Annotated in this window: 110 protein-coding genes and 1 tRNA gene (1 of these 111 only partly in view); 47 read left to right on the top strand and 64 right to left on the bottom strand. The window is 72.7% G+C overall.

Features of this window, described 5'->3' with window-relative positions:
• On the bottom strand, window positions 1–11 hold the beginning of the coding sequence (locus tag MID12_RS18305) for a M1 family metallopeptidase (RefSeq protein ID WP_317633392.1). 1,492 nt of this gene lie to the left of the window's left edge; 11 of the gene's 1,503 nt are visible here — the first part of the coding sequence; it begins with the start codon at window positions 9–11; its stop codon lies beyond the left edge, outside the window.
• Window positions 12–116: 105 nt separating this feature from the next.
• On the opposite strand from MID12_RS18305, the gene MID12_RS18300 reads away from it, so the two are divergent.
• Window positions 117–614: a hypothetical protein gene (locus MID12_RS18300; RefSeq protein ID WP_040252129.1), complete on the top strand. Its 498-nt coding sequence runs from the start codon at window positions 117–119 to the stop codon at window positions 612–614.
• A gap of 19 nt (window positions 615–633) precedes the next feature.
• On the opposite strand, the gene MID12_RS18295 is transcribed toward MID12_RS18300, so the two are convergent.
• Window positions 634–1,302 carry a pentapeptide repeat-containing protein gene (locus MID12_RS18295; protein ID WP_397915770.1) on the bottom strand — a complete coding sequence of 223 codons (669 nt, stop codon included), beginning with the start codon at window positions 1,300–1,302 and terminating at the stop codon, window positions 634–636.
• A 471-nt stretch (window positions 1,303–1,773) separates the two neighbouring features.
• Here MID12_RS18295 and MID12_RS18290 point away from each other — a divergent pair, with 471 nt between their 5' ends.
• The 5 genes from MID12_RS18290 to MID12_RS18270 all read left to right on the top strand — a co-directional run bounded on the left by MID12_RS18290 (window position 1,774) and on the right by MID12_RS18270 (window position 8,444).
• Window positions 1,774–3,057: an NAD(P)-binding protein gene (locus MID12_RS18290; protein WP_263168818.1), complete on the top strand. Its 1,284-nt coding sequence runs from the start codon at window positions 1,774–1,776 to the stop codon at window positions 3,055–3,057.
• Between the two features lie 408 nt (window positions 3,058–3,465).
• On the top strand, window positions 3,466–4,473 hold the full coding sequence (locus MID12_RS18285; protein ID WP_263168815.1) for a zinc-binding dehydrogenase: 1,008 nt from the start codon (window positions 3,466–3,468) through the stop codon (window positions 4,471–4,473).
• Between the two features lie 69 nt (window positions 4,474–4,542).
• Window positions 4,543–6,054: an MFS transporter gene (locus MID12_RS18280; RefSeq protein ID WP_052482442.1), complete on the top strand. Its 1,512-nt coding sequence runs from the start codon at window positions 4,543–4,545 to the stop codon at window positions 6,052–6,054.
• Window positions 6,055–6,106: 52 nt separating this feature from the next.
• The gene (locus tag MID12_RS18275) at window positions 6,107–7,018 is read left to right on the top strand and encodes a TIGR03620 family F420-dependent LLM class oxidoreductase (protein WP_040252124.1); all 912 of its coding nucleotides are present in this window, start codon (window positions 6,107–6,109) and stop codon (window positions 7,016–7,018) included.
• A gap of 346 nt (window positions 7,019–7,364) precedes the next feature.
• On the top strand, window positions 7,365–8,444 hold the full coding sequence (locus tag MID12_RS18270; RefSeq protein WP_040252121.1) for a DUF3533 domain-containing protein: 1,080 nt from the start codon (window positions 7,365–7,367) through the stop codon (window positions 8,442–8,444).
• 102 nt (window positions 8,445–8,546) lie between these two features.
• On the opposite strand, the gene MID12_RS18265 is transcribed toward MID12_RS18270, so the two are convergent.
• From MID12_RS18265 to MID12_RS18235, 7 genes are all read right to left on the bottom strand, one after another.
• The gene (locus MID12_RS18265; protein ID WP_040252118.1) at window positions 8,547–9,329 is read right to left on the bottom strand and encodes an ABC transporter permease; all 783 of its coding nucleotides are present in this window, start codon (window positions 9,327–9,329) and stop codon (window positions 8,547–8,549) included.
• Between the two features lie 249 nt (window positions 9,330–9,578).
• Window positions 9,579–10,325: a succinate dehydrogenase/fumarate reductase iron-sulfur subunit gene (locus MID12_RS18260; protein ID WP_263168806.1), complete on the bottom strand. Its 747-nt coding sequence runs from the start codon at window positions 10,323–10,325 to the stop codon at window positions 9,579–9,581.
• Window positions 10,322–12,280, bottom strand: coding sequence for a fumarate reductase/succinate dehydrogenase flavoprotein subunit (locus MID12_RS18255; protein WP_040252112.1), 1,959 nt, complete (start codon window positions 12,278–12,280; stop codon window positions 10,322–10,324). Before MID12_RS18255 ends, MID12_RS18260 begins: the two co-directional genes overlap by 4 nt.
• Window position 12,281: 1 nt before the next feature.
• Window positions 12,282–12,989, bottom strand: coding sequence for a succinate dehydrogenase (locus MID12_RS18250; protein ID WP_078845459.1), 708 nt, complete (start codon window positions 12,987–12,989; stop codon window positions 12,282–12,284).
• A gap of 159 nt (window positions 12,990–13,148) precedes the next feature.
• Window positions 13,149–13,796, bottom strand: a complete 648-nt coding sequence (locus MID12_RS18245) for a helix-turn-helix transcriptional regulator (RefSeq protein ID WP_052482441.1) — start codon at window positions 13,794–13,796, stop codon at window positions 13,149–13,151.
• A gap of 140 nt (window positions 13,797–13,936) precedes the next feature.
• Entirely contained in the window at window positions 13,937–15,370 is a 1,434-nt protein-coding gene (locus MID12_RS18240; RefSeq protein ID WP_263168800.1) for a sensor histidine kinase, read from the bottom strand.
• A 12-nt stretch (window positions 15,371–15,382) separates the two neighbouring features.
• On the bottom strand, window positions 15,383–16,156 hold the full coding sequence (locus tag MID12_RS18235) for a response regulator transcription factor (RefSeq protein WP_263168798.1): 774 nt from the start codon (window positions 16,154–16,156) through the stop codon (window positions 15,383–15,385).
• 263 nt (window positions 16,157–16,419) lie between these two features.
• Here MID12_RS18235 and MID12_RS18230 point away from each other — a divergent pair, with 263 nt between their 5' ends.
• The 5 genes from MID12_RS18230 to MID12_RS18210 all read left to right on the top strand — a co-directional run bounded on the left by MID12_RS18230 (window position 16,420) and on the right by MID12_RS18210 (window position 22,345).
• Window positions 16,420–17,757 carry a cation:dicarboxylate symporter family transporter gene (locus tag MID12_RS18230; protein ID WP_078845063.1) on the top strand — a complete coding sequence of 446 codons (1,338 nt, stop codon included), beginning with the start codon at window positions 16,420–16,422 and terminating at the stop codon, window positions 17,755–17,757.
• Window positions 17,758–17,868: 111 nt separating this feature from the next.
• Window positions 17,869–18,582 carry a helix-turn-helix transcriptional regulator gene (locus MID12_RS18225; RefSeq protein WP_078845062.1) on the top strand — a complete coding sequence of 238 codons (714 nt, stop codon included), beginning with the start codon at window positions 17,869–17,871 and terminating at the stop codon, window positions 18,580–18,582.
• Between the two features lie 218 nt (window positions 18,583–18,800).
• A complete protein-coding gene (locus tag MID12_RS18220) occupies window positions 18,801–19,394 on the top strand; it encodes an NADPH-dependent FMN reductase (protein WP_263168791.1) in 594 nt (197 codons plus the stop codon).
• Between the two features lie 10 nt (window positions 19,395–19,404).
• Window positions 19,405–20,838 carry a cation:dicarboxylate symporter family transporter gene (locus MID12_RS18215; protein WP_263168789.1) on the top strand — a complete coding sequence of 478 codons (1,434 nt, stop codon included), beginning with the start codon at window positions 19,405–19,407 and terminating at the stop codon, window positions 20,836–20,838.
• Between the two features lie 115 nt (window positions 20,839–20,953).
• The gene (locus MID12_RS18210; protein WP_263168785.1) at window positions 20,954–22,345 is read left to right on the top strand and encodes an FG-GAP and VCBS repeat-containing protein; all 1,392 of its coding nucleotides are present in this window, start codon (window positions 20,954–20,956) and stop codon (window positions 22,343–22,345) included.
• A gap of 147 nt (window positions 22,346–22,492) precedes the next feature.
• Here MID12_RS18210 and MID12_RS18205 read toward each other — a convergent pair whose 3' ends face one another.
• Complete coding sequence (locus MID12_RS18205) at window positions 22,493–24,697, bottom strand: MMPL family transporter (protein WP_263168783.1); 2,205 nt, start codon at window positions 24,695–24,697, stop codon at window positions 22,493–22,495.
• Between the two features lie 119 nt (window positions 24,698–24,816).
• Here MID12_RS18205 and MID12_RS18200 point away from each other — a divergent pair, with 119 nt between their 5' ends.
• Complete coding sequence (locus tag MID12_RS18200; protein WP_040252101.1) at window positions 24,817–25,464, top strand: TetR/AcrR family transcriptional regulator; 648 nt, start codon at window positions 24,817–24,819, stop codon at window positions 25,462–25,464.
• A 273-nt stretch (window positions 25,465–25,737) separates the two neighbouring features.
• Window positions 25,738–26,247 (top strand): ATP-binding protein, encoded by a 510-nt coding sequence (locus MID12_RS18195; RefSeq protein ID WP_263168780.1) that lies wholly within the window; start codon window positions 25,738–25,740, stop codon window positions 26,245–26,247.
• A 213-nt stretch (window positions 26,248–26,460) separates the two neighbouring features.
• On the opposite strand, the gene MID12_RS18190 is transcribed toward MID12_RS18195, so the two are convergent.
• From MID12_RS18190 to MID12_RS18165, 6 genes are all read right to left on the bottom strand, one after another.
• A complete protein-coding gene (locus MID12_RS18190; protein ID WP_040252098.1) occupies window positions 26,461–26,958 on the bottom strand; it encodes a MarR family winged helix-turn-helix transcriptional regulator in 498 nt (165 codons plus the stop codon).
• 121 nt (window positions 26,959–27,079) lie between these two features.
• Window positions 27,080–28,291 carry a PP2C family protein-serine/threonine phosphatase gene (locus tag MID12_RS18185; protein WP_052482436.1) on the bottom strand — a complete coding sequence of 404 codons (1,212 nt, stop codon included), beginning with the start codon at window positions 28,289–28,291 and terminating at the stop codon, window positions 27,080–27,082.
• Window positions 28,288–29,316: a SpoIIE family protein phosphatase gene (locus MID12_RS18180; RefSeq protein ID WP_052483179.1), complete on the bottom strand. Its 1,029-nt coding sequence runs from the start codon at window positions 29,314–29,316 to the stop codon at window positions 28,288–28,290. Before MID12_RS18180 ends, MID12_RS18185 begins: the two co-directional genes overlap by 4 nt.
• Entirely contained in the window at window positions 29,313–29,777 is a 465-nt protein-coding gene (locus MID12_RS18175) for an anti-sigma regulatory factor (protein ID WP_040252095.1), read from the bottom strand. The genes MID12_RS18180 and MID12_RS18175 overlap by 4 nt, the downstream gene beginning before the upstream one ends.
• Entirely contained in the window at window positions 29,774–30,196 is a 423-nt protein-coding gene (locus MID12_RS18170; RefSeq protein ID WP_040252092.1) for an STAS domain-containing protein, read from the bottom strand. Before MID12_RS18170 ends, MID12_RS18175 begins: the two co-directional genes overlap by 4 nt.
• On the bottom strand, window positions 30,193–31,071 hold the full coding sequence (locus tag MID12_RS18165) for an STAS domain-containing protein (protein WP_040252090.1): 879 nt from the start codon (window positions 31,069–31,071) through the stop codon (window positions 30,193–30,195). The genes MID12_RS18170 and MID12_RS18165 overlap by 4 nt, the downstream gene beginning before the upstream one ends.
• A 230-nt stretch (window positions 31,072–31,301) precedes the next feature.
• Here MID12_RS18165 and MID12_RS18160 point away from each other — a divergent pair, with 230 nt between their 5' ends.
• The 5 genes from MID12_RS18160 (at window position 31,302) to MID12_RS18140 (ending at window position 34,979) form a co-directional block, all read left to right on the top strand.
• Window positions 31,302–32,498 (top strand): PP2C family protein-serine/threonine phosphatase, encoded by a 1,197-nt coding sequence (locus MID12_RS18160; protein ID WP_263168770.1) that lies wholly within the window; start codon window positions 31,302–31,304, stop codon window positions 32,496–32,498.
• Window positions 32,499–32,551: 53 nt separating this feature from the next.
• Entirely contained in the window at window positions 32,552–32,716 is a 165-nt protein-coding gene (gene rpmF / locus MID12_RS18155) for a 50S ribosomal protein L32 (RefSeq protein ID WP_040252082.1), read from the top strand.
• A gap of 281 nt (window positions 32,717–32,997) precedes the next feature.
• Window positions 32,998–34,107 carry a helix-turn-helix domain-containing protein gene (locus tag MID12_RS18150; RefSeq protein ID WP_263168768.1) on the top strand — a complete coding sequence of 370 codons (1,110 nt, stop codon included), beginning with the start codon at window positions 32,998–33,000 and terminating at the stop codon, window positions 34,105–34,107.
• A 75-nt stretch (window positions 34,108–34,182) separates the two neighbouring features.
• Complete coding sequence (locus MID12_RS18145) at window positions 34,183–34,728, top strand: DUF2975 domain-containing protein (RefSeq protein ID WP_263168766.1); 546 nt, start codon at window positions 34,183–34,185, stop codon at window positions 34,726–34,728.
• Complete coding sequence (locus MID12_RS18140) at window positions 34,728–34,979, top strand: helix-turn-helix domain-containing protein (protein ID WP_040252080.1); 252 nt, start codon at window positions 34,728–34,730, stop codon at window positions 34,977–34,979. The genes MID12_RS18145 and MID12_RS18140 overlap by 1 nt, the downstream gene beginning before the upstream one ends.
• Window positions 34,980–35,265: 286 nt before the next feature.
• Here MID12_RS18140 and MID12_RS18135 read toward each other — a convergent pair whose 3' ends face one another.
• Entirely contained in the window at window positions 35,266–36,072 is an 807-nt protein-coding gene (locus MID12_RS18135) for a hypothetical protein (protein ID WP_263168764.1), read from the bottom strand.
• Window positions 36,073–36,650: 578 nt separating this feature from the next.
• Window positions 36,651–36,724: transfer RNA gene (locus MID12_RS18130), tRNA-Thr, on the bottom strand.
• A gap of 320 nt (window positions 36,725–37,044) precedes the next feature.
• Here MID12_RS18130 and MID12_RS18125 point away from each other — a divergent pair.
• The 4 genes from MID12_RS18125 (at window position 37,045) to MID12_RS18110 (ending at window position 41,187) form a co-directional block, all read left to right on the top strand.
• Window positions 37,045–38,181: an ABC transporter ATP-binding protein gene (locus tag MID12_RS18125; RefSeq protein WP_040252077.1), complete on the top strand. Its 1,137-nt coding sequence runs from the start codon at window positions 37,045–37,047 to the stop codon at window positions 38,179–38,181.
• A 273-nt stretch (window positions 38,182–38,454) separates the two neighbouring features.
• A complete protein-coding gene (locus MID12_RS18120; protein ID WP_040252073.1) occupies window positions 38,455–38,895 on the top strand; it encodes a hypothetical protein in 441 nt (146 codons plus the stop codon).
• A gap of 214 nt (window positions 38,896–39,109) precedes the next feature.
• On the top strand, window positions 39,110–39,841 hold the full coding sequence (locus MID12_RS18115) for an NDP-sugar synthase (RefSeq protein ID WP_040252071.1): 732 nt from the start codon (window positions 39,110–39,112) through the stop codon (window positions 39,839–39,841).
• 194 nt (window positions 39,842–40,035) lie between these two features.
• Window positions 40,036–41,187, top strand: a complete 1,152-nt coding sequence (locus MID12_RS18110; protein ID WP_263168760.1) for a sensor histidine kinase — start codon at window positions 40,036–40,038, stop codon at window positions 41,185–41,187.
• Window positions 41,188–41,328: 141 nt separating this feature from the next.
• On the opposite strand, the gene MID12_RS18105 is transcribed toward MID12_RS18110, so the two are convergent.
• From MID12_RS18105 to MID12_RS18075, 7 genes are all read right to left on the bottom strand, one after another.
• Entirely contained in the window at window positions 41,329–43,569 is a 2,241-nt protein-coding gene (locus MID12_RS18105; protein ID WP_263168758.1) for a DoxX family protein, read from the bottom strand.
• 334 nt (window positions 43,570–43,903) lie between these two features.
• The gene (rlmB, locus tag MID12_RS18100; protein WP_040252067.1) at window positions 43,904–44,842 is read right to left on the bottom strand and encodes a 23S rRNA (guanosine(2251)-2'-O)-methyltransferase RlmB; all 939 of its coding nucleotides are present in this window, start codon (window positions 44,840–44,842) and stop codon (window positions 43,904–43,906) included.
• Window positions 44,843–44,966: 124 nt separating this feature from the next.
• A complete protein-coding gene (gene cysS / locus MID12_RS18095) occupies window positions 44,967–46,367 on the bottom strand; it encodes a cysteine--tRNA ligase (RefSeq protein ID WP_040252064.1) in 1,401 nt (466 codons plus the stop codon).
• 151 nt (window positions 46,368–46,518) lie between these two features.
• Window positions 46,519–46,923, bottom strand: coding sequence for a PPOX class F420-dependent oxidoreductase (locus tag MID12_RS18090; RefSeq protein ID WP_040252062.1), 405 nt, complete (start codon window positions 46,921–46,923; stop codon window positions 46,519–46,521).
• Between the two features lie 252 nt (window positions 46,924–47,175).
• A complete protein-coding gene (gene ispF, locus MID12_RS18085) occupies window positions 47,176–47,673 on the bottom strand; it encodes a 2-C-methyl-D-erythritol 2,4-cyclodiphosphate synthase (protein WP_040252058.1) in 498 nt (165 codons plus the stop codon).
• Window positions 47,663–48,454 (bottom strand): 2-C-methyl-D-erythritol 4-phosphate cytidylyltransferase, encoded by a 792-nt coding sequence (gene ispD / locus MID12_RS18080; RefSeq protein WP_263168752.1) that lies wholly within the window; start codon window positions 48,452–48,454, stop codon window positions 47,663–47,665. Before ispD ends, ispF begins: the two co-directional genes overlap by 11 nt.
• A 422-nt stretch (window positions 48,455–48,876) precedes the next feature.
• Window positions 48,877–49,359 (bottom strand): CarD family transcriptional regulator, encoded by a 483-nt coding sequence (locus MID12_RS18075; protein WP_003953493.1) that lies wholly within the window; start codon window positions 49,357–49,359, stop codon window positions 48,877–48,879.
• A 770-nt stretch (window positions 49,360–50,129) separates the two neighbouring features.
• Between MID12_RS18075 and MID12_RS18070 the strand changes: the two genes are divergently transcribed.
• The gene (locus MID12_RS18070; protein ID WP_052482432.1) at window positions 50,130–50,846 is read left to right on the top strand and encodes a hypothetical protein; all 717 of its coding nucleotides are present in this window, start codon (window positions 50,130–50,132) and stop codon (window positions 50,844–50,846) included.
• A 344-nt stretch (window positions 50,847–51,190) separates the two neighbouring features.
• On the opposite strand, the gene MID12_RS18065 is transcribed toward MID12_RS18070, so the two are convergent.
• Both MID12_RS18065 and MID12_RS18060 read right to left on the bottom strand, forming a co-directional pair.
• A complete protein-coding gene (locus MID12_RS18065; RefSeq protein ID WP_040252049.1) occupies window positions 51,191–51,871 on the bottom strand; it encodes a response regulator transcription factor in 681 nt (226 codons plus the stop codon).
• A complete protein-coding gene (locus MID12_RS18060; protein WP_263168647.1) occupies window positions 51,868–53,196 on the bottom strand; it encodes a sensor histidine kinase in 1,329 nt (442 codons plus the stop codon). Before MID12_RS18060 ends, MID12_RS18065 begins: the two co-directional genes overlap by 4 nt.
• Before the next feature lie 357 nt (window positions 53,197–53,553).
• On the opposite strand from MID12_RS18060, the gene phoU reads away from it, so the two are divergent.
• Window positions 53,554–54,231: a phosphate signaling complex protein PhoU gene (gene phoU / locus MID12_RS18055; protein ID WP_040252046.1), complete on the top strand. Its 678-nt coding sequence runs from the start codon at window positions 53,554–53,556 to the stop codon at window positions 54,229–54,231.
• 239 nt (window positions 54,232–54,470) lie between these two features.
• Here phoU and MID12_RS18050 read toward each other — a convergent pair whose 3' ends face one another.
• Window positions 54,471–54,638 (bottom strand): hypothetical protein, encoded by a 168-nt coding sequence (locus MID12_RS18050; protein WP_263168643.1) that lies wholly within the window; start codon window positions 54,636–54,638, stop codon window positions 54,471–54,473.
• 245 nt (window positions 54,639–54,883) lie between these two features.
• Window positions 54,884–55,159 (bottom strand): DUF1876 domain-containing protein, encoded by a 276-nt coding sequence (locus MID12_RS18045; protein ID WP_040257604.1) that lies wholly within the window; start codon window positions 55,157–55,159, stop codon window positions 54,884–54,886.
• Between the two features lie 258 nt (window positions 55,160–55,417).
• Here MID12_RS18045 and MID12_RS18040 point away from each other — a divergent pair, with 258 nt between their 5' ends.
• Complete coding sequence (locus tag MID12_RS18040; RefSeq protein ID WP_263168638.1) at window positions 55,418–56,608, top strand: cytochrome P450; 1,191 nt, start codon at window positions 55,418–55,420, stop codon at window positions 56,606–56,608.
• A complete protein-coding gene (locus MID12_RS18035; protein WP_186095451.1) occupies window positions 56,605–56,826 on the top strand; it encodes a ferredoxin in 222 nt (73 codons plus the stop codon). The genes MID12_RS18040 and MID12_RS18035 overlap by 4 nt, the downstream gene beginning before the upstream one ends.
• 104 nt (window positions 56,827–56,930) lie before the next feature.
• On the opposite strand, the gene MID12_RS18030 is transcribed toward MID12_RS18035, so the two are convergent.
• The gene (locus tag MID12_RS18030; RefSeq protein ID WP_263168632.1) at window positions 56,931–57,440 is read right to left on the bottom strand and encodes a hypothetical protein; all 510 of its coding nucleotides are present in this window, start codon (window positions 57,438–57,440) and stop codon (window positions 56,931–56,933) included.
• Window positions 57,441–57,637: 197 nt separating this feature from the next.
• On the opposite strand from MID12_RS18030, the gene MID12_RS18025 reads away from it, so the two are divergent.
• Window positions 57,638–58,213 (top strand): hypothetical protein, encoded by a 576-nt coding sequence (locus MID12_RS18025; protein WP_263168628.1) that lies wholly within the window; start codon window positions 57,638–57,640, stop codon window positions 58,211–58,213.
• A gap of 182 nt (window positions 58,214–58,395) precedes the next feature.
• Complete coding sequence (locus MID12_RS18020) at window positions 58,396–58,674, top strand: hypothetical protein (protein ID WP_263168626.1); 279 nt, start codon at window positions 58,396–58,398, stop codon at window positions 58,672–58,674.
• A 40-nt stretch (window positions 58,675–58,714) separates the two neighbouring features.
• Here MID12_RS18020 and MID12_RS18015 read toward each other — a convergent pair whose 3' ends face one another.
• The gene (locus tag MID12_RS18015) at window positions 58,715–59,185 is read right to left on the bottom strand and encodes an NUDIX domain-containing protein (protein WP_168542946.1); all 471 of its coding nucleotides are present in this window, start codon (window positions 59,183–59,185) and stop codon (window positions 58,715–58,717) included.
• A 2-nt stretch (window positions 59,186–59,187) separates the two neighbouring features.
• Entirely contained in the window at window positions 59,188–59,931 is a 744-nt protein-coding gene (locus MID12_RS18010; RefSeq protein WP_263168623.1) for a helix-turn-helix domain-containing protein, read from the bottom strand.
• A 358-nt stretch (window positions 59,932–60,289) separates the two neighbouring features.
• Here MID12_RS18010 and MID12_RS18005 point away from each other — a divergent pair, with 358 nt between their 5' ends.
• Window positions 60,290–60,733: a hypothetical protein gene (locus MID12_RS18005; protein ID WP_263168620.1), complete on the top strand. Its 444-nt coding sequence runs from the start codon at window positions 60,290–60,292 to the stop codon at window positions 60,731–60,733.
• A 70-nt stretch (window positions 60,734–60,803) separates the two neighbouring features.
• A complete protein-coding gene (locus MID12_RS18000; RefSeq protein ID WP_263168618.1) occupies window positions 60,804–61,640 on the top strand; it encodes a protein kinase domain-containing protein in 837 nt (278 codons plus the stop codon).
• Window positions 61,641–61,757: 117 nt separating this feature from the next.
• Here MID12_RS18000 and MID12_RS17995 read toward each other — a convergent pair whose 3' ends face one another.
• A complete protein-coding gene (locus MID12_RS17995; protein ID WP_263168614.1) occupies window positions 61,758–62,519 on the bottom strand; it encodes a phosphoglyceromutase in 762 nt (253 codons plus the stop codon).
• Between the two features lie 450 nt (window positions 62,520–62,969).
• Here MID12_RS17995 and MID12_RS17990 point away from each other — a divergent pair, with 450 nt between their 5' ends.
• Window positions 62,970–64,331 (top strand): MDR family MFS transporter, encoded by a 1,362-nt coding sequence (locus MID12_RS17990; RefSeq protein WP_263168611.1) that lies wholly within the window; start codon window positions 62,970–62,972, stop codon window positions 64,329–64,331.
• A 68-nt stretch (window positions 64,332–64,399) separates the two neighbouring features.
• On the opposite strand, the gene MID12_RS17985 is transcribed toward MID12_RS17990, so the two are convergent.
• The 3 genes from MID12_RS17985 to MID12_RS17975 all read right to left on the bottom strand — a co-directional run bounded on the left by MID12_RS17985 (window position 64,400) and on the right by MID12_RS17975 (window position 65,791).
• On the bottom strand, window positions 64,400–64,606 hold the full coding sequence (locus MID12_RS17985; RefSeq protein ID WP_263168608.1) for a DUF397 domain-containing protein: 207 nt from the start codon (window positions 64,604–64,606) through the stop codon (window positions 64,400–64,402).
• 145 nt (window positions 64,607–64,751) lie between these two features.
• Complete coding sequence (locus MID12_RS17980; RefSeq protein ID WP_263168605.1) at window positions 64,752–64,958, bottom strand: DUF397 domain-containing protein; 207 nt, start codon at window positions 64,956–64,958, stop codon at window positions 64,752–64,754.
• Complete coding sequence (locus tag MID12_RS17975; protein WP_263168603.1) at window positions 64,955–65,791, bottom strand: helix-turn-helix transcriptional regulator; 837 nt, start codon at window positions 65,789–65,791, stop codon at window positions 64,955–64,957. The genes MID12_RS17980 and MID12_RS17975 overlap by 4 nt, the downstream gene beginning before the upstream one ends.
• 248 nt (window positions 65,792–66,039) lie before the next feature.
• On the opposite strand from MID12_RS17975, the gene MID12_RS17970 reads away from it, so the two are divergent.
• Together MID12_RS17970 and MID12_RS17965 are read left to right on the top strand one after the other, a co-directional pair.
• Window positions 66,040–66,468: an ATP-binding protein gene (locus MID12_RS17970; protein ID WP_263168598.1), complete on the top strand. Its 429-nt coding sequence runs from the start codon at window positions 66,040–66,042 to the stop codon at window positions 66,466–66,468.
• Window positions 66,465–66,929 carry a hypothetical protein gene (locus tag MID12_RS17965; RefSeq protein ID WP_263168596.1) on the top strand — a complete coding sequence of 155 codons (465 nt, stop codon included), beginning with the start codon at window positions 66,465–66,467 and terminating at the stop codon, window positions 66,927–66,929. The genes MID12_RS17970 and MID12_RS17965 overlap by 4 nt, the downstream gene beginning before the upstream one ends.
• Window positions 66,930–66,980: 51 nt before the next feature.
• On the opposite strand, the gene MID12_RS17960 is transcribed toward MID12_RS17965, so the two are convergent.
• Together MID12_RS17960 and mshA are read right to left on the bottom strand one after the other, a co-directional pair.
• Window positions 66,981–67,523: a YbjN domain-containing protein gene (locus MID12_RS17960; RefSeq protein ID WP_263168593.1), complete on the bottom strand. Its 543-nt coding sequence runs from the start codon at window positions 67,521–67,523 to the stop codon at window positions 66,981–66,983.
• Window positions 67,516–68,907: a D-inositol-3-phosphate glycosyltransferase gene (gene mshA / locus MID12_RS17955; protein ID WP_263168592.1), complete on the bottom strand. Its 1,392-nt coding sequence runs from the start codon at window positions 68,905–68,907 to the stop codon at window positions 67,516–67,518. Before mshA ends, MID12_RS17960 begins: the two co-directional genes overlap by 8 nt.
• A gap of 249 nt (window positions 68,908–69,156) precedes the next feature.
• On the opposite strand from mshA, the gene MID12_RS17950 reads away from it, so the two are divergent.
• The 6 genes from MID12_RS17950 (at window position 69,157) to MID12_RS17925 (ending at window position 75,644) form a co-directional block, all read left to right on the top strand.
• Window positions 69,157–69,978 (top strand): class I SAM-dependent methyltransferase, encoded by an 822-nt coding sequence (locus MID12_RS17950; protein ID WP_263168590.1) that lies wholly within the window; start codon window positions 69,157–69,159, stop codon window positions 69,976–69,978.
• A 297-nt stretch (window positions 69,979–70,275) separates the two neighbouring features.
• The gene (locus tag MID12_RS17945; RefSeq protein WP_263173229.1) at window positions 70,276–71,397 is read left to right on the top strand and encodes a C40 family peptidase; all 1,122 of its coding nucleotides are present in this window, start codon (window positions 70,276–70,278) and stop codon (window positions 71,395–71,397) included.
• 116 nt (window positions 71,398–71,513) lie between these two features.
• Window positions 71,514–72,965 (top strand): hypothetical protein, encoded by a 1,452-nt coding sequence (locus tag MID12_RS17940; protein ID WP_263168587.1) that lies wholly within the window; start codon window positions 71,514–71,516, stop codon window positions 72,963–72,965.
• A 137-nt stretch (window positions 72,966–73,102) separates the two neighbouring features.
• Entirely contained in the window at window positions 73,103–73,570 is a 468-nt protein-coding gene (locus MID12_RS17935; RefSeq protein ID WP_263168586.1) for a hypothetical protein, read from the top strand.
• On the top strand, window positions 73,567–73,866 hold the full coding sequence (locus MID12_RS17930; RefSeq protein WP_263168584.1) for a hypothetical protein: 300 nt from the start codon (window positions 73,567–73,569) through the stop codon (window positions 73,864–73,866). Before MID12_RS17935 ends, MID12_RS17930 begins: the two co-directional genes overlap by 4 nt.
• Window positions 73,867–74,255: 389 nt before the next feature.
• Entirely contained in the window at window positions 74,256–75,644 is a 1,389-nt protein-coding gene (locus MID12_RS17925) for a PP2C family protein-serine/threonine phosphatase (RefSeq protein ID WP_411576970.1), read from the top strand.
• Window positions 75,645–75,708: 64 nt separating this feature from the next.
• Here the strand turns inward: MID12_RS17925 and MID12_RS17920 are convergent, their stop codons facing one another.
• The 3 genes from MID12_RS17920 to MID12_RS17910 all read right to left on the bottom strand — a co-directional run bounded on the left by MID12_RS17920 (window position 75,709) and on the right by MID12_RS17910 (window position 77,634).
• Window positions 75,709–76,041, bottom strand: coding sequence for a DUF2516 family protein (locus MID12_RS17920; RefSeq protein WP_078845457.1), 333 nt, complete (start codon window positions 76,039–76,041; stop codon window positions 75,709–75,711).
• Window positions 76,042–76,167: 126 nt separating this feature from the next.
• The gene (locus MID12_RS17915; protein WP_263168580.1) at window positions 76,168–76,929 is read right to left on the bottom strand and encodes a hypothetical protein; all 762 of its coding nucleotides are present in this window, start codon (window positions 76,927–76,929) and stop codon (window positions 76,168–76,170) included.
• Window positions 76,930–77,100: 171 nt separating this feature from the next.
• Window positions 77,101–77,634, bottom strand: coding sequence for a helix-turn-helix domain-containing protein (locus tag MID12_RS17910; RefSeq protein ID WP_040252022.1), 534 nt, complete (start codon window positions 77,632–77,634; stop codon window positions 77,101–77,103).
• Window positions 77,635–78,086: 452 nt separating this feature from the next.
• Here MID12_RS17910 and MID12_RS17905 point away from each other — a divergent pair, with 452 nt between their 5' ends.
• Window positions 78,087–78,941, top strand: coding sequence for an alpha/beta fold hydrolase (locus MID12_RS17905; protein ID WP_263168577.1), 855 nt, complete (start codon window positions 78,087–78,089; stop codon window positions 78,939–78,941).
• A gap of 55 nt (window positions 78,942–78,996) precedes the next feature.
• Here the strand turns inward: MID12_RS17905 and MID12_RS17900 are convergent, their stop codons facing one another.
• The 5 genes from MID12_RS17900 to MID12_RS17880 all read right to left on the bottom strand — a co-directional run bounded on the left by MID12_RS17900 (window position 78,997) and on the right by MID12_RS17880 (window position 85,216).
• Complete coding sequence (locus MID12_RS17900; protein WP_263168574.1) at window positions 78,997–79,743, bottom strand: class I SAM-dependent methyltransferase; 747 nt, start codon at window positions 79,741–79,743, stop codon at window positions 78,997–78,999.
• Window positions 79,744–79,857: 114 nt separating this feature from the next.
• The gene (locus MID12_RS17895; protein WP_263168573.1) at window positions 79,858–80,451 is read right to left on the bottom strand and encodes a YbaK/EbsC family protein; all 594 of its coding nucleotides are present in this window, start codon (window positions 80,449–80,451) and stop codon (window positions 79,858–79,860) included.
• Window positions 80,452–80,559: 108 nt separating this feature from the next.
• A complete protein-coding gene (locus MID12_RS17890) occupies window positions 80,560–82,950 on the bottom strand; it encodes a S9 family peptidase (protein ID WP_263168571.1) in 2,391 nt (796 codons plus the stop codon).
• A gap of 185 nt (window positions 82,951–83,135) precedes the next feature.
• On the bottom strand, window positions 83,136–84,608 hold the full coding sequence (locus MID12_RS17885; protein WP_263168568.1) for an FG-GAP-like repeat-containing protein: 1,473 nt from the start codon (window positions 84,606–84,608) through the stop codon (window positions 83,136–83,138).
• A 122-nt stretch (window positions 84,609–84,730) separates the two neighbouring features.
• Window positions 84,731–85,216 carry a MarR family winged helix-turn-helix transcriptional regulator gene (locus MID12_RS17880; RefSeq protein WP_040252017.1) on the bottom strand — a complete coding sequence of 162 codons (486 nt, stop codon included), beginning with the start codon at window positions 85,214–85,216 and terminating at the stop codon, window positions 84,731–84,733.
• Between the two features lie 304 nt (window positions 85,217–85,520).
• Between MID12_RS17880 and MID12_RS17875 the strand changes: the two genes are divergently transcribed.
• A complete protein-coding gene (locus MID12_RS17875) occupies window positions 85,521–86,990 on the top strand; it encodes an MFS transporter (RefSeq protein WP_411576969.1) in 1,470 nt (489 codons plus the stop codon).
• Here the strand turns inward: MID12_RS17875 and MID12_RS17870 are convergent.
• From MID12_RS17870 to MID12_RS17845, 6 genes are all read right to left on the bottom strand, one after another.
• Window positions 86,974–88,401, bottom strand: a complete 1,428-nt coding sequence (locus tag MID12_RS17870; protein WP_263168565.1) for a condensation domain-containing protein — start codon at window positions 88,399–88,401, stop codon at window positions 86,974–86,976. The genes MID12_RS17875 and MID12_RS17870 overlap by 17 nt on opposite strands.
• Before the next feature lie 5 nt (window positions 88,402–88,406).
• Window positions 88,407–89,864: a condensation domain-containing protein gene (locus MID12_RS17865; protein ID WP_263173222.1), complete on the bottom strand. Its 1,458-nt coding sequence runs from the start codon at window positions 89,862–89,864 to the stop codon at window positions 88,407–88,409.
• The gene (locus MID12_RS17860) at window positions 89,864–91,288 is read right to left on the bottom strand and encodes a condensation domain-containing protein (protein ID WP_040252015.1); all 1,425 of its coding nucleotides are present in this window, start codon (window positions 91,286–91,288) and stop codon (window positions 89,864–89,866) included. The genes MID12_RS17865 and MID12_RS17860 overlap by 1 nt, the downstream gene beginning before the upstream one ends.
• A 636-nt stretch (window positions 91,289–91,924) precedes the next feature.
• Entirely contained in the window at window positions 91,925–94,204 is a 2,280-nt protein-coding gene (locus MID12_RS17855; RefSeq protein ID WP_263168562.1) for an aminoglycoside phosphotransferase family protein, read from the bottom strand.
• 184 nt (window positions 94,205–94,388) lie between these two features.
• Window positions 94,389–95,132: an HAD family hydrolase gene (locus MID12_RS17850; protein WP_263168559.1), complete on the bottom strand. Its 744-nt coding sequence runs from the start codon at window positions 95,130–95,132 to the stop codon at window positions 94,389–94,391.
• Window positions 95,132–96,013: a winged helix-turn-helix domain-containing protein gene (locus MID12_RS17845; protein ID WP_237282827.1), complete on the bottom strand. Its 882-nt coding sequence runs from the start codon at window positions 96,011–96,013 to the stop codon at window positions 95,132–95,134. The genes MID12_RS17850 and MID12_RS17845 overlap by 1 nt, the downstream gene beginning before the upstream one ends.
• 188 nt (window positions 96,014–96,201) lie before the next feature.
• On the opposite strand from MID12_RS17845, the gene MID12_RS17840 reads away from it, so the two are divergent.
• Both MID12_RS17840 and MID12_RS17835 read left to right on the top strand, forming a co-directional pair.
• Window positions 96,202–96,390 (top strand): hypothetical protein, encoded by a 189-nt coding sequence (locus MID12_RS17840; RefSeq protein ID WP_040252013.1) that lies wholly within the window; start codon window positions 96,202–96,204, stop codon window positions 96,388–96,390.
• Window positions 96,391–96,699: 309 nt separating this feature from the next.
• A complete protein-coding gene (locus MID12_RS17835; RefSeq protein ID WP_163011122.1) occupies window positions 96,700–96,876 on the top strand; it encodes a hypothetical protein in 177 nt (58 codons plus the stop codon).
• 100 nt (window positions 96,877–96,976) lie between these two features.
• On the opposite strand, the gene MID12_RS17830 is transcribed toward MID12_RS17835, so the two are convergent.
• The gene (locus MID12_RS17830; RefSeq protein ID WP_263168553.1) at window positions 96,977–98,443 is read right to left on the bottom strand and encodes a cytochrome P450; all 1,467 of its coding nucleotides are present in this window, start codon (window positions 98,441–98,443) and stop codon (window positions 96,977–96,979) included.
• A gap of 123 nt (window positions 98,444–98,566) precedes the next feature.
• Here MID12_RS17830 and MID12_RS17825 point away from each other — a divergent pair, with 123 nt between their 5' ends.
• Window positions 98,567–99,175 carry a TetR/AcrR family transcriptional regulator gene (locus MID12_RS17825; protein WP_040252009.1) on the top strand — a complete coding sequence of 203 codons (609 nt, stop codon included), beginning with the start codon at window positions 98,567–98,569 and terminating at the stop codon, window positions 99,173–99,175.
• Window positions 99,176–99,506: 331 nt separating this feature from the next.
• Entirely contained in the window at window positions 99,507–101,051 is a 1,545-nt protein-coding gene (locus MID12_RS17820) for a hypothetical protein (RefSeq protein ID WP_263168550.1), read from the top strand.
• Window positions 101,052–101,179: 128 nt separating this feature from the next.
• Here the strand turns inward: MID12_RS17820 and MID12_RS17815 are convergent, their stop codons facing one another.
• The 3 genes from MID12_RS17815 to MID12_RS17805 all read right to left on the bottom strand — a co-directional run bounded on the left by MID12_RS17815 (window position 101,180) and on the right by MID12_RS17805 (window position 104,298).
• Window positions 101,180–102,445: a GNAT family N-acetyltransferase gene (locus MID12_RS17815; RefSeq protein ID WP_263168546.1), complete on the bottom strand. Its 1,266-nt coding sequence runs from the start codon at window positions 102,443–102,445 to the stop codon at window positions 101,180–101,182.
• Between the two features lie 131 nt (window positions 102,446–102,576).
• On the bottom strand, window positions 102,577–103,563 hold the full coding sequence (locus tag MID12_RS17810) for an asparaginase (protein WP_040252004.1): 987 nt from the start codon (window positions 103,561–103,563) through the stop codon (window positions 102,577–102,579).
• Window positions 103,564–103,638: 75 nt separating this feature from the next.
• Window positions 103,639–104,298: a hypothetical protein gene (locus tag MID12_RS17805; protein ID WP_263168542.1), complete on the bottom strand. Its 660-nt coding sequence runs from the start codon at window positions 104,296–104,298 to the stop codon at window positions 103,639–103,641.
• 202 nt (window positions 104,299–104,500) lie between these two features.
• Here MID12_RS17805 and dtd point away from each other — a divergent pair, with 202 nt between their 5' ends.
• Window positions 104,501–104,926, top strand: coding sequence for a D-aminoacyl-tRNA deacylase (gene dtd, locus MID12_RS17800; RefSeq protein ID WP_078845057.1), 426 nt, complete (start codon window positions 104,501–104,503; stop codon window positions 104,924–104,926).
• 25 nt (window positions 104,927–104,951) lie between these two features.
• Here the strand turns inward: dtd and MID12_RS17795 are convergent, their stop codons facing one another.
• The 3 genes from MID12_RS17795 to MID12_RS17785 form a co-directional block, all read right to left on the bottom strand.
• Window positions 104,952–105,917 carry a YgfZ/GcvT domain-containing protein gene (locus tag MID12_RS17795; RefSeq protein ID WP_040251996.1) on the bottom strand — a complete coding sequence of 322 codons (966 nt, stop codon included), beginning with the start codon at window positions 105,915–105,917 and terminating at the stop codon, window positions 104,952–104,954.
• Window positions 105,918–105,932: 15 nt separating this feature from the next.
• Entirely contained in the window at window positions 105,933–106,442 is a 510-nt protein-coding gene (locus tag MID12_RS17790; protein ID WP_040251994.1) for a Fur family transcriptional regulator, read from the bottom strand.
• 103 nt (window positions 106,443–106,545) lie between these two features.
• Window positions 106,546–107,118, bottom strand: coding sequence for an FABP family protein (locus MID12_RS17785; RefSeq protein WP_040251991.1), 573 nt, complete (start codon window positions 107,116–107,118; stop codon window positions 106,546–106,548).
• Window positions 107,119–107,530: 412 nt separating this feature from the next.
• Between MID12_RS17785 and MID12_RS17780 the strand changes: the two genes are divergently transcribed.
• Window positions 107,531–107,893 carry a DsrE family protein gene (locus MID12_RS17780; protein ID WP_040251986.1) on the top strand — a complete coding sequence of 121 codons (363 nt, stop codon included), beginning with the start codon at window positions 107,531–107,533 and terminating at the stop codon, window positions 107,891–107,893.
• A 52-nt stretch (window positions 107,894–107,945) separates the two neighbouring features.
• On the opposite strand, the gene MID12_RS17775 is transcribed toward MID12_RS17780, so the two are convergent.
• The 5 genes from MID12_RS17775 to MID12_RS17760 all read right to left on the bottom strand — a co-directional run bounded on the left by MID12_RS17775 (window position 107,946) and on the right by MID12_RS17760 (window position 111,040).
• Entirely contained in the window at window positions 107,946–108,257 is a 312-nt protein-coding gene (locus tag MID12_RS17775) for a DUF3099 domain-containing protein (protein ID WP_040251984.1), read from the bottom strand.
• A gap of 324 nt (window positions 108,258–108,581) precedes the next feature.
• The gene (locus tag MID12_RS17770; protein WP_040251982.1) at window positions 108,582–108,869 is read right to left on the bottom strand and encodes a DUF1416 domain-containing protein; all 288 of its coding nucleotides are present in this window, start codon (window positions 108,867–108,869) and stop codon (window positions 108,582–108,584) included.
• A gap of 41 nt (window positions 108,870–108,910) precedes the next feature.
• Complete coding sequence (locus tag MID12_RS17765) at window positions 108,911–109,750, bottom strand: sulfurtransferase (RefSeq protein ID WP_263168531.1); 840 nt, start codon at window positions 109,748–109,750, stop codon at window positions 108,911–108,913.
• A gap of 142 nt (window positions 109,751–109,892) precedes the next feature.
• Complete coding sequence (locus tag MID12_RS32485) at window positions 109,893–110,000, bottom strand: putative leader peptide (protein WP_363330067.1); 108 nt, start codon at window positions 109,998–110,000, stop codon at window positions 109,893–109,895.
• 266 nt (window positions 110,001–110,266) lie between these two features.
• A complete protein-coding gene (locus MID12_RS17760) occupies window positions 110,267–111,040 on the bottom strand; it encodes a DUF2993 domain-containing protein (RefSeq protein WP_040251978.1) in 774 nt (257 codons plus the stop codon).
• Between the last annotated feature and the right edge of the window lie 137 nt (window positions 111,041–111,177).

Below are 111,177 nucleotides of genomic sequence, written 5' to 3'. Positions count from 1 at the left end.
GATATGTGCACCTGGTGATCGTAGGCAGGGTGCGGGCGGGCGGCCCCGCGGGGCGGGCAAGCGGGGGACGGGCGGGCACCGGCGGGCGCCGCCGGGCGCCATGACACCATCGGCCCGTGCTCGACATCGGCTACGCCCTCTCCACCCGCTTTCCCGACCCCCCGCAGACCGACTACCGGGTGGCGGACGTCCGCGCGCTGCGGCACGACCTCTTCTGCGGGGACGTCTACCTCGCGGACACCGGGAAGGACCGGGAGCTGTCCACAGCCTGGGGATGGGTGCCGGTGCTCGACTTCGCCTGGGCGCTCTGCGACATCACCGAGCAGCTCGACCGGGACCCGCTCGGCAGCCGCGCCTCCCGCCCCCAGCACGCCGAGCTGGACTTCACCGAGTCCAGCGACCGGCTGTACTTCGCGCGCCGCTTCGGCTGGGTCGAGATCGAGGCGGACTGGTCGCGCGCCGACGAGCCCCCGCTGAGCTTCGCCCACGCCGAACTCCGCCGGGAGAGCCGGGACTTCCTCCAGGACCTGGTGGCCGACCTGTGCGACCTGCACGAGGCGCTGGCCGACAACCCCGCGATCTGGAGCCTCCAGGCCCGCTTCCCCCGGGTGTGAGGACCGGCCGGCACTCCCGCTAGGCCTCCGCCACCCGCACCCCCAGCTGCGCCGCGAACACCGGTGCCAGATCGAGCAGTTGACCGGAGCTGATCACCGCGCCGGAGAGGGAGTCCACGCCGCGGGCGATGCCCAGCTCGGTGGCCGCGCGCAGGTCCACCTCGCGCAGCTTGGCCCCGGAGAAGTCCGCCTCGCGCAGGACGCAGTCGAGGAACTGGACCCGCTCCAGAGCGGCCCCCTGGAAGTCCGGCTCCACCAGCACACAGCCCTCGAAGACCACGTCCCGCAGCTTCGCCGCGCGCAGGTTCAGATAGTCGATCTTGCCGCCGCGCACCCGCACCCGCTCCAGCGAGGAGGCGTGCAGCTGCACCCCGCCGAGGCGCGGCTCCACCAGCTCCACGTCCCGTAGCGAGGCCTCGGCGAGATCGGTGCCGACGCCGCGTATCTCCGTCAGGCGGGAGTCGAGGAAGCGGGCTCCGCGCAGCCGGGTGCCGTCCACCGCGCACCCCGTGAGGGCGCAGTCGAGGAAGCGGGCGCCCCCGCCGTCCTGCTCCGCCAGATCCAGGTCCCGGAACTCCACCCCGTCGTAGTCCCCGTCGGGGCGCAGCCCGCCGCCCCCGAAGGCCACCAGCTCGGGCAGCCGGATCTCGGGCCGCCGCGCCTGCCGCACCACTGCTTTCCCTGCCATGCCCGCCATCCTGCACCCCGCCACTGACAACGCGGCTAGCCCACCGCGTACGCCCGTCCCCCTCGCCTACGCCCATCCCCACCGCGTCTGCCGGTCCCCCACCGCCGCGTCCGTCCCGCGCCCGTACGCCCCGGTCCGCACGTACGCACGTACGCACGTACGCACGGACACGCGCACACCCGGACCCGCACCCCGTGCGCCCGCCCCGTGCACTCTCGGCAGGCATGTCGTTATCTGTCACAGATGAGACCAGATAGACCGGAATGTCTAAAGCTCATCTCCTGATCCGCCGCACCGACCGACAGCCCACCGGAACCGCACAATCCGCCCGCTCCCCCGCCCCCCGCTCCCCTTCCCCACTCGCCCGCCCGCTCTCGCGCTCGCGCGCTGCGTGCCGCACCGGCACCCGCGGGCCGGCGGCGAGCGGGTGGGGCGCGGCAGGCGGAACAGCGGAGCACAGGAAGGAATCCCATGTCCGAGTCCTCGCGAGGGGCCCGTTCGAAGCCCCGTCTCACCGTCGTCGGCGGCGGTTTCGCCGGTCTCACCGCCGCCATCACCGCCGCCGAAGGGGGCGCCGAGGTCACCCTCCACGAGGCGCACCGCAGCCTCGGCGGGCGGGCGCGTACCGCCGAGGCCGAGGGGCGCTACCGGACCAACGACGGGCCGCACGCCCTCTACAACGGCGGCGCGCACTGGGCCTGGCTGCGCGCCCGGAACCTGATCGGCCGGCTCGCGCCGCTCTCCCCCGTCGAGGCGCTGCGGCTGCGCCTGCACCACCGGGGCCGACTGCACCGCCTGCCGCCCCTCGGCATGCTGCGGCTGCTCGGCCGCTCCCCGGCGAAGGCCCCGGTCGACGCCGACTTCCTCGGCTGGGCCACCGGGGAGGTCGGCCCCACCGGTGCCCGCGCCGCCGCCCACTACGCGGCGGTCGCCCTCTTCCACCACGACCCCGGCGCCCTCTCCGCAGCCTTCGTCCAGGAGCGGCTGCGCCGGGCCACCAAGCTGCCCCCGGAGGCGCACTACCCGCGCGGCGGCTGGTCCTCGGTCATCGAGCGGATGGCGGCGCACGCCCGGGACCTCGGGGTACGCACCGAGACCGGCGCGCGCCTGGACCGGCTGCCCGAGGACGGACCGGTCGTGGTGGCGACCTCGCTGGCCGCCGCCCGGAGCCTCCTGGACGACGAGAGCCTGAGCTGGCCGAGCGGGCGCACCGTCCTCCTCGACCTCGCGGTACGCGCCCGCCGGGGCGATGCCTTCGCCCTCTCCGACCTGGACGCACCCGGCTGGATCGAGCGGTTCAGCGCCTTCGACCCCACCCTCGCGCCCGCCGGGGAGCAGCTGATCCAGGGCCAGATCCCGATCGGCCCCGGTCAGGGCAAGGCCGAGGGCACCGCCCGCGCCGAGCACCTGCTCGACCTCGGCATGCCGGGCTGGCGCGACCGGCTCACCTGGCGGCGCACCTCCCTGGCCGAGGGCCGCACGGGCGCCGTCGACCACCCGGGCACCACCTGGCGGGACCGCCCCGCGATCGACCGCGGCGACGGCGTCTTCCTCGCGGGCGACCAGGTCGCCGCCCCCGGAGTCCTCAGTGAGGTCTCCTTCCACAGCGCCGTCGAGGCCGCCACCCTCGCGCTCCGTTCGGCCGGGCGCGGCTCCGTGACCGGCAACGGCCCCGGCAACGGCCCCGGCAGCGGAACCAGCGGCGGCAAGGACCCGGCGACCGGCCCCCGCGACCGCCGGGGAGTACGCGGCTGAACCGGCCGGGAGTACGCGGGCTGAGCCAACCACCAAGCGGAGGGCGGACCGAGGCCGGTCCCAGGGTGAAGTCCGGGGCCGGTCGCAGGGTGGAGTCCGAGGCCGGTCCCAGGGTGGAGTCCGAGGCCGGTCGCAGATGGATCCGAGGGCGGCCCGACAGCCGGACCGCGGGAACGCCGGAACGCGGGAACGCGGATACACGGCGATACAGCGCCACGGAATCGCTCAGCCCGGACCCGCGAACCCTGACCGCCCGCCCCCGACCGCACGCCCCCGAACCCCCTTGACCTGAATCCCACTTGAGGTTGAAGAGTGGTCAGCGCGGCCGCCCCGCACGGCGACCGCCGCTCCGCTCCGCTCCCGTACGGCCCACCGGCCAGGTCGGTCACGTCCGAAAGGCAGTTCCGCATGCGCGCGATCCGGCTCCACACCTTCGGCCCGGCCGGCAACCTCCGCCTGGAGGAGGTCGCCGACCCGGAACCCGGGCCCGGGCAGGTCCTGGTCGCCGTCGCCGCGGCCGGGGTGCACCTCCTCGACGCCGCGATCCGCGGCGGGGTCAAGGGACCGCTGCCCGCGCTGCCCGAGCTGCCGACGATCCCCGGCCGGGAGGTCGCCGGGACGGTCCGCGCGCTCGGCCCGGGCACCGACCCCGGCTGGCTCGGCAAGGAGGTCGTCGCCCACCTCGGCCTCGCACCCGGCGGCTACGCCGAACTCGCCGCGGTGGACGCCGACCGCCTGCACGAGGTCCCCGGCGGCCTCGACCCGGCCGGGGCCGTCGCGCTCATCGGCACCGGGCGCACCGCGATGGGCATCGTGCAGTTCGCGGAGCCGGGGCCCGGGGACCTCGTCGTCATCCCGGCGGCGGCCGGGGGCCTCGGCGGCTTCCTGCTGCAGTACGCCGAGCAGGCGGGCGCCACCGTCCTCGGCCTCGCGGGCGGCAGCCGCAAGACGGCCCTGGTCGCGGCGGGCGGCGCCGATCTCGCCCTCGACTACACCGACCCCGGCTGGCCGGAGAAGGCCGCCGCCTGGCTCGACGGCCGGGCCGCCACCCTCGTCTACGACGGCGTCGGCGGCGAGGCGGCCCGGGCCGCCGTGGAGCTGCTCGGCCCGGGCGGCACCCACCTCGTCTTCGGCTGGTCCGCGGAGGGCATCGGCAGCGAGAGCGGCGGGTTCCGGCTCGGCGAGCAGGAGTCAAGGGCCCGCGGCATCACCACGCTGGAGGTCCTCGGCCCCCCGATGATGCGCCGCGCCGGTGGCGAGAACCCGATCCGCACCCTGGAGCTGCGCGCCCTCGGCCACGCCGCCGCCGGGCGGCTGCGGCCCGTGGTGCAGCGCTATCCGCTGGCCGAGGCCGCCCGCGCGCACGAGGACCTCGCCGGGCGCCGCACCGTCGGCAAGGTGGTCCTCGAACCCTGAGGGGCGGCCCGGGCGGGGCCGGTCGGCGCCCGGATGCGAGGGCCCCCGTTCCATGGTGTTCTGTCCCTTGTGTCAGCCAATGGGACAGCCGCGACCGCACCCCAGCCGCCCCAGGACAAGCACCGCTGGTGGGCCCTGGTCGTCATCGCGCTGGCCCAGCTCATGGTGGTGCTCGACGCGACCATCGTGAACATCGCGCTCCCCTCCGCACAGCGCGAACTGGGCATCTCCGACGGCAACCGGCAGTGGGTCATCACCGCCTACACCCTCGCCTTCGGCGGACTGCTGCTGCTCGGCGGGCGGATCGCGGACTACGTGGGCCGCAAGCGCACCTTCATCATCGGCCTGATCGGCTTCGCCGCCGCCTCCGGACTCGGCGGCGCGGCAGCCAACGCGGGCATGCTCTTCGGCGCCCGCGCCCTCCAGGGCGTCTTCGCTGCGGTCCTCGCCCCGTCCGCGCTCTCGCTCCTGACGACGACCTTCACCGACCCGAGGGAGCGCAGCAAGGCCTTCGGCATCTACGGCGCGATCGCGGGCGGCGGCGCGGCGATCGGCCTGATCATGGGCGGCGTCCTCACCGAGTACCTGGACTGGCGCTGGTGCCTGTACGTCAACATCCCGATCGCCGCCCTCGCCGCGCTCGGCGCCCTCGCGCTGCTCCACGACCGCCCCGGCCACCGCGAGGCCCGCCTCGACGTCCCCGGTGTGCTGCTCGGCTGCGGCGGACTCGTCGCCATCGTCTACGGCTTCAGCGAGGCCGAACCCCGGGGCTGGAGCGACGGCCTGGTCCTCACCCTGCTGTGCGGCGGCGTCCTGCTGCTGCTCTGCTTCGTACGCTGGCAGACCCGGGCCCCGCACCCGCTGCTGCCGCTGCACATCATCCGGGACCGCAACCGGGCGGGCAGCTTCCTGACCATGGGGCTCGCGACCATCGGCCTGTTCGGCCTCTTCCTCTTCATGACCTTCTACCTCCAGACGATCCTGGAGTACTCGCCGCTGAAGACCGGGCTCGCCTTCCTGCCGATGACCGCCACCATCATCATCGGCTCCACCCAGATCAGCGCCCGGCTGCTGCACCGCGTACCGCCGCGGATGCTGATGGTCCCCGGCATGCTGCTCGCCGCCACCGGCCTCGGCCTGCTGACCCAGCTCACCGTGGACTCCGGCTACCCCTCGCACATCCTGCCCGCGCTGCTCATCCTCGGCCTCGGCATGGGCCTCACCTTCATGCCGGTGATGTCGACCGCCACCCAGGGCGTGGCCCCGCGGGACTCCGGCGTCACCTCGGCGACGGTCAACACCGCCCAGCAGGTGGGCGGTTCGATCGGCACCGCGCTCCTCAACACCATCGCCACCACCTCGGCCACCCACTGGGTCACCTCCCGTCTGACCCGCGATCCCGCGCAGCGCTCCCGTATCGCCCGGGAGGGCATCGTGCACGGCTACACGGTCGCCATCTGGTGGGCGGTCGGGGTCATGCTGCTCGCCGGGCTGATCGCCGGGACCATGGTGACCATGCGCGCGCCGAAGCACGACGGCCGCGACAGCGAGGGCGCCGACCAGGCCGCGGGCGTGTTCTGAGGCCCGGGGCGGATCCGCCGGTACGCCGGCCGCCCCGCGCATAATCGGAACCATGTCGTCACTCAACGGCCCCGTGGGCCTGTGGACCAGCACACTTGACGGACTGCCACCCGGCGAGGCCGCCGAGACCGTCGCCGCGCTCGACGAACAGGGCTGGGACTCCCTGTGGTGCGGGGAGGCCTACGGCCGGGAGGCCTTCACCGCCGCGCAGTGGTACCTCGGGGCGAGCCGCCGGATGGCCGTCGGCACCGGCATCGCCAGCATCTACGGCCGGGACGCCCTCGCCGCCGCGGCCGCCGGGCGCACCCTGCACGCGGCGTACGGCGGACGCTTCCTGCTCGGCCTCGGCGTCTCGCACGCCCCGCTCGTGGAGCGGCTGCGCGGCCACGACTACGGCCGCCCGCTCGCCGCGATGCGCGCCTATCTGGACGCTCTGGACGCGGCCCCGGCCCTGGTCGCGGGCGAGTCCGAGGCTCCGCCCCGGCTGCTCGCCGCCCTCGGCCCGCGCATGCTGGAGCTGGCCCGCGACCGCGCCCAGGGCGCCCACCCGTACCTGGTCACCCCGGAGCACACGGCCCGGGCCCGCGAGATCCTCGGCGGCGCGGCCGGGGAGACTCCGGCGCCGCTGCTGGTGGTCGAGCAGGCGGCGGTGGTCGACCCGGCCGCCGACCGCGACCCCGAGACCTGGCGCAGCCGCGCCCACGCCCATCTGGAGGTCTACACGGGCCTGCCCAACTACCGCGCCTCCTGGCGGCGCCAGGGCTTCACCGAGGAGGACTTCGTCCGCGGCGGCAGCCCCCGCCTCGCCGAGGCCCTGGTCACCCGCGGCCTCGACGCCACCCGCGCCCGCGTACGGGAACACCTGGACGCGGGCGCCACCTCGGTGGTCGTCCAGGTACTCGGCGCCGACGCCGCGAAGCCCCCGGTCGAGGACTGGACCCGGCTGGCCGAGGCGGTGCTCTAGGGCGGTTGCCGCGGGGCGGTTGCTCGCGAGGCGGTTGCTCGCGGGCCGGTTGCTCCGGGAGCGGTGGCCCGGAGGCGGAGGCCGCCCCGGTGGCGGAGGCCGCCCCGGTGGCCCCGGTGGGGCCCACCCGCGCAGGGCCCCACCGCCCCCTCCCCCAAGGACCTCCCCTCCCACGGCCTCCCCCCCCTTTTCACCCGTTACGCGAACCTGGAGTGTCAGCCTTTGCTCCGGCGGCGGCCGGCGGAATCCTGGGACGGCAGCGGAACACCCGGGAGCCGTCGCGCCCGCTCCCCCGGCGGGCATCCGCGGACGAACGGGCCGAAGAACGACGGAAACCGAGGTCCCCGTGACGCCCCCCGCCTCCTCGCAGGAGACCCCCGAGACCCCGCCCTCCGAGACCCCGCCCTCCGGGACCCTGGCCGCCGATCTGCGCGACGCCCTGAGCCTGCGCGGGCTGCTCCTGATCACCGGAGTCCTCGCCCTGCAACTCGGCTTCGTCCTCTCCTACATCGGCGCCTTCCACGCCCCGGCGCCGCACCGCATCCCGGTGGCGGTGGTGGCCCCGGCGCAGGTCTCCGACCAGGTCGTGGACCGGCTCAACGCGATGCGGAACGACCCGGTCGAGGCCCGCACCGCCGAGGGCGAGCGGGAGGCGCGCGGACTGCTGCTCGACCGTACGGTGGACGCCGCGATCCTGATCGACGCGCGCGGCAGGAAGGACACCCTGCTCGTCGCCTCCGCGGGCGGACCGGCGCTCACCGCCACCGCCACCCAGATCGCCCAGAGCCTCGAACGCGCGGAGAACCGGCAGGTCGAGGTCCGCGACATCCGCGCCCCCGGCGCGAAGGACGGCCGCGGGATGTCCTCCTTCTACCTGGTCCTCGGCTGGATCATCGGCGGCTATCTGGCCGCGGCGATCTGCGGCATGGCGGGCGGCGCCCGGCCGGCCACCCTCCCCCGCACCGTGGTCCGCCTGGGCGCCCTCGCCCTGTACGCCCTGGTCTCCGGCCTCGGCGGGGCGATCATCGCCGACCCCGTACTCGGCGCCCTGCCCGGGCACTTCGGCGCGCTGTGGGCCCTCGGCGCGCTCGTCGTCTTCGCCGCCGCCGCGACCACCGTCGCCTTCCAGGTGCTGTGGGGCGTCCTCGGCATCGGCGTGGCCATCGTCCTCTTCGTGGTCCTCGGCAACCCGAGCGCCGGCGGCGCCTACCCCTCCGCCCTGCTCCCCGCCTTCTGGCGCGCCATCGGCGACTGGCTGCCCCCGGGCGCGGGCACCACCGCCGTCCGCAACACCGTCTACTTCTCCGGCCACGCCCTCACCCGGCCCCTGTGGGTACTGGCGGCCTACGCGGCCGGGGGCACCGCCCTCGCGGTCACGGCCTCGGCGTTCCATCTGCGGCGGGGGCGGCGGGAGACGGCGGCCTGAGGGGAACGGGAGCCCGGCCGCTGGACGGTGCGGCGTGGACTCGGCGGTACGGGAGGGAAGTCGGCCGTACGGGAGGGAAGTCGGCCGCCCGCTCCCAGGGCCTCACCCTTCCTTGCCCGCCCGGTGGACCCTTCCCCGGGCGACCAGTTCCACCGTCACCGCGACCGCCACCGACTGCACGGCCATCAGGGCGATCAGGACGAAGAGCTGGACCGCGCCCGCGCGCAGCGGGCTGGCACCGGCGAGGAGCATGCCGACGAAGGCGCCGGGGAGGGTGACCAGGCCGACCGTGCGGGTCTGGTCGAGGCCGGGGAGGAGGGCGTCCGAGGCGGCGGGGCGGGCGATCTCCATGCGGGCCTCGCGGTCGGGGAGGCCGAGGGCCAGGGCGGCCTCCACCTCGCCGTGGCGGGCGGTGAGTTCGTCCAGGGCGCGGCGGCCCGCGAGGACGGTGACCGTCATGGCGCCGCCGATCAGGATGCCGGTGACCGGGATCAGCGCGAGGCCCTTCGGCGGGACCAGGCCGCAGAGCAGCAGGGCGGCGACCACCGGGACGACGCCCGCGGTGATCGGGGCGAGGGTCAGCCAGCCGGTGGTGTTGCCGGTGATGCGGTGGCCCGCGGTGCGGACCGCGACGGTGAGCATGACGAGCAGGAAGGCGGCGAGGCCCCAGGGCGAGCGGACCGCCCACTCGATCACCAGGGAGACGGCGGCCAGTTGGATCGCGGCCCGTACTCCGGCGAAGAGCATCTCCCGCCCGCGCCGGGTACGGGAGTCGGGGGACAGCCCGTACCAGCGGGCGACCGCGGCGGCGGCCAGGAGCAGGACCGCGAGCAGGATGCCCAGGGTCAGGTTGACCGGGACCAGGGATGCCGCGCTGAGGGTCACCCGCCCAGGGTAGGGAGGTGGCGGCCCGCAGCGGGAGCAGGGCATCGGCCGACTCCCGAAGGCCCGATCGGGCACCGGGGGACGCGGCCCGGACCCCGGGGGAACCGGCCCGGACCCCGGACACACCTCGGCCGGCGGAACCGCGGAGGTTCCGCCGGCCGAAGCGGGTGCGAGGTCTGCGTCCGTTGGACCTCGCACCCGACACCCCGTCCACGGAGCATTGCTTGGGGGTGTCGCCGGGCAGGAGGGTCAGCGCTTGGACTTGCGGGTCGCGCGCAGCCACTCCTTGTTCATGGAGGTGATCGACATCAGCGGGATGCCCTTGGGGCAGGCGGTGGCGCACTCCCCGGCGAGGGTGCAGCCGCCGAAGCCCTCCTCGTCCATCTGGGCCACCATGTCCAGGACGCGGGTCTCGCGCTCGGGGGCGCCCTGCGGCAGGACGTTGAGGTGGTTGACCTTGGCCGAGGTGAAGAGCATCGCCGCGCCGTTCGGGCAGGCCGCGACGCAGGCACCGCAGCCGATGCACTCGGCGTGCTCGAAGGCGAGGTCGGCGTCCGGCTTGGGCACCGGGGTGGCGTGCGCCTCGGGGGCGGCGCCGGTCGGGGCGGTGATGAAGCCGCCCGCCTGGATCACCCGGTCGAAGGCGGTGCGGTCCACCACCAGGTCCTTGATGACCGGGAAGGCGGAGGCGCGCCAGGGCTCGATGTCGATGGTGTCGCCGTCCTGGAAGGACCGCATGTGGAGCTGGCAGGTCGTGGTGCGCTCGGGGCCGTGGGCGTCGCCGTTGATGACCAGGCTGCAGGCACCGCAGATGCCCTCGCGGCAGTCGTGGTCGAAGGCGACCGGCTCCTCACCCTTGACGATGAGTTCCTCGTTGAGGGTGTCGAGCATTTCCAGGAACGACATGTCCGGGGAGATGCCGTCGAGCTCGTAGCTGGCCATGGCGCCGTCGGTCTCGGCGTTCTTCTGGCGCCAGACGCGCAGGTTGAGCTTCATGCGTAGCTCCGCTGAGTGGGGTGGACGTACTCGAAGGTGAGCTGCTCCTTGTGGAGCACGGGGGAGGCGCCGGTCTCGGTGAACTCCCAGGCGGCGGCGTAGGAGAACTCCTCGTCCTTGCGGGCGGCCTCGCCGTCGGGGGTCTGCGACTCCTCGCGGAAGTGGCCGCCGCAGGACTCGCTGCGGTGCAGCGCGTCGAGGCACATCAGCTCGGCCAGCTCCAGGTAGTCGACGACCCGGTTCGCCTTCTCCAGCGACTGGTTGAACTCCTCACCGCTGCCGGGCACCTTGATCCGGGTCCAGAACTCCTCGCGGATCTGCGGGATCCGGTCGAGGGCCTTGCGCAGTCCCTCGTCGGTACGGGCCATTCCGCAGAACTCCCAGACGAGTTCGCCGATCTCGCGGTGGAAGGAGTCCGGGGTGCGGTCCCCGTCGACGGCGAGCAGCTTGGCGAGGCGGTCCTTGGTCTCGTTGACCACGGCCACCGACGCCGGGTGGGTGTCGTCGACCTCGTCCTTGTGCGGGTTGCGCGCCAGGTAGTCGTTGATGGTGGACGGCAGGACGAAGTAGCCGTCGGCCAGGCCCTGCATCAGCGCAGAGGCGCCGAGGCGGTTGGCGCCGTGGTCGGAGAAGTTGGCCTCGCCGACCGCGAAGAGGCCGGGGATCGAGGTCTGCAGGTCGTAGTCGACCCAGAGTCCGCCCATCGTGTAGTGGATGGCGGGGTAGATCCGCATCGGGGTCTCGTACGGGTTCTCCGCGGTGATCCGCGCGTACATGTCGAAGAGGTTGCCGTACTTGGCCTCGACGGCCTTGCGGCCCATGCGCTTGATGGCGTCGGCGAAGTCGAGGTAGACGCCCTGGCCGCCGGGGCCGACGCCGCGGCCCTCGTCGCAGACGTTCTTCGCGGCGCGGGAGGCGATGTCGCGGGGCACCAGGTTGCCGAAGGAGGGGTAGATGCGCTCCAGGTAGTAGTCGCGCTCCTCCTCGGGGATCTCGGCGGCCGGGCGGTTGTCGCCCTTGGCCTTGGGCACCCAGATGCGGCCGTCGTTGCGCAGCGACTCGCTCATCAGCGTCAGCTTGGACTGGTGGTCGCCGGAGCGCGGGATGCAGGTCGGGTGGATCTGCGTGAAGCAGGGGTTGGCGAAGTAGGCGCCGCGGCGGTGGGCGCGCCAGATCGCGGTGGCGTTGGAGTTCATGGCGTTCGTCGACAGGTAGAAGACGTTGCCGTAGCCGCCGCTGGCGAGGACCACCGCGTCGGCGAAGTAGGTGTCGATCTTCCCGGTGACGAGGTCGCGGGCGACGATGCCGCGGGCCCGGCCGTCGACCACGATCAGGTCGAGCATCTCGGTGCGCGCGTGCATCTCGACGCCGCCGGAGGCGATCTGCCGGGAGAGCGCCTGGTAGGCGCCGAGCAGCAGCTGCTGGCCCGTCTGGCCGCGCGCGTAGAAGGTACGGGAGACCTGCACGCCGCCGAAGGAGCGGGTGTCGAGGAGGCCGCCGTACTCGCGGGCGAAGGGCACGCCCTGGGCCACGCACTGGTCGATGATCTCCACCGAGATCTGCGCCAGGCGGTGCACATTGGACTCGCGGGCGCGGAAGTCGCCGCCCTTGACGGTGTCGTAGAAGAGGCGGTGGATCGAGTCGCCGTCGTTGCGGTAGTTCTTCGCGGCGTTGATGCCGCCCTGCGCGGCGATGGAGTGGGCGCGGCGCGGGGAGTCCTGGAAGCAGAACTGGATGACGTGGTAGCCCTGTTCGGCCAGGGTGGCGCCGGCGGCGCCGCCCGCGAGGCCGGTGCCGACCACGATGACCTTGTGTTTGCGGCGGTTGGCCGGGTTCACGAGTTTGGCTTGGAAGCGCCGGGTGTCCCAGCGCTCGTTGACCGGGCCCTCGGGGGCCTGGGTGTCCTTGACCGGTTCGCCGACGGTGTACTGCGCGTAGGTGCTGTGCGAGGTCATGTCAGCTCACGACTCCGGTCATGACGGCCACGGGCACGGAGATGAACCCGACGGTGAGGATGAGGGCGAGGCCGTTCGCGGTGGCCTTCAGGACGCGCTCGCGGGTGCGGCTGCCGACGCCGATGGTCTGCGCCGCGCTCCAGAACCCGTGCCGCACGTGCATGCCCATGGCCAGCATCGCGACGATGTAGATGACGTTGCCGTACCAGGTGGAGAAGGTGTCCACGACGTTCTGGTAGGGCTTGCCGTCCTCGAAGCCGTCGGGGTGCACGGTCCCGGTGGTGAGGTCCAGGATGTGCCAGACGATGAAGAGCCCGAGGATCACGCCGCCCCAGCGCATGGTGCGGGTCGCGTAGCTCATCCGCGCCTTCTTGTGGACGTACTTCTGCGGGCGCGCCTTGATGTCGCGGCGGCTCAGCTGGTACGCGCAGACGGCGTGCAGGATCACCGAGGTCAGCAGGACCACGCGGGCGATCCACAGTCCCCACATCCGGTGCAGGAAGGGTTCTCCCACGACGCGCAGCCAGTGCCCGTACTCGTTGAAGTCGTCGGCCCCGAAGAAGATCTTCGCGTTGCCCATCATGTGGACGACGAGGTACCCGATCATGATCAGACCGGTGACGCCCATCACGATCTTCTTGCCGACGGTCGAGTCCCAGAAGGAGCGCGCCATGGACGGCCGTCGGTCCGTCCGCGTTGCCAGTGCCATGGACACGACGGTAGAGCCTGCGGGGTCGACAGCACCAAGATATGGGAGCGATCAACTCCATAGCCCATGCCTATGAAGCCCGCTTCCCGGGCCGTGGTGCTGCCCGCCGGGCGGCCGGGTAAACCGCTCGGATCCGGCCGGACAAGGGCCGGGGTCGGCTCAGATCCAGCCGCGCTCCACGGCTCGGACCCCCGCCTCGAAGCGGCTCTGCGCGCCGAGGCGCTCCATCAGCTGCGCCACCACCCGGCGCACGGTGCGGTCCGACATGCCCAGCTGCCGGGCGACCGCGCTGTCCGTGAGCCCCTGCATCAGCATCCGCAGCATCTGCCGCTCGGCCTCGCTGGGCGCGTCGTCCCGCTGGTCCGGCGGCACCTCCGCGCGCTGCCAGAGCAGCTGCGCCAGCGCCCCGAAGGCGGGCCGCAGCGGGGCGTCCTCGACCAGGACATACGGGGATCCCGGGTGCAGCCCGGTGGTGAGGACGGCGCCCCGGGAGGTCAGCACCATCGCGCCCGGCGGCAGCCGCGAGCTGTAGCGGACCCGGACGCCCTTCTCCTGCTGCCACTCCAGCTGCCGGGCGATCTCCGGCACCGCGCGCGCCCCGTGCGGGACCACCATCCGGGCGCCGCCCCGGTGGCCCTGGAGCCGGCCCCCGGCGCAGTGCAGCACCTCCAGGAGCTGGTCCTCCACCGAGGTGTAGTTCCAGTAGCAGAAGACCTCGCCGGCACCGGCCGCCAGCAGGTGGTGGGTGGCCTCCGTCAGTTCGGCCGCACCGGGCAGCGGCCGGGAGCCGGTGGTGACCGGGATCATGTCGTCCCCCTGTGAGTGGTGACCCGGGCCCGCGCGGCGGGACGGCTGCCGGGCGCCGCGCGAGCGGGCCCCGTACGCGCCGGAAGGGCCGGTATCGGTGACAACCGGTGGGCGCCCCGGAGGGTTCCCCGATGGCCGGTTCATGCCACCCCCGGTCCGGAAGCGGACAGCGGGGCCGCGCCGGGGGCCTCGCTCCCCGGGCCGCGCTCCTCCCCGCCGGGCTGGGCGGCGACCAGGTGCAGCTGGGCGCTGAGGCCCCGGCCCTCCCCGGCGCGCAACTCCAGGCGCCCGCCCGCGGATTCGATGAGCTTCACCGCGAGGGACAGGCCGATGCCGGTACTGGGGAAGGGGCCCCGGCGCCAGCCGCGCTCCAGCGCCGCCTCCCGCTCGGAGTCCGGCAGCCCGGGGCCCTCGTCGCGGACCTGGATGAGCAGCCGGGGGCCCGAACTCACGATGCTGATCTCCACCACCCCGCCTTCCGGGGAGTATTTGAGGGCGTTGTCGAGGAGGACGTTGAGGGCCTGCTCCACCGCGCCGGAACGGGTCATCCCCCAGGCCCGCCGCGGCATCTTCAGCTTGAGCCGGATACCGCGCCGCTCGGCCACCGAGGCCCAGCCCCGTACGCACTCCTCGACGAGGCCGCAGACCTCGACGACCTGGGTGGAGCGGTCGGCGGGGGTGGCGCGGGCGTGCTCCAGCATCTGGGTCAGGGTGCGGTCCAGGCGGTCCACGTCGGCGAGCAGCCGCTCGTGCCGGTGGGCCGCCTCCTCGGGCAGGTGCGGGGCCAGGTTCTCCAGGCGCAGCCGCAGCGCCACCATCGGGTTGCGCAGCTGGTGGGCGACGTCGGCGAGGAAGCTGCGCCGGTCCTCCATGCTGGTCTGGACGACCGCGGCGAGCCGGTTGACCTCCGCGGACAGCTTCTTGAGGGTGTCCCCCTCCAGGTGCTCGGCGCTGCGGGCGTGGAAGCCGCCCTCGGCCAGTACGTGCAGGGTGGTGCCGATCCGGTCCAGATCGCGCAGAGTACGGCGGCGCTGGAGGGCGGCGGGCAGGAAGCACAGGGTGATGCCGACCGGCAGCAGCAGGCCGAACAGCCCCCAGGCGGTGAGGATCTCGCTGCGCAGCCCGTCCGCGGACTGCTGGAGCATCAGCTCGCCGAGGGGCACGCCGCCCGCCGTGAGGACGGCGGTGGCGCACAGCCGGGTGTCCACCGCGGGCAGCAGCCGCTCCCCCCACTGGCTGCGGGTGGCCTCGCACCGCCACACCGAGGAGGTCCGCAGCCGGGCCTGCCCCCCGGCGCCGACCACCGCGGTACGCACCGAGCCGTCCGGCCGCCGCACCGCGACCCGGGGGTGCTCCCGCCCGGCGATGTCGAGCAGCCGCCGGTCCAGGGCCCGGGGGTCGCCCGCGGCGAGGGTGCGCGAGAGCGGCTCGGCCAGGGACGTGGTGCGGTCGCGGAGACCGGCGGCCGCCTCCTGCCGGGTCTGCTTGGCGTAGAGCCAGCCGAGGGGGACGAGCAGCGCGGTGAGCACGAGGCCGATCAGGGCGCACTGGACGAGGGAGTAGATCTGCCGCATGGCCGGGCGGGCTCAGGTGCCGGACTGCGGCTGGAAGCTGAAGCCGACCCCGCGCGTGGTCCTGATCCACTGGGTCGAGCCGAGCTTGCGGCGCAGGGTGGCGACATGGGTGTCCAGGGTGCGCGAACTGCCCGCCCACTGCTGGTCCCAGACGGTGTCCAGGAGCTGCTCGCGCAGGAAGACCCGGCCGGGCGCGCCGGCGAGCAGGACGAGGAGTTCGTACTCCTTGCGGGTCAGGGTCACGGGGCTGCCGTCCAGGAGGACCGCGCGCCGGGCCGGGTCGATGGTCAACCGGCCGTGGCTCAGGACGTGTTCGCCGGGCTCGGCGGGAGCGGCGGGGCCCGGGGCGGCGGCGGCGTGGGGAGCGGCGGCGTAGGGGGCGGCGGCGTACGGGGCGGCCGCGACCGGCGCCGCGGCGGGTCGGGTCGCGGTGCGGCGCATCACCGCGGCCATCCGGGCCAGCAGCTCCTGGAGCCGGTAGGGCTTGACGATGTAGTCGTCGGCGCCCAGGCGCAGCCCGAGGACCTTGTCCATCTCGTCCGAGCGGGCGGTCACCGCGATGATCGGCACCGCGCAGGCGGCGCGCAGCCCCCGGCAGACCTCCAGGCCGTCCATGTCGGGCAGGTTGAGGTCGAGGAGCACGATGTCGCCGTAGCCGGCGGTCTCGACCCGGCTCAACGCCTCGCCCCCGGTGGCCACATGGTCCACGATCCAGCCGTACTGCTGGAGTCCCTCGGTCAGCGCGTCGGCGACCTCGGCGTCGTCCTCCACGAGCAGGACCCTCATATGGCTGTCATCCCCCAACGATCAGCGCATGCGTGTGTCGTCGCGGACGTCCCCCGTGACGGTCCGTTAGCAGGCGCGGACACCCGATTTCGGTGCCCGCGATGCCCGGTAGTGACGGCCGATCTTACATACGCTTAACGTTCCGCTAAAGATGAGAGAGCCGCGATTTTGCAGAGCCTCCCTACTGTCTGTCCAGAACCGGGGCGGCCGAGCCGCACAGTGGCCCACCTCGGCTTCGTCGCGACACGGGGGTGTGCGAAATCATGGCGGAGGGACCGGCGGATCGTCCCCTGCACCGGACGTTGACCTTCTGGACGATGACCGGTCTGGGGGCCGGCATCGTATTCGGGGTCGTCGCACCGGAAGCGGCGGAGCACTTCCGTTTCCTGGCGGACGCCTTCATCTCGCTGATGACCATGCTCATCGGCCCGGTCATCTTCACCACGGTGGCCGGGGGGCTCGCCTCGCTCGGCGGCCGGCGCCTGCTCGGCGGGCTCTCCCTGAAGGCCGTCTTCTACTTCGAGGCGGTGACCACGCTCGCCCTGGTCATCGGCCTGCTCGTGGGCAATGTCCTCGGCGGGCTGCCGCTGCCCGGCAGCGCGCAGGGCCCCGACGCCGAGGAGGTGGCCCCGCTCCAGCGGCAGGCGGAGAGCTTCGGCAACGGCTCGCTGAGCCTGGACGCGGTGGTGCCGAGCAGCTTCTCCTCCGCCGTGGTCGGCGGCAACCAGCTGCACACGCTGGTGGTGGCCGCGCTGACCGGGGCGGCGCTGATGATGGCCGGGCGGCGGGCCGCGCCGCTGCTCGACCTGATCGACCGCGGCAGCCACATCCTCTTCTACATGGTGCGGATCGTGGTCACCGGGGCGCCGCTCGCGGCCTTCGGCGGCGCCGCGTACACGGCGAGCCGGATCGGCATCGCCCCGCTCGGCGGCCTCGCCTGCCTGATCGTCGCCTTCTATCTGACCTGCGCGGCGGTGGTCCTGCTCGGCTTCGGGCTGCTCGCCAGGGCCAACGGCTTCTCGCTGCTGCGGCTCGTGCGCTATCTGCGGCACGAGATCCTCGTGGTCATCGGCACCTCCTCCTCCAGCCCGGTCTTCCCCCGGGTGCTGCGCAAGCTGGAACTGGCCGGGGCGCCGCGGGGGGTGAGCGCCCCGGTCCTCGCCTCCGGCTACTCGCTGCACCTGGTCGGCACCTGCGTCTACCTCACGATGGCCTCCATGTTCGTCGCCGCGGCCACCGGCAACGGACTCTCCCTCGGGGACCAGCTGCTCCTGCTCGCCATCTCGATGGTGGTGTCCAAGAGCGCGGTGGGGGTGACCGGTTCGGGGCTGCTGACCCTCATCGCGACCCTGGCGGTGACCGAGTCGGTGCCGATGGCGAGCGTCGCCCTGCTCGTCGGCATCGACCGGATCATGTCCGAGGCGCGGGCCGTCACCAATGTCATCGGCAACAGCGTGGCCACGCTGGTGCTCACCAACTGGGCGGGCCATCTCGACCGCGAGCGCCTGTGCCGCGCGCTCGGGGCGAGGCGGCCACTGGAACTCGACCGGCCCGAGGACGATCCCTCGGTCGTCGAAATCCACATATCCGACGGGAAATAGGTTTCGACAATCCGCGGGGCACCCGCCCGGCATCCGATGTGACAATGCGCGTCTCGCTCCTTACCCCCACCCGCACGTCACCGCGTGAATCAGTGGAAAGGGAATCAAGGCATGACCGTGACCACGCTGGAAATACCGTCCGACAGCGACCGGGAAAGGCCGCGGACGCGGCATTCGCCACCGGCGCCGCATTCCTCCCTGCACGCCACGCTGTCCTCGGCACGCCGTGAATTCGTCCTGGTGCGCGGGAATGCGGTGCCGGGGCCCCGGGAACTGCGCCAGGAGGCGGCCGTACTGAAGAGCCTGATGCGCCGCTGGGTGCGCATCAGCGTCCTGTGGGACGAACGGCTGCTGGCCCACCCCGCCCTGGTGGAGTACGTGCTGTGGCAGGCGCGGGCGGGCATCCAGGTGCGGACCGCGCCGCAGGTGCCGGTCACCATGGCGCTGGTCGACGACTCCACCTCGGCGGTCTTCGTCGACCAGGGCGAGGACGCGGCGCACGGCACGCAGACGGTCAGCTTCTCGCGCTGCCCGGACACCGTGGACGTCCTGCACTACCTCTTCCTCGGGCTGTGGGAGGAGGCCGCGCCGCTGGTGGTGGAGAACTGGGCGCCCCCGGAGGACGACCAGTCCCAGGAGGTGCTGCGGATGCTCGCCCGCGGGCTCACCGACGAGCAGATCGCGCACCGGCTCGACGTCTCCAAACGCACCGTCAGCCGCACCGTCGCGAAGCTGATGCGGGAGCTGAACGCCCGCAGCAGATTCGAGGCGGGCGCACAGGCCAGTCGGCTCGGCTGGTTCGGCGCGGCAGACTCCCCGGAGTGAGCGATGCGGACCTTACCGGCGACGCAGCCGCCCCTCTTCCGTCCGGCCCCGCGCCACCCCCTCGGTGCGGCGGCCGAACTCCCCTTGCCCGGCGCCGGATCGGGACAGCCCGCGGCGTCCAGCGGACAGGCTCCTTCAGCGCGCACCGCGGGACCGGGATCGTGTTCCGGTGCTCCGCGTACCCGCGGCACCGGTGGAGGACAGGGGGTGTCGAGACGATGAGCCGGCCTCCCCTGGTGCTGCTGCTCGGCGGCAGCCCCAGCCCGCACTCGCACACCGCCGCCGCCCTGGAGGCCGCCGCCAAAGCCCTGACCTGGCTCGGCGCCGAGGCCCTGGTCTGGGACCTGGCCACCCGCCCGCTCCCGATCGTCGACCCCTGCTGCTACGGCCGCCCCGACCTCTACGCCGACCCGCTGGCCCGGATGCTGCCCGCCACCGCCGCCCGCGCGGACGCCTTCCTGCTCGCCTCCCCCGCGTACCACGGCTCCTTCTCCGGCGCCCTGAAGAACGCCCTGGACCACCTGGACGGCCGCGAGCTGCGGGGCAAGCCGGCCGGGCTGCTCGCGCACGGCGAGGACCTGGACGCGGCGCAGGTCTGCGAGGGCCTCAGGACCGTGACGCGGGCGCTCGGCGCGGTCGCGCTGCCGGAGCAACTGGTCACCGTCCCCGAGGACTTCGGCCGCCTGGACGACGGCGGCCCGCTGCTCACCGACCCCACCGCCCTGGACCGGCTCACCAGCCTGTGCCACTCCCTGCTCACGTACACCCGGCACGCGGCCACCCCAGCCGCCGCCGGTCTGAGAACCGCTTAGGAGCCCCCGGTTGAACCCCACAACGGCCCAGCAGTCCGCGCCCGGTGCGGGACGCGCCCGTACTCATCTGTTGTATCTGGCGGTGATCGTCGCGGTGGCGGCGGGTATCGCGGTGGGATTCATCTGGCCTGATGCGGCGGTGGAGTTGAAGCCGATCGGTACCGGGTTTGTGAATCTGATCAAGATGATGATCTCGCCGATCATCTTCTGCACGATCGTGCTCGGGGTGGGTTCGGTCCGCAAGGCGGCGAAGGTCGGTGCGGTCGGCGGTCTCGCGCTGCTGTATTTCATGGCGATGTCGACGGTGGCGCTGGCGATCGGTCTGGTGGTCGGCAATCTGCTGGAGCCGGGCAGTGGGCTGCACATCACCGAGGCGGTACGCGGGGCGGGCGAGGCCCAGGCCGAGGGTGCGAGTGAGTCCACGACCGATTTCCTGCTGGGGATCATTCCGACGTCGCTGGTGTCGGCGCTGACGGCGGGTGAGGTGTTGCAGACGCTTCTGGTGGCGCTGCTGGTGGGCTTCGGGTTGCAGGCCCTGGGTGATGCGGGGCGTCCGGTGCTGCGGGGGATCGAGCACATTCAGCGTCTGGTGTTCCGGATCTTGTCGATAGTGATGTGGGTGGCGCCGATCGGTGCGTTCGGGGCGATCGCGGCGGTGGTCGGGGAGACGGGTACGGACGCGCTGACCTCGCTCGCGGTGATCATGATCGGGTTCTACACGACGTGTGTGCTGTTCGTGGTCGTGGTCCTGGGGACGTTGTTGAAGCTGGTGACGGGGGTGAACATCTTCCGGTTGCTGGCGTATCTGGGGCGGGAGTTCTTGTTGATCCTGTCGACGTCGTCGTCGGAGTCGGCGTTGCCGCAGTTGATCGCGAAGATGGAGCATCTGGGGGTGTCCAGGCCGGTGGTGGGGATCACCGTGCCGACGGGGTACTCGTTCAATCTGGACGGGACGGCGATCTATCTGACGATGGCGTCGTTGTTCGTGGCGAACGCGATGGATGATCCGCTGAGTGCGGGTGAGCAGATCTCGCTGCTGGTGTTCATGATCATCGCGTCGAAGGGTGCGGCGGGTGTGACGGGTGCGGGGCTCGCGACGCTGGCGGGCGGTCTGCAGTCGCATCGGCCCGAACTCCTGGACGGGGTGGGGTTGATCGTGGGGATCGACCGGTTCATGAGTGAGGCGCGGGCGTTGACGAACTTCGCGGGCAACGCGGTGGCGACGCTGCTGATCGGGACGTGGACCAAGGAGATCGACAAGGCCCGGGTCCGTGAGGTCCTGGCGGGCAAGGCGCCCTTCGACTACAGCAGGCTCGACAAGGCCGCCGCGGACGGCGCGGGCGGACACGAGCACACGGCACCGGGCGAGGGCACGGAACCGCAGGACACCGCCAAGGTCCCCGGCGACGGCCCCACCGGCGAGCCCACCAAGACCGCCCGCTGACCGTCCCAACTCCCGGCTCCCCGGCCCTCGTACTCCGCTCCGCGGACTGGTTCCATGGGGCGCGTACCGGCGCCGAGGGGGCCGGGCGCCGAGCAGCAGCGGAGGAATGGACCGGATGGTACGAGGCAGGATCACGGCGGCCGCGGTGGCCGCCCTGGTGGTGGCGGGGGCCCTGGGCGGCGGCACGGCGAGCGCGGCGGCGGCCCCGCCGCCCGGTGACGTGGACGGCGACGGCTACGCGGACCTGGCGGTGGGCGCCCCCGACGGCACCATCGCCGGGCAGGCCGAGGCCGGTTACGTCTCCCTCACCTACGGCACCGCCGACGGGATCCGGGTGAGCCGCAAGAAGGGGCTCACCCAGAACACCGCCGGGGTCCCGGGGGTGCCCGAGGCGGGCGACGCCTTCGGCTCGACGGTGGCCGTCGGCGACCTCGACGGCGACGGCCACGGCGACCTGGTCGTCGGCGCCCGCGGCGAGGCCATCGGGAAGGTCAGGGGCGCCGGTTCGGTCACCGTCGTCTTCGGCGATGCCACCGGCCTGTCCACCGACGCGATCGCCTTCCACGCCCCGACTCCGGTCACCAGCCGCGGATTCGGCTCCGAGCTCGCGGTCGGCGACTTCGACAAGGACGGGCGCGCGGACCTCGCCGTCGCCGACGGGGAGAAGGTCCGGGTGGTGCGCGGCGCCAAGAACCTCCGCGACACCCCGGCGCCCCGCCTCACCTCGCTCACCCCGCCCGGGGGCGGCGCGGGCATCGGCAGCCTCACCACCGGGGACGTGAACGGCGACGGCTACGCGGACCTGGTCACCACCGCCTACTTCGACGACCCGGCCGACGAGGGCACCCTCGGCGTACTGCCGGGCACCGCGGGCGGGTTGAGCGCCAAGCCGCTGGGCAAGAGCGTCGGCCTGCCCTTCGCCGGCTACGTACCGGTGGCCGGGGACATCGACGGCGACGGCCGGGACGACGTGGTCGTCGACACCTCCTTCGAGGACGGCCCCGAGGACTTCAAGCTGCGCACCTTCCCCGGCACCGCCGAGGGCCTCGGCGCGGGCACCCCCTACGGCGGCGCCCCCGTCCCCGGGCGGGCGGCGCTGCTCGCGGACACCGACGGCGACTCGTACGCGGACCTGGTCGTCGCCGACCCGCAGGCGCCGGACGAGGACGGCTACAACAACGCCGGTTCGCTCACCGTCGTGCCGGGCGCCGCCGGGGGCCTCTCCCCGGACGGGGCGCGCGAACTGAACCTGGACACCCCGGGGGTGGTCGGCGCCCGGGAGAACAACAACCTCTTCGGGGCCGCCGTCTCGGCCGCCGACTTCGACGCGGACGGCAGGGCGGACCTCGCGGTCGGCGCCCCGAACAAGTACCTGGGCACCGGCGCGGTCAGCATCCTCCCGGCCGCGGCGGGCGAGGGCTCGCTCCTGGTCAACCCGGAGAGCTTCGACCACCCGGCGGCCAAGGCGCGGTTCGGGGCGGCGGTCTCGGTGGCCGCGGGGGGCTGAGGCTCCGCGCTCGCGGCGCTGAGCCCTCGCGCCCGAGGCGCACCCCGGCGCCGGCGCCCCGGCCGGGCGTGCGCGCCACCGCCCCCAGCAGACGTACGGCCCGGTCCAACCCCCCTGGTGGACCGGGCCGTTCGCGTACCGGCGGGCTCAGACCCCGGCCGGGTGCCGCTCCTTCGGCTGCTCGGCCGGTGCGCCCTCCTTCAGGCCCAGCCGGGCGTGGACCGCGCGCAGCGGCCGGGGCGCGTACCAGGCCGTGCGGCCGAGCAGGCGCATCGCGGCGGGGACCAGGACGCCGCGTACCGCCACCGCGTCGATGAGGATGGCGAGTCCGCTGCCGAGGCCGAACATCTGGATGAAGCTGACCTTGGCGGTGCCGAAGGCGAAGAAGCTCACCGCGAGCAGCCCGGCGGCCATGGTGACGATGCGGCCGGTGTGCGAGAGCCCGCCGGAGACGGCCTCGCGGGTGTCGGCGCCCTGGTCGTGGAGTTCCTTGATACGGCTGGTCACGAAGACCTCGTAGTCCATGGACAGGCCGAAGGCGATGCAGAACAGGAGCACCGTCATCGAGGTGTCCATGGGCTGCGGGGCGAAGCCGAGCAGACCGCTGAGGTGGCCGTCCTGGAAGATCCACACCATGGCGCCGATGGCCGCGCTGAGGCTGAGGCCGTTGAGGACCAGGGCCCGCAGCGGCTGCACCACGCTGCCGGTGAAGAGGAAGAGGATCACGAAGGTGCTGCCCGCGACCAGGCCGATCGCGGCCGGGAGGCGGTCGGCGATGGAGTCCTTGGAGTCGACGAGGCGGGCGTCGGCGCCGCCGACCAGGGTGGTCGTCCCGGCGGGCGGTGCGGCCGCGCGGATGTCCTTCACCAGGTCCTGGGCGGCGCCCGACTTGGGCGCGAGGGCGGTGACCACGGTGATCCGCTGGGCGTCCGGCCGACCGAGCGCCCTGCTCGCGGGCCCGGGCCGCTCGAAGGCGCCCTCGCGGTAGGTGCCCGCCGAGGTCTCCACCCGGGCCGCCCCGTCGAGCCCGGCCAGCTTCTGTGCGTAGGAGCGCAGTTCGGGCGCGGCCACCGGACCGCTGGTGACGATCTGCACCGCCGACTCCTCGCTGCCGGTGAAGTCGCCCTGGACGGCGCCGGCGACCTGGCGGCTCTGCGCGCTCTCGGGCAGGACGCGTTCGTCGGGGGTGCCGAAGGTGACGCCGAGCAGCGGGCTCGCGGCGAGCAGCAGCACCCCGAGCACCGGCAGCGCGGTCAGCGCGGGCCTGCGCATCACCGTGCGGGCGAGCCTGCCCCACAGCGGGGCCTCGGCGCCGCGCACCCGGTGGGCCCAGGGCAGCCGCCCCTTGTTGACCCGGTGGCCGAGCACCGCGAGCAGCGCCGGGATGACCACCAGGGCGCTGACCGCGGCGATGGCGACCACGCCGATGCCCGCGTAGGCGAAGGAGCGCAGGAAGTACATCGGGAAGACGAGCAGCGCGGCGAGGGCGGCGGCGACCGTCGCGGCGGAGAACAGGATGGTGCGCCCCGCGGTGTGCACGGTGCGGCGCAGCGCGTCCGGCACCTCGGCCCCCTCGGCGAGGTGCTCGCGGAAGCGGCTGATCATGAGCAGCGCGTAGTCGATGCCGAGGCCGAGGCCGAGCGCGGTGGTCAGGTTGATGGAGAAGACCGAGACGCTGGTCATGCTGCCGAGGACGTACAGCTCGGCGAAGGTGCCGACGATCGCGACCAGCCCGATGGCCAGCGGCAGCAGCGCCGCGACCAGGCTGCCGAAGGCGAGCACGAGGAGGAGCAGGGTCAGCGGCACGGCGATGGTCTCGGCGAGGGCGAGGTCCTTGGCCACCTGGGTGGGGATCTCGTCGTTGACCGCGGCGGCGCCGCCCGCCCGCACGGTGAGTCCGTCCCGGTCGCCGGTGAACTCGTCGAGCAGGGCCGCGGCGTTGTCGCCGCGCTCGGTCTCGTCGCCGCGCACATGGGCGAGGATCAGCGCCTGGTCGCCGTCGCGGGAGGTCAGCGCGGAGGCGCCGGTGTCCCAGTAGGAGACGACATTGGCGAGGGCGGGCTCGTCCTTCAGCTCCGCGGTGAGGGCGCGGCCCTCGCGGGCGGCGGCGGGCGCGTCCAGCGGTCCGTCCGCGGAGCGGACCAGGAGCACCAGATTGCTCTCGCCGCCGAACTTCTCGTCGATGACCGCCTGGGCGCGGGCGGAGGGCGCGGCCGGGTCCTCGAAGCCGCCGCCGAGGAGCTTGCCGAAGGCCCCGAAGCCGAGCGCGGCCATGGCGACGACGGCCGCCAAGGTGAGCCCGAGCAGGAGGCGGCCCCGCCGTAGGGCCAGATCGGTAACGCGATCGAACACGGTCATCACCCCGTAGTGAATGTTTACGTGATTAACATCTACCGTGGCACACTCTTGTTAACGGCGTCAACATTTATCGGGACCATCAGGCAGGATGGAGTCATGGACGGGAACGAGTCATGAAGGCGACCCACGGCGGCAGGGCCCGCTACCACCACGGCGACCTCCGCAACGCGCTCATCGAGGCGGCCATCGAACTCGCGGCGCTCGGCGGCCCGGAGAAGGTCGTGCTCCGCGAGGCCGCCCGCACCGTCGGCGTCTCCCCCACCGCCGCCTACCGGCACTTCGGCGGCCACGGCGACCTCCTGGAGGCGGTGAAGGTGCGCGGGCAGCAGGCCCTCGCCGATTCGATGGCCGAGGCCGTGGCGGCGCTGCCGGGCCTCGACGACCCGGGCGAGGAGGCCGAGCGCACCGCCAAGGCGATCGGCCGGGGCTACCTCCGCTTCGCCCTCGACCAACCGGGCCTGTACCGCACCGCCTTCTGCCGCACCCCCCTCGACGAGGAGGACGACTTCAACGGCCTCCAGGCCCCCGACCGGCCGGAGTTCGCGGCCTTCGTCCTGCTCTCCGAGGCGCTGGACGCGCTGGTCGCCGCGGGCCGGATGCGCCCGGAGAACCGGCCCGGCGCCGAGGCCGCCGCCTGGTCCTCCGTGCACGGACTCGCGCTGCTCATCCTGGACGGCCCGCTCGCCCGGCTCCCCGGCGAGGAGCGGGACGCGGTGATCGAGGGCACCCTCGCGACCCTCGTCGCCGGCCTCACCCGCTGACCGGCGCCCGCGCCCCCTGCGCCCCTGCGCCCCCGGGCGCACGAGCTCACGAGCTCACGAGCTGGAGCGAAACCTCTCCGTCCGCGCCAATTCCCTTTGCGCCGCGGCCCCTTCACGGCGGGAATTCGCGAAACCGCCGCCGCGTATCGCGCGGGATCATTCCTTCCGCTTCCTTCCGCTCCCCGGCGGATCCCCCCTTCAGGGGTGGCGGACGTGAATGAGCCGAACGTTTCCGGGCAGCCGAAAATGAGCCCCAACGGGAGCGTGATACGCATGGAACACCGCACTGTCGAGCGAGAGCGCACCGCGGCCCTCGAACCGGCGGACCTGCCGGAAGAGCTTCCGCGGAAGGCGGCGGCCGCCCGCGAACAGGTACGCGACCTGGTGAGCGCGGGGGAATTGCCGGGCGCCGACGAAGCCGCGGCCAAGGCCTTTCTCGGTGACGCCCTCCTGGTCACCTCGGAACTGGTCACCAACGCACTGCGGCACGGTGACGGAATGACGGACTTCACCGCTCAACTCACCGCGGACGGACTGGAGATCACGGTCAGCGACCGCAGCCCGCTGATGCCCCGCCCGCAGTTCAAGGACGGCGACCCCTCCATCGGCGGCTACGGCTGGTTCCTCATCCAGCACCTCAGCGCGGGGATCACCATCTCCTCGCTCCCCGACGGCGGGAAGCGGATCGGCGTACGGGTCCCCTTCGGCGCGGCGGACCCCGACCGGGCGGCGGCGGACGGCCACGGGAAGTCTTCGAAGTCCCCTACGGCGGCGGAAGGTTGAGCACCGGCCGTACGGAGGCGGGCGGCCGTGCGGCACGCCCGCGGAGGCGGGGGGCGAAGGCGGGGAGGACGATCTCGCGGGTCGTACGAACGGGTCGTACGAACGGGTCGTACGAACGGGTCGTACGAACGGGTCGTACGAGAAGCAGGCGGGTCGCGCGGAAGGCAGTGACCGGAGCGGAAGAGCGGAAAGCAGCGGTCGAGGGGGGGGCGGCTAGGCAGTCGCCGCCGAGTCGTCGTGTCTTCGTGGGGAGCTTGCCTCCACCGCGGACTGGAAGCCCCGCAGTCCCTCCAGGAGGGCCTGGCGCTGGGCGGCGGGCATCGCGGAGACCATGGTGAGCAGGGCCTCGTCCCGGCGGCGGCGGAGGTCGGCGAGGTAGGAGGTGCCCTGGGCGGTCAGCCGCAGCTCCAGCTCGCGGCGGCTGGCGGGGCTGGGGGCGCGTTCGACGAAGCCGAGCGCCTGGAGCCGGTCGCACATCCGGCTGACCGAGGACGGGGTGGAGCCGAGCACATTGCCGAGGGTGCGCAGATTGATGCCGGACTCGCGGTCCAGGGTGTAGAGCACCCGCAGCTGGGAGGAGGACACCGGCGCCGGTGACACCGCGTCCCGGCCGCGCTCCCAGAGGACTTCGAGCAGCTCGGTGACCTCGCGGGCGGTGCGCGCGGCTTCGGCTGTGCGGCGATCGAGGGAAGACGGGTTCGCGTCCTTCACTGGTACTCCTCTTCCGGATCGGCCACGATTTTACTCCTCGCTCCTGGGCACAGCTGCCCCGTCGAGCGGCGCCGACACCCCCTGTCCTGCGGGGCGGCGCCCGGGTCCCTGCGCTTCGCCCTCACGGCTCCTCCGCGGCCGGTGCGCGGCGGACCGCGAGGGCGAGGGTGTCGTCGGAGTGCAGGATGACGGTGTGCATGTCGGCGGCGAGGGCGCCGGGGATCTCCGCCATGGGCCGGCGCCGGTGGCGGCGGGCGGCGGCGAGCAGCCGCAGCTCCCCCTCGCTGGGGTCGCGGCGGCTCTCGGTGAGCCCGTCGGTGTAGAGGATCAGCAGGTCGTCCGGGTCCATCCGGGTGCGCAGGGTGCCGTCGCTGCCGGGCATCGGGAAGCCGATGCCGCGGCCCCGGATCTCCAGGAACTCGCCGGTGCCGTCGGCCCGTACGAGCAGGCCGGGCGGATGGCTGCCGTTGGCGATCTCCGTCTCGCCGGTGGCCGGGTCGATGCGGACCAGGAGCACGGTGGCCATCAGTTCGCGGTCGAAGGGCAGCAGGATCTCGTCGGTGCGCGCGATGATCGAGTGCAGCGCGTGGCCCTCCAGGGCCAGGGTCCGTACCGCGTGGGTGACGTTGAGGGCGCTGCGGGTGCTCTTGACGCCGTGGCCGAGGGCGTCGACGACGGTGATGTGCAGGGTGCCGTCGGCGAGGGTGAACCAGTCGTAGAGGTCGCCTCCGGTGGGGGCGTCGCTGTCGGCGGGCGCGTAGTGGATGCCCATGTCGAGGCCGGGTACGCGCACCGGCGGCGGGCGCAGGGCGTCCTCCAACTCGCGCAGCACCTTGCCGTGCGCGCGGCGGACCTCCTCCTCCTGCTCCTCCAGCTGGACGTAGAGGGCGAGTACGCCGCTGTTGGTCTCGGCGAGTTCGTGCTTGAGGCGGCGCTGCTCGGCGGTGAGTTCGTCGATACGGGCGAGCGCGGCCTTGAGTTCGTCCTCGTCGGGGGCGCCGGAGCCCTTCGGCAGCCGCCAGACGACGGCCGAGTCGCCGAGCCGTTCCGCGGGCAGCGGCAGGTCCAGCTCCTCGGGGTGCGGCGGCACGGCAGGCGGCGCGAACCAGGCGGTCAGCCGGGCGGGCCCGGAGCCGGGGGCGCCCGCGGTGCCCGGCGGCCGGTAGCCGAGGACGACCTCCCCGCCGCGGCGGAGAGCGGCCTCGGCGACATGGACCACGGAGAGCACCAGGCGGCTGCGGGTCTCCGGCGGCAGGGCCCGGATCTCCGTCATCGCCCGCAGGGTGTCGCGGAGTTGGCCGACATCGCGGCAGGGAATGCCCTGAGCGCTCACGGCTGCCTCCCCGGTACCCGTACGGCCAGGGCGGTGGCGTCGTCGCGGGTGCGGCGGCGGTCGCGGCAGAGCGCGGCGGCGAGCAGCGGGGGCGGCAGGCGCAGCAGGAAGGGCGAGGGCGAGTCGGCCCAGCGGTGGTCGATGCCGTCGCTGCACAGGACGAGGCTGGCGCCCGCGGGGGCGTCCAGGCGCTGCACCCGGGGCACCGGCAGGGTGAAGCCGACGATGCCGGGCTGGCCGGTGACCCGGGCGTGCACCCGCCGGTCGTCCAGGAGCATCAGGCGGATGTTGCCGATCCCGCAGGACTCGGCGGTCCCGGCCCGCAGCCGTACCAGGCCCGCGGCGGCGCCCCGGGTGCGGCGCAGCGCGCGGTGCATGCCGGTGAGGAGTTCGGGCAGCGGGCGCCCCGGTTCGCGCAGGAAGTGGCGCCGGGCGAGCTGGGCGGCCTCCGCGGCCTGCTCCCCGTGGCCGAGGCCGTCCACCACCAGCGCGGTCACCCCTTCCTCGGAGTCGGCGACGGCCCAGGCGTCCCCGCAGGCGCTCTCGCCCTCCAGGGGCAGGCACAGGACCCCGGCCGCGGTGTGCGGTGCGGGTGCGCCGGGGCGCCGCATCCGGGCGGACATCAGGGTGCCGCCGGCCTCGGTGCGGATGGTGAACTCGTCCGCGATCCGGCTGACCGCGCCGAGTCCCGCGCCGAGGGTGCCGGTGGTGCTGAAGCCGTCGGTGAGGCTGAGCGCCAGGTCGCCGATGCCGGGCCCGCTGTCCACGGCGAGGATCTCGATACCCTCGCCCGCGGGCAGGTGCTGGAGGTAGAGGCTGCCGTCGCGGGCGTGCTTGTCCAGGTTGGCCGCGAGTTCGGAGGCGATGACGGCCGCCCGGTCCGGGAGCGCGCCCGGCAGCGCGCCCTCCTCGGCCACCGCCCGCGCCGTCTCGGCCGCGAGGTGGACGGCGCTGTGGTGGTCGACGCGGACCTGGCGGGTGGTCGTGCCGGGCACCTCCTCGGTGCCCGGGTCCACCGCGCTCACGCCCGGGTCCACCGGGTGACCACGACCCGTGTCCCGCGCCCCGGTTCGGAGGAGACCTGGAACTCGTCCATCAACCGCCGGGCCCCGCCGAGGCCGTGGCCGAGTCCCGCGCCGGTGGTGTAGCCGTCGGCGAGGGCGGCGTCGAGGTCGGCGATGCCGGGGCCCTGGTCCTCGAAGGTGAGCCGGAGCCCGCGCCGCGGCCCGTGCAGGTGCTCCACGGTCAGGGCGCCGCCGCCCCCGTGGACGTAGGTGTTGCGGGCCAGTTCGCTGGCGGCGGTGACCACCCGGGTCTGGTCGACGAGCCCGAATCCGGCCTCCACCGCGGCGCCGCGCACCGCGTGCCGGGCGGTCAGCAGGTCCTCCTCGGCCCTGATCGCGATACGGGCGGGGGCGCTCGGCGCGGCCGCCTCGTCGCCGGGGCCGCTGCCGAGGGCCCGCAGATCGTCGTCGTAGAGGGTCATGGCGAACCCCCGGGATCCCCGACGGCGGGCGCGGCCGGTCCCGGCACGTGCGCGACCTGCTCCCAGCCCAGGGCGGCCATGCCCTGCTCGGCGTTGAGCGCGGTCTCCACCCCGGTGAGCTGGAGGCCGAGTTCGACGAGGGTGAGGGCGACCGCGGGGCGCATCCCGGCGACGATGACGCGGGCGCCGAGCAGGCGGGCCACCGTGGTCAGCTCCATCAGGGTGCGGGCCACGAAGGAGTCGATGAGCTCCAGGCGCGAGACGTCGATGAGGACGCCGCGGGCGCCGTCGGCGGAGATGCGCTCGGTCAGCTCCTCGGTGAAGGCGGTCGCCGAGGAGTCGTCGAGTTCGTTGAGCAGTCCGGTGACCAGGACGTCACCGAGCCGCAGTATCGGCACTCCGGCCGTGCGGCCGTTCACCGGAGCACGGCGCCTTCGGTGCGGGGACCGGACTGCCCGGTGAGTCTGAGGGACTCGGCGAGCGCGTCGGCGAGGGTGGCGCGGGTGAGGATCGCCGAGAGGTCGATGCCCAGTTGGGCGATGGTCTGCGCGATGGGCGGCCGGATGCCGCTGATCACGCAGTCGGCGCCCATCAGCCGTACCGCGTTGACGGTCTGCAGCAGATGCTGGGCGACCGCGGTGTCCACGGTCGGCACACCGGTGATGTCGATGATGGCGACCCGCGACTCGTTCTCCTGGATCGCCTCCAGGAGGTTCTCCATCACCACCTGGGTACGGGCGGTGTCCAGGGTGCCGATCAGCGGCACCGCGAGCACCTGGTCCCACAACCGCACGACGGGCGTGGACAGTTCGAGCAGCTGCCGGCTCTGCCGCTGGATGATCTCCTCGCGGCCCTCCACGTACGTCTCGAAGGAGAGCGCGCCCGCGGCGTCCAGGAGGCGGTTGATGAGCAGCGCGGCGGAGAGCAGTTCGCCGGTGTCGCGGGTGTAGCCGCGCACCGCCTCCAGGAGCGCCTCCTTGAGGGCGAGGACGGCGAGCGAGGTCCCGGTCGGGGTGGCGCCCGCCCGGGCCCGGCGCAGCGAGAGGGTGATCACGGCCTGCCGCAGTTCGCGGTGGGTGGTGACGACCCGCGCGACCGGTACGTCGTCCCGGAGGCCCGCGCCCAGGGCGTCGACGAGGGTGTCGGCCTCCTCGCGCAGCTCCGCCTCGGAGATGCCGGTGCCGAGGGCCGTCTGCTCCAACTGGAGCTGGACCCATCTGTCGGCGACCACCTCACCGCGTTCCCGCAGCGCGCTGCTCACCAGCTCTCGGACGGCGGCTTCGTCGGCAGTCAAGCCTGGCACCTTCCCCACTCCGTCATGGTCGGTGCGGGGAGGATTCCGGGCTGGTGCCCGCACCTCCGCACTGACCCTTATTGTTGTCGGGAGACAACAGTATCCGCTGCCCTCGGACCCGCATAGCCTCCTTTGCGTACCCCTGTTCCCTTTCGGCACAGCGGCAGCCGAGGCATGGCCGCCCGAGCGCACTCGCCCCATCATCCACCCCAGAGAGCGGTCGCCTCCCCTTGGAAAGATTCTCGGCAGTGGAACGCGCGCTGCGCGGAGCTGCCCCCGACACCCTCCCTGACGTCCTGCGCGAGCAGTTGCGCGCCCGCTACGCGGCCACCGACGGCGAGCTGCTGATGGGCGACTACTCGATGACCCGGCTCCAGCCGGTCGGCGGCGGCCCCGGCACCGCCCCGCTGCCCATGCACAGCGGGCCCGCGGGCCGCGCCTTCGGCGCCCAGGAGGCCCAGACCGTCCTGACCACCAGCCCCGCCCTGGCCGAGGTGCACCTGCCGGTCACTGTCCACGGGGACCGGCTCGGTGTGCTCAGCGTCACGCTTCCGGTCGAGCGGTACTCGGAGGAGATCCGCGACGAGCTCCAGGAGGTCGCCGAGGCCCTCGGCCACCAGATCGTGGTCGCCGAGCGGCACACCGACCGCTACGTACGGGCCCGCCGGGCGGACCGGCTCACCCTGGCCGCCGAGATCCAGTGGGAGCTGCTCCCCGGCCGCTCGCACTCCCACCCCGTCTTCGACCTCGGCGCCCAACTGGAGCCCGCGTACTCCATCCACGGCGACAACTTCGACTGGACCACCTCGGACGGCCGGCTGACCCTCACGGTCACCAACGGCATGGGCGAGGGCATCGAGGCCGCGCTCCTGACCAGCCTCGCGGTCAACGCGCTGCGCAACGCCCGCCGCGCGGGCCTGGACCTGGTCGGCCAGGCCAACCTCGCCGACCAGGCGCTCTACGGGCAGCACCGCGGCGAACGGCACGTCTCCGCGCTGCTGCTGCGTTTCGCCCTGGCCGACGGGCGGGCGGAGGTGGTGGACGCCGGTTCGCCGCGGATGTGGCGGCTGCGGGAGGGCCGCGTCGAACCGGTCGAGCTGGACGCGCAACTGCCGCTCGGCATGTTCGAGGACACCGTCTACGCGGTGCAGCGCTTCCAGGTCGCCCCCGGGGACCGCCTCGTCTTCGTCAGCGACGGCGTCTACGACGCGGGCTCCCCCCTCGGCGAACGCTTCAGCGACCGCGCGCTGACCCGCGCCCTCACCCGCAGCCGCCTGCTCCCGCCCTCCCAGGTCCCGTACGCCGTCCTGCGCGAGGTGGCGGACCACCGCGGCGAGGCCGACGCCGAGGACGACGCCATGGTGGTCTGCCTGGACTGGCACGGCACGCAGGGCGGAGCCGGGCGGGCGGAACCAGCCACTTCATAATGGGATCCATTTTCATGTAGCCTCGTGGCCCCACCCCCAGCCAGGAGTCAGCCATGGCCGTTCCCAAACGGAAGATGTCCCGCAGCAACACCCGCCACCGCCGCGCCCAGTGGAAGGCCGCCACCCCGCAGCTCGTCCCGGTCACCGTCGACGGCACCCTCCACCTCGTACCGCAGCGCCTGGCCAAGGCCTACGCCCGCGGACTGCTGCGCCCCTGACACCGGGCGCACCACCGCGCCCCAGGGCCACCGGCAGCCCCGCCCCACGGCTGCCGGTGGCCCTTCTCGCGCCCCTCCCCCGACTCCCCTCCGCCGACTTCTCCCAACTCCCGTCCCCCGAAGGCCACTTCGGACCCCGGTCCCCCGATGCCGGACACCGGACACCGCGGACCGGGGCTTCGGGAGCAGGGCCTTCGGCCGCCCCGCCCCGCGCACTGGGTACCCTCGGCGGCAGACAGAAGGAGACAGAGGCGACAGAAGCAGGGGGAACCAGGCAGCCCATGCTCGACGAGACCACCATCTCCTGCGCCCACGTTCCCCCCGCCGACCGCTTCGACTTCTGGAACGAGGTCATGCGGCGCACCATCGCGCCACTGGAGCTCGTCAGCGCCCACCGCTCCGACTACTGGGCCGACCAGCGCATCCTGGAACTCGGCACGGTCACCGCCTGGCCGACCAAGAACCGGCCCACCCTCTACCGCCGCACCGCACGGCACATCCGCCAGTCCGACCCCGAGTTCGTGCACATCGGCCTCTCCGTGGCGGGCCCGCTCCAAGTCACCCAGGACGACCGGCAGTTCCTCGTCCCCTCCGGCGACCTGCACATCGCGGACAGCTCCCGCCCGCACGAGGTCCGGGTGGGCACCTCGGGCCGACTGCACATCGGCTCCTCCGTCAAGGTCCCCCGGGCCCTGCTCCCGCTCGGCCGCGACCAGATCGACCGCGCCTGCCCCCGGCACGTCCCCGGCGACCAGGGCTACGGCGCCCTGCTCCGCGAACTCCTCCTCCAACTCGCCGGGAGCAGCCACTCCTACGGCTCCGAGGACGGCCCGCGCCTCGGCATGCTCGTCGCCGACCTGCTCTCCGCCCTCCTCGTGCAGACCCTCGACGACGGCGCCCGCGCCCTCACCCCCGAGTCCCGGCGCCGCACCCTCCTGCTCCGCGTCAAGGAGTTCGTCCGCGCCCACCTCCACGAGGCGGACCTGACGCCCCGCACCATCGCCGCGGCGCACCACATCTCACTGCGGCACCTGCACCGGCTCTTCGCCGACGAAGACCTCACCCTCTCCGCCTGGATCCGCCGGCAGCGCCTGGACCGCGCCCGCCGCGACCTCACCGACCCCACCCTGCGCAAGGTGCCGGTCCAGCAACTCGCCGCCCGCTGGCAGTTCCACAGCCCCTCCGACTTCAGCCGCGCCTTCCGCACCACGTACGGGGTGCCGCCCACGGAGTACCGGGCGAGGAGCGGGGAGCTGGAGTTCGAGGGGCAGGAGAGCGGGGCGCAGGAGAGCGGGGAGCCGGCGTTCGGGGAGCAGGAGAGCGGGGGCAGGGGCCGAGACTCCCACGGCCCGGGAACCGTGACGCGGGAAGCTCCGCGCCTGTCGCGGTAGTTCCGCGCCAACCCTCGACGCACCTATCGATTTACGATAGATTCCTATCGCCACTCGATAGATCAAGGAGTCTCGGTGACACATCTCCTCGCGCGCTCCCTGCGCGCCGCCCTCATCGCGGTATTCGCCCTCACCCTGGCCCTGCAGGCGTGGATGGTGGTCCTCGTCAGCACGGACCCCGTCCGGGGCGTCACCGCCTCCGGCAAGCCCGTCGTCGAGACGGACAACGACACCCTCACGGAGATCTTGCAGGGCCACGGCCTCGCACTCACCCTCTGCACCATCCCCGCCCTCCTCCTGCTGCAGGCCGTCGTCGTCTGCGTCTGGCGCCTGACCGGCCTCGCCCAGGACGGCAAGGCCTTCACCCCCGCCTCCCTCCCCTACCTCACCACCACCATCCGCGCGCTGATCGGCATGGCCCTCCTTCTGGCCGCCCTCGCCGTCCGCCTCGACAGCACGCACGCCCTGCCGCTCACCTTCACCCTCTACCCCTACGGAGCCGTCCTGGCCGCCACCACCGGCGCACTGGTCATGCTCCTGCTGCGCACCCTGCTGCACGAGGCCATCCACCGCGACGGCGAAGCCTCGCGCCTGCGCGGTGAACTCGCCGAGGTGATCTGATGCCGATCGTCCTCGACATCGACGTCATGATGGCCAAACGCAAACTCACCGCCGGCCGCCTCGCCGCCCGCGTCGGCATCTCCCCCGCCAACCTCGCCGTACTGAAGAACGGCCGCGCCAAGGCCGTCCGCTTCACCACCCTCGAAGCCCTGTGCGAGGTCCTCGACTGCCAGCCGGGCGACCTGCTGCGCTACGTCCCCGCCACCGACGACGACCCCGAACTCGCCGAACAGGACGGCCGGGAGGGGTGAGCGCAGATCCGGCTGACGGCGCGGGCGCCGGACACCGGACACCGGGCGCATCACCTCGCACGAGGCGAGGATCGCCTGATGCCTGATGCCTGATCCACAGACGGGCAACCCCGGGCGGATCCCGGCTGCCTGAAATGCGCCGGAAGATGAGCCTCCAGTTCAAGCCCACCGGGCCGTCGACTTCGACGGGGGACAACGTCGTGGTGAAGCGAGTTCCACCGGAGCCCCCTGCCGCGAGTGAGACGGAAACCGGGACTGGAGCCGATGGAAGACCACCCGGACGTGACTACCGGGATTTTTCACGTTTTTCCTTGGCGGTCAGCAGCTTCAGGCCAGGTTTCTCCAAGTCACTGTCAACTCCCCAATAGTCGGTGTACCGATACGGAGGCAGAATCCCTGAGAGACGAAAAATACCCACACCCTCACTGGGGTCATGAACATCGAGAGAGTTCACCTTGCCGCGAGAATCCACATAATCGACCTTCAGATGATATTCGACATAGTAGTCTTCGACACTCGCCTTCACGAGCATCTCAAAGCTCTTACCGGCCGAAACGTCGCGTGACTCACTCGTAAAGTAGGGCCTCCCCTTCCTCGTAAAACTCGGATGCCGAACATTCAAGTCGAGATCTACGAGGATCGCCCCGGGATTAGATCCCCCAATCGGCTCGATAAGCGTCTTGGACAAAGACGGGGAGCGTCGGCTCACCACCGGAGAGACATTGACAATCTTGATTGCGGACGCGGAGGTGTTGGTAATGACAAGCTTATAAAAATTTCCACCCACCTGCGTAGATTTCAACCTTTTATGCAGTCTCATGAAAGATTCCGGGTCCATCGTGTACGGGTCTTCCAGGAGCTTCTTCTCCGCAGCACTCGTGACGCGCTCCCCGGAGACCAGGAGGCCACCGCCTTCCAGAGGGGTTACCGCAGTTTTCACTTCCGCCGGAGAAGTCCCACGCTGATCTTCATGCCGGAATACGCTTTTTATGTTCTCCTCGACGAATGCACCCGCACCAGTAATTGCGGTAGCGATAGCGGCGGACAGTCCGGCTAATACGGCTGCGACCGTCCAGTTGCGGGCCAGCGTCAAGCGTGTCGGCGGCTCGTCCGGCCGACGACGCCGCTCTGCGGCCCTCCTTAAATTCCTCATGCGCCCATTGCGCCCATTGCGCCCGGCCATTGCTTTACCCGCCCTCCGTCATGCCTGATGCAAATCTACCCAGAGCCAACTCACCGGTCGAGAGCCAGGGCGCCGAGCTGCCCCCTGCGACGACGAGGCTGAACTGGGGAGAACGCGGTGCCTGGCCAGCCGCAACTGGCGGAGCAGGTCTTGAAGCCGCAGAAGAGTTTCCACCCAGCCGGGCATAGGCAGCGCGCCCGCAATCTCTCCGCGGCGAACTCTCGCGCAGTCGGAGGGCCGCGAGGTGTGGAGGCCCGGCGCCGCAAACGCAGGCTTGTCCGGGCACTGCCGAACGACAACCGAACGTCCTGAGAAGCCGAACGATGAGCCTGCCCGATCGGGCACAGCCCTCAGGAACACCCAGATCTGCCAGACCCGCCGGATCAGCCAGACCCGCCGCTACGCCAAGGGCCGCGCCCACTCGCCGACGTCGCCTCCGCTGACACGAAAACCCCAGCTCAGAAGCGCTCTGAGCTGGGGTTCGGCGGAGCCCCCTGTCGGATTCGAACCGACGACCTACGCATTACAAGTGCGTTGCTCTGGCCATCTGAGCTAAGGAGGCGGGTGCGTCGCCGGGGGCGGCGCGTAGACCGCACCAACCTTACACAGCCGGTGTTTCCCCGGACCAGCAGGAATAGCGGCCTCCGAGGGGCCCGAGGCGCCGCCCGGCCCGACCGCGGGCCCCGCCCCACCCCCGCCGTCACCAGCACGCCCGTACCTGCTGACATCCGGCCATTCCCCGGGTACTGTCGCCCCCAGTCCACGCAATGGACTACACCATCTCGATCCGCCCGGGCCCCAGCGCCCGGTCCCGGGGAGCGGTGGTGTCCACCTTTACTCGGATCGTCCGGCACGTTCCTGCCGGTGAAGGGGGCCCTCACCATGGCCACTGTGACGTTTGACAAGGCGACCCGGGTCTACCCGGGCTCGGAGAAGCCCGCGGTAGACGGGCTGGACATCGAGGTCGAGGACGGCGAGTTCCTCGTCCTGGTCGGTCCCTCCGGTTGCGGCAAGTCGACCTCCCTGCGGATGCTCGCGGGTCTCGAGGACGTGAACCGCGGCGCCATCCGCATCGGCGCGCGCGATGTGACGCACCTGCCGCCCAAGGACCGGGACATCGCCATGGTGTTCCAGAACTACGCGCTCTACCCGCACATGTCGGTCGCCGACAACATGGGCTTCGCCCTGAAGATCGCCGGTGTGCCGAAGTCCGAGATCCGGCAGAAGGTCGAGGAAGCGGCCAAGATCCTGGACCTCACCGAGTACCTCGGCCGCAAGCCGAAGGCCCTCTCCGGCGGTCAGCGCCAGCGTGTGGCGATGGGCCGCGCGATCGTGCGCGAGCCCCAGGTCTTCCTCATGGACGAGCCGCTGTCGAACCTCGACGCCAAGCTCCGCGTCTCCACCCGTACGCAGATCGCCTCGCTCCAGCGGCGCCTCGGCATCACCACCGTGTACGTCACCCACGACCAGGTCGAGGCCATGACCATGGGCGACCGCGTCGTCGTCCTCAAGGACGGCCTGCTCCAGCAGATCGACTCGCCGCGGAACATGTACGACCGCCCGGCGAACCTCTTCGTCGCCGGGTTCATCGGCTCCCCCGCCATGAACCTCGTCGAGGTGCCGATCACCGACGGCGGCGTGAAGTTCGGCAACTCGGTGGTGCCGGTCAGCCGTGAGGCCCTGACCGCCGCCGCCGACCGGGGCGACACCACGGTCACCGTGGGCGTCCGCCCCGAGCACTTCGACGTCGTCGAGCTGAACGGCTCGGCCGCCAAGTCCCTCTCCAAGGAGGACTCGGACGCGAAGGCCGGCCTCGCCGTGCAGGTGAACGTCGTCGAGGAGCTGGGCGCCGACGGCTACGTCTACGGCAGCGCGCGGGTCGGCGGCACGGACAAGGACCTGGTGGTCCGCGTCGGCGGCCGCGACGTCCCGGAGAAGGGCGCCGAGCTGCACATCGTCCCCCGCCCGGGCGAGACGCACGTCTTCTCGACGTCGACCGGCGAGCGCCTCAGCGACTGAGTCGCGGGGTCGGCCGACCAGTTGACGGGTCGGCCGAGCTGAAGGCATGAAGGCATGAAGGAGCCTCCGCACTTCGGTGCGGAGGCTCCTCTTCGTTGTCACCCGCCAGCGCCGCAGCACTCGCCCTGAGCGGCCGCGAGACCGGCAACGAGCGTGACATAGAGCCCAATTCACCCACAACCGTCAACACGGCGGACGAATTTCGCGGCCACCCGTCGCTCGACAGGGTGACTAAATGTCGCCAAATCATCACTGCCCGCTACGCTCACTCGCGTGACACGACTCCACAAGCCGCAGCACCGCCGGGGCCCCGCCCTCGGCATCGGCCGCACGCTCGCTCTCGTACTGCCCGTCGTCCTGGTCCTGTCCGGGACCCTCGCGGTCACCCGCGTCAACTGGTCCGGCCACGGCTCCGATTCGATGCTCGCCGCCTCCGCCGCGGACGCCTCCACCCGTGCCGGTGCGCGCGCACCGCAGGACGTACTGCGCGACCGGCTCCTCCTCGAACTCCAGGAGGAGGACCCCGGGGTGGCGCTCACCCATCTCCAGGAGGAGGTCGACCGCAAGCCCTCGCTCGCCGCGCACTGCGCCTCCCTCGCGCGGGCGCTGGGGCGTGCGGCGGTGAAGCAGTACGGGGCGACGCGGGCCCAGTCCTACGCCCGTCCCGTCTGCGACACCTCCTACGCCACCGGCGTGGCCGCCGAGATCGGCTGAGAACTGCCGGGTTCCGTCGGGAGAACACCTGCCTCGGGTCGAGAACAGCACGCGCGCGGCGGACCTCGCACCGCCTGTGCCGCCGGGCGCCCGGCCCGCAAGACTCCACGGGCCTCGGCCCCGGCCGGACCCCCTGGCTCCGGCCCGCAGAGCTCCACAGACCGCGGCCCCGGCCCGTAGGGCCCCCTCCCGCGCGGCCACGTACAGTGCGGTCATGAGTGATCCGCACGCCGAGGCGTACCCCACGCAGGCCGTCGTCCTGGCCGGAGGGCAGGGCTCGCGGCTGCGCCCGTACACCGACGACCGGCCCAAGCCGATGGTCGAGATCCCCGGTACGGGCACGCCGATCATCGGCCACCAGCTCGCCTGGCTGGCCGAGGAGGGCGTGACCGACGTGGTCGTCTCCTGCGGTCATCTGGCCGAGGTCCTCGAAGAGTGGCTCGACACGGCCGACCTGCCCCTGCGGGTCACCACCGTGGTGGAGAAGGAGCCGCTGGGCCGCGGCGGCGGTCTGAAGTTCGCCGCCGCGCACCTGCCCCACGCGGACCGGCCCTGGTACGCGACCAACGGCGACATCTGGACCCGGTTCTCCCTGCGCGAGATGGCCGCCTTCCACGCCGAACGGGACGCCAAGGCCACCCTCGCCCTGGCCCGGCCGCGGATCCCCTGGGGCGCCGTCGAGACGGACGCCTTCGGCCACATCACGGACTTCATCGAGGCCCCGCCGTCCCCGTACCTGATCAACGCGGGTGTCTACGTCTTCGCGGCCTCCTTCACCGGCCTCCTGCCGGACCGCGGCGACCACGAGCGCGCTACCTTCCCCCGGCTCGCTCGCGAGAAGAACCTGGCCGGCTTCCCGATCCCGCACGGTGCCTACTGGCGCGCGATCGACACCGCGAAGGACCTGACCGAGGCGAGCAAGGAACTGGCCGCACTGGGCCGTTGACCCGCCTCCCCACCCCGGCCGGCGACCCGCTTCCGTACGGACCCCGCCCCGAACCGCGCCGCACGCGGCACCCGCCCCACCGCACCGCACGCACGTGCACCGCACCGCACCGCATCCGACCTGCGGTACACCGCAGCGGAATTATGCGGTTTACCGCAGTCCGCCCCGGCTTGCGGCTGGCTAGCGTTTCCGCCATGACAAAGCTTCTGCGCCGCTGGGCCCGCCTCTCCTTCGGAGTCCTGCTGGGCACCCTGACGGCACCGGTCGAACTCCTCCTCGTGGCACTCGGCGGCGGATGGCTCCAGGGCGCCCCGGACCGGGGCCCCGAAGGCCCCGGCACCCTGAGAGCGACGCGGTACGCACGGAGCCTGGCGTACACCGGCCAGAGACGCATGTCGCGGTACTACGGCACCTCCCCGCCCTACCCGCACCCGGTCCCGGTCTCCCGCGTACTCGCCTATCTCGCGGCGCGCTCCGGGGTGGGACTCCTCGGCGGTGCGGCCCTGTTCACCGGAATCGTCTGTACGGGCTACGCCTCTTTCCTGCTCTGGGGCTGGTTCCTGCTCCCCGAGCTGGACCACCCGGGCACGGTCTTCCTGACCGCGCTCGGCGGACTCTTCGGGCTGTTCCTCTCCGCCCAGGGCATACGAGGCGTGGCGCGCTGGGAGGAGGCCCTCGCCCGCCGCTTCCTGCGACCGTCCGACCGCACCGCGCTGGAGCGCCGCATCGGCGAGCTGTCCGAGAGCCGGGCCGGTGTGATCGAGGCGGTCGACGACGAACGGCGCCGTATCGAGAGGGACTTGCACGACGGAGTGCAGCAGCGCCTGGTGGCACTGGGCATGCTGCTGGGGCGGGCCCGCCGCGCCACCGACCCGGACCGGGCGGACGCCCTGCTGCGCCAGGCGCACGAGGAGTCCCGGCAGGCACTCACCGAACTCCGGGACGTGGCCTGGCGCGTGTACCCCTCGGCGCTGGACCACCAAGGCCTGGAAGCGGCACTGGAATCGGTCGCCGAACGCGCCGGGATATCGGTCGACCTGACGGCGGAGGTACCCGGCAGGCTGGCCTCCAGCGTGCAGACCGCGGCGTACTTCGTGGTCGCGGAGGCCGTCACCAACGCGGCGAAGCACTCCGGCGCCACCCAGGTCACCGCCCGGGTGACGCGGCACAGGGCCGGGCTGTGGATCCGCGTCGAGGACAACGGCTCGGGCGGCGCCGACCCGGCCGCCGGAAGCGGACTCACCGGACTGGCACGCCGCATCGCCGCCCTGGACGGCACCTTCTCGGTCGACAGCCCGGCGGGCGGCCCCACCGTGCTCACCGCGGAGGTGCCCTGCAGAACCTGAACCTGAACCCGAATCTGAATCTGAATCTGAACCAGGGCCGGGGACACGGTTGTTGAAAGGTCGGCGAGGGTACGAGGCGCCCTCCGGGCAGGAGAAGCCGGTAGCTCCGACGGTCCGGGACGGTCCTGGCCCGCCCTCTGCCTATCCGAGCAGCCCGCCCACCAGCCCGCCCGAGTTGCCGCCGCTGCTTCCCCCGCCGGTGTCGCCGCCACCACCGTCGTTGCCGCCGCTGCCCGGGTCGCCGCCCGTGCCGCCGGTGGAGGTGGTGCCGCCGCTGCCGCCGGAGGAGCCGCTTCCGGCGGGCGGTTCGTCGGGGGGCGCCTGTTCCTGCGGGGCCTGCTCGCCCGGGGAGTCCCCGGGGCTCTGGACACCGTCCTGGGCGGAACCTCCGGTGCCCTCCTCGGAGACTCCCGAGGTGGGCGCGGAGGACGAGGAGGAACCCGGCTCCTCGCTCTCGGCCGAGGGGCTGGTGGCGGAGGGGCTGCTGCCGCCGCGTTCCTTGCGGGACTCCTGCGGCAGCGGGGTGCCGGGGAGCTGGTTGCGCGGGGTTTCGCCGGGCCCGGGCACCGTGACCCGGTCGGCATCGCGCACGGCGCCGCCGAGCACCGCGCCGACCAGCATCGTCAGGCCGACGGTGACCGCGGCGAGGAGGACACCGCGGCGCAGCACCCGCCGCCGCAGGTCCCAGAGGGCGGCCCGCGGGCCCAGGGTGCGCCAGGCCTCGGAACTGAGCCTGCCGTCGGCCGAGTAGACCGGCGCCCCGGCGATGATCAGCGGGGACCAGGCGGCGAGATAGATGATGTCGGGCGCGTCGTAGGCGGGGACGGTGCGCCAGCTGACCGTGACCAGGAGGGCGGCGGAGAGGAGGGCACCGATGGCGGCGGCGAACCGCTGCCACAGACCGAGGATCGTCAGGACACCGACGAAGACCTGGAGGAAGGCGATGGTGAGTCCGGCACCGACGGGGTGCGCCAAGGCGAAGTCACGGAGGGGTTCGGCGAGCGGCCAAGGGTGCAGGGAGTGCAGCCACTTGACCATGGAGCCGCGTTCGCCGCCGTCGAAGTAGACAGGGTCGCAGAGCTTGCCCATGCCCGCGTACACGGAGATGAGGCCGAGGAAGACCCGCAGCGGCAGCAGGACCACGCCGAGGTTCATCCGGCGCCCGGGGTAGTAGGCGTGCCGTACCGCGCGGTGCCTGCGGGCCGCCGCGTCCTCCGCCGGGTCGGCGGCACCGGGCAGGGGACCTGGGTCGATCACCCGCTCCAGGACGAAGGTGTCGTCATCGGCGAAGACGCCCTCGGTGTACGGGAGTTGCTCCTCGGCGCCGCCGTTGGCGCCGGTGGCGTAGTCGTCGGCGTAGCCGAAGTCGGCGGTGCCGGCACCGCCGGGACGGCCCGGGCGATCGGCCCTGCCGGAGCCCGCGCTGCCAGAGTCCGCACTGCCGGAGCCCGCCCTGCCGGAGTGGGTGCCGGAGCCGGAGCCGGGGTGGTGCGGGGCGAAGGCCGAGGCCTCCGTGTCGGCCGTACGGTCCTCGCGCGCGGACTGGCCGGGGAGACCGATCGTGGTGTGCTCCGAGGCGTACCCGGCGGGGGCCCCGTGGCCGCCCTGCTCGTAGGGCTCGGGCGGGCGGGTGTGCTCGCGGGTGCCGCCGTCGAGGAAGCCGGTGCCGTCCCGGCCGGCCTCGTACAGGGAGCTGCCCTGGAGCGTCGCCCCGGGCAGGGTGCCGTCCAGCAGGGCGGTCTCGTCCGGAGCGCCGGGTGCCGGACGCGCGGAGGGGGAGGCGGGGTGGGGGGGGGGGGGGGGGGGGGGGGAAACGGAAACGGCCCCACCCCCCACCACCCCCCCAGCCCCATCCCGCATATGCGGAAGAACAAACCCCTCCCGCTCGCCGAAGCCGTCCCGCCCGTCCCGCCCGGCAAGCCCCTCCCGGTCGCCGCCTCGCACTCCCTCGCCGAAGTCCTCCCGACCGAGTTCGCCGAAGTGCTCCCGATCGAGTCCGCCGAAGTTCTCGCGGTCGAGGGGCAGTCGGGGCGAGCCCACGGCCGGGGTCCGGTCGGAGCGTTCCGTGTGGCCGTGCCGGGGCAGGACTCTGGTCGCGCCGGGGAGCCCGGGGGTGGGCGGGGTCTCGGGCGCCCGTGTGGTGGTCGCGTTGTTGCGTACGGCCTGGAGCAGTTGCTGGGCGCCCGGTCCGGAGCGGCCCGTCCAGACGAGGGGGCGGCGGCGTCCCGGAGTGCCCGCGGCCGCCTGCGGGGTGACGGCCTTGTAGGCGCTCAACTGGTGCGCGAGACGGGGGGATCTCGTCTTCGGCACGCTGGTGAGCTGTACCCGGAAGCTGGCGTGGTTGACGACGACCTGCGCGGGATCGCAGGGCACTTTGGCCATGCTGAAGGCAGGTCCGTCGTCGAACCCCGAGGAGCGGCCCCCCGTGGAGGAGCGGGCTGTTCTGGTGTCCACACTCATCTAACCGAGTGACGACTGCTTAGGACACTGCCTTGACCGCCGCAAAATGTCCGGGCCCCGTCAAATCGGCCGAATCGGACGCGCCGGCACCGTCACCAGCCGCTCGAACACGCCTTTCTCCTACGGGAGTTCGAGCCGCCCCCAGGAGAGCCCCGCCCGCGACCCACCGACCCGACCGGACACCGCCCGCCCGACAAGGCACCAGCAGAACCGGAACCCGACCGACCAGGCACCGCCACCCCTGGCCAAGCCGCCCTCACCCCCGGCGGCGAGCCGCCTCGTACAAGACGATGCCCGCGGCCACACCGGCGTTGAGGGATTCGGCGCCGCCGGGCATGGGGATGCGGACCCGGATGTCGCAGGTCTCGCCGACCAGTCGGGACAGGCCCTTGCCCTCGCTGCCGACCACCAGCACCAGCGGGCCGTCGAGCGCCGCCAGGTCCCCGAGTTCGGCCTCCCCGTCGGCGGCGAGGCCGACCACGGTCAGGCCCGCCTTCTGGTAAGCCTCCAGGGCGCGGGTCAGATTGGTGGCGCGGGCCACCGGGGTGCGGGCGGCGGTACCGGCGGAGGTCTTCCAGGCGCCCGCGGTCATCCCGGCGGCGCGGCGTTCCGGTACGACCACGCCGTGGCCGCCGAAGGCGGAGACGGAGCGGACCACGGCGCCGAGGTTGCGCGGGTCGGTGACGCCGTCGAGGGCGACGATCAGGGGGTCCTCGCCCTCGTCGTACGCGGCGGCGGCGAGGTCCTCGGGGTGGGCGTACTCGTAGGGCGGGATCTGGAGGACGAGGCCCTGGTGGTTGAGGTTGTTCGTCATCCGGTCCAGCTCGGGGCGGGGGGCTTCCATCAGGTGGATGCCGCCGCGCTCCCCGGCCAGTTGAAGGGCCTCGCGTACGCGCTCGTCGTTGTCGATGAACTGCTGCACATACAGCGTGGTGGCGGGGACGCCCTCGCGCAGGGCCTCGACGACGGGGTTGCGGCCGACGACGAGTTCCGAGGCGGACTTGCCGCCGCGGCCCTTCACGGGGCGGCGGGCGGTCTGCTTCGCCTTGGCGTTGGCGAGACGGTTCTTCTTGTGTCCCTTGCGCATGTCGGCGGGGGGCGTCGGGCCCTTGCCCTCGAGGCCGCGGCGTCGCTTGCCACCACTGCCGACCTGCGCGCCCTTCTTGCCGGACATGCGTCGGTTGTTCGCGGCCATGACCTACTGCTCCTGTGCTGCGTCGGCGGGTGGTGCGGATGGGGGATACGGGAATCTGTGCGGGGAGGTGCTGGAAGCAGTGTGCCGCCCGGGGGGGGCCGGGCGGCACCTTGCCTGTGCTGGTTCAGCGGGCGCCCAGCGTCCAGCGGGGTCCGTCCGGCCCGTCCTCGATGACGAGCCCGGACTGGCCGAGCTGGTCGCGGATGGCGTCCGCGGTGGCCCAGTCCTTGCGGGCCCGGGCCGCCTCGCGCTGCTGGAGCACCAGGCTGACCAGGGTGTCGACGACTCCGTGCAGGTCCTCGCCGCGGTCGCTCTCGCCCGACCAGCGCGGGTCCATCGGGTCGAGGCCGAGGACCCCGAGCATGGCCCGCACCTCGGCGAGGCGGGCGACCGCGGACTCCTTGTCGTCGGCGGCCAGCGCGCTGTTGCCCTGCCGGACCGTGGTGTGGACGACGGCGAGCGCCTGCGGTACCCCGAGGTCCTCGTCCATGGCCTCGGCGAAGGCGGGCGGTACTTCCTCGGCGGGCTCCACGGCCTTGCCCGCCTTCTCGGTGACGCGCTGGACGAAGCCCTCGATCCGCGCGAAGGCGGACTCGGCCTCGCGCAGGGCCTCCTCGCTGTACTCGATCATCGAGCGGTAGTGCGGGGTGCCGAGGTAGTAGCGCAGCACGATGGGCCGCCAGCGCTTGACCATCTCGGCGACGAGCACCGAGTTGCCGAGCGACTTCGACATCTTCTCGCCCTTGAGGGTGACCCAGGCGTTGTGCAGCCAGTACCGCGCGAACTCGTCGCCGTAGCCCTTGGCCTGGGCGATCTCGTTCTCGTGGTGCGGGAAGATCAGGTCGATGCCGCCGCCGTGGATGTCGAAGACCTCACCGAGGTATTTGTGCGCCATGGCCGAGCACTCCAGGTGCCAGCCGGGCCGGCCGCGGCCCCACGGGGTCTCCCAGGAGGGCTCGCCGGGCTTGGCGCTCTTCCACATGGCGAAGTCGCGCGGGTCGCGCTTGCCGGTCTCGCCCGCGCTCTCCGGCTGCTGGAGGTTGTCCAGCTCCTGGTTGGACAGCTCCAGGTAGCCGGGGAAGGACTTCACGTCGAAGTAGACGTTGCCCTCGGACTCGTAGGCGTGCCCGCGCTCGATGAGCCCGCGCATCATCTCGATCATCTCGGGGATGTGCCCGGTGGCGCGCGGTTCGTAGGTCGGCGGCAGGCAGCCGAGGGCGGTGTAGCCGTCGTTGAAGGCGCGCTCGTTCTCGTAGCCGATGGCCCACCAGGGGCGGCCCTGCTCGGCGGACTTGGTGATGATCTTGTCGTCGATGTCGGTGACGTTCCGGACGAAGGTCACCTGGTAGCCGCGGTAGTCGAACCAGCGGCGCAGGATGTCGAAGTTCAGTCCGGAGCGGATGTGCCCGATGTGGGGTGCGGCCTGCACGGTGGCGCCACACAGGTAGATCGAGACGCAACCCGGCACGAGCGGGGTGAAATCACGGACCTGCCGGGCGCTGGTGTCGTACAGCCGAATAGTCACCCCACCAGGGTAGTGGGCCCGAGGGGGTGCCTTGTGCTCCTTGGGCCCACTGCTCTCAAAGTGCTTCTGGAATTGTGATTATCCCCAGGTGATACGGGCGCCGCTCTCCGGCGGCTCAGGCCCCTGGGCGGTCTCCTGGCGTGCGGAGCGCTCAGATGCGGCCGACGACCTTGCGCGGGGTGACCCGGACGACGACGCGCTCGGCGTCCTCGCCCGAGCGCGGGTTGAAGTCGGCGTAGGACTTGCCGGTGTACTTGCGGGACAGCTCGTCGATCAGCTCCTGGCCGCCCTCGGTGGTGATGGTGGCCTGGCCGCGGATCTCGGCGTAGCGGTACGGGTCGTCGGCGGGCTGGACCACGATCGTGACGCGGGGGTCGCGCTGGAGGTTCTTCTCCTTGCGGCGGTCGGCGGTGGTGGAGAACAGCACGTCGTTCCCGTCGCGCTTGACCCAGACCGGGGAGACCTGCGGGCTGCCGTCGGGCTGGATGGTGGCCACGGTGATGAAGACGGGGGTGTCGAGGAGTTCTCGGAGGTCGTTCGACAGTTCGGCGGACATCTCGGCCTTCCTGGTTCCTGTGCCTGGTGGCGTTGTGGTGGCCGGTGACCTGCTGCGGTCACCGGTTGCTCCGGGCGGCTGCCGCGGTGGGTGCTGTAGGGGTTCCCGGCGTCCCGTTCCGCATGCGTACCGCCCGGTGTGGGCTCCGATACTGCGGCAACGCACCGGCCCCGGCGGGTATTTCAGCCCGGGCCAGCGCGTTGGGGTGCGTACGGGGCGCGGGGCGGACGTGCGTGCCCCGCGCCGCGCCGTTCAGCTGCCGGAGGTGCGCACCACCAGGGCGGTCGCCACCGCGGCCAGGCCGTCGCCGCGGCCGGGGAAGCCGAGGCCGTCGGTGGTGGCGCCGGAGACGGAGACGGGGGCGCCCGCCGCCTGCGAGAGCACCTGCTGTGCTTCTTCGCGCCGCTTGCCGATCTTCGGGCGGGGGCCGATCACCTGGACCGCGATATTGCCCACCGTGAACCCGGCCTCCCGCACCAGGCGGGCGGCCTCGGCGAGCAGGGTGCGGCCGGAGGCGCCGGACCACTCGGGGCGCCCGGTGCCGAAGTGCGCCCCGAGGTCGCCGAGGCCGGCCGCGGAGAAGAGCGCGTTGCAGGCGGCGTGCGCGACCACGTCGGCATCGGAGTGCCCGGCGAGCCCGGGGCCCTCGTCCTCCCAGAGCAGGCCGGCGCACCACAGCTCGCGGCCCTCCTCGAAGGCGTGGATGTCGGTGCCGATGCCGACCTGGGGCAGCGGCAGCTCAGTAGCCACGGTTCGCCTTCCTGCGCGCGAGGACCGCCTCGGCGAGGACGAGGTCCAGGGGGCGGGTCACCTTGAAGGCCTCCTCGTGTCCGGGGACGACCACCACGGACAGGCCGAGCCGCTCGACCATCCCGGCGTCGTCGGTGGCGCCCTCGCCCTCCGGCGCCAGGCTCTCGTGGGCCCGCAGCAGGGTGTCGCGGTCGAAGCCCTGCGGGGTCTGCACGGCGCGCAGCCGGGCCCGGGCGGGGGTGCCGAGTACGGGTTCGGGCTCGCCGCCGGTGCGGGGCTCGACCTCCTTGACGGTGTCGGTGAGCGGCAGCGCCGGGACGACGGCCGGGGCGCCCGCGCGGACGGCCTCGACGACGGCGTCCACGGTGTCGACGGGGACCAGGGGGCGGGCCGCGTCGTGGACCAGGACGATGCCGATGTCCTCGGGCAGCGCGTCGAGGCCGAGCTTCACGGACTCCTGGCGGGTCTCGCCGCCGGGTACGACGAGGAAGTCGGTGCGGTCGCCGCCGTCCAGGGCGTGCGCGTCGAGCAGGGACTTCACCTCGGCGGCGCCCTCGGGCGGGGCCACCACGACGACGAGGCCGACCGCGCGGGAGGCGGCGAGCGCCCGGGCCGCGTGGATGAGCATCGGGGTGCCGTTCAGCGTGCGCAGCGCCTTGGGGGCGCCGGGCCCGAGGCGTACGCCGCGGCCCGCGGCGGGGAGGACGGCGGCGGTGCGGGGCGTCTTCGCGCCCGGTGCTCCGGCCGCGGCGGGCGGGCGGGGCTCGTTCTCGGCAGACATCGCTTCCGTTCAGGTTTGTGTGCTCGGGCGACATGGGTATGGCCTGGGCGTGCCCCCGACCGGCAGGCCGGGAGTGCCGGGTACGACGCCTGGACCGGACCCTTCCGTGACTTCCGGTCGAGTCGGCGGACCGGCCCCGGCACCCGTGGGGCGGGGGTTTCCCCAGTCGCACGAGAACCGGTCGGGTGCTCCGCCGATCTCCCCGTCGTGGTACGGACTGGTCGTCGGCACTGATCGTCAACAGCGGTGATCAGCGTACAAAAATGCCGCAGCGCCCGGCGACAGCTCTCGCGTCATCGGGCACCGCGGCAATCCTGCGGCACTTCCGGCACCTGGCGGTGCGTGTTCTGCTGTGGTGCTCTGCTGCTTGTGCTGCGCTGTCCCGGGATGTGCGTCCGGCTGACGTGCACCCCGCGCAGGTGTCAGGAGGCGAGGACCTCGTCGAGCAGCGCCTCCGCCTTGTCCTCGTTGGTGTTCTCCGCGAGCGCCAGCTCGCTCACCAGGATCTGCCGGGCCTTGGCGAGCATGCGCTTCTCACCGGCGGACAGACCGCGCTCGCGCTCGCGGCGCCACAGGTCACGTACGACTTCCGCGACCTTGATGACATCGCCCGAGGCGAGTTTCTCGAGATTTGCCTTGTAGCGACGGGACCAGTTCGTGGGCTCTTCGGCATACGGTGCGCGCAGCACCTCGAAGACCCGGTCCAGTCCGTCCTGACCGACCACATCACGTACGCCGACGAACTCCGCATTGTCCGCTGGCACACGTACCGTCAGATCACCCTGGGCGACCTTCAGCACCAAGTAGGTCTTGTCCACGCCTTTGATCTGGCGAGTTTCGATAGCCTCGATCAGCGCGGCCCCGTGATGGGGATAGACCACGGTGTCGCCAACCTTGAACGTCATGTGACAGGTACCCCTTCCGTGGCTATCAAGAGTAACACGTCATCGGCGCGTTCTGAATGGCGTTTTCGCAGGTCAGAGCGCATCTCGGGGCTTGACAACAGCAACCGTGACGTGCTGCGCAGGCCTCCCCCGGCGGGGTATCCGCAGGTGGGAGCGGCTGCACCCGTGAGCCGAAACGCGCCCGTTACACCTCGCAAAACTTCTGATCAACCGGCAGAACGTCCCTTTATGTCGCATTCGCTCCGACCAACTGGCCGTACTCCGTTCGGTGACCGGAGACACGTTCGAAGAACGTTGCGCGGGCAACGGAGAAGAGAGTCAGGAACACCGGCGCGGCGCGGGAAGAAGATCATGACAACATCTCGCCGATGACCACCGGATTCCCCCGCCGGCCAATACCTGAATTCGATCAACGGGCCGCCCGCACATCCGGCTGATCAATTTCCGCCGTGGCCACGCATTCCTTACCGGAAAGGCGCAGGACACTCACGCGAGCCGACCGCGGTGGCCAATGCGCCCGGCGAATACCCGGGCGGACGGCGAATCCGCGCTCCCGCCGCCGGGCTCCGCGGCGCACACGCCACGCGCCGCGGGCGGGGCGCGGGACGGCCGCGGAGGGGCCACAGAGGCGGGTCGGGTGCGGCGTGCGCGGGACGGGTCGGTAACCTGAGCGCGCTGCTGTACCCCGGGGCGGCCGCGAGGCCCGCCGGAACCCTGACCACAACCGTCCGGACTCGCCCGTCCGCACCGCAAGAGGAGTTGCCGCCGTCGTGAGCCTCCAGCCCAGCCTTCGGCGCGGCGCACTCGCCGCCACCGCGCTCGCCTTCTGCGTGGGCGCGCTCGGCGCCTGCGCCGCCGGCAACAACGCCCAGACGCTGGAAATCAAGCCGGACAACGCGCGCGCCCAGGTCGGCGACATCAAGGTGCAGAACGCCCTGGTCATCGCGCAGCCCGAGCGGGAGAGCAAGGGCCCGGCCGTGATCGCGGCCAAGCTCTTCAACAACGGCGACCGCGACCAGGTCCTCGAGTCCGTCTCCGCCGGTGGCGAGCGCGCCGAGCTGAAGCCCGCCAAGGGCGAGAAGACGGCCGGCAAGCTGGTCGTCCCGGCGCACGGCGCGCTGATCCTCGGCGGCAAGGACAACGCCTCGGTCTCGCTGCGGACGCTGCCCGAGAGCATCCAGCTCGGCGACGCCTCCCCGGTGACCTTCACCTTCAGCCGGACCGGCGACGTCAAGCTGGACAGCTTCGTGGTCCCCGCCGAGGGCGAGTTCACCAAGTGGGGCCCGGAGAAGGTCCCCAGCCAGCCGACGAAGCCCCCGGCCGAGTCCGGCAAGCCCTCCGGCAGCGCCTCCCCCTCCGCCGACCCGCAGGCGAGCGCCTCCGCGACCGGCTCCCCGTCCCCGGGCGAGAGCCAGGGCGCCGAGGGCCAGGGCGGCAGCGGGATCGCCCCCGGCGAGCACGACCCGGCCGGCGACGCAGGCCACTGAGCACCCGGCGGCGGCTGAAGCGGCACCGAGCACCTGGCCCCACTGGGCACCCGGCCGCACTGGATACCCAGCCGCTCTGAGCGCCCGGCCCACCGCGCACCGCAGCACCGCACGCACACGAGCGCCGCACCGCCGGAAGCACAGCGCGTAGAGCACGGAGGGCGGGACCCCGCGGGGTCCCGCCCTCCGTGCTCTACGTGTTCTTCGTGTTCTTCGTGCTCTACGCGTTCTCTGTGCTCTCCGTGCTGTTCGTGCTCTCCGTGCTGTTCCTGTAGATCACGCTGCCGCCGCCCCCGCCGGTGCACTCCGGCCCCCGTACCGGCGGGCTCCCCCGTACCGGCGCTCTACGGCTCGAACTTGTAGCCGAGGCCGCGCACCGTGACCAGGTAGCGCGGGGCGCCCGGGTCCGGTTCGATCTTCGCGCGCAGGCGCTTCACATGGACGTCGAGGGTCTTGGTGTCCCCGACGTAGTCGGCGCCCCAGACCCGGTCGATGAGCTGCATACGGGTCAGTACGCGGCCCGCGTTGCGCAGCAGCATCTCCAGGAGGTCGAACTCCTTGAGCGGCAGGTCGACCTTGGACCCGGCGACCGTGACCACGTGCCGGTCGACGTCCATCCGGACCGGGCCGGCCTCCAGGGCGGCCGGGGTGACCTCCTCCGGCTCGCCGCGGCGGCGCAGCACCGCGCGGATCCGGGCGACCAGTTCGCGGGAGGAGAAGGGCTTGGTGACGTAGTCGTCGGCTCCTATTTCGAGGCCGACCACCTTGTCGATCTCGCTGTCCTTGGCGGTCACCATGATCACCGGGACATTGGAGCGGCCGCGCAGCTGACGGCAGACCTCGGTGCCGGGCAGCCCGGGCAGCATCAGGTCGAGCAGGACGAGGTCGGCGCCGTTGCGCTCGAACTCGTCGAGGCCGTCGGGCCCGGTGGTCGCGATGGCGACCTCGAAGCCCTCCTTGCGGAGCATGTAGGACAGGGCGTCGCTGAAGGATTCCTCATCCTCGACGACGAGCACTCGGGTCACGGAAGGACCTCCGGGGCAGGAAGCGGTTCGTACGGGGAAGAGAGGCTGTTCTCGGCGCTCTCGGTGGGGCCTGGGGTGCCGGAGCCCCCGGAGCCGGAGGCGGTGGCCCCGGATCCGGTCTCCCGGCTGCGGTCGCGGGCGGCTCCCGCCACCGGCAGCCGCAGGGTGAAGGTGGAGCCCTGTCCTTCGGAGCTCCACACGGTGACCTCCCCGCCGTGCGAGGCGGCCACGTGCTTGACGATGGCGAGTCCGAGCCCGGTGCCGCCGGTGGCGCGGGAGCGGGCCGGGTCGACCCGGTAGAAGCGCTCGAAGATGCGCTCCTTGTCCCTCTCGGAGATGCCGATGCCCTGGTCGGTGACGGCGATCTCGATGTGCTGGCCGCCGCTCACCGCGACCGTACGGGCGGCGATGCCGACCCGGGTGCGGGCCGGGCTGTAGTTGACGGCGTTCTCGACCAGGTTGCCGAGGGCGGCGGCGAGCTGGCCGCGGTTGCCCCAGACATGCAGGTCGGAGCCGGTCCCGCGCTCCTCGCCGAAGGCTTCGGGCCCGCCGACCGAGGCGGCCATGGTGATGTGCTTGGTGCCCGCCTGGTGGCGGCAGCGGTCCATGGCCTCGCTGACGAGTTCGTCCACCCGGACCGGTTCGGCGTCCTCCAGGGGGTCGTCGTTCTGGACCCGGGAGAGGTCGATCAGCTCCTGCACCAGGCTGGTGAGCCGGGTCGCCTCGATCTGCATCCGGCCCGCGAAGCGCTCCACGGCCTCGGGGTCGTCGGAGGCGTCCATCACGGCCTCGGAGAGCAGCGAGAGCGCGCCGACCGGGGTCTTGAGCTCGTGGCTGACATTGGCGACGAAGTCGCGCCGTACCGCTTCGATGCGCCGGGCCTCGGTGAGGTCCTCGACCAGGAGCAGCACCAGGCGGGAGCCCAGCGGGGCGACCCGGGCGGAGACCGCGAGCGCCTCGCCGCGGCCGGTGCCCCGGCGCGGAAGGTCGAGTTCCACCTGCCGTATCTCGCCGTCCCGCCGGGTGTCCCTGGCCATCTGCAGCATCGGCTCGACGGCGAGCTTCCCGCCGCGCACGAGGCCCAGGGCGTACGCCGCCGAGCTGGCCTTGACCACGCTGTCGGCCTCGTCGAGGACGACCGCGGAGGAGCGCAGCACGGAGAGCACCGTGTCCACGCCGGGGGGCAGTACGGGGTCGGTGTGCAGGGAGGTCCTGGTGGGGCGTTTCTGGTCGCGCTCGCTCCAGCGGAACGCCAGCATGGCGATCACACCGGTGCACACCCCGGCGATCGCTGCCGCTGCGGCGACCGCCGCGTTCACGTCCATGTCCTCAGGTTATGCGGGGCATACCCCCGGGCCACAGTGGTCCGAGGGTCAGCTCCGCCACTCGTCGCCCAGAGTTCACCGAGGGGACCGCGCTGGTTCATTTCGGCCATTCGGGGCGGATGGCCGTGATCGCCGGATACGCAGCGGTTTCCGGGGCTCCGTGCCCGCCGCCGCGTACGGTGTGCAAGGGGCGCCCGCATCCCCGCGCACGCGCGCCGTCGCCCAGAGTTCACCGGGTGAGCAGTCCGCGTTCACCTGGGGTGCCGGAAACGGATGCGTACGGACCGGATCGTCGGAGCGTGGGCTCCCGATGCCCTCAGATTCCGGAGCCCGGTCGAAAACCGAGAGAGGGACAGCATGCGCGACGCGTACCACGAGGAACTTGACTCGATCGGTGATGACCTGGTCGAGATGGCCCGGCTCGTCGGCTCGGCGATCGGGCGCGCCACGACGGCGATCCTCGACGCCGACCTGAAGCTGGCGGAGAGCGTCATCGCCGCCGACCAGAAGGTCGACAACCTCCAGCACGACCTGGAGGCGCGCGCCATCACCCTGCTCGCCCGCCAGCAGCCGGTCGCCACCGATCTGCGGATAGTGGTCACCTCGCTGCGGATGAGCGCCGACCTGGAGCGCTCCGGCGACCTGGCCCAGCACGTGGCGAAGCTGGCCCGGCTGCGCTTCCCGGAGCGCGCGGTCCCGCAGGACCTGCACGCCACCATCCTGGAGATGGGCCAGCTCGCCCAGCGCCTGATGGCGAAGGCCGCCGAGGTGATCATCACCAAGGACGTCGACCTCGCCCTCCAACTGGAGCAGGACGACGACGAGATGGACACCCTGCACCGCGCGCTCTTCCAGCACCTGATGGACGACCGCTGGAAGCACGGCATCGAGACCGCCGTCGACGTCACCCTGCTCGGCCGCTACTACGAGCGCTTCGCCGACCACGCGGTCTCGGTCGCCAAGCGCGTCGTCTACCTGGTCACCGGCGAGCACGCGGACGAGATCCAGCCCGCGGGCCAGGTCGAGGGCGCCTGAACACCGGCAGCCGCGAGGGGTTCCACCGCGCCTGCCGCCCCTGACGGCCCCTGACGGCGCTCCTGGAGTACGGCCCGCCGCCTCACATCCGGCAACGGCCCCGCTCCCGGGGCGCCGTCGCCGTACTCACCCGCGGGCTGTGAGCTGCGGCCCGCGGCTCACAGCCCGCAGCCCGCAGCCCGCAGCCCCCGGCTCACGGCTCACGGCTCACGGCTCACGGCTCACGGCTCACGGCCAGGTCAGCCGGAGCAGCCCCCGCACTGGCAGGGCCCGCCCGACTGGCAGCCGCAACCGCAGCCGGAGCCGCAGCCGCAGGCGCCGAGCAGGACCGGTATCGGGCGGACCACCGGCGCGGCGGCGGACTCGTCGGTGCTCCCGTGGTTCTCGGGCAGGCGCGGCTCGGGCATGGGACGTCCCCTCCTCGAAGGCAAACTCCTGTCCCCATTCCACGCCCACCGGGGCGGGCGCATCAACGGCGCATCCGGACAAAGGGATTCGCGCTTCGGGGGTGCGGAGGTGCACAGGGGCTTGCGCGCCACGAAGCGCGCCCCGGCTCTCGCCCGGACCTCGCCCGGGCTGGCCCGCCCCTCACCTGCTCACCTGTTGCCTACGCACCTGCCTACCGGCACCTTCCGGCCGCGTACCCGCCCGCCTACCTGAGCGGATGCGAGGTGCGCCCGGAGGCCTCGTCGATCTCGTCGTGTGCCTTGGTCAGCAGCTTCATCGCCAGTTCGTTGAGCGCTCTGGCACCCGCGATCTCTTCGCCCACCCTCGACTGGTTCTCGTCGGAGGGATGCCTGCTCGCGTACCCGTGCGCCCGGCACTCCTTGCCGTCCGGGAGCCGCACCAGGGCCGCCGCCCGCGTCCGGTGGTTGTCCTCCTCGAATTCGAGCTCCACATGCCAGCCCACAGCGGTCTTCATGGTCATGCCGCTCACCTCCAGAGCCACTCCTTCCAGCGTGCACCCGGCGGCGCGGCGACACCAAGGCGAGACCGCGCGCACCGCCGCCCGCGCTTAAGCGAGGCACAGCCGGGCCGGTCCAGCCTGGGTAGAGAGCAGAGAACCCCGCCCGCAGTCCGCCGTACCGCCGACTCGCCCGCACCTCCCGGCCCGTCCTCGTCTTTGTCCTCGTCCGTGCTCCCTCTTCGTCTTCACTCCCTTTTCGTCTTCGTCGTGAGGCCGCCCATGACCGAGCCCGTCGCCTTCCCCCAGGACCGCACCTGCCCGTACCACCCGCCCGCCGCCTACGACCCGCTGCGCGGGGGTCCGCCGCTGCAACGCGTGACCTTCTTCGACGGCCGCTCGGTCTGGGCGGTCACCGGTCATGCCGCGGCCCGGGAACTGCTCGGCGACCCCCGGCTCTCCAGCGACAGCCAGAACCCGGCGTGGCCGGTGCCCTCGGCGCGCTACGTCGGCCTGCTGAACCGGCGCACCCCGCTGCTCCAGGTCGACGATCCCGAACACCGGCGCCAGCGCCGCCTGTTGATCCCGAGCTTCACCCTCAAGCGCGTCCAGTCCCTGCGCCCGGGGATCGAGGAGACCGCCGACGGGCTGCTCGACGCCTTACTCAGCCGGGGCAACGAGGCAGAACTCGTGGGCGAGTTCGCGCTGCCGATGCCCTCCAAGGTGATCTGCCGGCTGCTCGGCGTGCCCTTCGCGGACCACGACTTCTTCGAGGAGCAGGCCCGGCGGCTGCTGCGCGGCCCCGAGTTGTCCGACGTGGAGGACGCGCGGGACCGCCTGGAGGGGTATCTGCGGCAGATCATCGAGGAGAAGCAGGTCCGCCCCGGCGAGGGACTGCTCGACGAGATCATCCGCGAACAGGCGGACGTAGAGGGCGAGTTCGACCCTCAGGAGCTCGCCGAACTGGCCTTCATCCTGCTCATCGGCGGCCATGAGACCACCGCCAACATGATCTCGCTGAGCGTCTTCACCCTGCTCCAACACCCCGAGCGGCTGGCCGAGTTGCGCGAGGACCGGGCCCTTTTGCCCACCGCCGTGGAGGAGTTGATGCGCCACCTCTCCATCGTCGAGGGGATGCTGCGGGTCGCCACCGAGGACATCGAGATCGCCGGGGAGACCATCCGCAAGGACGAAGGCGTCGTCTTCTCCCTCTCCCTCGTCAACCGCGACGAGAGCGTCTACTCCCACCCCGACGACCTCGACTGGCAGCGCCCGGCCCGCCACCACATCGGCTTCGGCTACGGAATCCACCAGTGCCTCGGCCAGAACCTCGCCCGCGCCGAGCTGGAGATCGCCCTCGACCGCCTGCTCACCCGGCTCCCCGGACTGCGCCTCGCCGTCCCCGCCGAGGAGATCCCCCACAAGCCCGGCGACACCATCCAGGGCATCGTCCAGCTGCCGGTGACCTGGTGAGCGCGGCGCCCCGGCCGCCCCGGTTCCAGGTGGAAGTCGACCCCGACCGCTGCGTGGGAGCGGGCCAATGCGCCTTCATCGCACCGGAGTTCTTCACCCAGGACGACGAGGGCACCAGCGAGGTCCTGCCCGGCCGCGAGGAGACCGAGGACGACCCGCTGCTGCACGAGGCCGCCGACGCCTGCCCGGTCCGGGCCATCACGATCCGGGAGCGGTGAGCGGACCGCGCGGCTCTCGACGGGGAGCGGGACCACTCGGGTCTCCGCTACTGACCGGGCCGCGCGGGTCTCGTCGCTGACCGGGACCGCGCGGGTCCCCTGCCTCAGGCGTCCCGGATGACCAGCTTGAACTCGGCGAGGAGCAGCTTCTGCGACCGGCCCGAACGCTGCGCCACCCTGAGCCCGAGCGGAGTCCCGGCCTTCACGAAGATGCCGTGCGTCTTGGTGAAGTAGTTGCGGCCGGGCGACGGTACGCGGTGGTCGGTCGCCGTGGTGTCCACCCCCGCGTCGGTGAACCCCAGCGGATCGCGCACGAACTGGTCGCGCAGCTCCGAGTAGTTCCCGCTCTCCCACTGCACCATGGCGTACAGCTCGCCCCAGCCGGACCGCGCCGGCCAGATGAGCCCGGCCCGGTCCTCCCGGGTCCAGTCCTTCACCGTGTGCCCGTCCGGCTGCGCCACCTGGTGCATCCCGTGCTCGTCACTCGACTCCGCGGTCCCGAAGGGGAACCGTACGAGGTGGTACTTGCCGTCGTCCGGGATCGTCCGCACCGCCGAAACCTTCAGGGAACACACCAGGACCGGCCCGGTGGCGGCCTCCTCGCTGCTCGCCATCGCCTTCCCCTTCCCTCGCGTACATGAGCGCCCCGCATGCCCAATCCGCCTACGGGACAGGTGTGTTCATGGTTCCCCGTACGCCCCGACCTCACCCGGCGGGGAACCGTTCCGCCGGTTCCTGCGTGAGCACAGAGTGTGTTGGCGACCGACTCGGTGTGCAGTCGGCCGACGGTGGGACGACCGGAGGAGACCCGATGAGAGCGCGCACGACGGTGAGCATGACGATGACGGCCTGCGCGGCACTGGTGGTGTGCGCCTGCGGCCCCGGCGACGACAAGGGGGACGCGGACACGAAGCCCCCGGCTTCCACCTCCGCGTCGGCATCGGCATCGGCGGACCCCTCGGCGCCGTCGTCCCCTTCCAGCTCCGCCCGGCCCGAGAAGCCCTCGGCCACCCCGCCGACCGGCGACCAGCCCGCTCCCAAGACCAAGGAGGGCGCGATCAAGCGGTACGAGCAGTACCTCCACGCCCTCGGCCGCGAGGACATCAACACGGTCTGCGAAGTCGCCGGCCCCGCCGCGAAGAAGGCCGAGAACCAGGGCCTCGGCCCCTGCACCTCGACCTACACCGCCGTCTTCAAGATGATCTCCCCGGCCCAGAAGACCGCCCTGCGCACGGCGACGGTGGACCCGGGGCGTGTCGTCGTCCGCACCCCGGCGAAGGTCGAGATGCCGGTCGCGGCGGTGAAGTCCGAGGCCACGTTCTCGGAGAGCGACTTGGGGAGCTACACGCTGGAGTACCTGAAGGACGAGTGGTACATCACCGATTGAGAACCCTCCCGAAGAGGAGCGGCCAGTAGATCCACACCTGCCGAATGCCGGATTCTTCCGGTATACATCGGGGTACCACCGCACGGTCCACTCGCGCTTCGCACGCTGCCTGAGACGTGCCGGTGGCACAGCCGGACCGACTGCTAGACCGGGCGCCCGGGCGTCCGTACAGGGGGACTCACATGCGTACGCGCGCTGCCGCGGCCTCGGCCGCTCTGATCCTGTCCACCGTGCTGGGCACGGCGGCCTGCTCGTCCTCCGCCGACAGTTCCCCCTCGTCCACCAACCCGACCTCGGCCGAGAAGAAGAGCCACGACGGCCCGGCCGCGTCCGAGCCCCCGGTCGACCCCGCGAAGTGCGCGACCACCCTCGCCAAGATGCCCAAGGGCTGCGAGGCCGACGCCGACTTCGCGGAAACCGAGGAGGCTGCCCCGGCCACGGGGACGCCCTCGCGCAAGTAGAGCCGAGAGACGAACTGCCCTGTCCTCGTGATCCGCAAGGTCAGCCGAGGTACGGGCGCGCTCGGTGCTCCAGGAAATGCCGGATCCTGAGTTGCTGGGTGTGGTGCATCGGCAGCTGCTCGATCTCCTCAGGGCCGACGAACCGCAGTTCCGTGGACTCGTCCGAGAGGGCGAGCCGACCACCGACCACACGGGCGGTGAAGCAGACATTGAACTGCCGACGCACCTCACCGTCCGAGTAGGCAATGATGTGGCGGGGGTCGGTGTACGTGCCCACGAGCCCGGTGATCTCCACGTCCAAACCGGTTTCCTCCTTCACCTCCCGGATGGCTGTGCCGGGGAGCGAGTCGGACATCTCCAAGCCGCCGCCGGGGAGGGCCCAGAGGTCGTTGTCCCGTCGGCGCTGGAGGAGGATGCGGCTCTCGTCGTCGGTGACCACCGCGGACGCGGCAACCACCAAGCTGTTCGGCTCAGGTGCCGCAGGGTCGTCGTAGTACTCGGTCCGTGCCACGGTCATGCTCCCCTTACTGGTGTCGCGGTGTCCCACACAGCGTCGAAGCTGCTGGCGTAGGTGTCGAACATGCCGCCCGGTTCGCTGCGGCGGAGGTGCCACACCGGGGCACCGTAGGCGTTCACGCCCCATACATGGGCGTTGACCATCGCCTGGTCGTCCGCACGGTAGATCGAGTTGTAGAGCGTGGTCGCATGAGTCCGCACCTCGATTCCGGGCGTCCCGGCAAGGGGTCGGTAGTGCATGAGCGCGAGTCGGCATCGAGACTCGATTCCGTGCCCGAACTGCTCTTCTTCGCCGCGCTGTCGCACCTGGGGACTGTCCGGGTCGCCAATCGCGATGCGGACCGCGCACCCGTCCGCAGCTCGCTCGCGCAGCAGGTCATTGAGCCGCGGATACGCCTCATGCAGGAAGACGGCCGCGTACACCAGCACGTCGATGTGCTCGCCGGCTTGCGCCAACATGTCCACCAAGGCGGGCACGGGGATGTCCGCCCGCTTGTCGTACAGAGCCACAAGCTCCGGACTGGCAGCGCGGGCAGGGCGAGCCTGCCGGAGAGAGGGCCACAGAGCGTGCACGTCCTCTCGCAGCGTCTCCGCTGCCAGCATGGCGGTTGCACGACGTGGCGTTCGCCCCTGGTTGACCCATCGCTCGACGGACTTGGGATCGACTTCGACCTTGTCCGCGAGGGCGCTGTACGTCCAGCCACCGGCTGCCATGGCAGCTCGTAACCTCTCGTTCGGCATTTCGGTCTCTCCCAGGATCTGAGGACGGCACCAGGGACGTTCTACCCGATGCGGGACGTCCCCCACTGGGGTTCTGCGGTGGTTCCGACGTCCCGAGCAGCGGCAGGATGCTCGTCCGCATGGCAAGCGATCAGCAGACCAGCCCAGGTATTCATCATCGTGATCAGCGGGTCGGGTGGCCTGGTGATCGGCACGCCCTCGGTTTCAGCCGGTGGATCGGCCGCCCGAGTTGGGTGCCACACTCCTCAACTCCCCAAGTTGAAGGCGGCCTTGCCTGTCCCGCCCGTCGTAGGGCCAGTCCTCGACGACCGGTGCGGGCGCGAGTACCAGACCGCAGCGACGAGGTAGGAGCATTCGCATGACGGCAACGGCCAACGACCAGAAGACCGGGCGCATGGTGGCCGGTGAGGAGCTGTTCGAGAGCCTCACGCACTTCGTGGTCCTCCACAACGGGCAGCCCTCCGACCGGGCGGAGCGGATCGCGGACCAGGCGGTGGCCTTCGTGGCCGCCGCGGCGACCGCAACCGTCCCCATGGTCCCGTCGGACGACGTGGACCTCGGTCTGCACGCACTCATCCTGCATACGAAGGAGTACGCCGACCTGTGCCGGCGGTTCGCCGGCCGCTTCCTCCACCACAACCCGAAGCCGGGCGGTGGTCGGCGTGACCCCGAGAGGGTCGCCGCCTCCGCGCACGCGATGAAGGCGGCCGGTTTCATGGTCTTCGACGACCTCTGGACCGTGGACGGCACCAACCTCGCACAGTGCGACTCGGACTGCGGCCGTCCGTACGGTCAGGCGTAGCGACTCGACACCAGCGGCGCGGTCGACCTCGATACGGGGTCGGCCGCGTTGCCCGGAAGGAGAACTGACGTTGTCCGGGACACCCCCTGAACTGCCGATCGTCGTAGCCGACACACTCATGCCCAAGGCTCAGCGCCTGGTTGTCAATCGCCGGGGCTCCACGGTCTGGGAGGTCGAGAGCCATCGAGGGCGGTACGCCGTGAAGGTCGGATATCCGATCGAGGCTACGGTCGACTGGCCCGCGCAACCCTGGACAGCACTCGCCCCCGCACGCGAAGGCGCCGTGCTGCATCGGCTCGGCTTCGACGACTGCGCCTACGGCGAGTGGGAGCGGGGCACCTGGAACTTCCAACCGTGGCGCGAAGGGCCCGACCTCTACGAGCTCTGGAAGCCCTGCCGTGAGCCGGGCTCTCGTACTGAACCGCACACCAGCGTGGCCCTCGGCTGCGTAGAGGCACTGGCCGAACTGCACGCCAAGGGCTGGGCCCACGGCGACGTGCAGCCCGCCCACTTCATCATCGGGCCGGAGCGTGCGCACCTCATCGACCTGGCCCTGGCACGGGGTGGGCACATCCCCACGTCGTACGACTTCCCGTTCCGCGGCTGCCTCGTCCACTACGAAGCGCCGGAGATCGCGCGCAGTGTGCTCGCGACCGGAGAGGCTGAGGCGACGCAGGAAGCGGACGTGTATGCGCTCGGCGCGTCTCTGCTCATCTCCGCCACGGGTTGGCGGGCCGTCGCGTACCCGGACGGCGCACCCCGTCCTGAGCAGAGACGAGCCGTTGCGAGTGGCAGACGCCGACCCGTGAGAGTGCGTGGAGAGCTGGGCGAACTGATCGACGCCATGCTCAGCTCGGCGCCCGAAGACAGGCCCACGATCTACGAGGTCGGCAAGGCCCTCAGCTGAGCCGTAGACCCACAGAGTCGTAACTCAGTCATGCCGACGGCCGAGAGACGACCCAAACCCATCAGAAAAGCCCCCGCCCCGCGAAGAACTCGTAGGACGGGGGCTATCGGTGGTGCGTTACTTCTTCTTTCCCTGGTTCTTCACAGCCTCGATCGCCGCCGCAGCCGCCGTCGGGTCGAGGTAAGTGCCGCCCGGGTTGACCGGGTTGAAGGCGGTGTCGAGTTCGTAGAAGAGGGGGATGCCGGTGGGGATGTTGAGGCCCGCGATGTCGGCGTCGGAGATGTTGTCGAGGTGCTTGACCAAGGCGCGCAGGGAGTTGCCGTGGGCGGCGACCAGGACCGTGCTGCCGGTGAGGAGGTCGGGGACGATGCCGTCGTACCAGTACGGGAGCATGCGCTGGACGACGTCCTGGAGGCACTCGGTGCGGGGGCGCAGCTCCGGCGGGATGGTCGCGTAGCGGGGGTCGTCGCTCTGGGAGAATTCGGCGCCGTCGGCCAGCGGGGGCGGCGGGGTGTCGTAGGAGCGGCGCCAGAGCATGAACTGCTCCTCGCCGAATTCCGCGAGGGTCTGGGCCTTGTCCTTGCCCTGGAGGGCGCCGTAGTGGCGCTCGTTCAGGCGCCAGGAGCGGCGGACCGGGATCCAGAGGCGGTCGGCGGAGTCCAGGGCGAGCTGCGCGGTGCGGATGGCGCGCTTCTGGAGGGAGGTGTGCAGGACGTCGGGGAGCAGGCCGGCGTCCTTGAGCAGCTCACCGCCGCGGACCGCCTCCTTCTCGCCCTTCTCGGTGAGGTTGACGTCCACCCAGCCGGTGAACAGGTTCTTTGCGTTCCACTCGCTCTCGCCGTGGCGGAGCAGGATCAGCTTGTACGGTGCGTCGGCCATGCGTCCGAGACTAATCGACCCCTTCCGGCGGGTGCGCGGGACCCGGGGCCGCGCCCGCCCCCGGACGCTCGACGGTTCCCGGCAGTGACGACTGACGCTCCCCGGCGGTGGCGACTGCCCCTCCCCGGCAGCGACGATTGACGATTCCCGGCAATTCAGTGGCGCTCCGGCGAGCAGGGTTCGTAACGTATGCCTGCCGCCGGAGCCGCTTACCGCGGCAGTCGGCCGAAAGCCCTGCGCACCACGGCCGGGTCAGCGGGAGGGACACCGGGCAGCGCGGCGTCCGAGAGCACAAGGAGACGCCGGAAGCACGACGGCCTCCGCGAGCACAGAAGGACACCGGGCAGCACGGTGTCGCGGAGCACAAGGAGACGCCGGAACCACGACGGCCTCCGCGAGCACAGAAGGACACCGGGCAGCACGGTGTCGGGGAGCACAGGGGGACGCCGGATGGCATACGCGGGTCTGCGGGCCGCCGTGAGCAAGAGTGTCGGGGGGTTGCCGCGGGAGTTCTGGTGGCTGTGGACGAACACACTCGTGAACCGGCTCGGCTCCTTCGTGGTGACCTTCCTGGCCCTGTACCTCACCCTGGAGCGCGGCTTCTCGGCCTCGTACGCGGGTCTGGTGGCCGCCCTCTACGGCCTCGGCGGGGTGATCTCCTCGATTGTCGGGGGTGTGCTCGCCGACCGGATCGGCCGCCGTCCGACGCTGATGATCGCGCAGCTGTCGACGGCCGTCAGCGTCGGCGTGCTCGGCTTCATGACGCATCCGGTCGCGATCGCGGCCCTCGCCTTCTGCGTCGGCATGGCGGCGAACGGCTCGCGCCCGGCGATCCAGGCGATGATGGCGGACATCGTGCCGCCGAAGGACCGGGTGCGCGCCTTCTCCCTCAACTACTGGGCGCTGAACCTCGGTTTCGCGGTCTCCTCGGCCGGTGCCGGTTTCATCGCCGAGGTCAGTTACCACGCCGCCTTCCTCATCGAGGCGGGCATGACGCTGGTCTGCGCGGTGCTGACCTGGAGCCGCATCCCGGAGTCCCGCCCGGTCGCCGAGGCGGTGAAGACGCCGGACGGGAGCGCCGGGGCCGAGAAGTCCGAGCCCGCCGCGGTGAACATGGCGAGCGTGCTGCGGGACGGGCGCTTCATGGCCGTCGTCGGGCTGTCCTTCCTGCTGGCGCTGGTGTTCCAGCAGGGCTATGTCGGGCTTCCGGTGGCGATGGGCGAGGCGGGCTTCACCCCCGCCGACTACGGTCTCGCCATCGCCGTCAACGGCCTGCTCATCGTCGTCCTGCAGATCCCGGTCACCCGCTTCATCGAGCACCGCGACCCCGGGCGGCTGCTCCTGGTGTCCTCGCTGGTCGCGGGGTACGGCTTCGGGCTGACCGCCTTCGCCGGGTCGGTCGGCACCTTCGCGCTGACGGTCTGCGTGTGGACCCTGGCCGAGATCGTCAACGCCCCGACCCAGACCGGCGTGGTGGTACGCCTCTCCCCCACCGAGGGGCGTGGGCGCTACCAGGGCGTCTACACGATGTCCTGGTCGGTGGCCGCCCTGGTCGCCCCGCTCAGCTCGGGCCTGGTCCTCGACCGCTTCGGCGCCGACTGGCTCTGGGCGGGCTGCGCGGTCATCGGCACCGCCGGAGCGGTCGGCTACGGGCTGCTCATGCGGAGCCTGGAGGACGAGAAGGACGCGGAGGACGACGAGGCGACGGCCGTCCCCCATGTCCCCGTCGGGGCCGCACTGGTCGCCGACCCGGAGGCACCCTCCCCGCCCGGACCGCAGACCTCGCCGCCGGCGCCCACCGAAGCGGTCTGAGGCCGTTCGGCGCGAACGGCTCCTGGCCTGGGCCGGGTTCACCTCCGGCCCAGGCGGTACGGCTCACCTCAGGCGGCGGTGTCCCCGCCCTTGACCCCTGCCACGAACGACGACCACACCGAGGACGGGACGAGCAGCGACGGACCGGTCGGGTTCTTGGAGTCGCGGACCGGAACCACGCCGTGCGCGGCGACGAGATTCGCGGCCACCTCTACGCATGCGCCACCGTTCTCGCTGTACGAGGACTTGAACCAACGCGGGGATTCGGTCGTCACGGGATGCCCCTTCACAACTGGCTGATCATGGCCATGGACGCGGTCTGCGAGCAGGCCGTCGCCCGGAGTTGATGGTAGATACACACCGGCCCCCGTCGTAACCCGTACGACAGGGGCCGGTCACCGTAGGTCAGTACGGCTCACCTCATGCGGTGACATCCTCGTCCTTGACCGCGGCCACGAAGGACGACCAGGCCGAGGACGGGACGAGCAGCGACGGGCCGGTCGGGTTCTTGGAGTCGCGGACCGGAACCACGCCGTGCGCGGCGACGAGGTTGGCGGCGACCTCTATGCACTGGCCACCGTTGTTGCTGTACGAGGACTTGAACCAACGGGGGGATTCGGACGTCACGGGATGCCCTTTCGCAACTGGCTGATCATGGCCACAGATTCCGCCTGCGAGCAGGCTTCTGCCTGAAGCTGATGGTAGGCCGCCATCACGGGAAGGACGAACTTTCCGTCGCGTTCCAGATGCCCTCGCTGCGCGGACTCGGCGTACGAGAGAAGCGAGCGATCCCCCATCGTGAGGATGGTGACCGGCAGATCGAACGGGCGGCGCTCGCCCATGCTGAACGGGGCGACCTGGAGCACGGTGTTGGGGAGTGCGGCGAACTCGGTCAGCCACTCCAACTGGGCCTTCATCACGGCCGGTTCACCGACGGGTCGCCGCAGGCAGCTCTCGTCCAGGACCGCGGAGATCAGGGGCGGTGGCTGCCGGGTGAGGGCCTTCTGCCGCTCCGCGACCAGCGCGATCCGCTCCTGCGCCTGCTCCTCGCTGATGGCCCCTCGTCTGACGTGGCTGTCGGCCAGGACGGTGGCGTACTCCGGAGTCTGCAACAGGCCCGGCATCACACCGACTTCGTACAGCCGGATCTCCGCCGCATGGGCCTCGTACTCGACGAACTGCGGGAAGCCCTCCAGGAGGCTGCCGTGCCGGATCTCGCGGTACTGGCGCTCGAAGGTGTCCTCCGTGTCCGTGATGCCGAAGGCGCGGTCCGTACTACGCGAGAAACGGAGGGTCGGAGGTTTCCGACCATTTTCGACGGCGGAGACATGCACGCTGGAGTAGCCCGTGCGCTGGGCACAGATTTCCTGGGTCCACCCGCGGGCCTCCCGCATGCTGCGCAAACGCGCGCCGTAGGCCGCCTCGGGGGAGGAATCGGGGTCCAATTCGTTCTTGTTCATGGCTGGTTGGGGCACCTTCCATCCCACGCCGACACGTTGAACGGGACTCGACAGTAGTCCACGCTGAATCCCCTTGGTAGCGAGATCGCTACGGAGAGGAGTGAAGCGTACGGGGTCAGCAGCCCGCGGCCGAAAGAATCCGGCAATCCGGACCGGCCGCCCGCGCACCCGCTCCCGTCGAGGGCCGCCCGTGACCACCGGGCCCGCTCCGGCGCCCCAACACCCGCCTGCTCCCGAGAGGTTGAGCCATGCCCGGAAGTGCCCTGCCCACCCCCGCCGAGGCCGTCGCGTTCCAGTACCCGCGGCGGCGTCCGAATGTCGGCCGCGCCCGCCAGGCCCTGCGGCGCCAGCTCGCGCTGTGGCACGTGGAGGGTGAAGTCGTAGACACCGCAGTCCTGTTGCTCTCCGAACTGGTCACCAACGCGATGGCCGCGAAGACGGCTCCCGGCCGCGAGATCCGGGTCCGCTTCGAGCTGAGCGGCAAGGAGCTTCGGCTCGAAGTCGCCGATGCCGGTGATGAGAAGCCCCAGCTCAGGCACGCGGGGCCGGAGGACGAGTCCGGCCGGGGACTGGCCCTGGTGAACGCCCTGGCCGACGCGTGGGGTGTCGCACCGCGTCTCGGGGTCGGGAAAACCGTCTGGGCGAGCCTGGTGCTGCCGGAGGTGGCGACCCGGTGATCCCGCCGACGCGAGAGGCCCCCGTACCGTACGCGGGCCCCGGTGCGTACAGCGCCCGGCTGGTCGCGCACACGCTCCGCCGCCCCCGGGTCCTGCTGGGCGAACACCGCGGCGACTCACCGCAGTCGGCATTGCGCTGGCTGCTGCGGCGCGCCCAGGACGTGGCGGACCAGCTGGCCGCCCCGTACGCCCATCCGGTACGGGCGTGGACGGCCGACCGGGACGAACACACCTGGGCCCTGGGCTACTTGACCCTCGGCGAGCCCTACGTCTTCTGGGCCGCGGACGAGGACGGCACCCGCTACGTCTTCAGCACCCAGAGGACCGCGGTCCCGCAACCGCCGTCCGCGACACGGAAGTTCCCCTCCGCCAGGACCGTACGGGGCCGGGGCTTCCTACGGCTCGTGCGCATACCGGGCCGTACGGGCGCGGGCACGGGCGCGGAGACACAGCGGCGCTGAGAGACGAAGAGGCGATGGGAGACGAAGAGGACCCGGTGCCGGGGCTCCGGGTCAGGACGAGCTGTCCGGACCTTCGGACTTCCGCGCCGTGCCCGACTTCTCCAGGAGCTGCGTGAAGGCGTCCAGGTTGCGGGTGGACTCGCCGCGGGAGACCCGCCACTCGTACTCGCGGCGGATGGCGGAGGCGAAGCCGAGTTCGAGCAGGGTGTTGAAGCTGCCGTCGGCGGCCTCCAGGACCGAGCCGAGGAGGCGGTCGATCTCCTCGGGGGTGACGGCGGCCCGGGGCAGCTTGCCCACCAGGTAGATGTCGCCGAGCTTGTCGACCGCGTAACTCACCCCGTACAGCTTGAGGTTGCGCTCCAGGAGCCAGCGGTGGACGCCCTCTTCGTTCTCGTCCGGGTGGCGGATCACGAAGGCGTTGAGGGAGAGCGAATGGCGGCCGAGGCGGAGTGAGACGGTGGTGGAGAGCTTGCGGGTGCCGGGGAGCTTGACGACGTAGCCGCCGGGCTCCGGGGACTCCCAGTCGAGGTCGGCCTCCGTGAGCACCCGCTCGATGACCAGCGCCTGCTCGGCTTCCACCGCGTTCTCAGCCATGGTGCGAGCGTACGCGACGGCGGTGTTCCTGCATGGCCTCGGTGTACACCTCGGCGGTGGCGGCGGCGGAGGCGGCCCAGCCGAAGTTCTCCGCGTGCCGGGCGGCGCGGGCGCCCATCTCGGCGGTGAGGCTGCCCGGCGCGTCCGGGCCCGGCCGGTGGGTGTCGGCGAAGCGCCGCAGCGCCTCCGCGTAGTCGGCGGGGTCGTGGCCGTCGACGAGGAAGCCGGTGGAGCCGTCGCGCACCGCCACCGGCAGCCCGCCGACCCGGGCGGCGATCACCGGGGTGCCCGCGGCCTGCGCCTCGATGGCGACCAGGCCGAAGGACTCGCTGTAGGAGGGCATGACCAGGACCGAGGCGGCGCGGAACCACTCGGCGAGCTGCTCCTGCCCGACCGGCGGCCGGAAGCGGACCACATCGGCGATGCCGAGGCGGGCGGCGAGCTTCTGCAGGCGTTCGGGCTTGGCGAGGCCGCTGCCGCTCGGGCCGCCGACCACCGGCACGACCATGCGGGACCGCAGTCCCGGTTCGCGCTCCAGGAGGAGGGAGACCGCGCGCAGCAGGATGTCGGGGGCCTTCAGCGGCTGGATGCGGCCCGCGAAGAGCGGGATGAAGGCGTCCTGCGGAAGGCCGAGCCGGGCGCGGGCGGCGGCCCGCGGCGATCCGGCCGGGGCCGCGCCGAAGGCGGCCGCGCCCTGCGGCACGGGCCGGAAGCAGTCGAGGTTGACGCCGGGGTGGACGACGGCGACCTTGGCGGGGTCGGCCTCGTAGTGCCGGACCAGCTCGGCGGACTCCTCGGCGGTGTTGGCGATGAGGCGGTCGGCGGCGCGCACTATCTGCGTCTCGCCGATGACGCGGGCGGCCGGCTCGGGGCGGTCGCCCTCGGCGAGGGAGGCGTTCTTGACTTTGGCCATGGTGTGCATGGCGTGCACGAGCGGGACGCCCCAGCGCTCGGCGGCCAGCCAGCCCACGTGCCCGGAGAGCCAGTAGTGGGAGTGCACCAGGTCGTAGTGGCCGGGCCGGTGGTCCGCCCAGGCCTGCATCGCCCCGTGGGTGAAGGCGCAGAGCTGGGCGGGCAGCTCCTCCTTGGCCAGGCCCTCGTAGGGGCCCGCGTCCACGTGGCGGACGAGGACGCCGGGGGCCAGCTCGACCACCGGGGGCAGCCCGCCGGTGGTGGCGCGGGTGAAGATCTCCACCTCGACGGTGAGGTCGGCGAGGCGCTTGGCCAGCTCGACGATGTAGACGTTCATGCCGCCCGCGTCGCCGGTGCCGGGCTGGTGCAGCGGTGAGGTGTGCACGCTGAGCATCGCGACCCGGCGCGGCTTGCGGTGCAGGCGGAGCCGGGCGCCCCCGGGAGAGCGGAGCCTGCTCCCGTACTGGCTCACGTGGCTTCCTCCTCGCGTCGGGCTCACCGCCGCTCCCGCGGCAGGACTGGGCGGGCAGGGCTGCGTGGAGGTCAGAGGCCTCCGGTGCAGGAACAACACAAAGGGGCAGCGCATTTCCGCTTTGCTCAATCCTTACCTTCGCGCTCTCAACTTCGGGGGGAGTGCGCAGGTCAGGGACAGGGGGTGGGGTGCGGCCTGCGGGACCCGGCGGCGGGAGCGCGCCCGCCGCGCCCGCCTACCCTCGTACGCATGGCAGCCCGCACTCCCCCGCCCAGGCCCGTGGGCACGGTGACGCGCGGGACCACCCATCCCAACCGGCTGCGCCGCATGGACCGCTGGATCGCCGCGGTGCACGGGCCGGTGCTGCGCCGCGCCGCCGAGCCCCTCGCCGTGGACCTCGGCTACGGGGCCGCGCCCTGGACCGCCGTGGAACTCCTCGTCCGGCTGCGCGGGGCCGCGCCGCGCACCCGGGTCGTCGGGGTGGAGATCGAACCGGCGCGGGTGGCCGCCGCCGCGCGGTATCTACGGCCGGGGCTGGACTTCCGGCGGGGCGGCTTCGAGGTGCCGGTGCCCGGCCGCCCGCAGCTGATCAGGGCGGCGAACGTGCTGCGGCAGTACGAGGAGGACCAGGTCGCCGGGGCCTGGGCGCGGCTCTGCGCCCGGCTCGCCCTGCCGGACGCGGCGGGCGGGGACCCGGGCGGGCTGCTCGTGGAGGGGACCTGCGACGAGATCGGGCGGCGGCACGTCTGGGTGGCGCTCGGCCCGGAGGGTCCGCGCACGGTGACCTTCGCGACCCGGCTCGCCTCCCTCGACCGCCCCTCCGACCTCGCGGAACGGCTGCCGAAGGCGCTCATCCACCGCAATGTGCCGGGCGAGCCGGTGCACGCCTTCCTGCGCGACTTCGACCGCGCCTGGGCCGCGGCGGCGCCCTTCGCCTCCTACGGGGCGCGGCAGCGGTGGATCCGCGCGGTACGGGACCTCGCGGCGGACTGGCCGGTTGTCGACGGTCCGCGGCGGTGGCGGCAGGGCGAGGTCACGGTGCGGTGGGAGGCGCTGGCGCCGCGCAACTGAGCGGGGGCGGCGCGGAGTTGACGCTCCGCCGGGTCCGTACGAGGGGCGTACGGGCGCCGGGCGACGGGGCCGCGGAGGGGAGCCTGCGGGCTCACGGGCCGCGCCTGCCCACCCTTTTGGGTGACAGTGGAACGATCTGCGGGGCCGGATCGTCGATCAGTTCGAGAGGCGGACGGGACGGGACCGAGGCTCTGTCGCAGAAGCGCGAGTCGTGGCACCATCCCGTAAGCGGGGAGAAGTTACTGACGGTAAATCAGATGGCGACACAGTCCCGGCAGTAGCCGGATAGGGGGCTCGATCGTGACGGGGAAGCAGAGGTCGACCTGGGCTGCCATGGCCCTGGTCTGCACGATCACCGTGCTCGCCGTGCCGGCGGTGGCCGAGGCGGCGCCGGGGAAGCCCGCACCGAGGCCATCGGAAACCGGCCAGCCGGGGCGGACGGACGGGAGCGCTCAGCCGGACGGGGCGGGGCGGACCACCGGCTCCTCCGACCTGGACGAGGTCCGCAAGCGGCTCGACAAGCTCTACCACGACGCCGGGGTGGCCACCGAGGCGTACAACGCCGCCGAGGAGAAGGCCGACCGGCAGTCGCGGCAGCTCGTGGCGCTGGCCAAGCGCATCGTGGACGGGCAGACCAAGCTCGACGGGCTCCAGAAGAAGGCGGGCGCCGCGGCCCGCGCGCAGTACCGCGGCGGGGGCCTGCCGCCCGAGGCGAAGCTGATGCTGAGCGAGGACCCGCGCAGCTTCCTGGACGGCACCGACCGCGCCCGCCAGGGCCAGCAGGCCACCAAGGGCCTCCTCGGTGAACTCACCCGCACCCAGGAGGACTTGCGCCAGTACGCCGAGGACGCCTCGGCGCAGTGGAAGAAGCTGGAGGCCAACCGCAAGACGAAGGCGGCGGCCAAGAAGAAGATCAAGAAGCGGATCGCCGAGGCCGAGAAGGTCGAGTCCCGCCTGGAGAAGGAGGAGCGGGCCCGGCTCCAGGCCCTGGAGAAGGCCGCCCAGTCCAAGGCCCAGGCCGCCTGGCTCGACTCCGGGATACTCGACGAGATCAAGGGCAAGGCCAGCGCCGCGGGCAGGAAGGCGGTCGCCTACGCCAGCGAGCAGCTCGGCAAGCCCTACGAATGGGGCGCCGAGGGCCCCACGACGTACGACTGCTCGGGCCTGACCTCGCAGGCCTGGCTCTCCGCGGGCCGCACCATCCCGCGCACCTCACAGGAGCAGTGGCGCCGGCTCCCCCGGATCGACATCCGCGAGATGCGCCCCGGCGACCTGATCATCTACCACGACGACGCCAGCCATGTCGGCATGTACATAGGCGGCGGCTCCATCATCCACGCGCCCCGACCGGGGCGGCATGTGACCGTCGCGGGGGCGGGCTCGATGTCGATTTTGGGGGTCGTACGGCCTGACAGGTGAGGTGACGGTCCGCGCGGAACCGAGGGGCCTACTTCTGGCCGTTTTCCTCGTTCGACCCCGAGCATGGGGCGTGGCCGGGCATCCTGGTCTGCTCGCGTGGAAGTGGGGGCGGGGGTTTGTCGCAGATCAGTGCCGAGGAGACCAGGCGGTCGGGGGCGTCCCGGATGCTCCTGGGGCGACTGCTGTGCCTGCTGGGACTCGCAAGCATCGGCTACGCGGTCTATGCCGCGGTGATGGACCTTCCACAGGCCAGTACGTTCCTGTTCCTCTCGATCGTCTACCTTCTCGGTGAAAGCTACCGGCGAGCGTCTCTTGCCCAGCTCTCCGATGCCGTCGCCCTGGAGTTCGGGCTCCGCGATTCCGCGAAACCGCAGGAAGAACCGGGGGGCGTACAGAACTCCCGGGATCGGCATCTGATCGTGCGCTACGGGATGGTGATGGGCATCCTGATGGTGTCCCAGGGGGCGATGCTCATCACGCCCACCCTCCTGGCCGTCGGCAAAGAGATACGCACACAGGAGCGGACGGCGGACTGGACCGACCTGCTGTCGCTCTGCTCCTCCGTGATCGTGGTCGTGGCGGTGCTTTTCGCGGAGAGCAAGGTCTACACCATGGTGACCGTGCCCCGGGAAGGGGAGCGCCGCCCCTTCTTCCAGCCAGCGGGTGCGACCGCGCTGTGCGGGCTCCTGGCCCTGCTTCCCCTGGCGTACGTCGGCGCGCGGTCGGCAAGCACCGATGGCCCGCCGACCACCGGCTGGGACATCTTCCCCGTCTACGCGCTACTGGCCCTCCTGGCAGCCTTGTCCGTGGCCCGCGGTAACCGTGTGCTCCGCCTGTACGTACGGGCGAAGAGTTCTCGGGTGGTGAGCTCTCCCGACGACGTGCAACCGCAGACGTTCTCCCTGCTGCTGAGGCCCTTCGACGAGGATTCCCTCCTCTCGCGGGACCAGCAGGTGTTCACCGCGAAGAGCCTGTTCAAGGGCTGGTTCTCGGTCGGCACCCCGGAGGAGCAGAAGATCTGCACCGCCCTGGGGTGGGCCGGCCCCCCGATCGCCGTCGGGGTCCCCGGGGAGCAGATCGCCCCCGACGGCGCCGCGCGCTTCTACCTCCCCCGCCATGACTGGCACGCCGCCGTGACGAAGATGATGGTGCGTGCCCGCCTGGTGGTGCTGATCCTGGGAGACAGCGACGGCGTTGCCTGGGAACTGGCCGAGGCATTCCGGGTGGTTCCGCCTCAGCGCCTGATGCTGATCGTCCCCGTGCGGGGCGACTCCGGATACGCCACCTTGCAGAAGAACCTTCGCGAGGCGATGCGCCCGCACCTCAAGCCGACGGACCGGATCCCGGACTTCCCCACGTACGGAGGAGGCTTCGGCCTGTCGTCGAGAGCCCAGGGGATCATCTACTTCACCCCTGACCGGCAGCCCGTCTACTCACCGCTGCGCGCGGGCCTCGCGCCCACGGACCGGCTGACTCTGGCCCTGACCCGGGCGAGCGTCCCCGTCGCCGCGCAACTACGCCGGTATGAGTCGGGCATGCCGTCGGATGAGGCGAAGAAGAAGCACTGACAAGCCCGCAAGGGCGGAGAGCTTCGGCGAGCGACCTGGTGGCCGCCGCTCTCCGACGAGCCGACAGGACGCGCGCGGCCCCGGCAGGGCTGACGACCGCGCAGCGATGGTCACGGATATTCACCGCGGGAGGAACCATGGCGTCGCCTGATCCGCAGCAGCGGGCCGAGGTGCTGGAACTGTACAAGCTCGCCGTCGAGATGGCCGACCGCGTATCAGCGCGCCGCGGGGCCGCCAACGCCTTCTTCCTGACCGTGCAGAGCGCGTTCGTCGCCCTGGTCGGCCTCGGATTCCCGAAACTGTCCGAGGAGGCGCCGTGGTGGGTGCCCACCTCGCTGTTCCTGGCCGGACTGACGCTCTCGGCAGCATGGTGGATGCAGCTGCGTAGCTACCGCGACCTGAACACCGCGAAGTTCACGGGAATCAACAAGATCGAGAAGGATCTCCCGGTCAAGATCTTCGCCGACGAGTGGGAGCAGTTGCGCCGCGACCCCGTCCACGGCTGGCGCACCCGCTACGCGGAGCTGGGGACGTCCGAGCGCATCATCCCCCTGGTGTTCGTAGGTGCCCATCTGCTCGTCTTCTTGGGCACACTGACCACGTGACCTACCTCGATGCCCTGGCTTCCCTGATCCGCTCCTGCCTGCCCGCCCATGCCGCGCCCCCGGCTGACTGCGACGACCTGTTCCGCATCTACGCCGTTCTGCTGCGGGCGAAGGGAGAACAGGTCACCGACGAGGATGTCCATGACGCCTGGTCCGCCTGGATGCAGTCCATCGACAGCGGGCACAAGGCGCTTGTCCCGTATCACGACCTCGATGCCGCGATACAGGCCTTCGATGCCCCGTACGCGGAGGCCATCCGCACCGCCGCACGCCGCGTCTCCCAAGGCCTCATCTGACACCCGGCCGCCACCGCCACCTTCCAACAGGCCTCCTGATCCCTCCTGTTGGGCAGATTCCCCGGACAGACTCCCACCCAGACTCGGACAAATCACCGGGATGAACCGGTGACGAGTACGCCGGACAGCCAACCGGAACCGCCGTTCACAGCCAGGGGACCGGCACCTGCGATCGGAACCTACGGGCTCGTACGGTCCCGGCAGGGCGGGCCCACACCAGGGGGACCGATGCCGAAATACCCTCCATGGAACGGCAAAACGGTCAGCCGCGGGTGACGCGGCGCACCCCGCCGGAGGTGACGGCGGGGCGCGTACGTGACCTTTCTCATCCTTCCCGGACCAACCCGGGGCCAACTGCCCAGTTCACAGGGGCATATGACAGGGGCTGGTTGCCGCGCACCATTCCCTTGCGGCCTGAGCTGGCGCTATGGTCCCCGTCGGCAGCGCGTCGACTGGCGCCTGCCATGCCCTCGGGGGGAGGGAAGGAACCGACGATGACCGCATCCGTACCGCGGCAGAGGCAGGTCCCGGCCGCGGAAGGCGGTCCGGCGCCCTCCGACTCCGCACCCCCGCCCGCCCCCGGCGGCGGACTCACGCTGCTGCTGATCGACGACGACCCGGCAGGCTCCTTCGGCGTCCCCGAGATGGCCGACGCCGAAGGCAGACCGGTCCGGGTCCGTACCGCCCGCAACCTCACCGAGGCGGAGCGCCTGCTCACCGAGGACGTGCACTGCATCCTCCTCGACCTCGCCCTGCCCGTCCCCGCGGGCCGCACCGCGGAGACCACCGGCGAGCTGGTCACCCTCAAGCACGTGCTGCGGCTCGCGCCCCGGCAGGCGGTGCTCGCGCTGACCTCCTCGGGCGACGCCGAACGCGGCGCCGAGGCGGTCCGGGTCGGCGCGCAGGACTACCTCGTCCGCGAGGAACTCGACGAGCGCCTCCTCAGCCGCGCCATCCGGTACGCCGTGGAGCGCAAGCGCGCCGACATCGCCCAGCGCCAGCTGACCGAGTCCCGGCTGCGCGCCGAGGAGAACGCCCGCCTGGAACGCGGACTGCTGCCCACTCCCCTGCTCCAGGGCTCCCCGCTCCGCTTCACCGCGCACTACCGGCCCGGCCGCTCCCGCGCCCTGCTCGGCGGCGACTTCTACGACGCGGTACGCACCCCCGACGGCACCGTGCACGCGATGATCGGCGATGTCTGCGGGCACGGCCCGGACGAGGCGGCCCTCGGCGTGGAGCTGCGCATCGCCTGGCGGGCGCTCACCCTCGCCGGGCTCTGCGGCGACCGGCTGCTCTCCACCCTCCAGGAGGTCCTGGAGCACGAGCGGGCCAGCGAGGAGATCTTCGCCACCCTGTGCACCCTCGACATCGCCCCCGACGGCCGCCGCGCGGGCCTGTGCCTGGCCGGGCACCCGGCCCCGCTGCTCTCCCGGCCGGGCCACCGCGCCCAGCTCCTGCCGTACGAGGACGGCGGCCCCGCGCTCGGTCTGCTCCCCGGCGCCCGCTGGCCGCGCCGCCAGGTGGAACTCGGCGCCCGGTGGAGTCTGATGCTCTACACCGACGGACTGATCGAGGGCCGCGTCGGCGAGGGGCGGCAGCGCCTCGGCCAGGACGGCATGGTGGAGCTGGTCGCCCGCAGCTTCGCGGCGGGCCTGGAGGGCGAGGAGCTATTGCAGTCCGCCGTGAACGAGGTACGCGACCTCAACGGCGGGGACCTCACCGACGACGTGGCGGTGGTCCTGCTGGACCGCGGATCCGGCGGAGGCACGGGGCACTGAGCCCTGGGCTTCCGGGCTCCGGGCTCCGGGCTCCGGGTGAGCCGGGGTAGGTGGGGCAGGCGCCTCAGCGGCCGCCGTTGTACGGCCCGTACGGCCCGTCGCTGCTGGAACCGCGGCGGCGGCCGCCACCGCCCGAGACGGCGCGGACCGCGGGACGGACATCCACCATGTACACGATGGTCGCGATGAGCCCGATGATCGGCAGGAACGACAGAATGCCGAAGATCCAGTTCACGATGAACGCGAGCGCGAGGATGACCAGCCAGAACGGCTTGGTCTTCTTGTCCGCCGCGCGGAAGGCGTCCTCCCGGCGGATCGCGGCGTCGACCAGCGCGAAGCCGCTGAAGAGGATCAGGGCCGTACTCAGCAGCCACATGAATCCCGCGAACCCCTGCATCAGCACAACGTCCACCACCAGACTCGGGTCATATCTACGCGGACACGGTAACCCGCTATGTCACCCCGCTACCCCGACAACGGGCCGGGCACTCGGGAAGTGCCCGGCCCGTGATCACCGGCCTGCTCACTTGGCGGGCGGCGTGGACTTCTTCGCCGCGGCCTTGCGCGGGGCGGAGGTGGCGGCCGGGGTGGCCTTCTTCGTGACCGTCTTCCGGGTCGGAGACGCGGCGGCCTTCGTCCCGGAGGCGGCGGTGCCGGAGGAAGCGGGCTTGGCGCCCGTACCGGTCGCGGACTTGGCGCCCGTACCGGTCGCGGGCTTGGCGGTCTTCGCCTCCGCGCCCTTCGCGGCCGGCTTGGCGCCCGCGGGCTTCGCGGTCGCGGACTTGGCGCCGGCGGGCTTGGCCGCGGGCTTCTCGTCCTCGACCTTGACCGACTCCGGCTCGACCACGATCGCGATCTCGGTGAGGTCCTCGGCGGCCTCGCCGCGCCAGGTGCGCACGGTCTGCTCGCCGTGCTCGGCGACCTTCTCGTAGGCCTCGCGCGCCTTCACCGCGTACTCGAAGGCCACGCCGACACCGCGCAGCGCGGCGCCCTGGGCGCTCTCGCCGAGCTTCTTGAAGTCGGAGTCGAGGGTGCCGAGCAGCTCGTTGACCTTGGTCTGGAGGGTGTCCTGCGCCTCCTTGGCCCGGGTGGCGGCCTTCTCCTGCACGGCCTTCGGGTCGGTACCGCGGACCGCCTCGAAGCGCGCGGGGGCCTCGGCGACCAGCTGGTCGACCAGTCCGGGCACCTTCCTGGCCTGCTGCAGCGCGAGGTCGGCGGTTCCGGCCGCGAAGTAGAACGGCCTCGGGTCGGTGAACGTCTTACGCAGGTCGTCGGCAATGGCCATGACTGGTGTCCTCCCGGATCACTTCGGTTGGGTTCGGTTGGGTTGGGTTCGCTTCGGTTCTCTTCGGTGTGGCGGGTGGTGCGTCGTATCTCTTCGGTGTCGCGGTGGCGCGTCGTCGTGGGTGGGCGGTCGGCGCCTGCCCTCAGGCGAGCGGCCTCCGGGGTGCGCCGTTCATCCGCGCTCCCCGCCCCTTCCGCCTCCGTCTCCTTCTGCTTCCGCTTCTCCCTCTACGTCGGCCCGTCCGGCGCCGGACTGAACCCCGGCATCGGACGGAGCACCGGCGTCGGTACGGTCCTGCGCGTCGGTACGGTCCTGGGCCGCCGCCCCGTCCGGGGACTGGTCCGCGGTCTCGGGCCCGCCGCTGCCGTTCTCCTTCCGGAAGGATTCGTAGATCTGGAGGAGAACCTGCTTCTGGCGCTCGTTGAGCGAGGGGTCGGCCAGGATGACGGCGCGCGTCTCCAGCTCGTCCCGCTCCTTCTCGTCGAGGATCCCGGCCCGCACGTACAGCGTCTCGGCGGAGATCCGCAGCGCCTTGGCGACCTGCTGCAAGACATCCGCGCTCGGCTTCCGCAGCCCGCGCTCGATCTGGCTCAGGTACGGATTCGACACCCCGGCGGCATCGGCGAGCTGCCGCAGGGAGAGCTGCGCCGTACGCCGCTGCTCCCGCAGATACTCACCAAGACCGCCGACGTTGAGTGAAGCCATGCGAACAGCATGCCGCCCACCGCTAACTATTGCAAGCAGCCGCTTGCAATAGTGTGCGGGGTCACTTCGGCGGCCGGAGGCGTTCTCCACCCATCGACAGCGCACCGAGTTCGAAGCCTCCGACGCCTCTGGCCCGCTCAGCGCCGCAGCGAGGACACAGGGCCGCGGCAGCCCGCTGCTCAGGTTGAGCGAGACAGCCCCGTCATTCCCTCGGACCACCCCAGGCCACCGTCTCGCGAGGGCCCACGTCCACTGAGACGGAACACCCACCACCCAGTGGGGACAGACCTGGGGGTGTGCATTCCAAAATTTTGGAATGCACACCCCCAGGTCAGGAGGCGATCGATCCCCGGTGCCGACTCCCCCACGCCGTACAGGCCGCCGCCGACCTCACTCCGAGCCGCCCGAACCCAGCACCTTGCCCCGAAGATCGTCCTATCGGAGGCTGAGGTATGCACAAGCTGCCGACCTTCGTCTTTGTCCACGGGGCCTTCGCGAACTCGTTCTCGTTCGCGCCGCTGGGGGCCGAGCTCGCCCTGCTCGGACACCGCTCGGCCGCGGTCGACCTTCCGGGGCACGGATTCGAGGCCACCTACCCCGCGGCCTACCAGGCTCCGCAGGATCTCGACGCCCTCGCCGCGGAACCGGGGAGCATCAAGGGCATCACGCTCGCCGACAACGCCGCCCGCGTGATCGACATCCTGGAACGGGCCAAGCGGAACGGGCCCACCGTCCTCGTCGCCCACAGCAGGGGCGGCGTCACGGCCACCGCGGTCGCCAACGCTCGGCCCGAGCTGATCGACCGGATCGTCTACGTCTCCGCCTGGTGCCCCGTCGAGCTGGCCGTGGGCGACTACTACACCCAGCCGGAGATGGCGGGCGTCGACCCGGGGGCCTTCGCCGCCACGCTCGTCGGGGACCCGGGAGCGCTCGGTCTGCTCCGGACCAACTTCCGCACCGCCGACCCGGCGGCGCTCGCCGCGTTCAAGCGCGCCTTCGCCGCCGACCTCACCGACGACGAGTTCCGGGTCTTCCTCAACACCTTCCAGCCCGACGAGAACCTCGACGCCGGTACGTCCGCCGACCGGGCGCAGGCCGCGACCTGGGGCCGCGTTCCGCGGACCTATGTGCGCCTGGCCGCCGATGCCAGTCTGCCGCTCGCCGTGCAGGACCGCATGATCCGCGAAGCCGACGCGCTCACCCCGGACAACCCCTTCGACGTCCGGACCCTCGAAGGGAGTCACCTGAGCTGGCTCGTCCACCCCCGGCCCGCCGCCGAGCTGCTCGCGGACCTCGCGGCGCTCTGACCCTCCGCGAGGCGGCGGTCCGCGTCCGGCAGGCGGCCGTGGACCGCCGCGCTCCCTACCTCTGCCCCGGCACCGATTCCGGCCGCCGCGCGACGAAGACGAACTCCCTGCCCGGTCGGTCAGGTGCCTCGCGTACGTCCGCCACCACAAATCCCTGGGCGGTCAACTCGGCCTCGATCTCGGGTCGTTCGCGGAAGCGCAGGGTGGAGTCCGAAGTCAAGACCTGGCCGTCGGCGGCGAAGGCGTAGGTCGAACGGAAGGTCACCAGGGGCAAGTCGACCTCGGTGGTCTCCAGCCAGCCCTCCACGGTGCCGACACCGGGGATCTCCGTCACGCGGTACGAGGACTCGCGATTCCACTCCTCCCAGGCGCGTCTGGCCGGGTCCCGGGTCTCGAAGACCAGGTGACCGCCGGGTCGGAGTGCCTCGTAGGCTCCTCGCAGGGTGCCCCGCCAGGTCGCGGGATCGGCGACGGCCTGGGCGACGTTGGCCGTCATGGTGGCCAAGTCGACGCGCAGCGGCGGGAGTTCCGTCGCCTCGCCGCAGATCCAGCGCACCCGTTCGCTGCCCGGCTTGCCACGGGCCACGTCGAGGGAGGCCCGGGCGGGGTCGACGCCGGTCACCTCGATCCCGCGATCGGCCAGCAGGAGCGCGAAGACACCGGTACCGCAGCCGATGTCCAGCACCCGGCGCGCCCCGAACTCCTCCACCATCCCCAGGTACGCGTCGAGATCGCCGCGGTCCGGGTCGAGGGGGTCGTAGACCGCGGCGAGGCGTGGATGTCCGTAACACTCGTCAGCCATGCGGCCGAAGGTAGCGGAAGGGGTTCGCCGCTCCCCACTCCATTACGGGGCGCGGTTCGGTGTGCGGATGCCGCGGGGTCGGCGGCGATGCCGGGTGGGGTGGGGGCCGGTGCTTCATTCAGCCGCCGGGGCGAGCCCCTCCAGGACCTCCACGTGCGGGAGTTGGGCGATCGCCTTGCCCGGCAGGATGAGTTTGCCGCGGCGGCTGCCGCTGCCGACGAGGACGTACGGGGCGGCGATGACCGAGGCGTCGACGAGCAGGGGCCAGTCGGCGGGGAGGCCGAGGGGGGTGATGCCGCCGTACTCCATGCCCGTGCGGGAGACGGCCGTGTCCATGTCGGCGAAGGAGGCCTTGCGGGCGCCCAGGTGCTTGCGGACCGTCCTGTTGACGTCGACCCGGGTGTGGGCGAGGGCGAGGCAGGCGGCGAGGGTGGTCTCTCCACCGCGTTTGGCAGCGACCACGACGCAGTTCGCGGAGGCTTCGAGGGGGACCGCGTAGCTCTCGCTGAAGACGGCGGTGTCCGCCTTGCCGGGGTCGGTGTCGACGTAGAGGACCGACTCGGCGGCCTCCCGCGACTCCCAGGTGCGCAGCGCCTCGGCGACCGGGGCGGCGAGGGTGTCGGCGGCCTCCAGGGCGCTCCGGACCTGGGAGAAGTTCCCGAAGGGCAGGTGGGGGGCGGGGTGCGGGCGCGGCTGATCGTCGGTCATGGGCGGACTGTAGCGGAGGCGTCGCGCGCGCCTCACCGCCGTCGCCGCGCCCACCTCGCCGCCCTTGCCGCCGACCTCGCCGAGGCCGCGCCCGCTCCCCACGCGCCCTCAGACGCTCAAGTGCCGCCGCAGAAACTCCAGTTGATGCACCAGCAGATTCTCCGCGACCTTCGTGTCGGTGGGCAGGTGGGTGGCCCGGGGCAGGGGCAGGACCTCGTGGGGGCGGCCCGCGGCGAGGAGGGCGGCGGACAGGCGCAGGGTGTGGGCGGCGAAGACGTTGTCGTCGGCGAGGCCGTGGACGAGCAGCAGCGGCCGGGTGAGCGAACCGGCCTCGTGGACCGGCGAGTTGTGGACGTACACCTCGGGGTTCCGGTCGGGGTGGCCGAGGTGGCGCTCCCGCCAGTGGGTGTCGTAGAGGCGCTGGTCGGTGACGGGGGCGCCGGCGACGGCGGCGTGGAAGACGTCGGGGCGGCGCAGCACGGCGAGCGCGGCGAGGAAGCCGCCGAAGGACCAGCCGCGGATGCCGACCCGGCCGGTGTCGAGCGCGGGCCGCAGCCGGGCCGCCTCGGTGAGCGCGGCCACCTGGTCGTCGAGTACCGGGGTGGTGAGGTCGTGGTGGATGGTCCGCTCCCAGGCGGGGCCGCGCCCCGGGGTGCCGCGGCCGTCCACCGCCAGTACCGCGAAGCCCTGTTCGGCGAACCACTGGGAGACATACGTCCACCAGGTCTGCTCCGCACGGACCTTGCACATCGCCGGACCGCCGTACGGGTCCATCAGCACCGGCAGCGGCGCGTCGCCCGGGCGGTGCCAGGAGGGGAGGAAGAGCGCGGCACGCAGGGCACGCGGGCCGAGGGCCAGCAGCTCCATCCGCGGTTCCAGGGAGGGGAGTTCGGCATGCGAGGTGAGGGTGCGGTGCGGTGGGAGACCGCCGTCGGCCTCGTACGCCTGCTCCGCCCCGCGGCCCCGCCCTTCTCCGTCTTCGTCTCCGCCTCCGTCTCCGTCTCCGTCCCGGTGGATCGTGGTCAGGGTGTCGGGGCGGTCCGGCACCCGGGAGGTGAGGACGGTGGTGCCGGCGCGCCTGGTGCCGTCGTACACGCCAGGCTGCTCGGGGCTCAACTGCCGGAGCCCGCCGCCGTGTTCGTAGAGCCAGAGGTGCGTCTCGGTCGGTTCGTACGCGGCGGTGAAGAGGACGGACTCGCCCTCCACCCCGCGCAGGGCGGTGAGTTGGAGGCCGGGGGGCGTGACGGCCTCGCCGTCGACGACCAGGCGGCGGGTGCCGGCCACCGGCGCGTCCATGGCCCCCGCGGTCTCCGGAGCCGGGTGCTCGTCACGCCAAGTGACCAACTTTCCGGCGGTGGTTCGGGCGGGCAGGCCCGGTACGAGTTCCACCCAGGCGGAGTCGTGCAGTGCGGCCAGCGGAGTGGTGGTGCCGTCCGCGGGGTCGACGGCGAGTACGCGCAGCTCACGCTGGTCGCGGCTCTGCACGGTGGCGTAGGGGCCGTGACCGTCCCAGTCCGCGGCGGTCAGATACTCGAACTTCCTTCTTTCCCAGTCGACTTGAACGGCTTCCGGGCCGAGACCGAGCTGCTCGGGGCCGAGGGCGCCCGCGCGGGCGTCCACCAGCCACAGCCGTACGTCGGCGTTGGCGGTACCGGCCGCGGGGTACGGGAAGGAGACCGGTTCGCGGGAGGGGTCGGCGGGGTCCGCGATGTACCAGCGCCGCACCGGCGAGGTGTCCACCCGTGCCACCAGGAGGCGCTGCCCGTCCGGCGCCCACCAGTAGCCGCGGTGGCGCATCATGGACTCGGCGGCGACGTGTTCGGGCAGCCCGTAGACCACCTCGGGCCCTTCGGGGCGGGCGAGGGCGCGCTCGTTCCCGCCGTCGGCGTCGACGACCCGCAGCGCGCCCCCGGCGACGTAGGCGATACGGGTTCCGGTGGGGTCGGGGCGGGGGTCGAGTACCGGTCCGCGGACGTCGAGAGCGCGGACGGTGTCCCCGGCGGGGCGGTACGTCCACAGCCTGCCGGACAGGGCGAAGGCGAACAGGGCGCAGTCCCGGTCCGCGGCGAAGCCGACGATGCCCGAGGCCATCTGGCGGGCGCGTTCGCGCCGGACCCGCTCCTCCGCCGACAGCTCCTCCTCGGTGCCGTCGAGCAGCGTCAGCGGGTCGACGAGGAGGCGTTCGCGCCCCGAGGCGCAGTCGAAGGACCAGAGGCAGGTGACCGGATCGTCGCCCGCCCGGCTGCGCAGGAAGTAGACCGTGCCGCCGTCCGGCGAGACGGTGAAGTCGCCGGGGACACCGAGGCTGAAGCGCCGGGTACGGGCCAACTGCCCCGGCAGGGACCGGACACCGGCCGCGGTCGCTTCGGAGGCGGCAGCCGTGTCGGCGCCAAGGGCCTTGTCGGCAAGGGGAGTTCCAGCGGAGGAGGTCGTGGGCCGGACGGGCCGCGAGTCGTCGGGTCCGGGCATGGCGGGGCCAGAGGCGTCAGGTGTGGGCATGGCGGACAGGCTGTCAGGCGGGCGGCGGGGGACGCAGGTCATTTCCGGAGCCCCCGCCGCAGCCCGCCCTCACCCGCTGCCCGGCGGTGGCTCGACGGCTGCCGTGCATCGCTGCTGCGCACGACTGCTGCGCACGGCTGCTCAGCAGCCCTTCAATGAGTGCTCAACTGCCCTTCAGAAGTGCCTCAATGGCTGCTCAGCGGCTTGCCGTACTTCTGAGCCGTGGTCAGGTACGGGAGGCCGAGGGTGCGCGGCGAGAAGGATGCCGCGCCCTGGGCCGAGGCGCCGGGGAGGAGGAGGGCGGCGCCCAGGGAGGCGTTCTCGCCCGGGGATCCGACCGTGAGGTCCGGTACGCCGTCCGCGTTGTGGTCCCCGGCGGCGACGGCCGCGCCGAAGGTGTCGCCCGCCTCGGCGGTGCCCGGGACCCCGGCGGTGTCCTGGTTCCAGGCCACGGAGGTGGCGGTGCCGCCGCTGTCCAGCAGGCCCTGGGCGCCGCCGCGGAGCAGCCAGGCGGCGCCCGCCCCGGCCTCGGTTCCGATGGCCTCGCCCGGCGCGCCCGCGATCAGGTCGTCGCGACCGTCGCGGTCGACGTCGGCGACGGCGAGGGCGGCGCCGAAGCGGTCGCCGTCCTCGGCCGCGCCCGGCACGCCCGCCGTGTCCTGGTTGAGGGTCTGGGTGCGGCTGCCGAACGAGCCGCTCGCCGGACTTCCGTAGTGGAGGTGGATCCCGCCGCCCCGGGCGAGTTCCTCGGGGCCGCACGGGTCGTCGATGTTCTCGTCGGCGATCTCGCGGCATTCGCCGAGCGCCAGGTCCTCGTGGCCGTCGCCGTCGAAGTCGCCCGCGGCCAGGGCGGTCACGCCCGCGTTGTCCGTGTTCCAGAAGTTGGCCATCGCGGACTGCTCGGCGTCCCACGTCCACAGGCGCACATGGGACTGGGTGAAGGGTTCGCCCGCGGTCCAGTACGCCACGGCCAGGTCCGCCGTGCCGTCGCTGTCGAAGTCGCCGGTGGCGAGGACGGGGGCGCGGCCGCCCATGGGTTCGGCGACGACGGTGGTGACCATGCTGTCCTCGCCCTGGGCGACCCGGGCGACGACCTTGTCCGTACCGCCGATCACGATCTCCTTGTTGCCGTCGCCGGTCAGGTCGGCCGCCGCGACCGATCTGCCGTACGCGGCGGACGCCGAAGGCCCGGTGAGGACGGTCGACCCCGGCCCCGGACCGGACTTCGAGCCGCCGAGGGCGAGGACCGTGCCCGCGTCGGTGCCGCGCCCGGTGATGTCCTCGCCGGGGGCGCCGGCGAGGAGTTCCGCGATGCCGTCGCCGTTGAGGTCCACCAGCGCCACCGAGGCGCCGAAGCGGTCGCCCGCCTCCGGGGTGCCGGGCAGATCGGAGGTGGACTGGGTGACCCGGAGGCTCCCGTGGGCGCCGACGCCCTTCGGGCCGCCCCAGACGAGGTTCACGTACCCGGCCTTGGCCCGGCCGTCCACGGTTCCGTCCGGGACGCCGACCGCCAGGTCCGCGTACCCGTCACCGTTGAAGTCGCTCGCGGCGCTGCGCGGTGCGGCGGTGGTGGCGGCCGCGCCGGGCGGGAACACGAACCCGGCGGTGGCCGCGGCGGCGGCGATGGCGTACGTCAGGATGCGGCGGCGGTGCGGCACGGAGGCTCCCCCTCGGTCGACGGGCACGGACGTCTGGTGTGACCGCCGAGGGGCGGGGCTGGTTGTACGCGAGCCCGGCGTGATCCCGTGCCGTCGAGCCCGGCCCGGCCCGGAACAGGGGCCTAGCCCCGCTGGCGGGCCCGCCGTACCGGTCGCGGGCTTTCGACGGGGGTCGCCAGATGGCCGCGGCTCAGGCGGTCGAGGGCGCGCAGGAAGGTCTCGCGCTCCTTGGCGGGGAGGGCGCCGAGGGCCTCCTCGTGCACCCTGTCGACGAGTCGCTGGCTGCGGGCGGCGACCTCGGCGCCCTGCTCGGTGACCGCGATGATCCGGGCCCTGCGGTCCGCGGTGGAGGGGCGGCGTTCGGCGAGGCCCGCCTGCTCCAGGGCGTCCACGGTGACCACCATCGTGGTCTTGTCCATGTCCCCGATCTCGGCGAGCTGGGCCTGGGTCCGCTCCTCGGCCAGGGCGTGCACCAGGACGCAGTGCATGCGCGGGGTGAGGCCGATCTCGCCCAGGGCCGCGGCCATCCGGGTGCGCAGCACGTGGCTCGTGTGGTCGAGCAGGAACGAGAGGTCCGGTTCCGTACGCGGGGGCGTCATGGCGGTCATCCGACCAGCGTAGCCAGTGTCGTTCCGTAGGGGATTATCCGGTTCGGGAGGCGAGCGGAGGCGAGGGGGACGCCTGCGCGGGGGCCCGGGCGGGGAGCAGAAGCCCCGCCCGGACGGGGAGCCGGAGCTCGTCCGGGGGGCGTGAGAGCCCGGTCCGTACGCGATCACGAGGGAGGACCGAACAAGGTCCGTGAAATATAGTCCGCAACAAAACCTTCTGCTACGGTCGGCTTCAGGGGCCGTCGCCCTCGCCCCGCACCTCCACCTCCCGACCCGACCGTCCCGACCTCCGGCAGGAGAACCCATGTCCACCCTCGATCCCGCCCAGGCCCCGGCCTCCTCCCCGCCCGGCCCCGGCGGCGCGACCCATCGACCCCACCGGCCCCACCTCGCCCTGGCCGTACTCGCCGCGAACACGCTGATGGTCACGCTGGACGGGAGCATCGTGAGCGTGGCGATGCCCGCGCTCCAGCGCGATCTCGGTTTCGGCGCGGCCGGGCTCAGCTGGGTGGTGAACGCCTACCTGATCGCCTTCGGCGGACTGCTCCTGCTCGCCGGGCGGCTCGGGGACCTGCTCGGGCGCAAGCGGATGTTCCTCGCCGGGACGGGGGTGTTCACCCTCGCCTCGCTGCTCGCGGGCGCGGCGGGGGCGCCGGGGCTGCTCGTGGCGGCCCGGTTCCTCCAAGGCGTGGGCGGGGCGATGGCCTCGGCGGTGGCGCTCGGGCTGCTCGTCACCCTCTTCCCGGATCCCGCCGGACGGGCCCGGGCGATCGCGGTGTTCAGCTTCACGGGTGCCGCGGGCGCCTCCCTCGGCCAGGTGGCCGGCGGCGTCCTCACCGACGCGCTCAGCTGGCACTGGATCTTCCTGGTCAACCTGCCGCCGGGCCTGGCCGTACTCGCCCTCGCCGTCCGCTCGCTGCCCGCCGACCGCGGACTCGGACTGCGCGCCGGGGCCGATGTCCTCGGGGCGCTGTACGTCACGGGCGGGCTGATGACCGGTATCTACGCCGTGGTGCAGATCGAGCAGCGGGGCCCGGGCTCCGCGCACACCCTCGGCTTCGGCGCGCTCGCCCTGGTCCTGCTCACCGCCTTCGCGCGGCGGCAGTCGCGGGCGCGTACGCCGCTGATGCCGCCGCGGGTGCTGCGGGCGCCCGGGGTGGCCGCGGCCAATCTGGTGCAGGTCCTGGTGGTGGCGGCGATGTTCGCGTTCTCGATCATGGTGGCGCTCAACCTCCAGCAGGTGCAGGGGTACGGCGCCGCCCGCACCGGCGTCGCGATGCTCCCGGCGGCGCTCGCGATCGGCGCGGTCTCGCTCGGCCTCTCGGCACGGCTGATCGCCCGCTTCGGGGAACGGCGGATCCTGCTCGCCGGTCTCGTCCCGCTCGGGGTGCTGCTCGCGCTGCTCGTCCGGCTGCCGGTGGGCGCCTCCTACCCGGTGGACCTGCTGCCCTCGATGCTGCTCGGCGCGGGCTTCGGCCTGGTCCTGCCCGCGCTGACCTCGCTGGGCATGTCCGGCGCCCGGGAGGACGACGCGGGCCTGGCCTCGGGCCTCTTCACCACCACCCAGCAGCTCGGCATGGCGCTCGGGCTGGCGGTCCTGTCCACCCTCGCCGCCGCCCGCACCGAACACCTCACCGCCGCGGGCGCCTCCCCCGCCGCGGCCCTCAACGGCGGCCACCACCTGGCCTTCGCCGCGGGTACGGTCCTGCTCGGCGCCGCCTTCCTCGCGGCACTGGTCCTGCTGCGGGCGCCCCGGATCAGGCGGTCGCGGTGAGGGGAGCCGCGTCCCCGGCCCCGCTCTCCCGCTCCAGGATCCCCCGTACCGTCTCCGTGAAGAGGTGGACCACGGCCGCGGCCCGGTCGGTGCCCGGGTAGCGGGCGCGGAGGAAGAGGCCCTCGTGGGTGCGGGTGAACCAGAACTGGGCCTCGTCGGTGGTGGTCGCGCCGGCGATCTGGTGGGCGTCGGCGGCCGCGTGGCCCTCGGAGCCGGGGAGCCGGCGGTAGTCGAGGTACGAGACCATGAAGACGTCGTCCTTGGCGCGCCGCACCCGGTCGCCGAGGGCGGGCAGCACCTGGGCGACCGGCAGCTCGGCGAGGCGGCGGCCCGCGGCGAAGGCCTCCTTGGTGCGGGCCGCGCCCGCCGCGGCGCCCTCGGCGGCGGTGACGTCGAGGGTGAGCGGGGCGACCGTGGTGAACCAGCCCATGGCGTGCGCCCACCGGTCCTCGTGGCGGGTGTGCAGGGGCGAGACCAGGCGCATCGGGCCCTCGGCGCCGAGGTGGCGGGCGGCGAGGGCGAAGGCGGTCAGGGCGCCGGTGAAGAAGGTGCCGCCGTGGGCGCGGCAGCGGTCCTCGAAGGCCGCGGCGGCCTCGGGGCCGAGGAGGCGGCACAGCTCGGAGCCCTGCGGGGCGCGGCTGCCGGGGGCCACGCCGAGGTCGAGCGGGAAGGCGGGCAGGGTGCCGCCGCAGCCCGCGAAGAACGCGGCCCAGCCCGCGAGCCGCGGGTCCTCGGGGCCCGGCGGGTGCGCGCCGAGGGCGGCCTGCTCCTCGGCGCAGTAGTCGACGAAGCTGCCGGTGGGCGGCAGCTCGGGGGTGCGGCCCGCGGCGAACGCGGCGTAGCTCGCGCCGAGTTCGTGGACGGCGAGGGCGAGCGACCAGCCGTCCGTGTTGCCGTGGTCGAAGCCGCAGAAGACGGTGGCCGAGCCGGGGCGGACGATCGCCGAGAGCAGGTGCGGGGGCTCGCCGAGCGGGTGGCAGCGGGCGGCGAGGCGGGCGCGGAGCAGCTCGCGCAGTTCCTCGGGGGTGGCCGGTTCGCCGTGGTCCTCGCGGGCCAGCTCGTACTTCTCGGCGGGCAGCACGAAGCGGTCCACGCCCGCGGGGGTGCCGTCTGGGCCCCGGCGCACCCGGAAGCCGCTGCGCAGCCCCTCGTGCCGGGCGGTGAAGAACGCGAAGGCGCGGTGCAGCGCGTCCAGGTCGACGGCCCCCGGCAGGTCGAAGGCGAGGCAGAGCCAGTGCCGGGGGCCTTCGGGGTCGCGGTCGGCGGTCGCCAGGTGGAAGAGCTGGTTGAAGGAGGGCGGCACCGGGCTCGGCGCCGCCACCTCGGCCGCCGCCCGGGTGGCGTCCGAGCGCACGAACTCCACCAGGCGGCCGGGCTCGGGGCGGTAGCCGTCGATCAGGGCGACCCGCACGGGAGTCACACCTCCGTCGGGGTGCGCTGCCCGGCCGCGGTGAAGCGGTAGTCGCCGTGCGCGGCGATCTCGCCGAGGACCCGCTTGAGGTGGGCGAAGTAGCGCGGGACGTTCTCCCGGGCCTCGGGGGTGTCGGGGTAGCGGGTCTTGAGGTAGGTGCGGTCCCACAGGCGGTTGATCCAGATCGGGACCTCGCTGCTCGGGCCCGGGCCGACCAGGGCGTTGCAGTCGGCGGCCTCCCAGTCGCGGGAGCCAGGGGCGTGCCGCAGGTCGAGGTAGGAGAGCATCGGCAGCACGGTCGAGGCGTCGGACTGGAGCGAGACGCCGGGAATCAGTTCGGCCACCCGCAGCGGGGAGACCAGGGCGAGTTCGCGGGCGGCGGCGTAGGCCCCGGCCGCGCCGCGCAGGATCTCGCCGAAGCCGAGCGCCGTGCCGCCGGGGCTGACCGGGAAGGCGACCGGCACCAGGTTGATGAACCAGCCCTGGGTGAACTGCCAGCGCGGTTCGTCCCGGGTGTGCACGACGGCGAGGCTCCGGTAGTCGGGGCGGCCCGCGAGTTCGCTCGCGGTGATGCCGAGCGCGGTGAGCAGCCCGGCGGAGAAGGAGGCGCCCTGCGCCTTGCATGCCTTCGAGAAGGCCTCGGCCTGGTCCGCGGTGAGCAGGTCGAGCTCGATGGAGAGGCTGGGGCGGCTCTCGCCGGGCGGTACGCCGAGGTCGAGCGGGAAGGAGGGCATCGGGCCGCCGAGGAAGAAGTCGATCCAGCTCTTCACCTCGGGCGAGTCCGGCCGGATCGCGGCGGCCCGCTCGCGGTCCAGGGCGCAGGCGTCCACATAGCTGCCGACCTCGGGCAACTCGGCCTCGATACCGGCGAGTTGGGCCTCGTAGAGGGCGCGCAGCTCGGCGAAGACGAGGATCATCGAGAAGCCGTCGGTGTGGGCGTGGTCGACGGCGAAGAAGACGGTGGAGGGGCCCTCCTCGCGGACCACCGCGGAGGCGGTGAAGGGCGGCCACACCAGCGGGTCGGTGCGGCTGCCGAAGGTCTCGGTGACGTGCCGGTGGACGGCCTCGCCGCTCTGCGCGCCGAGCGGGACGGCCTCGACGGCGACCGACTCCTCGGGGACCTCATGCCGCCTGAGCAGCGGCGCGCCCTGGTCCGCGGCGCCGCTCTCGTGCACGGAGAACCAGGTGAGCAGGGTGCGATGGCGCAGCACCCAGGTGTGCAGGGCGGCGGCGAAGGCGGTGGTGTCCAGCCTGCCGGGCAGGTCGAAGACGATGCCGAGCCAGGGCGACTGGGGGCGGCCCGCGGCGGAGTTGGCGAGGCGGCGCAGGATGTGGTTCTCCTGCACGTAGGAGGGCGGGGCCGGGTGCTCGGGTGCCTTCGCGGCGCGCTCGACGGCCTCCTCCGGGACGCGGAACTCGACCAGTTCGCCGGGCGCGGGGGCGTACTCCGGCAGGGGGGTCATCAGCACGGTGCGGGTTCCTTTCCTCGGCTGCCGCTGGTGCGGGGCGCGGCGACCTGCTGGGCCAGGCGTTCGATGTCGGCCAGGTAGGGCAGTACGGCGGCCCGGCCACGCGCGGTGTCCGGGAAGCGGTAGCTCAGGTAGGCGCCCTCGGGGGAGCGCATGATCCACAGGTAGACCTCGTGCGGGTTCATCCGGCGGCTGCGCAGCGCGGCGGCCTTCCAGTCGGCCCACTGCTCGGCGCCGGGGGTCCTGCGGATGTCCATGTACGAGACCATGAACCGCGGTTCGAGGGGCAGCCCGAGTAGTTCGGTGATCCGCGCGAAGGGCACCGAGGCCAGCGGCTTGGCGCGGTCCAGGGCGGCGTAGGCCTCCTTCATGACCTCGGCGAAGACCGCGTCGGGGCGGACCGGGAAGTGCACCGGGGCGAGGCCGACGTACCAGCCGAGGGACTGCTGCCACTGGGACTGGCTGCGGGTGTGGAAGGGCGTCATCACCCGGAAGTCCTCCAGGCCCGCGCCCTCGCGGGCGGCGAGGGCGAGGCAGGCGAGGATGCCGGAGGCGAAGTTGCCGCCCTGCTCCTTGCAGGCCCGGTGGAAGCCCTCGGCCTGCTCCCGGTCCAGGAGCCAGGTGATGCCGCCGCGCTGGGCGACTTGGCCGCTCTCCTCCTCCGGGGCGAGGGGGGCGGGGAATTCGGGCAGCCGTCCGCCGCAGGCCTGGAGGAACTCCCGCCACCGGAGCACGGTCTCGTGGCCGCCGTGCACCAGGGCCGCGTCCTCGCGCTCCCAGCCCGCGAAGTCCAGGAAGCTGCCCACGTCGGTGAGTTGGGCCTCGCGGCCGTCCAGGGCGGCGGCGTACAGCTCGCGGATCTCGTGCGCGATGAGGAAGATCGAGTAGCCGTCGACGTTGTGGTGGTCGAAGGCCAGGTAGACGGTGGTGGAGCCGGGGTGCCCGACCGTCGCGAAGACGAAGGAGGGCCAGGCCAGCGGGTCGGTGGCGCCGTCGAGCAACTCCTCGATGACGCGGCCGAGTTCGCGGCCGTCGGTGAAGTCGCCGTGCGGGTCGGCGGCGAGGTCCACGGCGCCGGGGCGCAGGGTCTCGCGGGCCATCCGGCCGCCGCCCTCGCCGCGGCTCGGGACCAGGCGGCTGCGCAGCGACTCGTGGCGGTCGACCCAGCCGAGCAGGGCCGCGCGCAGGGCGGCGGTGTCGAGCGCGCCGGGCAGTTCGAAGGCGGTGGCGAGCCAGGAGGGCCCGCGCTCGCCGGAGTCGGCGGACAGAAGAGCGTCGAAGAGGTGCGCTTCCTGAAGATAGGAGGCCGGACGCTCGTCCGGGGTCCAGTGCGCCGGGGTGGGGCTGCCTGCGGTGGGCCGCCATACGGTGAGCCGACCGGGGCGGACGTCGAGGTCGCCTATGTCGATGAACTTCACGAGCCTGCCTCGCAACCGGTGGTGCCATGGGGGGTGCGCCGGAAAACACGGATCCGCTTTCGCTCCGTCGCCTCGGCGGATGTTTCCGATGTTTCCGAACGCTCATTACGGGGACATTTACGCGAGCTGACAAACCGATGCTTTTACAGGGCACCATTCTCAGCTCCCGCGGCAATAAGGCCACGGAAATGCGCCGCCCGATCACCGGATGCTACGCACGGCCCGAACAGCCGTGCAAGGTCGCTTTATGCACACTCCGTCCGGCCCGCCCGATTCCTTCGCACTTCTCGGCCGAAAACCTCCACCCGGACCGCATACGGACCCGAAGACCCGCCCCGCACCCTCTTCACCTGCGGCTTTTACCGCCCCTTGAGACCGCCGATACATATCAGCCTTGCCGCCGTTACTTCCCGCCCACATACACGAAGTGAGTGTGCCTGGATTCACATCGAACCCGGGAAGACGCGGCCGATAGCCACTGACCGCGTAATTCGGAAGTACACATTTCCGGCAAGTCACCGCCACCATCCGGGCCACTTACCGCACGGTTGCCTCCCCCTGCCGAATTCTTCTGTGACACGCGACACGAAGACTTACGAAGGCACCGGGATGCACCGGAGAGCGGTGGGGCTTGAATCAATCGGTGACGGGGCCGAAAATACCGGCGGTCCGCTTTTTACCGCCCGGGCGGATCCAGGCGGGCAGCGGAACTCCCGGCGGCCCCGGCGGGAGACCGAGGGCCGCCTTGGCCGCGGCCAGCGTCATGGCGTACGAGTCGACGGCCCGGGCGACGTTCGGGGCGTCGAGGCCGGTGCCGGTGTGCAGCCGGTCGAGGTCGATGTAGGCGGAGCGCACCAACTCGATCCAGCGGTAGACCCGTTGGTCCTCCCGCCAGCCGCGGGTGTACCGCTCGTCCAGCCTCTGCTCCCAGCGGCGGAACATCCGCTGCCGGATCTCCGCCCGCGCCGGGGTCAGGTGCAGATGCCGGACCAGGTCGTAGAGGGGGTCCCCGATCATCGCCATCTCCCAGTCGATGACGGTGAGTTCACCGGGGGCGGGGCCCCGCACCAGGTTCCACGGGTTGAGGTCGCCGTGCAGCAGGACGGGCTCGCGCGCGGTGACCCGGTGCCGGGCCAGGATCTCGCCGAGACGCTCCGCCCCGGGCAGCCCGAGCGCCCGCGCCGCCTCCTGCGATTCCGCGGGCAACTCGGCCACCAGGCGCACCAGTTCGGCCCGCAGCCAGACGGAGAAGTCCGCCTCCGCGGCGGCCGGGTCGAGCTGGCGGCACTCGACCCCGGTCAGCGCCCCCAACTGGTCGACGAGGCGGTCCGCCTCGGCGGGCAGCAGCCCGGCCACGGGGTGCGTCGGCGGGGCGCCGCCGGGCGGGCCGACATAGGTGTGGATCGCGAAGGGCTCGCCGGGCACCTCGGCGGCCGGGACCCCGCGCCCGCTGACGCCGAGGGCGAGCACCCGGGGCGCGCCGACCCCGGACCCGCCGGCCTCCAGGGCGGCGAGCACCGCGTGCTCGCTGAGGAACCGGCGCTCGCGCGTCCCGGTACGGGGCAGCTTGCGGCGCACCACGACCGGCTCCGCCCGGCCCGGCACCCGTACCACCGTATTGAGGTGGGCGGTGCCCTTGAAGACGTGCTCGGCGGGGGCGGCGCCCTCGGCGAGCAGCGCCTTCTGGACGGCGCCGGCCCCGAAGGCGGGGCGCAGCGGGACCCGGGGGTCGGCCCGCCAGCCGGGGTGCGGCGCGGTGCCCTGCCGCGCGGTGGCCCAGCGGTGCAGGGCGCCGACGATCTCGCCGGGGCCCGGCAGCCGGGTCAGCCGCAGCGGTGCGGAGGCGGCCTCCAGGGCGCGCCGCACGGCGGTGGCGGCGGCGTCCAAGTGAGCGGGATCCGGTTCGGCGCCGAGGGTGTGGGCGGTCCGCATCACCTCGGTGTAGAGGTCCTGGGCGCGGGCGAGGCCGAGGTGGTGGGGCAGATCGCGGGCGAGTCCGTGCACGGCGGCGGGGCGCGCGGCGGCGAGGGCCGCGGCCCAGGCCTCGGTGACGGCTCCCCGCTGGGCGTCCGGGTATCTCATCCGGACCAGGTGGGTGGCGAGTTCGTGCAGCGGGTCGCCCCAGGCGGCGGCCTCCCAGCCGACCAGGACCGGCCGGGGGGCGCCCTGGCCAGTGTCCGGTCCGGCGTCGCGCGCGGTGTCCGGCCCGGAGCTGTGCCCGGTGTCCGGACCGGAGTCGCGCCGGGTGTCCGCCCCGGGGCCGCGCCCGTTGTCAGGTCCGCAGTCCCCTCCGGTGATCAGGACGGTGCCCCGGTGCAGCTCGGTGTGGAGCAGCTGGTCGGGGCGGCGGGTCAGTGCCGGGAGCCGTTCGGTGTACCGGGCCAGCGCGTCCCCGGGCACCCCGAGCGCGGTGAACAGGCCGCCGAACAGGGGCCAGTGGGGCCGCAGCACGGTCCGCTCGACCAGGGCCGCCCTGGCCCGCAGGAAGCCCCGCCCCTCGGTGCCCGGCTCGGCCGCGGCGGTCCTCGGCAGCCACTCCCGGCGCACCCCGGTCAGCCGGGCGGCGGTCTCGGCGAGGGCGGTGAGCAGGGCGGCGGCGACGGGTTCGCCGTCCGGGCAGAGGGTGGCGAGGGGGCGGCCCGCCGGGCCGGGCAGGGCGGCCCCGCCCGCCGGGGCCGGGGGCCGCGGGGCGAGCGGCGGCCCGTCGGTGAGCCGGGCCAGCGCCCGCAGGACCGCGCCCTGTTCGGGCCAGGTGCGCACCACCGGGGGCAGTGCCGTGCGGTGGTGGTCGTGGGGGCGCCCGGTGTGCGGTGCCCCGCGCGGGACGGCCCGCCGCGCGAAGGCCTCGTACCCCTGGTCCCGGCGGAATTCGCGCGGTGAGGGGCGGAACCTCGAAGGTGCGGAAGGTGCGTCCACTGACCGCTCCTGCACGATGATGACGCGGACCGCAGAACGATGACGATGCGGACCGCTGAAAAGTGATGCACACCTTAGTGCGGCGGCGGCAGGGCTTCGCCCGGGGGCCGTCGCGATGTGCTCCTCCTGCCGCGCACGCCACTCCTGGGGGGCACGGTGTTCGACCGGCCTTCGCCGGCGGGGCTCAGGAGGACCGCCTGCCCCGGACCAGTTCCAGGAGGGGCTGGAGGGTGGAGACCCGGTGCTCGGCGCCCGCCTCGCGCAGCCGCCGCTCGCTGTCCTCGTTGCGGGCGTAGCCGAGGAAGGGCACCCCGGCGCTCTCTGCCGCCGTCAGGTCCGTGGGGGTGTCGCCGATCATCAGGGCGGCCGAGGGCTCGGCGCCGAGCGCGTTGAGCGCGCGCCGCAGGCAGTGCGGGTCCGGTTTCAGCAGCCGCAGGTCCTCGGTGCGGCCGTAGAAGTGCGGGCTGAAGCACTCCGCGAGCCCGCGCCCTTCGAGGTAACTGCGGGCCGCCTTGGCCGAGTTGTTGGTGGTGATCGCCAGGGGCACGCCGGTCGCCCGCCAGGTGCGGATCAGCGGATCGGCGTACGGGGTCGGCCAGGCGGTGGCGACGGCCTTCAGCTCCTGCTGGGTCAGCCGCTCCTCCAGCTCTGCCACCAGGTCGCTCCTGGGGTGGCGCTCTTCTACCGCGCGCAGCACCGACTGCGGGTCGGGCTCGGTCAGCTCCTCGGCGGTGAGCAGTCCGCGCAGTCCGCGCTCCTCCAGCCAGCGCACCTGCTCGGCGGCGACCTGCTCGGCGCGGTGCCCGGCGAAGAGGCGGCAGACGGGTCCGTCGAAATCGAAGAGGACGAACCGCGCGGCGGCGACGAGTGCGCGCAGGGACTCGGGGGGCGTGGGCAGGGGAGGCGTCTGGGCCGTTTCGGAAGTCACTAGGAGAGTGTCAGCTCCGTGGAGATGGTTTCCCAGAGGGCGTCGAACCAGTTCTGCGACTCCTCCACAAAGGCCGCGTCCCGGCCGCCCGAGGCCTTCTGGTGCGAGAAGAGCAGCGACTCCGCGCCGAGGGTGTCCCACATCTCCAGGGTGGTGCTGTCCACCTCCTCCTGGCGGCGGGTCACCCGGTAGAAGGCGAACAGCGCCTCCGAGCCGTTCAGCAGGTAGAGCTTGACCGGCGGGGTGAAGGGCAGCGCCCGGAAGGTGACCGAGACGTCGACGCCGTGCGAGGTGCGCAGCGCCCGCAGGTTGTGCCGCAGCACCTGGCCCTGGGCGTTGCGCTGGAGCAGCCAGCGGTCGTGCACCGGGTCCTGGGCGGGTTCGGCGCGGCCGTGCTCGACCGAGACCGGGAAGGCGAGGTCGATGTTGCGGCTGGGCAGCAGGATGCGCACCTCGACCGAGCGCGGGCGGATCCGGCCCTCGTGGATGAGCCGCACCGGCTCGCCGAGCGCCATCATCAGGCTCTGCGCGGTCAGGCTGAGCGCGTCGATGCGCACCTGGGGGCCGGAGAAGGCATCGGCGAGGCGGGGCGCGAGGGAGACCATGGTCGGCTGGGGTTCGCCCGTCTCCCGGCGCTGCTCCGCGACCCGGGGCGGGCTGCCCTTGGAGACGTGCGCGAGCAGGCCCTCCTCCTGGAGGGCGCGCAGCGCCTGGCGTACGGTGCCGCGCTCCACGCCGAACTCGGAGGCGAGGCCGGCCTGGGTGGGCAGCCGGTCGCCGGGGCGCAGGGTGCCTTCGCGGATACGGGCGCGCAGGGCGTCGGCGATCGCCCGGGCGGAGTGACGGGGGCCCTCGTTCACCACGGTGTTCTCCTGGGTCACGGCGAGACCGTACAAGCCTGCGCCATCTCACGGCAGTTGTATGAGGTGTTTATGGACATCCGCCAAGTGGGGACAACTTCAGTGTAGTTGGTTGCCAACTCTCCCAAAGTTGGCTGAGCGCCTTCCGGACCGACCCGTCCGCCCGGAGGCCGGGACCCGCACACCCTCCCCGTGAAGGAGGATCCACCATGGCCCTCTTGGCCCTGATCGGGGGCGCCTTCGCCCTCGGCGTCCAGCAACTCGCGGCCTGGCGGTACGGCCCCGTCGGCATTCTCGGCGTGCTGCTCTTCACCCTCGGCCTCCGCACCCGCCACCACTCCTGCACCGTCGCGGGCGCCGTGCTCCTGGCGCTGATGGTCGCGCAGCCGGCGCACTGACCCGCGCCCGCGCGCCGGGCACGGCGCCGGGAGCTCCGCCATCAACCCTACAACTCCCTGCCATCTTGCGGGAGTTACCCGGATGATGGTTAGAAGATGTCTCGATGTGGAGATAAATAACTCGAAGTTGGCAGCCAACTTAGGCCGGTTGGGAAACCTGGCCGGAGAAAGAGAAGTTGGCGGACGCGGAACGGCAACGGCGCCGTCCGGCCGACGACTTCGCACCCGCGGCCCGCGCACCCCCGAACTGCCCCGGCCCGCCCGCGCCACGAGCGCCGGTCGGTGCCCGCCTCGCAGGAAGGACCGAGCATGCCGTACTTCGCACTCGCCGCCGCCATCCTGGCCGTCGGCTTCGAACAGATCGTCCAGTCCCGGTTCGGCGCCACGGGCATCGTGGCGTTCCTCCTCCTGACCATCGGCGTCAAGGCCAAGAGCCCCGCGATCGGCGGGGTCGGAGCGGTACTCCTGCTCCTGCTGATGAGTTAGGGTCATCGCCCTCGCACACCCGCACCGCGACCGGCGGCCCGGGCTCCCCCCGGAGGGGAGGGGGAGCCCGGGCCGCCTCGCCGTGCCCGGGCCGCGCGCCCTACGCGCCCGCCCCCGCGCTCCGCCGGTTCAGCCGCAGCCGCAGCCCCTGCGGCATCAGCGTCAGCCGCTCGGCCACCTTCAGCCGGTAGCCGGGCTCGGGGAGCAGGTCGTAGCGGCGCAGCAGCAGGCCGAGGACGAGGGTCGCCTCGTGCAGCGCGAACTGCCGCCCGATGCAGGCCCGCGCCCCGGTGCCGAAGGGCTTGAAGACATGGGCGGGCCGGGACCGTACCGCCTGCGGGGCGAAGCGGTCCGGGTCGAACTCCTCGGCGTCCTCGCCCCAGGCCTCCGGATCCCGGTGCAGCGCACCGGCGAGCACCAGCGCCCAGGCGCCCCGCCGCATCGGGTGCACCCCGCCGAGCACGGTGTCCTCCCGGGCCTCGCGCGCGAAGCCGGGCGCGGTGGGCCACAGCCGCAGCGACTCGTCGAGCACCCGGCGTACGTAGCGCAGCTTGGCGACCTGTTCGTAGCCGGGCTCCCCGGTGGGTCCCCAGACGCGGTCCACCTCCTCCTGGGCGCGGGCGAGGACGGCCGGGTGCTGGGCGAGGTAGTGCAGGGCGAAGGAGAGCGCGCCGGAGGTGGTCTCGTGCCCGGCGACCAGGAAGGTGATCACCTGGCGGCGGATGTTCTCGGCGGAGAGCCGCTCGCCGGTCGCGGGGTGGGCGACCTCCAGCATCCGGTCGAGCAGATCGCCCTGCCCGCCGCCGTCCCGGGCGCGGGCCGCCACCACCTCGTCGACGGTGCTGTTGAGCAGGGCGGTGTCCGCGGCGTTGCGCCGCTCGGCCCCGCGGAGCAGCAGCGGGGCGAGCGCGACCGGCACGGTGTTGCGGCGCTGCGCGAAGGCGAGGGTGCCGACCATGGCGGTGACGAAGGGGTGCGGGCGGTCCCGCTCGAAGGAGCCGAAGTCGTGCCCGAAGCCGGTGCGGGCGATGGTCTCCAGGGTCAGCTTGGTCATGTCGCCGGGCACGTCCACCGCGGTGCCCGCCCGCTCGCCCTCGTCCCAGTGGGCGAGCAGCTGCCGGGCCACGTCCAGCATCAGCGGGTGGTAGCCGCCCATCGCCTCGCGGCTGAAGCCGGGGGCGAGCACATCGTGCGCCAGCTGCCAGTTGGGCTCGTGGTTGTACGCGGTGAACAGTCCGTCCCCGGCGACCGGGCGGAGGTTGGCCACCCCCACGCCGACATGCTTGGCGAACCGCGACTCGTCCGCCAGATCGGCGGTGAGCCCGGCGCCCCAGACGAAGACGAACTCCTTGCCGAAGGCGCGCCGCCGGAAGATCGGCCCGAGCCGGGCCGCCATCGCCACCGAGTCCTGGACGGGGGTGCGCGGATGCACCCCGAGCACATCGCCGAGCAGCGGCAGCCGCCGCGGCGGGTGCGGGATGCGCTCCAGCCGCGGCCAGCCCAGCTCCGCGCTGCGGAAGCCGCTGACCCGCCCGGCCGCTCCGGCCGGCTCCGTCGTCTGCGCCATCGCCCCAGCCCTCCGCCCGCCACCGCGCCCGGGGCACTGCGCACCGGCACGTGTTGTACGTGGATTCAATAACACCGCCAGTCTGGTCCCGCTGCTGAACTCACGTCAAGTAAGGTGCCGGGCATGGCCGCCAAACCCGAGCAGCGCACCCGGCGCCGCCTGAGCACCGAGGAGCGCCGGGAGCAACTGCTCTCGGTGGGCGCGCGGCTCTTCGCGCAGAGCCCCTACGACGACGTCTGGATCGAGCAGGTCGCCGAGATCGCGGGCGTCTCCCGCGGGCTGCTCTACCACTACTTCCCCACCAAACGGGACTTCTTCGCCGCCGTCGTCCAGCACGAGAGCGCCCGCATGCTGCGCCTGATGGCCGCCGTGCCGGGCATCCCGGTACGCGAGCAGATCGACACCGGCATCGACCGCTTCCTGGCCTATGTGGAGCACCACGCCGAGGGCTTCCGCGCCTTCCACCGCGCGGAGGCGGCGGGCGACCCGGTGGTGCGCGAGGTCTACCGCACCGGCATGGCCGGGCACGAGCGGCAGATCATGGACGCCGTCCTCGCCGACCCCGCGATGGCCCCGCTGGTCGGCGACACCCCCGCCCTGCGCCTGGCCGTGCACGGCTGGCTGGCCTTCATGGTCGCCGTCTGCCTCGACTGGGTGGAGAACCCCGAACTCACCCGCGCCCAGGTGCACGCCCTCTGCGCCCGGGCCCTGCTAGGGGCGCTCACCCCGTAGGCCGTGGGCCGCGCGCCCCGCAGGCCGCTCACCCGTAGGTCCTGGGCCGCGCGCGACCGCAGACCCCGGGCCCCCGCACAACCGCAGCACGACGGCAGACCCCGGGCCCCCACGACCTCAGACCCCGGGCCCCCGCACGACCGCAGCACGACGGCAGGCCCCGGGCCCCCGCACGCGACCGCAGGTCCCGGACGGCCCGCCGCCCCGGGCGGTACGGCCGCTCGCCCGGCCGCACCTCCCCGACCCGCCCCGCGCCGCGCTCCCCCACCCCCTGTCCCCCGTCCGCCCGGCTGAATGGCGGCCCGCCCGGGGCCGGGGCACCGTGGTCGGCATGACGCAGACTCCGGCGGCGGCCCGCGCCCTGCGCGTGCCGGGGTACCGGGCGCGCGGGCGCCGCCGTGCGGGCCGCGACCTGTGGTGGCTCGCCGGTGTCTGCGCCGCCTACACGCTGGCCCAACTCGCCTTCGTGGCACCGGGTTCGGGGCTCGGCTGGGACGAGACCGTCTACGTCAGCCAGGTCAGCCCGGACGCGGCCACCGCCTTCTTCAGCGCCCCGCGCGCCCGCGGCATCACCTACCTGGCCGCCCCGGTCACCCTCTGGACCTCCTCCGTCCCCCTGCTGCGCCTCTACCTCGCGGTCCTCTCCGGCGCCGCGCTCCTCGGCGCCCTGCTGATCTGGCGGCGGCTGCTCCCGCCGCCCGTACCGGCGCTCGCGGGCGCCCTGTTCGGGAGCCTGTGGATCACCCTGTTCTACGGACCGCAGGTGATGCCGAACCTCTGGGTCGCGCTCGGCGCCCTCGCCGCCGCCGGCTGCTTCCTGCGCGCCGCCCGCGACCCCCGGGACCGGGCCGCCCTCGCGGGCCTCGGCGCCGCCCTCGCCCTGGTCGCGCTGATGCGCCCCTCCGACGCCCTCTGGCTCGGGCTCCCGCTGGCGCTCGCCGCGCTCTGCGTACGCCCCTGGCGGCGCCCGCTGCTCCTGCTCGCCCTCGCCGCGGGCGCGGCACTCGGCAGCGCCCCGTGGGTGATCGAGGCCTACACGGCGTACGGCGGGCTCGGCACCCGTCTTGAGCGGGCCAGCGAGATCCAGGGCCACCTCCGCCCGCACCTGGCCTTCGGCCACCAGCTGCGCTCCCTCGGCGGGCGGGCGCTGTGCCGCCCCTGCGGCGGCCCCTGGAAGCAGCCGGTCACCGGCGTCTGGTGGCTGCTGCTGCCGCCGCTCGTCCTCGCCGGGGCGGTGATGGCGGCCCGCAGACGCCTCACCGCGCCGGTGCTCCTCGCCACCCTGACCGGCCTCTCGCTCGCCGTGCCCTATCTCTTCTTCATCGGCTACGCCGCCGCCCGCTTCCTGCTCCCCGCCTACGCCCTGCTCGCGATCCCGGTGGCCCTGTGCCTGGCCGGTCTCGCCCGCCGCGCCCGCGCCCGCACCCTGACCGCCCTCGCGCTGGCGCTGCTGCTCGCCGGGCATCTGGCGATCCAGTCCGCGGTCCTGCACAGCGCCGCGGACCGGGTCCGCACGATGCGGACCGCCCTCGGCGACACCGCCGCCGAGCTGCGCCGCCAGGGCCTGCGTCCCCCGTGCGTGGTCAGCGGCGAGGAGGCGGTACGGATCGCCTACCGGACCGGCTGCGCCTCCCGCCAGACCAGCGGCCACGACCGCAGCACCAGCGAGGCGGCGATGCGGCGGCTGGCCCGCGCCCGCCCGGTGGCGGTGATCCTCAACGCAGGAGCGACCCCGCCCGGCTACGCCCGCACCTGGCGCACACACCGCCTCCCCGCTCTGACGGGCCTGGACGCGCCCCGGGCCTTCCTCTCACCGAGCGCGGGGGCGGCGGGACCCGGGAGCGGTGAGGCCCCGGCGGGTCCCCGGGATCGGTGAGGCCCCGGCCGGACCCGGAAGCGGTCAGGTCCCCGGCGGGCTCCCGGAAGCAGTCAAGTCCCCGGCGGACTCCCGGAAACGGTGAGGCCCCCGGAAACGGTGAGACCCCCGGCTGACTCCCCCTCCGCTCAGAACACGTCCGGGCACCAGGCCCGCCGCTCGGTACGGAACAGGCTGTCCGCCACCGCGGCCGCCCCCGCCCGCTCCTCCCGGACCCGGCCGAGCGCGAGCAGCCGGGCCGCCGAGACCTCCCCCGTCCACAGCGAGGCCAAGTCGCCCAGTTCCACGGTGAGTTCGGCCGCCTCACGGGTGCGTACGCACTCCGCGCCCGAGCCGTCGGCCGTCAGCCGGTAGCGACCTGCGCCGCCGAGTCCACTGGCATCGGTGACCTCCAGGGTGAGGGCGCCGGAGGCCGCGTACGTACGGGAGGCGAGCGCGCCCGGCACGTCCAGGAGCCGGACCCACAGCCAGTCGGCGAGCGTGGTGATCCTGGCCGCGCGGACGTCCGGCAGGAAGTCGGGCAGCAGGTCGTCCGGGGCGCGGAAGCCGGTCCTGACCCGGGTGATCCAGTCGACCGAGCAGAGGTACTGCCACAGCGCCCGTTCGGCGACGGGGGTCACCGCGATGAGGTCCACCACGGTCGCCGTCTCCAGCGGCTGCTTGTTCTCGTGCCAGGTGTCCTCGGCGGTGTAGGCGGCGTACCCCTCGACCTCGCCGAGCGCCGAGCGGTAGAGGACGTAGAAGGGTTCCTTCCAGGGCTTGTCCGGCGGGGTGCTCTGCCCGGTCGCCTGCCGCCACCAGCGCGCGTCGCGGTCGACGACCCCGTGCCGGAAGGAGCGCAGCCGCTCGTGGAGCCCGGGCCCGTGCGCGCGGATCTCCGCGGCGTCCACCAGGTCGAGGCGGCCGCCGCCCTCGGGCCGCGACCAGCGCGGGTCGAGGCCGGTGCGCGGCACCTGGATCTCCCAGCGGGCGACCGAGGCGGCGGGCCCGAAGCCGTACCGGCCGTAGATCGGGTACTCGGCTGAGATCAGCGTGGCCACCGCCTCGCCCCGCTCCCGGGCGGCGGCGAGGTCGGCGGCCATCATCCGGCTGAGGATGCCGCGCCTGCGGTGGGTGGGCGCGACGCCGACGTTGGTGATCGCGTCGGCCCGCACCTCGGCGCCGCCCACCGCCGTCAGCCGCTGGGTGAAGGAGCGGAAGTTCCCGACCATCCGGCCCTCGTCGAAGGCGGCCTGGGTACGGGCCAGTTCGGCGCCCTCCCTGCGGTGCGCGACGGTCTCGGGGGCGGGGGTGGGGGTGAGCAGGAACCCGGTGTTGACGGCCCGCACCCACGCGGCGAACTCGTCCTCCCGGACGGGGCGGATCTCGATCTCGGCTCGGTCTGGATGGCTCATGGCCTCACGCTATGCCGGTGACCGGAAGGTGTCGTCCGGATTTCGGTCCGGCTCCCCCGGGCCGTACGGGACCGGCGTGGGCGAGGGTGCGCGGGCCCCGGGAGCCCGCGCACCGGACCCCGGCCCCCGGCTCAGAACGCCGCCCGTACCTCCCCCACCGGGACGCCGCCGCCGAGCAGCGGGGCGCGGCCGATGCGCTCCAGTACCGGGTCCTGCACCCCGGCCAGCTCCAGGGCGCGGGCGAGGACCGGGCCGAGTGCCCGCAGCGAACCGTCCTCGATCTTGAAGGCGAGGGCGCGGCCGTCCGCCAGGGCCACCACCTGCACCGCCTCGGCGCCCATCTTGGACAGGGTGCCCGGCAGCGCCCGCATCAGCCAGGTGTCGGGGCGGCGGCTGCCCGCCACGTACTCCGGGTGCGCCCGCATGGCGTCGGCGACCCGGCGCTCGGCGGTGCCCGGGGCGGCGGTCACGAAGTGCCGGAAGGCGCGGGCGAGGCCGGTCAGCGAGAGCGCCATCAGCGGGGCGCCGCAGCCGTCGGTGCCGACCGCGGGGACCTGCTCGCCCGCGGCCTCCTCGATCACGGTGCGCACCAGGAGCTGGAGCGGGTGCCCCTCGTCGAGGTAGTCCTCGGTGGACCAGCCCGCCCGGCGGCAGACGGCGAGCATCGCGGTGTGCTTGCCGGAGCAGTTCATCGCGAGGCGGTCGCGGACCTTGCCCGCGGCGAGGTAGGCCTCGGCCTCCTCGGTGTCCAGCGGCAGGTCCGGCGGGCACTGGAGCTGCTCGGCGGTCAGCTCGAACTCGGCCAGCATCCGCCGGACCAGCTCCAGGTGGAAGGGTTCGCCGGAGTGGCTGGCGGCGGCCAGGGCGAGCCGCTCGTCCGCGAGGTCGAGCCCGGCCCGCAGCACCGCGGCGGCCTGCATCGGCTTGTTGGTGGAGCGCGGGAAGACCGGCGCCGCGGGCTCGCCGAGCGCGAACTCCACCCCGCCGTCGGGGTCGAGGAGGACCAGGGAGCCCCGGTGGCGCCCCTCGGTGAAGCCGGACCGTACGACCTCGGCGAGCACCGGAGCGGCCTCCGGTATCACGGGACCTGCGGTGCCTGCGGCGGGCGACTCGGGCATGGGTGGCCTTTCGGGGCGGGGACCCGGGGGTCCGTGGGGACCGCGGGCAGCGCCGCCGGGGTCACCGGCACCGGCTCAGGCCAGCAGGTCGTCTACTCGGGCTTCCCCTTCACGGTACCTGCGGGTGATCTCCGCACCGCACCGGTCCGCGGTGCGCTGGACCCGCTGCCTGCGGCCGGAGACCACGTGCTCGTACCGCCCGAGCCGGCGCCGCGCGGCCCGCAGCTCCTCGTCGGTGCGGGCCTCCAGGTCGGACAGCTCGACCTCGGCCAGCATCTCCCCGGCCAGCCTGCGGTACTCGGCGCTGCGCGGGGTGCCGAGGGTGAGGTGCCGGGCCGAGGAGCGCGGGCGGGCCGTCTTGTCGGCGAGGATCTGCGCGAGCTGCGCGGACAGCCGGTCGGCGCCCGCCCCCGCGCCCCGGCCGTCCCCGGACCGGCGTGCCAGCTCGGCCCCGAGGATGTCGATCCGGCCCTGGAGCAGCCGCCGCAGATAGCTGAGGTCGGCCTCGTAGTGCTGGGCCTGCTGCCGCAGCGCGCGCAGTTCGGCCAGGCAGAGCGCGCCGAGCGGGCCGCTGCCGCCCGCCGCCTCCCGTGCCTGCCGGGCGGCGGGCGGCTGGGTGCTGCCGGTGCGCTGTACGGGGGGCTGCTGCGCGGCGGTCCGCGGGCGCCCCGGTGCGGGGGCCGTCGCGGGAAGGATGGGGGCGCCCGCCTGCCACCCGGTGCTCGGTCTGCTCATTGCGGTCCTACCGTCCCCTCCGCCCGGTGTCCGAACGCCGGGTGTGAGCATGGTGCCACCCCAAGTGCTCCCCATGTGTCCGAGTAGCCCGGATCCGCCCCGGATGGCCGCTTCTTGTGCCCGGTATGCGGCCGTACGGGCGGTGTGGGGGCGCCGGGACGCACGGCCGGGGCATCGGGGGGCGCACGGCATGATGGGGCCCATGCGAGCAGTGGTACAGCGGGTGGACGGCGCGAGCGTCGTGGTCGAGGGCGAGACGGTCGGCGGGATCGAGGGCGAGGGCCTGTGCGTCCTGGTCGGCGTGACGCACCAGGACACCCGGGAGAAGGCGGCCCAACTGGCCCGCAAACTCTGGACCTTGAGGATCCTCGGCGAGGAGCGGTCCTGCTCGGACACCGGCGCGGGACTCCTGGTGGTCAGCCAGTTCACCCTCTACGGGGACGCCCGCAAGGGCCGCCGCCCCACCTGGAACGCGGCCGCCCCGGGCCCGGTCGCCGAGCCCTTGGTCGAGGAGGTGGTCGCCCAGCTCCGGTCCCTGGGCGCCACGGTGGCCACCGGCCGCTTCGGCGCGCAGATGCGGGTCTCGCTCACCAACGACGGACCGTTCACCGTCCTGCTCGACATCTGAGCGGCCGGGATCGCGCGCCGAAGGCTCAGGGCTCGACGACGACTTCCTGCGCCGCCGCCGTGGTGTCCGCGAGGAGCGGGGCGTCGAGCGGGACGTTGCGCTTGACCAGGGCGAGGGCGATCGGGCCGAGTTCGTGGTGGCGCACCGAGGTGGTGACGAAGCCCAGCTTGCGGCCCTCGGCGCCGTCGGCGGCGAGCCGGACCTCGGCGCCGTGCGGCGGCAGGTGCACCTCGCTGCCGTCCAGGTGCAGGAAGACCAGGCGGCGCGGCGGCTTGCCGAGGTTCTGCACCCGGGCCACCGTCTCCTGGCCCCGGTAGCAGCCCTTCTGCAGGTGGACTGCCGTGTCGATCCAGCCCAGTTCGTGCGGGATGGTGCGGTGGTCGGTCTCGAAGCCGAGCCGCGGCCGGTGCGCCTCCACCCGCAGCGCCTCGTGCGCGAGCAGACCGGCGGCGGGACCGTGCGCCGCCGCGAAGGACTCCAACTCCCCGCGCGGCAGGAAGAGATCACGGCCGTACGGGGTCTCGCGCACCGCGGTCCCGGCGGGCGCCTCGGCGATGGAGCCCGCGGGCAGGTGCACCACCGCGAACTCCGCGGTTCGGTCGGCGACTTCGACCCGGTAGAAGAACTTCATCGACTCCAGGTAGCCGATCAGCGCCTCCTCGGTGCCCGGCTCGGCGTGCATCCACACCGTCTCGCCGTCGTCGACCAGATACAGCGCGTGCTCGATGTGGCCGTTGGCGGAGAGGATCAGCGCCTCGGTCGACTGGCCCGCGGGCAGCTCGCTGACGTGCTGGGTGAGCAGCAGATGCAGCCAGCTCAGGCGGTCCCCGCCGGTGACGGTGACCACGGCGCGGTGCGAGAGGTCGACGAATCCCGTCCCGTCGGCGAGCGCGCGCTGCTCGCGGAAGAGGTCACCGTAGTGCGCGGCGACACCTTCGTCCGCGCCTTCGGCGGGCACCGCACCGGGCAGGGCAAGCAGAGGGCTCTTCATATCCACCCACCCAGACTACGACTCGGCGTCCGCGGCCGGTACGGCACGGGCCCGCCCGCCGTCCCCGCCCGCCCCGGCGGCCTCGGAGGACGCCTGGTCCTTCTCCCGGGTGGCGGAGCAGCGCGCGCAGCGGCCGAAGATCGCGAAGTGCTTGAGGTCGGTGTCGAAGCCGAACTCGGCCCGCAGCTTCGCGGTGAACTCGGTGGCGACCGCGGTCTCCGCCTCGATCACCTCGGAGCAGTCCCGGCACACCAGGTGCAGATGGTGGTGGCGGGCGGCCAGGTGGTAGGTGGGCGCCCCGTGCCCGAGGTGGGCGTGGCTGACCAGGCCCAGCTCCTCCAGGAGCTCCAGGGTGCGGTACACGGTGGAGATGTTCACCGCGGAGGCGGTCCTGCGGACCTCGACGAGGATGTCGTCGGGCGTCGCGTGCTCCAGGGTGTCCACGGCTTCGAGCACCAGCTGCCGCTGCGGGGTCAGCCGGTAGCCGCGCTGCCGCAGATCGCTCTTCCAGTCGATGCTCACCACGGGGACAGTGTAGGAGGCCCGCGGCGGTTGCGTCCCCGGACGACGGGCCTCGGCGCCCGCCGCGCGGGACGGGCGCCCGGGCGCCTCTGCCCGGGGCCCGCTCCTACTTGAAGAAGGCGATCCCGTCGTCCGGCAGGTCCCCCATGTCCTTCGCCCAGGCGGCGACGTCCTCGGGGGTGACGACCTTCTTCAGCTGGGCCGACATGTACGGGCGCAGCGGCACCTCGGGGGTCTGCTTCTCGCCGACCCACATCAGGTCGCTCTTGACGTAGCCGTACAGGCGCTTGCCGCCGCTGTAGGGGCCGGAGGCCGAGGTGCGGGCGACCGCGTCGGTGGCGAGGTCGATCTGCGGCTTCTGGTCGGCCAGTTCGCCGTACCAGACCTCGACGACGCCGGAGTCGCGCACCATGACGACCTCGACCTTGCGCTCCGCGTCGATGCGCCAGAAGCCGGACTCGGACTCCAGCGGCTCCACCTTCTTGCCCTCGGAGTCGAGGACCCAGGTGTGCGAGCGGTACTCCAGGAAGTCCCGGCCGTCGTGGGTGAAGCTGACCTCCTGGCCGAAATTGCACTTCTCGGCGCCGGGGAAGTCGAAGACACCGGCACCGGCCCAGTTCCCGAGGAGGAAGGCGAGGGGCACCAGGTTCTTGTGGAGGTCGGACGGGATCTCGATCATCAGGGCTCAGTCGTTCCTGCAGTGGCCGGACAGGGGCGGGGGGTAGGGGTGTTCTTCACGGTCCTGTGTGGTGTCGGCGAGAGTGCGTGCCGGGCGCCGCGGGCGCCGTACGGGACCGTGTAGACACCCCCTAGCGCTGGCCCTGGTACAGCTTCTTCACGGTGAGACCCGCGAAGGCGAGGACGCCCAGGCAGACCAGGACCAGCAGAGCGGAGAAGAATGCCTCGAACACGGGGGCTCCGTAATGTCTCGCGGTGCGGCCCGGACGGAGGGGACCCGGACACACGGGATTCAGCCGTCGCCCAGCTTAATGGCCCCGGGCCCGCCTTTCTCCCGGAGGTCCCCCGTACGGGGAGCCGCCCCGCGGGCACGCGCACGGCGCCCCCGGCGGGCGGTTGACTACGATCCGCGCATGGCGAAGAAGCTCGTACTCAAGGTGACCGCGGGGGCCGACGCCCCCGAGCGCTGCTCGCAGGCCTTCACGGTGGCGGCGGTGGCCGTGGCCAGCGGGGTGGAGGTCTCGCTCTGGCTGACCGGGGAGTCGGCGTGGTTCGCGCTGCCCGGCCGGGCGGCCGAGTTCGCCCTGCCGCACGCGGCCCCGCTGCCGGACCTGCTCGACGCGATCCTCGCGGGCGGCCAGGTCACCCTCTGCACCCAGTGCGCGGCGCGGCGCGAGATCACCGAGCGGGACGTCCTGGCGGGGGTGCGGATCGCCGGGGCGCAGGTCTTCGTGCAGGAGGCGATGGGCGACGAGGCGCAGGCGCTCGTCTACTGAGCGCCTGCCGGGAGCGGGCGGGCACCTGCCGGGGACGCGGGCTCCGCGGCCTTCACCGGCGGCGCTTCCTGCCCTTCCTGCCGTCGAGTTCGGCCCACCACTCCTCGGACTGGAGGTCGCGGGAGCCGCTCGGCCGCAGCTTGTCGGGGGAGCCGGGCGTCGGGGGCTGCTCGTCCCACCATCGGTCCTCGGGGCCCTTGCGGTTGGCGACCACCGCGGCCACCGGCGGGATGACCATGGCCACCAGGCACATCGCGACCGCGGCCGGGACCGACCACATCGACACGACCGCCCAGGCCAGGACGAAGAGGGTGAGGCAGACCCCCATCATGGCGAAATACACACGGCGCCTGCGGGCGTACATGTCTCCAGGGTAGGGCCGCAGGGCGCCTCGCGCGGCCGGAGCGGGCGGGCCCGCTCCCCGCGGCTCCGGGAGCAACTCGGGCCGGGCGAAAGGGCGGCCGGGCGAGCAGCCGCCCGCGGAAGGCGCACGGGCGAGGAGACGCACGGGCGAGGAGACGCACCCGCGGAAGGCGCGCGGGCGGGCAGCCGCGCGGGCGCACGGCGCGGGCGCCGCCCCCGCCGCCCGCTCATGCCACAGGACCGCACCCCGCCAGGCGTCCAACCCTGGGGTGCGGTCCTGTGACCGTTCTGTGGGACGCGGCCGCCGCCGCGGGCCGCGGCGGGCTCAGACCGCGATCGCGACCTCGGAGAGGCCACCGGTCTGGGCGACGACGGTACGGTCCGCGGTGCCGCCCGGCACCAGGGCGCGCACGGTCCAGGTGCCCTCGGCCGCGTAGAAGCGGAACTGTCCGGTCGCCGAGGTGGGCACCTCGGCGGTGAACTCGCCGGTCGAGTCCAGGAGGCGGACGTACCCGGTGACGGGCTGGCCGTCGCGGGTCACGCTGCCCTGGATGGTGGTCTCACCGGGCTTGATCGTCGAGGGGTCCGGGCCGCCGGCCTGCGCTCCACACATGTGCTGTCTTCCGTTCTTCTGGTGTCAGGTCGGTTCGGGGGTCAGGAGTTGGCGCCGAGCTCGATCGGCACGCCGACCAGGGAGCCGTACTCGGTCCAGGAGCCGTCGTAGTTCTTGACGTTCTGGACGCCGAGGATCTCGTGCAGCACGAACCAGGTGAGCGCGGAACGCTCACCGATGCGGCAGTACGCGATGGTGTCGGTGCCGAGGTCGACCTTCTCGTCCTCGTAGAGCTTCTTGAGCTCGTCGTCGGAGCGGAAGGTGCCGTCGTCGTTGGCGTTCTTCGACCAGGGGATGTTGCGGGCGCCGGTGACGTGGCCGGGGCGCTGCGACTGCTCCTGCGGCAGGTGCGCCGGGGCGAGCAGCTTGCCGCTGAACTCGTCGGGCGAGCGCACGTCGACCAGGTTCTGCTTGCCGATCGCGGCGACCACGTCGTCGCGGAAGGCGCGGATGGAGGTGTCCTGGGCCTTGGCCTTGTAGTCGGTGGCCGGGCGGGAGGGCACCTCGGAGACCAGCTCGCGGGCGTCCAGCTCCCACTTCTTGCGGCCGCCGTCGAGCAGCTTCACGGAGTCGTGGCCGTAGAGCTTGAAGTACCAGTAGGCGTACGAGGCGAACCAGTTGTTGTTGCCGCCGTAGAGGATCACCGTGTCGTCGTTGGCGATGCCCCGCTCGGACAGCAGCTTCTCGAAGCCGGCCTGGTCGACGAAGTCGCGGCGGACCGGGTCCTGGAGGTCCTTCTGCCAGTCGATCTTGACGGCGTTCCTGATGTGGTTCGTGTCGTACGCGGAGGCGTCCTCGTCGACCTCGACGAGGACGACCTTCGGGTTGTCGAGGTTGGCCTCGACCCAGTCGGCGTCTACCAGGACGTCGCTGCGGCTCATGCTTCTCTCCTCCGGGGCAGGTGCGGCGGGGTGTGCGGAACGGGGGCGTACAGGCCGGGGCGGAGCGCGCACGGCGCGCGGCGGCGGCTGTACAGGGGGTGGCCAGGCAAGGGCCGGTGAGGGCGCGGAACCGGAGGTCCGCTCAGAAGGTGCGACAGAGCATGGCGGCGACGCGGCACAGGTCCACTGCCCGCCGCTTCGTGAGATCCGCCTGTCCCCGGTGGTGGGAACGGCTCTGGGTGCACTGCATGACTGCGATCGTAGGGACGGACAGGCGGCCGTGTCACCGGCGTGTCAGATGATGAGACGCGATCATCCGGATACTGGAATCTGCCCACCTCCCCGGCCCGACCGGGCGCCGCGCGGCCGTACTGCGGCGCACCTCACATCTACGGTACGGACGGGTGCGTCTCGTATGGCGGACTTGGCAGGTGACACGCGGGCGGGGGACGGGGCGACCGCGTCCCGGGAGCGGGCGCCCCCGGGAGCGTGCCCCGCCAGGAGCCGGGCGGGCCCCTACGAGCCCAGCTTCACCCCGGCGCCCGTCACGGAGACCTCGACGCCGTCCTCCGCGGCCTCGACCCTGTCCAGGTGGATGCCCGCGGGCAGTCCGCTGATCCGCTGCTGGAAGTCGGTGATCTCGCGCACCTTGTCCTCGGCGACCTTCACCGGGATCTTCGGCAGCGCGTCGGCGTGCACCTTCACGATGTCGTCGTCGACGCGGGCGCTGCTCATCACGTACACCGGGTCCGGCAGCGCCCGGCCGAGCACGGTGGCCTTCACCTCGACCTTGATCCGGCCGTTGCCGCCGTCCGAGAGCCCGGTCACCTTGGCGGTGACGCCCGGGGCCAGCTCCATCGGCTCGACCTGGGCGGCCTTGAGGAGTTCGGCGTAGGAGATGGTGGCGGTGCCGTCGGCGCGCTTGGCGGTGGCCGAGCTGTAGTCGCCGGAGAACTCCACGTCGTGCAGCTTGGCGTCGAGGCGCTCGATGAGGACGGAGTCGGCGCCCTCGCGGGTGGAGTCCTGGCCGTCCTGCGAGCCCGCCGGGGTCTCGGTCCGCGCGCGGTAGTCGTCCATCCGGACCTCGACCTCGTCCAGGGTGCCGCCCGCGGCCTGGGTGAGGAAGGGGAAGCCCTTGATCGAGACGTCCGGGTTCTTGTCCAGGCCCTCGCTCTCGCGCACCTTGTCCGCCGCCTTGCCCTCGGCGTAGTTGACGGCGATCCGGTCGACCGCCACGAAGAGGCCCCCGAGGACCACCAGGACGATCAAAGTTATTCGCAGTGCGCGCATTCTCCGTGAATCCCCCACCTCAGAGGTCATTTGCCGGCCGAGCCTAACCCGCGGGTACGCCCCGGTCCGGACGTATCGGATGTTGTCGACCAGCTGTGACGGACCGGCACGGGGCGTACGGCCGCGGGCACGGGGTG

The sequence above is a fragment of the Streptomyces sp. SCSIO ZS0520 genome (assembly GCF_025643355.1).
Classification (GTDB): Bacteria; Actinomycetota; Actinomycetes; order Streptomycetales; family Streptomycetaceae; genus Streptomyces; species Streptomyces physcomitrii.
The sequence above is the reverse complement of the archived record's forward strand: the minus strand, read 5'-3'. Positions and strand labels throughout refer to the sequence as shown.

What these genes read in the sequence shown, in the direction of transcription:
- MID12_RS18295 (WP_397915770.1), bottom strand. Translation starts at nt 1,302, where the DNA reads ATGGCAGGGAAAGCAGTGGTGCGGCAGGCGCGGCGGCCCGAGATCCGG.
- MID12_RS18290 (WP_263168818.1), top strand. Translation starts at nt 1,774, where the DNA reads ATGTCCGAGTCCTCGCGAGGGGCCCGTTCGAAGCCCCGTCTCACCGTC.
- MID12_RS18285 (WP_263168815.1), top strand. Translation starts at nt 3,466, where the DNA reads ATGCGCGCGATCCGGCTCCACACCTTCGGCCCGGCCGGCAACCTCCGC.
- MID12_RS18275 (WP_040252124.1), top strand. Translation starts at nt 6,107, where the DNA reads ATGTCGTCACTCAACGGCCCCGTGGGCCTGTGGACCAGCACACTTGAC.
- MID12_RS18260 (WP_263168806.1), bottom strand. Translation starts at nt 10,325, where the DNA reads ATGAAGCTCAACCTGCGCGTCTGGCGCCAGAAGAACGCCGAGACCGAC.
- MID12_RS18255 (WP_040252112.1), bottom strand. Translation starts at nt 12,280, where the DNA reads ATGACCTCGCACAGCACCTACGCGCAGTACACCGTCGGCGAACCGGTC.
- MID12_RS18250 (WP_078845459.1), bottom strand. Translation starts at nt 12,989, where the DNA reads ATGGCACTGGCAACGCGGACGGACCGACGGCCGTCCATGGCGCGCTCC.
- MID12_RS18245 (WP_052482441.1), bottom strand. Translation starts at nt 13,796, where the DNA reads ATGATCCCGGTCACCACCGGCTCCCGGCCGCTGCCCGGTGCGGCCGAA.
- MID12_RS18240 (WP_263168800.1), bottom strand. Translation starts at nt 15,370, where the DNA reads ATGCGGCAGATCTACTCCCTCGTCCAGTGCGCCCTGATCGGCCTCGTG.
- MID12_RS18235 (WP_263168798.1), bottom strand. Translation starts at nt 16,156, where the DNA reads ATGAGGGTCCTGCTCGTGGAGGACGACGCCGAGGTCGCCGACGCGCTG.
- MID12_RS18230 (WP_078845063.1), top strand. Translation starts at nt 16,420, where the DNA reads ATGGCGGAGGGACCGGCGGATCGTCCCCTGCACCGGACGTTGACCTTC.
- MID12_RS18225 (WP_078845062.1), top strand. Translation starts at nt 17,869, where the DNA reads ATGACCGTGACCACGCTGGAAATACCGTCCGACAGCGACCGGGAAAGG.
- MID12_RS18220 (WP_263168791.1), top strand. Translation starts at nt 18,801, where the DNA reads ATGAGCCGGCCTCCCCTGGTGCTGCTGCTCGGCGGCAGCCCCAGCCCG.
- MID12_RS18210 (WP_263168785.1), top strand. Translation starts at nt 20,954, where the DNA reads ATGGTACGAGGCAGGATCACGGCGGCCGCGGTGGCCGCCCTGGTGGTG.
- MID12_RS18200 (WP_040252101.1), top strand. Translation starts at nt 24,817, where the DNA reads ATGAAGGCGACCCACGGCGGCAGGGCCCGCTACCACCACGGCGACCTC.
- MID12_RS18195 (WP_263168780.1), top strand. Translation starts at nt 25,738, where the DNA reads ATGGAACACCGCACTGTCGAGCGAGAGCGCACCGCGGCCCTCGAACCG.
- MID12_RS18175 (WP_040252095.1), bottom strand. Translation starts at nt 29,777, where the DNA reads ATGACCCTCTACGACGACGATCTGCGGGCCCTCGGCAGCGGCCCCGGC.
- rpmF (WP_040252082.1), top strand. Translation starts at nt 32,552, where the DNA reads ATGGCCGTTCCCAAACGGAAGATGTCCCGCAGCAACACCCGCCACCGC.
- MID12_RS18150 (WP_263168768.1), top strand. Translation starts at nt 32,998, where the DNA reads ATGCTCGACGAGACCACCATCTCCTGCGCCCACGTTCCCCCCGCCGAC.
- MID12_RS18140 (WP_040252080.1), top strand. Translation starts at nt 34,728, where the DNA reads ATGCCGATCGTCCTCGACATCGACGTCATGATGGCCAAACGCAAACTC.
- MID12_RS18125 (WP_040252077.1), top strand. Translation starts at nt 37,045, where the DNA reads ATGGCCACTGTGACGTTTGACAAGGCGACCCGGGTCTACCCGGGCTCG.
- MID12_RS18115 (WP_040252071.1), top strand. Translation starts at nt 39,110, where the DNA reads ATGAGTGATCCGCACGCCGAGGCGTACCCCACGCAGGCCGTCGTCCTG.
- MID12_RS18110 (WP_263168760.1), top strand. Translation starts at nt 40,036, where the DNA reads ATGACAAAGCTTCTGCGCCGCTGGGCCCGCCTCTCCTTCGGAGTCCTG.
- MID12_RS18105 (WP_263168758.1), bottom strand. Translation starts at nt 43,569, where the DNA reads ATGGCCAAAGTGCCCTGCGATCCCGCGCAGGTCGTCGTCAACCACGCC.
- rlmB (WP_040252067.1), bottom strand. Translation starts at nt 44,842, where the DNA reads ATGGCCGCGAACAACCGACGCATGTCCGGCAAGAAGGGCGCGCAGGTC.
- MID12_RS18090 (WP_040252062.1), bottom strand. Translation starts at nt 46,923, where the DNA reads ATGTCCGCCGAACTGTCGAACGACCTCCGAGAACTCCTCGACACCCCC.
- ispD (WP_263168752.1), bottom strand. Translation starts at nt 48,454, where the DNA reads ATGTCTGCCGAGAACGAGCCCCGCCCGCCCGCCGCGGCCGGAGCACCG.
- MID12_RS18075 (WP_003953493.1), bottom strand. Translation starts at nt 49,359, where the DNA reads ATGACGTTCAAGGTTGGCGACACCGTGGTCTATCCCCATCACGGGGCC.
- MID12_RS18060 (WP_263168647.1), bottom strand. Translation starts at nt 53,196, where the DNA reads ATGGACGTGAACGCGGCGGTCGCCGCAGCGGCAGCGATCGCCGGGGTG.
- phoU (WP_040252046.1), top strand. Translation starts at nt 53,554, where the DNA reads ATGCGCGACGCGTACCACGAGGAACTTGACTCGATCGGTGATGACCTG.
- MID12_RS18050 (WP_263168643.1), bottom strand. Translation starts at nt 54,638, where the DNA reads ATGCCCGAGCCGCGCCTGCCCGAGAACCACGGGAGCACCGACGAGTCC.
- MID12_RS18045 (WP_040257604.1), bottom strand. Translation starts at nt 55,159, where the DNA reads ATGACCATGAAGACCGCTGTGGGCTGGCATGTGGAGCTCGAATTCGAG.
- MID12_RS18040 (WP_263168638.1), top strand. Translation starts at nt 55,418, where the DNA reads ATGACCGAGCCCGTCGCCTTCCCCCAGGACCGCACCTGCCCGTACCAC.
- MID12_RS18030 (WP_263168632.1), bottom strand. Translation starts at nt 57,440, where the DNA reads ATGGCGAGCAGCGAGGAGGCCGCCACCGGGCCGGTCCTGGTGTGTTCC.
- MID12_RS18025 (WP_263168628.1), top strand. Translation starts at nt 57,638, where the DNA reads ATGAGAGCGCGCACGACGGTGAGCATGACGATGACGGCCTGCGCGGCA.
- MID12_RS18020 (WP_263168626.1), top strand. Translation starts at nt 58,396, where the DNA reads ATGCGTACGCGCGCTGCCGCGGCCTCGGCCGCTCTGATCCTGTCCACC.
- MID12_RS18010 (WP_263168623.1), bottom strand. Translation starts at nt 59,931, where the DNA reads ATGCCGAACGAGAGGTTACGAGCTGCCATGGCAGCCGGTGGCTGGACG.
- MID12_RS18005 (WP_263168620.1), top strand. Translation starts at nt 60,290, where the DNA reads ATGACGGCAACGGCCAACGACCAGAAGACCGGGCGCATGGTGGCCGGT.
- MID12_RS17995 (WP_263168614.1), bottom strand. Translation starts at nt 62,519, where the DNA reads ATGGCCGACGCACCGTACAAGCTGATCCTGCTCCGCCACGGCGAGAGC.
- MID12_RS17990 (WP_263168611.1), top strand. Translation starts at nt 62,970, where the DNA reads ATGGCATACGCGGGTCTGCGGGCCGCCGTGAGCAAGAGTGTCGGGGGG.
- MID12_RS17975 (WP_263168603.1), bottom strand. Translation starts at nt 65,791, where the DNA reads ATGAACAAGAACGAATTGGACCCCGATTCCTCCCCCGAGGCGGCCTAC.
- MID12_RS17970 (WP_263168598.1), top strand. Translation starts at nt 66,040, where the DNA reads ATGCCCGGAAGTGCCCTGCCCACCCCCGCCGAGGCCGTCGCGTTCCAG.
- MID12_RS17960 (WP_263168593.1), bottom strand. Translation starts at nt 67,523, where the DNA reads ATGGCTGAGAACGCGGTGGAAGCCGAGCAGGCGCTGGTCATCGAGCGG.
- MID12_RS17950 (WP_263168590.1), top strand. Translation starts at nt 69,157, where the DNA reads ATGGCAGCCCGCACTCCCCCGCCCAGGCCCGTGGGCACGGTGACGCGC.
- MID12_RS17935 (WP_263168586.1), top strand. Translation starts at nt 73,103, where the DNA reads ATGGCGTCGCCTGATCCGCAGCAGCGGGCCGAGGTGCTGGAACTGTAC.
- MID12_RS17920 (WP_078845457.1), bottom strand. Translation starts at nt 76,041, where the DNA reads ATGCAGGGGTTCGCGGGATTCATGTGGCTGCTGAGTACGGCCCTGATC.
- MID12_RS17915 (WP_263168580.1), bottom strand. Translation starts at nt 76,929, where the DNA reads ATGGCCATTGCCGACGACCTGCGTAAGACGTTCACCGACCCGAGGCCG.
- MID12_RS17910 (WP_040252022.1), bottom strand. Translation starts at nt 77,634, where the DNA reads ATGGCTTCACTCAACGTCGGCGGTCTTGGTGAGTATCTGCGGGAGCAG.
- MID12_RS17905 (WP_263168577.1), top strand. Translation starts at nt 78,087, where the DNA reads ATGCACAAGCTGCCGACCTTCGTCTTTGTCCACGGGGCCTTCGCGAAC.
- MID12_RS17900 (WP_263168574.1), bottom strand. Translation starts at nt 79,743, where the DNA reads ATGGCTGACGAGTGTTACGGACATCCACGCCTCGCCGCGGTCTACGAC.
- MID12_RS17895 (WP_263168573.1), bottom strand. Translation starts at nt 80,451, where the DNA reads ATGACCGACGATCAGCCGCGCCCGCACCCCGCCCCCCACCTGCCCTTC.
- MID12_RS17890 (WP_263168571.1), bottom strand. Translation starts at nt 82,950, where the DNA reads ATGCCCACACCTGACGCCTCTGGCCCCGCCATGCCCGGACCCGACGAC.
- MID12_RS17880 (WP_040252017.1), bottom strand. Translation starts at nt 85,216, where the DNA reads ATGACCGCCATGACGCCCCCGCGTACGGAACCGGACCTCTCGTTCCTG.
- MID12_RS17875 (WP_411576969.1), top strand. Translation starts at nt 85,521, where the DNA reads ATGTCCACCCTCGATCCCGCCCAGGCCCCGGCCTCCTCCCCGCCCGGC.
- MID12_RS17865 (WP_263173222.1), bottom strand. Translation starts at nt 89,864, where the DNA reads ATGACCCCCCTGCCGGAGTACGCCCCCGCGCCCGGCGAACTGGTCGAG.
- MID12_RS17840 (WP_040252013.1), top strand. Translation starts at nt 96,202, where the DNA reads ATGGCCCTCTTGGCCCTGATCGGGGGCGCCTTCGCCCTCGGCGTCCAG.
- MID12_RS17835 (WP_163011122.1), top strand. Translation starts at nt 96,700, where the DNA reads ATGCCGTACTTCGCACTCGCCGCCGCCATCCTGGCCGTCGGCTTCGAA.
- MID12_RS17830 (WP_263168553.1), bottom strand. Translation starts at nt 98,443, where the DNA reads ATGGCGCAGACGACGGAGCCGGCCGGAGCGGCCGGGCGGGTCAGCGGC.
- MID12_RS17825 (WP_040252009.1), top strand. Translation starts at nt 98,567, where the DNA reads ATGGCCGCCAAACCCGAGCAGCGCACCCGGCGCCGCCTGAGCACCGAG.
- MID12_RS17820 (WP_263168550.1), top strand. Translation starts at nt 99,507, where the DNA reads ATGACGCAGACTCCGGCGGCGGCCCGCGCCCTGCGCGTGCCGGGGTAC.
- MID12_RS17815 (WP_263168546.1), bottom strand. Translation starts at nt 102,445, where the DNA reads ATGAGCCATCCAGACCGAGCCGAGATCGAGATCCGCCCCGTCCGGGAG.
- MID12_RS17810 (WP_040252004.1), bottom strand. Translation starts at nt 103,563, where the DNA reads ATGCCCGAGTCGCCCGCCGCAGGCACCGCAGGTCCCGTGATACCGGAG.
- MID12_RS17805 (WP_263168542.1), bottom strand. Translation starts at nt 104,298, where the DNA reads ATGAGCAGACCGAGCACCGGGTGGCAGGCGGGCGCCCCCATCCTTCCC.
- dtd (WP_078845057.1), top strand. Translation starts at nt 104,501, where the DNA reads ATGCGAGCAGTGGTACAGCGGGTGGACGGCGCGAGCGTCGTGGTCGAG.
- MID12_RS17795 (WP_040251996.1), bottom strand. Translation starts at nt 105,917, where the DNA reads ATGAAGAGCCCTCTGCTTGCCCTGCCCGGTGCGGTGCCCGCCGAAGGC.
- MID12_RS17785 (WP_040251991.1), bottom strand. Translation starts at nt 107,118, where the DNA reads ATGATCGAGATCCCGTCCGACCTCCACAAGAACCTGGTGCCCCTCGCC.
- MID12_RS17780 (WP_040251986.1), top strand. Translation starts at nt 107,531, where the DNA reads ATGGCGAAGAAGCTCGTACTCAAGGTGACCGCGGGGGCCGACGCCCCC.
- MID12_RS17775 (WP_040251984.1), bottom strand. Translation starts at nt 108,257, where the DNA reads ATGTACGCCCGCAGGCGCCGTGTGTATTTCGCCATGATGGGGGTCTGC.
- MID12_RS17770 (WP_040251982.1), bottom strand. Translation starts at nt 108,869, where the DNA reads ATGTGTGGAGCGCAGGCCGGCGGCCCGGACCCCTCGACGATCAAGCCC.
- MID12_RS17765 (WP_263168531.1), bottom strand. Translation starts at nt 109,750, where the DNA reads ATGAGCCGCAGCGACGTCCTGGTAGACGCCGACTGGGTCGAGGCCAAC.
- MID12_RS32485 (WP_363330067.1), bottom strand. Translation starts at nt 110,000, where the DNA reads ATGCAGTGCACCCAGAGCCGTTCCCACCACCGGGGACAGGCGGATCTC.
- MID12_RS17760 (WP_040251978.1), bottom strand. Translation starts at nt 111,040, where the DNA reads ATGCGCGCACTGCGAATAACTTTGATCGTCCTGGTGGTCCTCGGGGGC.